A 115343-nucleotide genomic window follows, 5' to 3' on the forward strand; every position below is an offset into this window, starting at 1 on the left:
GGAGGGTGTTTCCAATGCTGTCATTGGTGGTGTGGATTCTCAAGCGTGAGGTAAGAGCATTTGGTGGATGCCTTGGCATGTACAGGCGATGAAGGACGTGGCACGCTGCGATAAGCGTGGGGGAGCCGTGAGCAGGCTTTGATCCCGCGATTTCCGAATGGGGAAACCCACCTTCACCATTTCATACAATTTACGGGCTTGCCCCGTATGTTGGATGAGGTGTGTAAGGTATCACCTTAGTGAATATATAGCTTTGGTGAAGCGAACCCGGAGAACTGAAACATCTCAGTACCCGGAGGAAAAGATATCAACCGATATTCCGTTAGTAGTGGCGAGCGAACGCGGATCAGGCGAACAATGTAAGTGAACGGGAAGTTTCTGGAAAGGAACGCCATAGTGGGTGACAGCCCCGTACCGGCAGCAAGCATTGACATATTAAGTAGGGCGGGACACGTGAAATCCTGTCTGAACACGGGGGGACCACCCTCCAAGCCTAAATACTCGTACATGACCGATAGCGAACAAGTACCGTGAGGGAAAGGTGAAAAGCACCCCGATTAGGGGAGTGAAACAGTACCTGAAACCGGATGCTTACAAGCAGTAGGAGCCCCATATGGGGTGACTGCGTACCTCTTGCATAATGGGTCAGTGACTTAATCTAACATGCAAGCTTAAGCCGTTAGGTGTAGGCGCAGCGAAAGCGAGTCTGAATAGGGCGAATGAGTATGTTGGATTAGACCCGAACCCCGGCGATCTAGGCATGGCCAGGTTGAAGGTGCGGTAACACGCACTGGAGGACCGAACCGTTTAATGTTGAAAAATTATCGGATGAGCTGTGTTTAGGGGTGAAAGGCCAATCAAGCCGGGAAATAGCTGGTTCTCCGCGAAAACTATTGAGGTAGTGCCTCGGATGTTTTCCTATGGGGGTAGAGCACTGGATGGGCTAGGGGGTCGCGAGATCTACCAAACCTAACCAAACTCCGAATACCATAGAGACAAGTCCGGGAGACAGACGGCGGGTGCTAAGGTCCGTCGTCAAAAGGGAAACAGCCCTAACCTACAGCTAAGGTCCCCAAGTCATATCTAAGTGGGAAAGCATGTGGGAATCCCAAAACAACCAGGAGGTTGGCTTAGAAGCAGCCATCCTTTAAAGAAAGCGTAACAGCTCACTGGTCTAAATAAGGGTTCCTGCGGCGAAGATGTAACGGGGCTAAAGATATGCACCGAAGCTTAGGGTTCATCGTAAGATGAGCGGTAGCGGAGCGTTCCGTAAGTTGATGAAGCCGTCTGGTAACGGGCGGTGGAGATATCGGAAGTGCGAATGCTGACATGAGTAGCGATAAACAGAGTGAGATGCTCTGTCGCCGAAAGACCAAGGGTTCCTGCTTAAAGCTAATCTGAGCAGGGTAAGCCGGCCCCTAAGACGAGCCCGAAGGGGGTAGTCGATGGGAACCACGTTAATATTCGTGGGCCTGGAGATGTGTGACGGATGGCGTGTATCGTCTGAGCTTATTGGATTGTTCAGGCGGTGAAGTTGTCCCAGGAAATAGCCTCTCCGTATAGACCGTACCCGAAACCGACACAGGTGGTCAGGTAGAGTATACCAAGGCGCTTGAGAGAAGTGTTCTGAAGGAACTCGGCAAATTACATCCGTAACTTCGGGATAAGGATGCCCTGTCAGAAGGCAACTTTTGGCAGGGGGCACAAGCCAGGGGGTAGCGACTGTTTAGCAAAAACACAGGGCTCTGCTAAGTCGGCTTCAAGACGACGTATAGGGTCTGACGCCTGCCCGGTGCTCGAAGGTTAAGAGGAGGAGTGCAAGCTCTGAATTGAAGCCCGAGTAAACGGCGGCCGTAACTATAACGGTCCTAAGGTAGCGAAATTCCTTGTCGGGTAAGTTCCGACCTGCACGAATGGCGTAACGACTTCCCCACTGTCTCCAGAACATGCTCAGCGAAATTGAATTCTCCGTGAAGATGCGGAGTACCCGCGGTTAGACGGAAAGACCCCGTGCACCTTTACTGCAGCTTCAGAGTGGCATTAGGAAAGAACTGTGTAGAATAGGTGGGAGGCTTTGAAACTTGGGCGCCAGTCCGAGTGGAGCCAAAAAGTGAAATACCACCCTGTTGTTTTCTGATGTCTAACCTGCACCCGTGAAACCGGGTGAGGGACCCTCTGTGGCGGGTAGTTTGACTGGGGCGGTCGCCTCCTAAAGAGTAACGGAGGCGCGCGATGGTTGGCTCAGGACGGTTGGAAACCGTCTGTTAGAGTGCAATGGCATAAGCCAGCCTGACTGCGAGACCGACAGGTCGAGCAGAGACGAAAGTCGGTCATAGTGATCCGGTGGTCCCTCGTGGAAGGGCCATCGCTCAACGGATAAAAGGTACGCCGGGGATAACAGGCTGATGATTCCCAAGAGCTCATATCGACGGAATCGTTTGGCACCTCGATGTCGGCTCATCACATCCTGGGGCTGGAGCAGGTCCCAAGGGTTTGGCTGTTCGCCAATTAAAGTGGTACGTGAGCTGGGTTCAGAACGTCGCGAGACAGTTTGGTCCCTATCTGCCGTGGGCGTCGATTGTTGAGAGGAGTTGCCCCTAGTACGAGAGGACCGGGGTGAACATGCCTCTGGTGTACCTGTCATCACGCCAGTGGTGCAGCAGGGTAGCTATGCATGGACGGGATAACCGCTGAAAGCATCTAAGCGGGAAGCCTCCCTCAAGATAAGCAATCATCGAGTCGTGGAAGACTACCACGTTGATAGGCCGGGTGTGGAAGCGCAGTAATGCGTGTAGCTAACCGGTCCTAATTACTCTTTTCGCGCTTGCAGAATCCCACCATCAATGACAGCCTTGGAAAGAAGGTTGGTGTTGATGCGATGATTATTGCAGCCGGATACGCCTGAACAACAAACACCATCGATTAAAAAACTTCATGCACCTGCTTCATTGCTTGGTGGCCATAGCGTCTGTGACCCACCCGATCCCATCCCGAACTCGGCCGTGAAACCGGACAGCGCCGATGGTACTATTGCTTAAGCACTGGAAGAGTAGGTCGCCGCCAGGCATTGCAGCCGGTGCATGAGGGTAAAACCCATTTACAATCTCTTTGCAAAGCGGCCTGTCCGGCACCGGGCCGGTCGCTTTTTGCATTTCTGGGCTAGCGCATGCCCAGTTTGGTGGCGCGGGATGGAGCAGTCCGGTAGCTCGTCAGGCTCATAACCTGAAGGTCGTAGGTTCAAATCCTACTCCCGCAACCAAATCTTCCCAAAAACACCATCGCTATAACGAACTGATTCCCTCTTTGGAGGCCCGGCGGCGCATTGTGCAATTGCGAAATAGGCTGACTGCCCCTATTTTGCTCCCATGATATCCACTCCCATCTTTGCCGCCATCTTATGGGCCGTCATTCTCGGCGGTTTGGGTGGCGCGCTGACCAAGATCGGGCCATGGTATCGCAACCTGAAAAAGCCGAGCTGGCAGCCGCCGGATTGGTTATTTGGTCCTGCCTGGACGGTGATATTGGGGCTGGCGGCATGGGCTGCGATATTGTCATGGAATGCGGCAGGATCTGATGTTGAGCGGCTTTCCATCATCATCGCCTATGCGGTGAATTTTCTCTGCCATTTTGCCTGGTCGCCGCTTTTCTTTACATGGCAGCGTCCCGATTGGGCCTTGATTGAGGTGGTCTTTCTCTGGTTCTCGGTGCTGGCGCTGCTGATTGTCACCAGCGGACTGTCCACCCTCGCGGGGGTAATGATAGTGCCCTATCTCCTCTGGGTATCCTTTGCCGCGATACTCAACGCCAAGATCGTGCAGCTCAACCGCCCGTTTTCAGGACTAACGGCATGACCCAAGCACCGCCATCTCCCTGTATCAGCATTTGCACCATCGATAAGGCGAGTGGCTGGTGCGAGGGCTGTGGTCGGAGCATAGCGGAAATCACCGAATGGGCGTCTGCCTCGCCTCAGCGCCAGCAACAGATTGTTGATGACCTGCCTGCGCGAATGACCGAACTGCGCCGCACTTCCGAAAAGAAGAGTGCAGGATAGCCACAGCTTTTCATGACATCCGCGCCGCCCCTTGTGCTTGAATCGCTTGGCAAGACTTTGCCCAATGGACGCCAGCTCTTTGCCAATCTTTCGCTGACGGTATCGGCCGGAGAATGTGTCTCGATTCAGGGAGAATCGGGGATTGGCAAGTCGACCTTGCTCAATCTTGCTGCTGGCCTTGATACGCCCAGCGCGGGAATGGTGGAGGTAGCGGGGCGGAAATTGGCCGATTTGTCCGAGGCTGATCTAACCGCGCTGCGCGGGCAACAAATCGGCTTTGTGTTTCAGTCCTTCCATGTCCTGCCCTATCTCACTCTGGCGCAAAATGTTGCGCTGCCCGCGATCCTTTCCGGCGATCCGCGTGATGCGGCGCTGACCAAGGCCCGCACCCGGCTGAGCGAGGTCGGGCTGGGCGACAGGCATGGTGACTATGTCGCTGCCTTGTCCGGCGGTGAGTTGCAGCGAGTCGCGATTGCCCGCGCGCTGGTACATGATCCGGTGCTGATCCTTGCCGATGAGCCGACCGGCAATCTTGATCCTGATACCTCGAACGAGATTATGGACCTGCTTGCCCGCACGGTCCGCTCTACCGGCGCGGCGATGGTGCTGGTGACGCATTCCCCTATCGATGCAGCGATGGCCGATCGGCAATTGCGGCTTACGGCCAGTGGCATGGAACCTATTGCATGACCGCCATGGCCACCAGCAAAGCTAGCGGCACCATTTGGCGCTGGCTGCTGGCTGGCCAGTTTCGCAGCTTTCCTTTGCGCTATTTGCTCGCCAGCCTGGCGATTGCGCTCGGCATTGCGCTGGGCTTTTCGGTGCATCTGATCAATGCCTCGGCCAGCGATGCCTTTGGCGATGCGGTGCGCAATATCTCTGGCAGTGCCGATGCGCAGATCGCAGGGACCACCGGTCTCGGCTTTGATGAAGCGCTTTATCCCGAGGTGTTTCGCCTGACCGAAACCGCCGATGTCAGCCCGGTTATCGCCATGTCTGCCGTTATCGAACCGTCGCGATTGCGGGTGCGGTTGCTTGGTACCGATATCTTCCGCGCTGCCGGGATTACGCCACTGCTCCTGGGGCGCCAGGAAATTGCAGAGGATCAGTCACGTGGGCGCGGCGATGCCGACAGCGGCTTCGATATGGACGCCCTCTATCTCAGTCGCACCGCTCTGAACGAGGCCCAACTGGCGATAGGCGATACCGTCACGCTGCGTGCCAATGGGCAAAGCCATGCATTCACCATCGCTGGCGATCTGCCCGGCATGGAGACAGGGCAGGCGGTGGCGGTGACCGATATTGCCACCGCGCAATGGCGTTTTGATCGGCTCGGTCAGATTGATCGGCTGGATATTCGCCGCGCCGATGGCGTGACTCAGGCTGAGCTCAATCAGGCGCTGCAAGCCATATTGCCCGATAATGCGCGCATTACGGGGGCAGAACAGGAAACCGCCAATCGCGCGCAATTGTCGCGCGCCTATCGCGTCAATCTTGAGATGCTGGCGCTGGTGGCGTTGGTGACCGGCGGCTTTCTCGTCTATGCCGCGCAATCGCTCTCTGCCGAGACGCGCCAGCAGCAATTTGCCTTGCTGCGGATATTGGGTTTGCAGCGGGCCAGCCTGCAACGCCAATTGCTGATCGAGGGACTGGCTCTTGGCCTCTTCGGCTCGCTTGTCGGGCTGGCGCTCGGCTATGGCTTTGCGCTGCTTGTGGTCAATCTTGTCGGTGCTGATCTTGGCGCGGGCTATTTTTCCGGGCGCAGCCAGCCGCTTGCGGTGTCGCCATGGGCGATAGCGGTGTTCCTTGCCTTCGGGATTGGTACTGCGATTATCGGCAGTCTCGCGCCGGGCAGACGGGCGGCAAAGCTGGTTCCAGCCCAGGCGATCAAATCCTCGGCGGATAATTATCACAGCGATGATGCACCGCGCTGGTGGCCCGGCCTGTTATTGCTGCTGCTTGGCGGCGCTTTGACATTTGCGCCGCCGGTCAATGGCCTGCCGCTCTTTGGCTATCTCGCTATTGCCGCCCTGCTGGCCGGGGCGATCTGGTTGACGCCTTGGCTGGCGCAGACATTGCTCAAACCGCTGACCCGCTTATCGGCGGGCTATCTGCCCTTTGATATGGCGCTTCGGCATCTGATGCGTTCTCCCTCGCGCGCTGCGGCAGCGCTGGCCGGGATTGTCGCCAGTGTCGGCTTGATGATGGCAATGGCGATCATGGTCTCCAGCTTCCGTACCTCGGTCGATGGCTGGCTCGGCTCGATTTTAAGCGCGGACGTTTATGTCACCGGCGGCTTTTCCGGCGCAACCTTTGACGCCGACCAGCAGCGGCGCATCGCCGCGCTGCCCGATATCGCCCATGCCGAGTTCAGCAAGACCGTCTCGCTCAGCCTTGATGCGGAGCGGCCTGCAGTCAATTTGATTGTCCGCCCGGTAAAGGGCACTCGCTTTCCTCTGGCACTTATCCGTGAGTCAGGGGCCTCTACCGAAACGCTCCCCATCTGGGTGTCGGAGCCTGCTGCCCGGCTTTATGATCTGGAGATTGGTGACACGCTGACCCTGCCGCTGGGCGATGATGGTGCGATCGCGACTGTGGTCGGCATCTGGAGCGACTATGCCCGCCAGCAGGGGGCGATTGTCATCGAGGCAGAGGATTATGTCCGTCTGACCGGCGATACAGTGCGCAGCGATATCGCCATCATGCTGGCGGGCAATGATGCGCCCGAAGCCGTGATTGCGCGTATGCGGCCCGAAATTGAAATCATCACCGGCAGCTCTGTCGATATCTCCGATGCCAGCGGCATCCGCGCGCTGGCGTTGCAGCTTTTTGATCGCAGCTTCGCCATTACCTATGGCTTGGAGGCGGTGGCGATATTGATCGGCATGGTCGGTGTCGGCGCAACCTTTGCAGCACAGGTTACTGTTCGGGTGAAGGAATTTGGCATGTTGCGTCATATCGGCTTTGGCCGCGGCCAGATTATTGCGATGCTGGCCAGCGAGGGTTTTCTGCTCGGGGTAATAGGGCTGATTGCCGGGCTGGCCGTGGGCCTCGCCATCAGTCAGGTGCTGATCCATGTGATCAATCCGCAATCGTTCAACCTCACCATGACGACGCATTTCCCTTATGCGCTGCTGATTGGGATATCGCTGGCGCTGTTGGCGACATCGGCGCTCACCGCGATATTTGCCGGACGCCGCGCCGCCTCTCAAGACGCCCTGCAGGCGGTAAGGCAGGATTGGTGATGCGCGCTTTTCTGGCCCTGTTATTGGCACTATTCGCCGGGGCGGTGGCATGGGCAGCGGCGAGCGTCACCTATCCGGAGGTGCGCCAGGGCCAGACCATCAGCTTCCCCAAAGACCATGGTTCGCATGATAACTACCGCACCGAATGGTGGTATTTTACCGGCTGGCTGGAGACCGAAAGTGGTGACCCGCTGGGTTTTCAGATCACCTTCTTCCGCAGCCGCCCGGATATCCCGCAAGATAATCCCAGCCGCTTTACGCCAAACCAGATTGTCTTTGCCCATGCTGCGATTTCGGACCCGAAAACGGGCAAGCTGATCCATGATCAGCGCATGGGCCGCAAGGGCTTTGGCATTATCGATGCGGCGAGCGGCGATACTGATGTGCAATTGCTCGGCTGGTCGCTGGAGCGTGATACTGCAGGCGCGTTTGTCAGCCGGGTCGAAAGCAAGGATTTTGTGCTGGACCTTAGCTTCAATCCATCGCAGCCGGTTATGCTTAATGGCGATCGGGGCTATAGCCGCAAGGGCCCGCAGCCGTCTCAGGCCAGCTATTATTATTCCATGCCGCATCTCGACGTCAGCGGATCGGTGACGCGCAAGGGGCGTCAAGAAACGGTGCGTGGCAGCGGCTGGCTGGATCGCGAATGGTCCTCCGATGTGCTGCCTGAAAATGCCGTCGGCTGGGACTGGACCGGGCTGAACTTTGATGACGGCAGCGCGCTGATGGCGTTTCAGGTGCGAGGGCGCGATGGCAAGCCGGTTTATGCGGGGGGCAGCTATCGCGATGCGGATGGCGAGCAGACGGTGCTGGGTTCCGACGATGTCCGCTTTGTACCACGGCGATATTGGACCTCGCCCGAAACCGGCGCTTCCTATCCGGTCGAAGCGGAATATGTCATCATGGTGCGGGGCGAGGAAAAGCGCTTTGTGTTGACCCCGATGTTTGATGCGCAAGAGCTGACCGGCGCTTTGACGCCTACCTATTGGGAAGGCGCGGTGACGACCAAGGGGGGACGCGGCTATCTTGAAATGACTGGCTATGCCGAGGATATTTCGCTCTAAAGTTGCCATAGCTGGCTACTCCGTCATTGCGAGGAGCGAAGCGACGCGGCAATCCAGAGCAGGTGCGTGTGGCTCTGGATTGCTTCGCTGCGCTCGCAATGACGAAATCAAACTATCTAGCTGACCCGGGATTGAGAAAGAATGACAGGCAAGGCCATTATTGCAGGCGGCGGCATAGGCGGATTGACCGCAGCATTGTGCCTGCATCATTTTGGTTGGGACGCGTGTGTCTGTGAACAGGCCGAGGCGATTGCTGAGGTCGGCGCGGGTATCCAGATCAGCCCCAATGGCATGAAGGTGCTGCGCGCGCTGGGGCTGGATGAGGCGGTGCTGGCGGCAGGGTTTCGACCCAAAGCGGCAGAGTTTCGCGGCGGCACATCGGGGCGGTTGATCTTTCGTGAGTCCATGGCCGGATATGAAGCCAAATATGGCGCGCCCTATGTCCATATCCATCGTGCCGATCTGATTGCGATATTGCAGCAGGCGGTGGAGGAGCGGATGCCTGGGGCCATTCACACCCATAGGCAGGTAACCGGCTATGGTCAGGGGGCGGATAGCGCCTGGCTCACGCTTGCGGATGGTCCGCAAATCTCTGGCGATGTGGTGATCGGCGCTGACGGCATCCACTCGGCAATCCGCACCCAGATGCTGGGAGCGGAAAAGCCGCGCTTTACCGGCAATATTGCCTGGCGCGCGGTGGTTCCGGTTGAGAAGCTGGGGCTGCATGTCCCCGATCCGGTTGCGGGGGTGTGGTTTGGTGAAGGCAAACATGCCGTTACCTATTTGCTTCGCGGTGGCAAGCTTGCCAATTTTGTAGGCGTGGTCGAGCGTGATGAGCGGCAATCGGAAAGCTGGACCGAGCAAGGCACGCGTGAGCAGGTTTTGGCGGATTTTGCCGACTGGCATCCGATTGTTACAACACTGATCGAACAGGCCGAGGCGCATTATCGCTGGGCTCTGTTTGATCGCAAACCGCTTAGCCAATGGGTTGATGGCCGCGTCGTACTGCTCGGCGATGCCTGCCATCCGATGCTGCCCTTTATGGCCCAAGGCGCGGTGCAGGCGATGGAGGACGGCTATGTTTTGGCGCGCCTGCTGGCTGAGAGCGATAGCGTCAGTGACGCACTGACCGGCTACTTTGCCAAGCGCCATGATCGCACCAGTCGTGTGCAAATGGCGGCGCGGCGCAATGGCGATTTGTTTCATCAGAGAACACCGCTTGGGAAGCTGACTACCCACGGCCCGATGATGGCGGCTAACAGACTGAAACTCGATGTCGCGGATCGGCGCTTGGCCTGGTTATATGGGCATGATGTGACAGCATAAATCCTACCCGTTTACGGGGAGGGGGACCAGCGAAGCTGGTGGAGGGGCACAGGCGTAGTATTCCATTGTTTGGAGTATTGTCTCGCCCCTAAAGCAGGCTCATTGTATTGTCACATGGTCTGCGTCATGCCGAAGGTGCCCCTCCACCGTCTTCGACGGTTCCCCTCCCCCAAGGGGGAGGTTCAGCTACAACGCCTTCTCATACAGCCGATATTCCTTGTTGATATGGCTATCAATCGCATCGGCAATCGCGACCATCCCCTGATTATCCTCCAATATCCAGCCAATCTCGCCACGGGTCGCGCCATAGCGGCTGGTGGCACTGCGCTTGATATATTCGATCATCATAAAGGCCAGCTGACTCGCCAGCCGCGAATTTTGCAGCTCCTTCTTCACCCCCATAAGCGGTACCCGCATGGTGTTGGACCGACAGCTGCGCAGCCACCACAGCAATTTGGCCCAGCCAAAGGGAAAGAGATTGCCGTTCAGCGGTTTGATCGCTTCATTCAGGTCCGGCAGCGTCATCATAAAGGCGACCGGTTCGCCTTCGACCTCGGCAATCATGATCAGATCTTCGCGCACAATGGGCTTCAGCTTCTTGCCGACGTGCGCGATCTCATCATCGGTAATCGGTACAAAACCCCAATTGTCTGACCAGGCGTCGTTCAATATGCCCAATATCGTTGCCGCCTCTTCGTCAAACCGGCTTTTATCAACGCCGCGGACATTGATCTTGCTGCTGCGCTCGCCTGATTTGACGATACGCTGGATCAGCGGGGGAAAGTCCGTGGTGATATCAAGCTCATAGGTGAACAGCGATTTGACCGGCTTATAGCCAGCGGCCTGAACCCATGTTTCCTGTGCCTGATTGTGATGCCCCATCATGAAAGTCGGGTCTTGCTCAAAGCCTTTGACCAGCAACCCCGGCTCATCCCAGACTGACAGGCTCAATGGGCCAAGCGCCCGGTTCATTCCCTGTTTGCGCAGCCAGTCTTCGGCGGCAGCAATCAGTGCGCTGGCAACGTCACCATCTTCTGCTTCCAGCATCCCCCAATTGCCGGTGCCCGGGCCCATGCCCTGCTCTACCGGCTGTTCTGCGGCCAGATGATCGATATGCGCCGAGATGCGCCCGACGACGCGCCCGTCGCGCGTTGCGATCATCGGTTGCACCGTTGCATGGCCATAAAAAGGGTTTTTGGCCGGGTTGAACATGTCGAACACGTCCTGTTTCAGCGGTGGCACCCAATGCGGATCGCTGCTGTTCAGCTGAAAGGCGATATTGACGAAAGCGGCCATGGCGGCCTTGCTGTTCGCCTCGCTTACCTGGATTTCGCCTTTGCCGGACATATATAACCCCCTGTACCATCATGGAATGAAGCCGTATCCGGGCCTCAGACCTTTGTCTGGCTGGCCTTGTGAAGAGCAAAGCGCCATCCTGTCAAGCATCGCGAAATAGCGCGATTTCGCCATGATCTTGCCATGTTGCTCTGCTTCAGGCACGGCGTTGAAATGGATAAAAGCGATATGACTGCACCCACATTGCCACTGGATCGCGCCGCGCATGATGCGGCGGCTAAAGACCAGAGCAGCGCCAAGCAAGCCGTGAAGCTGAGCGAGATTGCCGATGATCAGGATATGATCCGTCTGGCGGCCAAGCTGGCGCGTGATCTGAGCAAGGCAAGTCCGAAGGTTTATTGGACCGATTTTCTGGCCTCGACGGTTATCGGTTATGCTGGCCTTGCGGCAGCTATTTTCGCCGGATCGACGGCCATTGCGGTTATCGGCGGCGTGATTGCGGTTCTGGCGCTCTATCGTGCGGGTAGCTTTATCCATGAGCTGACCCATTTGAAGCGTGATGCCGTTCCGGGCTTCCGCACCGTGTGGAATGCGCTGATCGGTGTGCCGCTGCTGGTGCCAAGTTTCATGTATATTGAGGTGCATAATCTGCACCACAACAAGACCCGCTATGGCACGGTGCGTGATCCTGAATATCTGCCGCTGGCGCGGATGAAGCCGTGGTCGGTACCGCTATTTGTTGTCGTTGCCGCATTGGCACCGATTGCGCTGTTGTTCCGCTATGCGGTGCTGACGCCGCTCTCTTTCCTCATCCCGCCGCTGCGGACTCTGGTGGTGGAGCGCTATTCGGCGCTGGCGATCAACCCGGATTTCCGCCGTCGTATGCCCGAAGGCCGCTTTGCCCGCGAATGGACGACGGAAGAAGCCGCTGCCAGCATCTGGGCTATTGCTCTGATTGCGCTGACCGCGACCGGTATCATCCCTCTCAAGGCCTTTGCGATCTTTCTCGGCATCATGTCGGCCTCAATCGTGCTCAACCAGATCCGCACATTGGTGGCGCATCTGTGGGAGAATGAGGGCGAGGCGATGAGCGTCACCGCGCAATATCTCGACAGCGTCAATGTGCCGCCGCCGGGCCTGTTGCCGGAACTTTGGGCTCCGGTGGGCCTGCGCTATCACGCACTGCACCATCTGCTGCCCAGCGTGCCCTATCATGCTCTGGGTGAAGCGCATCGCCGCCTGATTGAGGCCCTGCCGCAGACATCGCAATATCATGGCGCCAATTACAAAGGTCTGCCCGGACTGGTTTCGCGGTTGGTGCGCAATACTTTTCGCGCCTAAATATCACCTTTCTCCGTTCGGGCTGAGCTTGTCGAAGGGTGGCTCTTTTCTAGGCCCAGAACCTATTGAGCCCGGTGAATCCCTTTTCCCATTACAGTCTTTGCCATCTCGTCGGCCCCGCGCAGGCGGGGCCAAGGCTTTTTTTGACTCACGCAAAGACGCGAAGGCGCAAAGAAGGTTCCTATTTGCACGATCTCTTCGTGTCTTTGCGTCTTTGCGTGAAACTATAGCCCTGGCCCCGCCTGCGCGGGGCCGACGAAAACGCATGTAGCGATTTAATGGGTTCTGAGCCTAGAAAGCTAATTATAGGGCTTCGATACTGCGACAAGCTCAGCACTCAGCCCGAACAGTTTTAGCTATAGATGCAAAATCTTGCTGGCTCGTCCCAGTGCCGCTTTGTCGTGGCTTTCCAGTCCCCATTTCAGGCCGACCCAGACAAGCAGCAACAAGCCACCAATAACAATGCCCAGTCGGATGGCGATGCTTTCCTGCTCCACTATGCGCGCTACAAAAGCCAGCATTGCGCATCCCGCGAGCTGCTGCGCCACGGCCCAGACCATATGCCGGTCCCAGACGGGCATTTTGTCAAACTGGCTAAGCTCCCATGCCGCGATCCAGCTTGCGGCCGTAACGCCCAACGCGACGGCAACCGCCATGCCGACAGCGCCGCTATTCTCGGGCAGCAACATATAGGTTATCGCCGCAACCAATAGACCCAACAGGCTGTTGACCAGCGGTAACAGACGATGGCCGGTCATCTCGACAATCGGCGTCGCGGCCCCCAATAAGGCCTCACCGGCCCGACCGATCAGCAGCACCACCAATATCGGTAGTGCTGCCAGCGCGTCCTTGGTAAAGATCAGCAGGATGATATCGCCGATGAGGATCATCGCTAAAGTCAACGGGATAACCAATATCGCCGCCAGCCGATTGGAGAATTGGTAGAGTGGCAGGATGGCGGCGCGATCAACCTTGGCCTGTGCGGCGCTAAGCGGGGCGAGCACATAGAGAAATGCCTGCCGTACGATCAGCGGCACTGACGCCACCTTGCGCGCTATACCATAGAGGCCAGCAGCAATTGCACCACCTGCACCCGGCAGCGTAAGGTTGAGCAGGACCGGCGGCAGATCGTTAAAGGCGCGCCGGGCGATATTGGGCGGCAGCATCGCCATGCCGGTGAGGAGCACATTGCCCGCCATGCCCTTGGGGCCGGGCGCTCGCATTAACAGACCCCAATCATAATATTTGCCGATCAGCCGCAACGCCAGCACCGCCGTGACTGCCAGCGAAGCGATATGCGCGATAAACAGGCCGAAAACGAGGAACCCCGCAAACCAAGCCGCCACCGCCAGCGCCAGACGAACGCATTGCTCCCAGAAAATGCGCAGGCGTATCTCTGGGCCAAAAGCGCGTCTGGCACGTGCGGCTGCGGTGGCGACTTCGAGCAGGATCAGCAACGGCAGCGACCAGCTGAACAGCGCGATGATTTGCGGCAATGCGCTTGAGGCTTCCTCGCTGCTGGAGATAGCGGGAGCGATTATTGGGGCTAATGCGGTAATGAGTATTGCGACGGCGCAGGCGGGCAGCACCGTCACCAATAGAGCAAAGCGCAATATGGCATGCGCCTCTTCCTCATCATCCGTGCCGGGAATCAGCCGCTGCAGGGCCTGGTGCATCGCCAGGTTGAAGATAAAACCCAGCACATTCACTGCAGACCACAGGCTGATATAGAGCCCATAACCCGCCAAGCCATAAAGCCAGACATAGGCAGGCTGGGCAACAACCTCGATCAGCGCACCGAGGCGGGCAAGCGCGGCCATAGCGGCGCCCTTGCCGACATCACCCCGGCTGATACCAGAGCCCGACACTGCCTCTGTACTATTCTTCGGTTCGGACAAGCACCGTCTCACCGATCAGCAGGAACAGAACGAAGGGTGCCCAGGCCGCGAGCAGCGGCGGGTACACTTCCAGATTGCCCATGGCGAGGGCAAAATTATCGACGACAAAATAGGCAAATCCCAGAGCCATGCCGATCACCGCACGGAAGAACAGCCGTCCAGAACGCGCCAGACCAAAAGCCGCCACCGCGCCCAGCAACGGCATCAGGATCGACGACAAGGGCTTGGAAATCTTGTGCCAATAGGTGGTCTCCAGATCGCTGGTACGCCGCCCGGCAAGCTGCATATCCTCAATCGTCTGGCCCAGTTCAAAAAAGGAAAGGCCCGACGCATTGATATTGCTGAGAGTAAATTGATCGGGCGTCACCTCCGCGCCGACAACCCGGTCGGGCATTTCGGTCACGGTGCCGGTCAGCAGATCAAAGCGCGACACGTCCTTGAGCAACCAGCCCTTGCCAGTGAAGCTGGCCGAGCCAGCCGAAACCGTCTCGCGCAGGCTGTCCTCATCATCGCGGAAAAAGGCGGTCACATTGCGTAGCTGCGTATTGGTACCCTTGCCGATAACCGTTTGCGCCTGAATGATAGTGTGGCCATCACGCACCCAGACATTGGTGCGGCTGTTCGGGTCCTCCGGTATTGGCCCATATTCCGCCGCTTCCCAGGCCTCAAGCGTCGCGGTGGTGCGCGAGACGACGATATCATTGAACAGGAAGGACAGCACAGCGATGATCAGGCTCATCAACAATAAAGGGGCCAGCACCTGATGCGCAGATAGCCCTGCCGCCTTCATCGATATGACTTCGCTATTTTGGTTCAGCGTGGCAAGCGTGATGATGGTTGCCAGCAACACGCCAAAAGGCAGGAAGAACTCTATCAGTTGGGGAATACGCAAGGACACATAGGTCAGTAATTCGCCTTCGCCATTGCCGGGATAGGCCAGGATTTTGCCGCTTTCGCCGAGCAGATCGAGCGTTTGCAGCACCAGCACCAGCAAAGTCACCACGGCTACGACACGGATGACGAACATCCGCGCCATATATTTGGCCATTGACCGGGACGGGAAGAATTCGAGCTGCAAGACCTAATTCTCCATATGTATCTGGCGCTTGCGGCCGATGGAGAGCATGCCTTTGAGGAAGCTGCCCGATTTGGCAAAGAAACGTTCCAGCGCGCCGATCGGTTGTCCGCCGGGGACATGGGACACCTGATAGTACATCCAGATAATCAAACCGGCAAAGAGGATAAACGGCCCCCATAAAGCGATAATCGGGTCAACCCGCCCCAGCGCGCCGATATCCTCGCCATATTGATTGATCTTGTGATAGGCGACGATCATGATGATCGACAGGAATACGCCAAGCGCCGAGGTTGATCTTTTGGGCGGAATGGCGAGCGACACCGCCAGCAGCGGCATTAGCAACATCATCACCACCTCAACGATACGAAAGTGAAAGCTTGACCGGCTTTCGGCTCGTTCAATCGCCGGTGTACTGGGGTTGGTGCCGATACGCACCAGTTCGGGCAGGGTATATTCGCGCTCCTTGCCCCCGCGCTCGCGAAACGCCTCTATCCGTGGCAGATCAATGGGCAAATCGTGGTTGGTAAAGTTAAGGATACGCGGTGTTTCATAATCGACATTTTCATGCACCAATGTGCCATCGCTTAAGCGCAATATGATAACATCCGGGTCGTCAGTAGCCATAAACTGACCCTGTTTGGCAGTAACGGTGAGGATATTGTCGCGGCCACTTTTGACACGGACGAAGATGCCGGAAAGCTGACGGCCTTGCTCTTGGCTGCCCTCGATCCTGATCGTCATATTTTTGCCTAAATTGGTGAACTCGCCGACTTTGATCGACGCGCCCAAAGCGCCAGACCGCAGCTCAAAGCCTAGCCGTTCATAGGCATAGCGCGATTCCGGCTGGATCCAGCCGACAATCGCGAGGTTCACTCCGGCCAATATGATGGCGAAGATAAACGGTACGCGCAAAAGCCGACCATAGCCCAGGCCAACGGCGCGAAACACGTCCAGCTCTGATGATAGTGAAAGCTGCCTGAAAGCCAGCAATATCCCCAGCAACAGGCCAATGGGGATACCCAGCGAAAGATATTCGGGCAGCAAATTGGCGAGCATCTGCCAGACGACACTGACCGGACCGCCTTCTGCCGCGACGAAATCAAACAGGCGCAGCATCTTGTCGAGCACCAGCAACATCGCCGCGATCACCAGTGTGGAGACCAATGGAACGATGACCAGCCGCGCAATATAACGGTCAGTGGCGGTGAGAAATTTCAACTTCTTGTCTCCCTCTCACCATGTTTTGGCCGCAAATGCTTCCCAAATAGATTGATACGATTGGCAAAAATCGGTTTTGCGCCGGTTTTTCATAGCCCTTTACCGGGCCTGATATAGTCTTTGGGAGCGGAAACGCCATGCACAAATTTCGCCTGTTTGCGCCATTTGCGGCTGTGTTGCTCAGCTTTACAATGGCATTGCCCTCTGCGGCGATGGCACAACGGCAGAAAATCTCCAATGATATGGGCAAATGCAGCAGTAGCGCGAGTGGCCCGGCTGTGTTGGTTGAAGTGGTTGGGTTCAAGAATGCCAATGGCCGCATCCGGGTGCAATCCTATAGCGCAACCAAGGCAAAATGGCTGAAGAAAGGCCAATGGATCAACCGCATTGACACGCGGGTGGCGCTACGCAGCGGCAAGATGCGCTTTTGTGTGCCGGTACCGGCCAATGGCAATTATGGCATTGCGGTGCGCCACGACACGGATGGCAATGGCAAGTCCGGCTGGAGCGATGGCGGCGGCTTTTCGCGCAATCCGGATATCTCGCTGACCAACCTCAAGCCTTCGGTGAAGAAGACGAGCATTTCCGTAAATGGCGGTGTGCGTCGCATCACCGTGGTGCTGAATTATCGGCAGGGCCTGTCGATTGAGCCCTGGAAAGCCTCATGACACTCGTCGCTTTACTCTCCAACCCGATGTCTACCGGCAATCGTTCCGGTCTTCCTGAGGTGCGTGCCTATTGTGCCCGTCACCCCGATATCTTCCACTATGAGGTGGAGGAAGTGGACCAGATTGCCCGCGCGCTGGAGAGTATTGCCCGGGTGAAACCCAAAGTTTTGGTCATTAATGGCGGTGACGGTACGGTACAGGCTACCCTGACCGAAATGCACCAGGGCGGCCATTTTGGCGACAACCCGCCGCCGGTCGCGGTGCTGCCTAATGGCAAGACCAATTTGATCGCGCTCGATCTTGGTGCTGATGGTAACTCGCTGGCGGCGCTGGAACGCATTGTCGATATCGCCGCCAATGATCTCGATAGCCATGTGATTGAGCGCCAGATGATTGCGCTGAGCGATGGCGCGGACAATAGCCGCCCGGTGCTCGGCATGTTCCTCGGCGGTGCTGGCCTTGCAGAGATTATTCTCTATTGCCGTAACAAGATTTATCCGCTTGGCCTGTCCAACAATCTCAGTCACTTCCTCGCCGCCTGCGCCACCATTGTCGCCATGTTGTTCAATGTCAGCGCGCGGTTTCTGCCCAAGACATCCTCAACCATGCGCATCTCGATGATCCGCCATGGTGAGATACAGGGCAGCTTCGCTTTGCTGATGGTGACGACGCTGGAAAAGCTGTTGCTGCGCAGTACCACTAAGGAAGATGCAACGCTTGACCCAGTCGGCAAGATGAAATTTGTCGCGGTGGAGAATAATCGGGCCGGTCTATGGACCATGGTGCGCGACACGATTTTCGGCCGTTTCGGCACGCGTCCGGGCGCGGGGCTGCATCTGGAACGCGATGATGTTATCCAGATTGAAGGCGAGCGCGGCTGTGTCGTGCTCGATGGCGAATTGTTCGAGGCAAAGCATGGCAAGCCGATCACCCTGCGCACAACCGAGCCAATGCCGTTTTTGCGCATTGCCGCCTGAGGCTCGCTTGATAGCATATAAGGTGCGCTGATGGCGTCGCTCACAAAATCGGTAGCCGAAGAACTGGCGATACCGGTTGATCCGCGCATTGCCGTATTCGCCGCCGATATCGCTGCGCGCTATCCAGACGGCGCGGCGCAGGCTGTTATCTTTTATGGCTCCTGCTTGCGCTCAGAAAAGCTCGAAGGCGAGATGCTCGATTTCTACTTGATCGTCTCCGACTATCGCGCTGCTTATGGCGACAGCTGGATGGTGCGCGCCAATGAGATGATCCCGCCCAATGTCTTCCCGGCACAGCATGACGGGCTTGCGGCGAAATATGCGGTGCTGAGCGAACATGATTTTCACCGGCTGAACCGGGTTGAGGCTGATACTGTCTCGGTGTGGGCGCGCTTTTCACAACCGACGCGGCTGATCTGGTCGCGCGATGAAGCGGCAGCAGATCGCGCCGCTGAAGCGATTGCCGGTGCGGCGCCGACACTGCTCACCGGCGCCTTGGCGCATATGGAAGGCGATGAATGCGATGCGCTGGAACTATGGGAGCGCGGCTATGCGCTAACCTATGGCGCGGAATTGCGGGCCGAACGTAGCAACCGCTCGCAATCGGTGGTGGATTTCGACCCGGACCGCTATCGGCGCTTTACCCGCGCGGCATTGGCGGATGCGCGAATACAGGCCGAGTTAGATGGCGATAGCGTCCGCCTGCTTCCGGGCCAAGAGGCGACCATCGCCGCGGAACAAAAGCGTTGGCCGGCCCTGCGGCGGCGCGGAAAATGGATGACCCTTGCCCGCCTCGCCAAGGCGAGCGCCACTTATGCCGGCGGCATTGATTATCTCGCCTGGAAGATCAACCGCCACGCCGGAACCGAAATCGCGATCAAACCCTGGCAACGCAAATGGCCGATATTGGGGGCGCTGGTGCTGCTGCCACGGTTAATCGCGGGCGGGGCGATCAAATAGGGGTAATCAGCGCGGTCAAACGCGCTTGGCTTACCGGTCCTGATAATCAGCTTTGCGCTTGGCGAAAAAGGCTTGGGCAGCCTCACGGCTGTCGTCGGTCATTGAAAGCATGACCTGCTGGCGGTCTTCAATGGCCAAAGCTGCTTCAAAGCTTTGCGCATCGATATTGCGGTTCAGCGCATCCTTGGAGAGGCGCAGGCCCATTGGCGCGGTATCGAGCATTTCATCAGCCAGAGCCAGCCCGGTGCCGAGCAGTTTAGCTTCCTCAACCACTTCGCTTATCAGGCCATGTTTTTCGGCACGATCCGCATGGATGAAGCGCCCAGTCAGGATCAGTTCCGCCGCGATCGACGCACCGACCATGCGTGGCAGGAAATAGCTCGACCCCATGTCACAGCCGCCCAGGCCGATCTTGATATAGGCGGCATTCATCTTGAGATCCGGCGCGCCATAGCGCACATCGCTGGCGAGCAGCAGTGAGAAACCGCCGCCACAGGCTGCGCCCTGAGCGAGTGCGATAATCGGCTGTGGACAGGCGCGCATCAGCTGCATGACGGTCGCGATGGCGCGCTGGGTGCGCCAGTCATGCTGGACTGCCCCGCGCGAGCCATCATTTTGCCAGCTGCCCATGTCCAGTCCGGCGCAAAAGGCGCGGCCCTCCGCGCGAAGCAGCACGACCCGGATGTCGGTGCGCTGCTGTATATCACGAAAATAATCCTGCAATGCGAAGATCATTTCCTCGTTCATTGCGTTGAGCTTGTCAGGCCGATTGAGCGAAAGAATTTCAACCGCACCGCGTTGTTCAATGGCGAGGGGCGGTGCGTCAACCATGCTCAAATAACTCCAACCTCTTTACCGGCTTTCTCGAACATTCCCAGAATCTGCGTCACCTGCTCGCTGGTATGTTCCGCACAGAGCGAGCAGCGTAGCAGTGTCATGCCCAGCGGCGTCGCTGGCGGGCGGGCGAGATTGACGTAGAGGCCGTTTTCCAGCAGCGCCTGCCATAGCCTTGCGCCTTCAAGCATATCCTCCACCATTACCGCGATAATGCCGCTTTGCGCTTCGGGGGTGCCGAGACGGTAGCCCATGTCACGCAGGCCCTGGTGCAGCCGCTTGGAGTTTTCCCAGAGATGCGCACGCTTGTTGCCGGCATGCATCAGCTTGCGGATGCTGGTTGCGGCAGTGGCGACGACGCTTGGGGGCAGGCTGGCGGTAAAGATATAAGGGCGGCAAACGAGGCGCATAATCTCAAACTTTGGATGGTTTGAGACACAGAAACCACCAACGGTGCCAACGCTTTTGGAGAAGGTGCCGAGAATGAAATCGACATCATCGATAACGCCCGCCGCTTCGGCGACGCCACGGCCATTTTCGCCGATAAAGCCCATGCTATGCGCTTCATCGATCAGCGTCATCGCGCCATATTGTTTGCACAGCGCGATCATTTCCTTGAGCGGCGCGACATCGCCCAACATCGAATACACGCCTTCCAGCACCACCAGCTTGCCCGCCTCTTCGGGCAGACGGCGCAGGCGTTTCTCCAATGCTTCGACATCATTATGGCGGAAGGCGACAATCTCGGCATTGCCCATAGAGCAGCCATCATAGATGCTGGCATGGCTGTCGATATCGATGATGACATAATCGCCCTTGCCCGCCAGCGCCGATATCATGCCGAGATTGGCCTGATAACCGGTGGAGAACACCATGGCATGGTCCATGGCGTAAAACTCCTTCAGCGCGTCCTCGCACTCCTTATGCGTCTGGTACGTGCCGTTGAGCACCCGGCTGCCGGTGGTGCCGGAACCGAAATCATCGAGCGCCTGTTTGCCCGCATGCAGCACATCATCGTCAAAGGTCATACCCATATAATTATAGGTGCCGAGCAAGATGGTCTCGCGCCCGTTGCAGATGGCAACGGTGGGTGATTTCACCTCTTCCATCACCACCGCATAGGGATCAGCCACACCGGTCGAGAGCAGCGCTTCCCGTTCCTGAATCAATGGATCAAATTTGGAGAGTAGGTCGGTCATATTGGTCTCAAAACTTCGTCATGCTGAATTCATTTCAGCATCTTGTTGCGGGAGATCCTGAAACAAGTTCAGGATGACGAGCTGTCTCAGCTATCCGCCAGCTTCATCACCGCATCGACCAGCTGGCCGACATTCTCAATCTCGGCTTGCATGTTCATGGTGATGATGATGTCAAACTCATCCTCAATCGCGGCGACAAAATCCATGACCGTCAGGCTGTCCCATTCCAGATCATGCTGGAAGGTTGTGGCTTCGGTCAGCTCTATGCCCTTTTTGTTGAAAGGGGTGATCTGTTCGGTCACTTTGTCCCATGTCGCGCTGCGATCGGTCATTGCGTGTATCTTTCTGTTTCTTGCACTTGGCTTCAGCCTGTAGCGCCATGCTATTGGCAAGACAAGGCAGCGGCAATGCGGCAGTGTGCGGCAGCATTGGGGCAATCGCCAAGCCTGTTTTGCCGAATGCCAGAGCATAGGAGGAGATTGACTTTTTGTCGCGCAATCGGCTCAATGACGGAGAGGGGAATTGTATGTCTGAAGACAAGCAGGAAGCGTCTGAGCAAAGCATCTATCTGCTGCGCACCACACAGCAGCATCATGTGCAGCTCAGCCTGATGGCGGACCACAAAGCCAATATGCTGATCGGAGCGGCTTTTGTTGTATTCTCCATATCAGTCAGCCAGGTTCGCAGCGGCACAGAGCTTAGCTGGCCGCTGCTGGTTCTGGGCGTCAGCGCGGCCATTAGTGCTTTACTGGCGGCCATGGCGGTTATTCCGACTTTCGAGGCCTCGCCAAAAGACGCGCATGAGCGGCCCAATCTTCTGTTTTTCGGGGCTTTTCATCGCATGGCCGAAGCGGACTATATTGATGCGCTCGAAAAGCAAATGGCCAGCGATGACGATGTCTATCGGGCGATGCTGCACGATATCTATCAAATGGGGCAGGTGCTGGCGAAAAAGAAATATCGCTATCTGCGCTGGTCCTACAGCATTTTCATGATCGGCATAGTGGCGACGCTCTTGCTCTTTGCAGTGGATTATCTGGCTCGCCTCTAACCACCTGCAGCCAGCTCTATTTGAGCCACCCGGCTTCGCGATACCAGCGCGCGGTCTGTTTCAGCCCTTCCGGCGTGGCGATTTGTGGTGTCCATAGCCCCTCTGGCGGTCGCCGTGCCGCGTCCACCGTCCAGTCCGGGTGGGAGAGATAGCGCGCACGATCGGGGGTCAGCTTGGCCTTGTCGCGGCGTAGCAGCCGGTCGCCACGCGCGGCGAGATTGAGCATAGCAGCGGGTGCCGCCACAGTGCGCGCTGATCGCCCGACGGCATCGGCGATGGCATGGGCGAAACCCTTATGGCTCCAGCCATTTTCCACGCCATCATCGGCTTCCCAGATGGCCTGTGTCGGTCCAGTCACGGGAACCGCCAAGAGCAGCCGCGCCATATCATCAGCATGGATGATCGACACCCGGCCCTTGGGCGGCAACAGCATAAGGCCGCGCTTTGCCATACGGAACATGTCGAGCATCTCGGTATCGCCCGGGCCATAAATGCCCGGCGGGCGGATCACTGACCATGGCAGATCGGATTCGATCACCTGTTGCTCGGCCTCCGCCTTGGACCAGCCATAGATGGACAGCTCCGGCTCGCGCGCGGCGAGTGATGAGACATGGATAAAATGCGTGGTTCCCGCTTTTTGTGCTGCGGCCAGCATATTGGCGGTGCCGGTGATATTCCCCGCGACAAATCCGGCGCGATCCGGGGCGTTCACCACCCCGGCAATATGAAGCACGCAATCGGCACCCTGAACCAGCGCGTCGAGTGCATCCGGGTGGTCGAGAGCACCAGCGACCCATGTGACACCCGGCTGGTCCTCCTGCGGCCGCCGCGTCAGTGCGCGCACCGCAAAGCCTTGCTCCAGCGCCGCCATCAGGGTGCGCTTGCCGAGAAAGCCGGTGGCGCCTGTCATGGCGAGTGTCATGCCCTGTTTGCTCTTGGCGCTCATAACAGCACCATATGGTCGCGATGGACGACGGCGCGGCGCGGTGTGGTGCCTAATATCGCCTGATGCTCCTCGCTGCGGCGACCCATTACCTTGCGCGCAACATCCGCATCATATTCGCTCAAGCCCTGGGCGATTGCGGTGCCGTTAGTGCCGCAAAGCCGTATCAGATCACCACGGAGAAACTCGCCTTCTATGGCCGTTATCCCGGCGGCAAGCAGGCTAGCCCCGTTTAGCAGGGCGCGCACCGCACCATCATCAACGGTGATTGTGCCACGGGCGCTTTGGCGCGAAGCGAGCCAGCTTTTGCGGGCCTTTGGGCTCATACTGGGCGCGAAGATGGTGCCGCTATCGCCCTTGGTGAAATGCTGCAGCGGATGGTCATGCCGACCCGAGATGATAGCGGTCGCAATTCCGGCTTCGGTGGCCAGCTTCGCCGCCGCCAGCTTGGAAGCCATGCCGCCGGTTCCCATCAGCGAGCCCTCGCCATCATCGGCCAGACCCGTGGTGCTTGAATCGATCGTCTCAACCGTGGCGATGCGCTTTGCCGCTGAATCCTTTGCCGGGTTGGCGGTGTAGAGGCCATCGACATCGCTCATCAGCAACAGCCCGCCCGCGCGCACGGCCTGCGCCACACTGGCCGCCAGCCGGTCATTATCGCCAAAGCGGATTTCCTCGGTGGCGACGCTGTCATTTTCGTTGATCACCGGTACCGCTTGGGTTTCCATCAGCCGCTCCAGCGTCGCGGTGGCATTGAGATAGCGGCGGCGGTCTTCCATATCATCGAGCGTCAGCAATATCTGCGCCGCGATAAAGCCGTGATCCGACAGCGCTTCCTGCCAGAAACGCGACAGCGCGATCTGCCCAACCGCTGCTGCGGCCTGCGCATCGGCGAGCGTCGCACGCCCGCCCTGCGCCAGCCCAAGACGGCGCGCGCCCAGCGCAATCGCGCCAGAACAGACAATGATGAGCTTTTGCCCGGCCTTAATGCGCTCGGCGATATCGGCGCACAGGCTCTGCATCCAACTTTCGCGCAACGCGCCGCTGTCATCGACCAGCAGCGATGAGCCGATTTTGATGACCAGACGCGGGCAATGTTCGGGCGCGAAACGCGCGGCGGTCAGATCGGCGACCATGGCTTTTCGTCGCTCTCGCCGCCCTCTGCATCGTCTGTCAAAGGCACACCTTCAGGCTGCTCGGTCGCGGTTATTTCAGGCAGATAATCGAGCAACGTATCGAGCAGCGTTTCCACGCCTTTGCCGGAAGCGGCGGAGACCGGAATGACCTTTTTGACGCCTTCCTCGGCAAGCAGACCGGCGATAAAATCGGTAAGATCAGCATCGAGCGCATCGGCCTTGTTGAGCGCGACGATCTGCGGCTTGTCGGCCAGTCCAGCGCCATATTGCTCCAGCTCCTGCTGCACCGTGCGATAGGCGAGCGCCGGATCATCGCCATCGCCGTCAATCAGATGCAGCAGCACGCGGCATCGCTCAATATGGCCAAGAAAGCGATCGCCAATCCCGGCACCTTCTGCCGCGCCTTCGATCAGCCCCGGAATATCGGCGAGCACAAATTCGCGATGGCGGTGCTGCACCACGCCCAACTGCGGCCGCAAGGTGGTGAAGGCATAGTTGCCGACCTTGGCCTTGGTATTGGTCACCTGATTGATAAAGGTCGACTTCCCGGCATTGGGCATACCCACCAGCCCGACATCGGCAAGCAGCTTCAGCCGCAGCCAGACCCACATTTCCTCGCCCGGCTCGCCCGGCTGGTGCTGGCGCGGGGCGCGGTTGGTGGCGCTTTTATAGCTCAGATTGCCGCGCCCGCCCTCGCCGCCATGCAGCATGGTAAGGCTTTGCCCGGCATGGGTAAGATCGGCGAGCACCGTCTCCTTATCCTCGGACAATATCTGTGTGCCGACGGGAACTGCGATCACCAGATCATCCGCGCCCGCGCCGGTGCGTTGTTTCCCCATACCGCCTGCGCCGCGTGCAGCCTTGAAATGCTGCTTATAGCGAAAGTCAATGAGCGTATTGAGGCCGGACACCGCCTCAAAGACAATATCCCCGCCCTTGCCACCATTGCCGCCATCGGGGCCGCCATATTCAATATATTTTTCGCGCCGAAAGCTGACCGCACCGGGGCCACCCGCGCCCGATTTCAGATAGATTTTGGCCTGATCAAGAAAATGCATGGAAAGCGCTTTATGCGAGAGATGGGCATAAAGCCAGACTTTGTCGCGCGATGCTATAGCAACCGCAGCGCCGCCTCTGCTGTACTCTTTGGTCCACCGTTAAACCCTATCTTTGCTTTTGGCGCATGGGCATGGACGACGTTGATCAGCGCCTCGAATAGCAGAAACTCATCCGGATCAAGGCGAACACCTGCACCGATGATAATGCAATCAAATGTCTTGCTGTCCAGCAATGCCGCCACTTCGGCAGCTGCCCTTGCGCGATCAGCGAGATAGCAAATCTCGGCATCAAAGCCATTGTCCAGCAGCGACTGTACCTCGGCATTCAGCATGGCCGTCAGCGACTCTTCGCTCATATCCGGCCAGCGGCTATAATCCACCACGGCAGGATCAAGACCGACAAGCAGAACGGAACCTTTGGACATTGGTTTTGGCCTTTCTCATTGCTTGGCGCGCTTCTGTATCGCTCCACATCGCCAGAATCTTTTCGCGTCAGTGTAACCGATGGAGACACTTGTGCGAAACCCATTGTGAACGCGGTTTGCCGCTTCTCGCTCTCAACTCCTCCCTCACCCTCAAGAGGAGCGGCAAAACAAAGAAACCCGGTGACATCCCCCTTGAGTCACCGGGTTTTTTGTCACCTGGTTTTTTGTCACCGGGTTTTTGTCGTCAGGCTCTGCTGCCGACTGGCTTTAGCCTTGCGGTCCTTGCTGCCCGCCGGTTGTGTCTGCGCCGGTCGTATTGGTTGGAGCAGCGGTTGTGGGAGCGGCCGTTGTCGGTGCGGTTGGTCCAAAGGGATTGGACTGCATGGGCTGGCCCAGCGTGCCATTCATGCCGTCCGCCGCCTGCATGCGCTGCGCGCCCTGGCCATAGGTAGCATTCCATGCGGCAAGATCGCGTTCATATTGCTCATAGGCAGTAAAGAAGCGGTTGAAGATGCTCTCCAGTTCGGGCAGCGCCGTTGCGGCGAAGCCGACCAACTCAGCCGAGGGAACGGTACTCGCCTGTTGACCCAGACGATAGGCATTGTTGCAAAACTCTTTTCGCACCGGCGGTAAGGCAAAGAAATTATAGACGCGGGTTGAATGCGTATCGCGCACGCGGCGGTAATTGCCGCCATGGTCACGACGATATTTGCTCTCAATTGCCCGGTTTGCCCGGGTAAGCTCGCGGCGATGGGTTTTGAGAAACTGGTTATACTCATCTGCCATGGACAGATATATACTGTCCTGGCAGTTGAGCGCAGCGACATTATAGGCGGCGCGGAAATGCCACAGCGTTTCCAATGGCCCGATGCCACGATTGGGTGTGAGCCTCAGGCCATCGGCACCAACAGGCGGAATAGCCATCGAAGCCGTGGCCCCCATGGGCGGCACCGGCTGCGGCGGCGGAACGAAGACCGGCGGCGGCTTGGGGGCAACGACGACAGGAGGGGGCGCTGTTGCGGTACATGCCGCCACTATTGCCGTAAGCACGGCAATCACGCCGAATTTCATCTGCCTCAGAGCCATTAGGGTCCTCACTATTTTGGTAGGTGTAGCGCCATTATGACGTAACATAGCTTAACCGCCTATTGCCGGGCGCAACCAAGCGCAAGCATTAGTGCGACGAGACGAGTCGGAAATGGCATGAAAAAGCCCGGCAGGCAAAATGCCGACCGGGCCTTTTACCGGGTTTGGAACCCTGGTGGGTTTCGCTCTTATTCCTGACTGCCCAAAAAGCTGAGCAGGAACTGGAACATATTGATAAAGTCGAGATACAGGCTCAATGCGCCGAGGATGACGGTTTTGCCCATCATGTCTGTGCCAGCAACATAAGCATACATGCTCTTAAGCTTCTGCGTGTCATAGGCGGTCAGGCCCGCAAAGATCAGCACACCCAAGCCGCTAATGACCAGGTTCATTGTATAATTCGCCTCTGGCGGGAGGAGAAATGTATTAAGCAGCATTGCAACCAGCAGGCCGATTACGCCCATGATCAAGAAGCTGCCCCAGCCGGACAGGTCTTTCTTGGTGGTGTAGCCCCATAGGCTGAGGCCAGCGAACGCCGCAGCCGTCGAGAAGAAGGTCAGAGCGATGGATTCCCCGGTATAGACAAGGAAAATCGTCGACATGCTGAGGCCCATGAGCGTTGCAAAGGCCCAGAACATGAACTGCAAGGCCGGCGTCGAGAAACGGTTCTGTCCGAAGCTCATCGCGAAAACGATGGCCAATGGTGACAGGATAATCACCCATTTCATGATGCCAGGGCCGCCAAAGACCTGCGCTGCCATGCTTTCTGCGCCGCCCCAGGAGAACAGCATCGCCACCAGACCGGTGAGCAAGATGCCGCTGGCCATATAATTGTAGATCGATAGCATATAGCTGCGCAGCCCGGCATCAAAGGCCTCGCTGCGGACATCACCAGCATAGGTTGGTCCCGGCTGCCGACTGCCGGTCATGCGCGGATCAAACTGATCGGCCATAAAATCTTACTCCTAAAAATCAGCATCATTGCCAAATTACCTGCAATATCGCTACTTTCTTACCAATTTTCAAGTAAAACCGCCCATCCATCATAGTTGATTTTCGATCCATTCCGTGCGCCTTTTCCTCGCCCTTCGTCCGCCTCAAAGCGTCATTGAACAGCTGCAAATGCTGCAATATGGCGTCGATCATGCGCATTGGCAGAGTGCGGAGCAGCTGCATCTCACCGCGCGTTATATCGGCAATACTGACCGGCATCAGGCTGAGGCTTTGGTGGACATGTTGGACCGCGAGTCTTTCCCGGCGATTGAGGCCCAATTGGCGGCGATGGGGTGCTTTACCCGCAAGAACCATATTGACCAGATCTGGGCCGGGGTGACGCCGAAAGAACCGTTTGTCGCACTGCATCAGCGCTGTGAGCGGATCGTCACAGGGCTTGGCTTTGCGCCCGAACACCGTAGCTATGTGCCACATATCACTTTGGCACGGCTGGGCAAAAAGGCACGCGGTGCAGCCGACTATGTCGCCCGTCATGCTGATCTTTCCAGCGCGCCCTTCATTTTCGATCAGCTGGTTCTGTATGAGAGCCATTTGGGCAAATCTGGCAGCCATTATGCGCCGCTTGCCAGCTGGCCGTTGTCGTGACGCAGGGATGCGACCAAACCGTTAGAATAGATTTCATTTACATTGAATCGTCATTGCGAGGAGCGAAGCGACGCGGCAATCCAGAGCAGGTGCGTGTTGCCCTGGATTGCTTCGCTGCGCTCGCAATGACGAATGACGTGTTTCAAGCTAAGTGAAGAGCAGCCTAGGGCTGAGCCTGTTGGGCCGAAGGCGACCGAAGGTCAGCCCAATCTCTCCGTTGGGCACGAATTGGAGAAACGCCGTTGGTGCTGCGCACCGTCTCCGACTCCGACGAGCTCAGGGCTGACGGTTAAAGCGTTATAGCAAAGTAATTCAACCGTGTTGAATATAGTCGCGCAGGGCTTCGGCCTCGCGTTCGATCTTGTCGATGCGATATTTGACCAGATCGCCGATTGAGACAAAACCGATCAGCGTATCGGCATCGACCACGGGCAGATGCCGAATGCGCCGCCGGGTCATCAGGGACAGGGCGGCCAAAACGCCGGTATCGGATGTGACGGTGACGGCGGGCGAGGTCATCGCCTCCTGCACCTCGCTGTCCAATATGCCGTCGCCCTGATCGGTGACGCGATAGACCAGATCGCGCTCGGAGAATATCCCGACAACCTTGCCATCGCGCAACACCGGAACCGCACCAATGCGGTTTTTCGACAGCATCGCCACCACTTCGCGCACAGTGTCGGTGCAGTTGCAGCCGACAACCTCATGTTCGGAATGCTGTTGCAATATGGTCGCGATGGTCATGGTCTATCCCCTACCTTGTTGTTCTGATCCTCTCACTGATCATAGAGGAGCATAGCATGCCGACTCGGCCGGTGTGTATGCCTATCTTACTGTATCCTATCGGTTATGACCTGAATTGCAGCGGGAGCGGACTCATCCAAGCGCGCTGGTAACCCTTGGCAGTCATGCCCATTGAGCCTATATGACGTGCACCGTGCCCCCACGTTCCGTCAGGAGCAAAAGCCTTGCCCAAACCATCCAACCTTGATGACCCCGAAATCGCGGCCCATGCTTGGGGCCGCTATTGGCGGCTGATGCGGCTTATGGGTCTGGTGACGGTAGCGTGTATCCTACTCGCTTTTGGCCTGCTATATTGGGAGCATGGCTTTGTTTCGATCCATCTCTATATCGCAAGCGCGCTGGGCATTGGTGCGACGCTGATGATCACCGGGGCGCTGATGGGGCTGGTGTTTCTCTCCAGCGGCACCGGGCATGACGAGGCGATTGATGATCGCGTCGATGCTGGCTGGGATGAGAGACCTTAGGGCTGTATTATTCCGGCAACACAGCACCTATTCCTGCAGCGTGCGAGCGTAACTTTTGTAACCTTCGTCAAGCTGGCCTGACACTATCCATCATCCGGCCCATAGACTCTGTACCGTAGCTCGACCTCATCATTGGCAGGCACCGTAGTACGCCAGACGGTTTTGCCGTCACGCTCAAAGGTGCGGCGTTTGAATTTGCGATAGGTGAAATCTGTCTCGTTCTGGAATTCGGCTTCAATGGTCACCGGCTCGGCATTGGCATTGCGGATGGTCAGTGTCTGCGCCTGCCAATTTTTGCCGGTCTTGGGACTAGTCTCGATCTCATGCGTGACATTATCCGCGCCACCCAGCGCCAGCTCAATCTCCTCGCCCACAGCCTTGTCGCTCATGCCGTCTTCGCCGACAAGCTGGCGTAAGCCAAGTGCCTGCTGGAAAAAGGCGAACTGGCCCGAAGGCATGGGTTCGCCCAAGCCTTCCTCGCGCTTGTTCTGCATGCGGAAGATGCGGTCCAGCCCACCGCCGCTGTAACGCGGGAAGATTTCCAGCATATAGACAATCTCCCCCGGCACCGCCTGTTTGCGCAGAAAGGCCACCTGTTTCTGGCTGTTTGCCGCGACCGTGGTGGGGAAGGGGATGCGGTAGAGTTTAAGGTCGCCAAGGTCTTCCTGTTCGGCACGACGCTGGGCGGTGACCATGACTGAATCTGCCGCCGCCATTTCCATCGCCATTGGCGCAGGCGGTGGTGGCGGTGGCGGTGGCGGCGAGACGGCACCGCCGCGATAGCGCAATGCATATGTGCGTTGCTGGTAGCGATAGCCCTGAAAAGCGCCGGTGGTTCCGGCGGGCCAGCATTGATAGCGCACCGGCGCCCGGCCTTCGGCAAATACTGTATTGGCATAATTCTGGTCGCGGAAAACCGTCCCGGCAATGGCATTGGTGTTGGCGTCGATAAAGCTGGTGGCGTCGCCCGAGGCCATGGTCATCCAGCCGAGCAGATCAATCGCCGACGCATCCTCGTTAAACTCGGCGACATAATTGGCCTGCCAATCGAAATTCTGCGCCAGATAGGTGAGGGTAAGGGTATATTCACCCCCCGGCTGATTACCAATGTTAACCGAAAGCGTTGGCTTGGCCGAAAGCTCTTCCGGGGCACGGTCAAACACCAGTGTCTGGTTAAGTCCGGTACAGGCCACCGCCTCAAATCCGGCAACGGTCTGGACAATCAGCCGGTCGCTGCCTGAGCGGATGGTGGCGCTTTCCTCACTGGTTTCCCCGGTAGCCGGATCGGTGCGGCGCAGGGTGACGCGCTGGCCGGTAAAATGGTCGAGCAGACCGCGCTGGGTCAGCAGCCGTGCATCCTGATTCTTTTCCTCAACCCCGATACCGGTGACGAGTGCGCTCGCCGGATCAATGCCGCTGGCGACGCCCTCAAAGCGGATGGTCGCCGCGCCAGCGGGCAGGGTGACGCGGCGCGTCTCGCTGATCAGCGCAAAGCCTTGGAGATATTTGAGATTGAGCTTGCCATAATCGCCGCGGCTATTGTCGCGATAGATCGAGACCTCAACCGCATCGGGGCCATCGGAAGTGACCACCGATTGCGCCGCTGCTAGAGCGGGAAACAGCAATATCATCGTCATTGCGAGCGTAGCGAAGCAATCCAGTGCGTATCGTGCGGCCCTGGATTGCCGCGTCGCCTGCAGCTCCTCGCAATGACGGCTGAAAGCCATCAGTCTCAATACCCGGTATCAAAAGTAACCGTCAGCACCGTCTCGCCATTGGCGGGCACCGGCACTTGCCAGACACGGGTATCGGCATTGCGCTGCGTGCCCGGGATGCTTTCGCTCGGAACCCGGGTATCGCTATAGTAAAAGCGGCGCAGGCCACGTTGCGCCAGATCGACGGTCACCGGGCGATTGCTGGCATTGGTGACGACATAGCGCATCTCGCTGCGGAAATATTGTTTCGGTCGCTCGACGGTCATCGTCTCGCTACTGCCATCTGAACGGCGGATGCGATAGCGGGCCGAGCTTTCCCATTCATCCGATGTGATGCGCGAGCGCTTGACCAGAATCGGCTGTACCTTGATGTCAAAGGCCTCGCCTGTGGTCAGCGCCAGCTCCGATCCGCCCGGTGTATGGCCGATACCACTTTCGCCGATAAACTGCGCATTGCCGCGGGCATCACGCTCATAAATGCGGATGGTTCCGGCGGGCAGGGCATCGCCCAAGCCGCCCTCATCGCTGGTGGAAAATTTGATGACGGAATTGACGCTGCGCGCCTCATCGCTGCTGTTCAGCCAGCCATTGGTAAACTGATAACCGCGCTGCGACGGTGCGCCCGACACATCGAGGAAGCTCACCTGTTTCTGCTGCGCATTGGCGATGGTGGTGCGCTTTTCCAGCGGATAGATATAGAAGTCGCCCAGCCGCTCGCGGTCGGCGCTTTCGGTGCCGGGGCGATTGCCGCGCGTCGATGATCGTCCGCGCCTGCGATTGACCTGGCCGACACTGCCCGCCACCAGCAATGTGCGCGCATTCTCGAAGGTCGTACCGGTATTGTTGGTCAGCGTGATCCAGCCCTGCACATCAATGCTATTGGTGCCCTCATCAAACAGCGCGACATAATCCGCGCCCCAGCCCAACCCTTGCGAGAGATAGCTCAGCGCCAGTGGGCGGGTGCCGCCGCGTGCGGAATCAAGGGTGATGGAAAGCGTCGGCTTGGCGCGTAAATTGGGCGGGATACGGTCAAAGATAACCCGCACCGGCAAGCCGTCATCGCGCAGCACCTCGATACGGCTGCCAATCTGCATCACCACGCCGCCATTGACTGCCAATATCTTTGCGCGCTCGCGGGTTTCCGCGCCGGTGGCCGGGTTGGTGCGCAGCAGTGTGACCGTCTGCCCCACTGCCTTGGCCATTAGGGCGCCGGGGGAGAGCAGATCATAGTCGAAATTCTGTTCGACGATATCAAAGCCATCGCCGTTCAGAGTCACTGTCTCGGGTCGGATCTGCGCCGAGACATCGGGGAAGGGGATTCGGGTGGTGCCGGCGGGCACATTGACCCGCCGCTCATCGCGAATCAGCGCTTGATTATTGTTGTAAATGGTAACCGCAACATCGCCCTGTGCGCTCTTGTCCGTTGGCGCGGTCTGGGCGGAAAGGGCGGTAAAGACGACGATCGCCGCCGCAGATTTTGCAAAGGAATTGAAGCGCATGAATATCTCCCCTTGTTCGGACCATGCCGTAATGCGGGAAAGATGAACAGCGGATTATGCGGGGTATTGCCGTTAAACTTCTATCGACATAGACCGTTAGCCCTGAGCTTGTCGAAGGGCGTTTCTCGTTACGAGAGGCGGGCTTCGGCAGGCTCAGCCCTAACGGTACTGTTCTGCTTACTCGGCCGCTACCGCTTCGGTTGCGGCGTCATCGGCGTCGGGTTTGCGGCGACGTGGCGCGCGCTTTTTGGGGGCGGGCTTGTCTTCCTCATCGCTGGCGATAGCGGGCGGCAGAGCATCCATGCTCAGACCATTATCCTCGCCCTCACTGGCAACGGCCTCGGCAGGCGCAGCCCTGGGCTTGCGACCACGCGGGGCGCGGCGGCGGGGCTTGTCTTCCTCGCCCTCGGCTTCGGGCTGTGCATCGTCGGCGTTTTGCGCCTCGACGGCCTCGTCATCACCCTGACCATTAGCTTCGCGACGTTCCTGCCGTTCTTCCTCGCGCTTGGCGCGGGCCTCTTCCTGGCGTGCCTTATTGTCGGCCAGCACCCGGAAATAATGGTCGGCAAATTGCAGATAATATTCGTAATTGACGCGATCACCGGCCATTTGCGCGTCATGCGCCTGCTTTTTGTATTTTTCCATCAGCTGGTTGGCGTTGCCGCGTGCCCGGCTGTCGATACGATTGCCGCTATCGACGCCACCGCGATTGCCGCTGTTATTGCGGTTGTTGTTGCGGCCGCGACGGCGGTTCTGTCCCCGGTTATTCTGATTCAATTGTTCGCCTATCCTAAAATATCTGTTGTCGGGCGATATCCCGCCGCGTCGAATGTTTATGGTCCATCGTCTCTAACGCATAGTAACCAACAAATTCTTGCCAGCGCATAGTCCGGACAAGCCGGGGCCAGCAGATATGCCAGGCTAACACTCATGCAGATGCGTCAATGGGTCCAGAAAACATCCTTCATGGTCGGGACCAGCTAAAACAGGGACCATCTGGTCTACGCTGTCTCGCTAATCAAATGCCTAACGGGCGAATCTGGCCTTGCCAAGCAAAAAGTGCATTATTGATCTTTGCTATTGGCCGCATGTGTAAATGACAAAGCGCGCGGTTTCCCGGCAAGATCGTGATAAAGCTGTGATCGCAAAGTGTTTTCTTGCGCAATATTCTGGACAGACTCAGCCTGCGTTGCGCCAATCTCAAAAATCGCTGCGCCATCGGGATCAAGCAATTGCGGCATATAGGGCAGTAAATGGCGATAGTCATCCAGCCCTTCCGGCCCGGCAAACAGCGCCTGATGCGGTTCATAATCGCGCACTTGCGGCGCAAGGGTAGCATTGCTTTCGACATAGGGTGGGTTGCACAGGATCAGGTCGAACTGGCCAAGGTCTGCCCAGTCCATGTCATGCCAGCTTTGGCAGACAAATTGACAGCGATCCGATAGCTGCAGATGATCGGCGTTATTGTGCGCAACGGCCAGCGCTTTGGCGGACTGATCCATAGCCAGGCCATGCGCCTCGCGCCATTCGCTGAGCGCCGCGAGTAACAGCGCGCCTGATCCCGTGCCAAGATCAAGGATGCGCCGCGGGGATATGTTCGCGAAATAGTCCCTAGCGGCTTCGATCAGCGTTTCGCTATCGCCGCGCGGGATAAGCACATCGGGCGTTACCATCAGCGGCAGGCTCCAGAATTCAGCCTTGCCGGCAATATAGGCCACAGGTTCATGCGCCAGGCGCCTTAGCAGCATCGGCCCGAAAACCGCCGGAGCCGGATCGCGCATTTTGTTGAGCAGCATCGCGCCGCGCTCCATATCCAGCGCATGTGCCATCAGCAGCTCGGAATCAAGTCGAGGGGTTTCGCTCACCGCCTCGAGCTGTTCGGCGGCGTGACGCAGGGTTTCGGCGATATTGGTCATTCGCCTACGAAGCCCATAATCTAAAACCAAGCCGTTAGGGCTGAGCTTGTCGAAGCCCGTTTCTCAATATGGCACGAACTCGATAAGCGCCCTTCGACAGGCTCAGGGCTACCGGTGGTGTTGGCAATGTTATGATGTTCAATCATTTGCCAGATTCGCCAGACGCTCGGCCTGATCCTCGGCGATCAGCGCATCGGTGAGCTCATTGAGCCCCGCGCCCTCCAATATCTCGGTCAGCCGGTGCAGTGTCAGGTTGATGCGATGGTCGGTAACGCGCCCTTGCGGGAAGTTATAGGTGCGGATGCGCTCGGAACGATCGCCGGACCCGACCATGGACTTGCGCGCACCTGCCTCGGCCTCGGCAATGCGCGCACGTTCCTGCTCATAGAGCCGAGCACGCAGGATTTTCATCGCTTTTGCCTTGTTCTTATGCTGCGATTTTTCATCCTGCTGTGTCACCACCAGCCCGCTGGGCAGATGGGTAATGCGCACCGCGCTGTCGGTGGTGTTGACATGCTGACCGCCTGCACCCGAGGCGCGATAGACATCGATTTTGAGGTCATTATCGTTAATCGCGACATCGACATCTTCCGGCTCGGGCAGCACCGCCACTGTTGCCGCCGATGTATGGATACGTCCGCCACTCTCGGTAACCGGCACGCGCTGGACGCGGTGCACGCCGCTTTCAAATTTCAGCTTGGCAAACACCCCGGTGCCGGTGACATTGGCGACGACTTCCTTGAACCCGCCCTGATCGGCAGCATTGGCGCTGATCATCTCGACGCGCCAGCCCTGTTCCGAGGCGAAGCGCTCATACATGCGATAGAGATCACCGGCGAATAAAGCCGCCTCATCGCCGCCGGTGCCAGCGCGGATTTCGAGCATGGCCGGGCGGTCATCGGCGCTGTCCTTGGGGAGCAATTTGATGGCCAATTGATGCTCGGCATCGGGCAATGTGCCTTTGAGCTCGCCCAGTTCCTCTTCGGCCATGGCCTTGATTTCCGCGTCCTGATCCGGCTCGGCGACAAGCCCATCCAGCACTTCCATCTCGGCACGCAACCGGCGTACCTCTGCCGCTGCCTTGGCCACCGGTTCGACCTCGGCATATTCCTTCGAGACCGCGACGAATGCATCGCCCTCGAGCGTCCCAGAGGCCATTTTCGCCTCCAGCTCAGCAAAGCGCGCCTCAATCTGGGCGATACGTTCAGCGGATATATGCGGGGTGGTCATACGTTTATCCCCTCTCCTTTAGGGGAGGGGCAGTGAGACTTACCGAGCGTAGCGAGGTCTAGTCGCAGCGGGGTGGGGGCTATCGGCTTGTGCTGTGGTTGCAACTCCACCACCCCAACCCCTCCTCTGAAGAGGAGGGGCTTTAATCCTGACTCACGCGGAGACGCGGAGACGCGGAGGGTCTTATCTCCGCGTCTCCGCGTCTCCGCGTGAACACAGAAAGCCCAGTCCCCGCCTTCGCGGGGACGACAAGTAGTGACTGTAGAGCGAGACGCCATCATTTTACGCGCCGACCACTTCGTCCAAAATGGCCTGAACCTGTGCATCTTCATCACTGCTGACCGCATTTACTCCAGCGAAATTCTCACCATCACGAATATCGAGCGACACGATAAAGCGCGGCGTTGCTTTTACAGCGCGGTCATAGCGCTTGCGCGGACTGCCGCTTGCGAACAGCTCTGTGGCATAGCCTGCCCGTCGATAGTGCGTGGTGAGCGCCATAGCTTCCACTTCACGATCACGATTTTCGGCAACGACAGCGATATCAAGGACTAGTGCTTTGGCGTTTTCCACTAGCATTGCCAGCCGCTCAATCCCTGCAGCCCAGCCAACCGCCGGGGTATGCGGTCCGCCGAGATTTTCGATCAGGCCATCATAGCGTCCACCGCCGAGCACTGTCCCCTGCGCACCGAGGCGATCGGTCACAAATTCAAACGCGGTGTGACGATAATAGTCTAGGCCGCGCACCAATCGGCTGTTGCGGGTCCAGGAAACGCCTGCGGCATCCAGTCCCGCCGTCACGGCTTCAAAAAACTGTCCGGCTTCATCGGTGAGAAACGCATCAATATCGGGCGCACTATCGGCAATCGGGCGATCGCACGGGTCTTTACTGTCGAGGATGCGCAACGGATTGCGTTCCAGGCGGTCTTGGGAATCCTCGGAAAGATCACTCCTATGCGCCGTGAAATGCGCCACCAGCGCATCGCGCCAGGCATCGCGGCTGGCGCTATCGCCCAGCGTATTGAGTTGTAGCGTCACGCCTTCGCTGATGCTCAACTCCTCTAGCAGTTGATCCGCCATGACGAGAAGCTCAACATCTGCCTGTGGCTCTGCAGCGCCGATAATTTCTGCGTCAATCTGGTGAAACTGTCGATAGCGCCCCTTTTGTGGCCGTTCGTACCTGAAGAGCGGGCCATGCGTAGCGAGTTTCAGCGGCGCAAATTGGCGCCAGCCATTGGTGAGATAGGCACGCGCAATCCCGGCGGTAAATTCCGGGCGCAAGGTGATGGAATCGCCGCCACGGTCTTCAAAACTGTACATTTCCTTGGAAACGACATCGGTGGATTCGCCGAGCGAGCGGGCAAAAACACTGGTCGCCTCAATCACCGGCAATTCGGCGCGGCGGAAATTATACAGGCGGCGCACCCGTTCAAACGTCTCGACAACATGGCCGAAACGCTCCTGATCCTCGCCAAAAATATCCTGTGTGCCCCGCACTGCGCCGGGGATATTATGCTTTGCCATTATCTTCCATGTCCAAATTTGTGCGCGCTCTAGCGTGTTTTTTGCAAAATCCAAAGCGGCGCTTTATGGCCTATGCCCGGCGCAGTCGTGCCGCTATGATCAAAAGTCCTGTTTTATGCGTTTTGCCCGCCTTATTGTTCCCGCCTTGATCGCCAGCTATTGCCTTATTGCGCAGCCTTTGACGGCACAGCAGGGCAATAGCAAGCCGTCAGAAGAGGTGTATCCGGATCGTATCCCGGAGGCGCAAGATAAGCCTTTTCCCGGCAGCATGACGCTCAAAGTCGACGCGCGTGATGTGGAGCGCGGCATATTCAACGTCGAGCAGACCATTTCGGTGCCCCAACCCGGCACGTTTACTTTGCTCTATCCCGAATGGTTGCCTGGCAAACATGCGCCGCGTGGTGAGATTGAAAAGCTGGCAGGCCTGATGTTTTTTGCCGGTGATCAGAAACTGCGCTGGGAGCGTGATCCGGCATATGTCTATGCCTTCCATGTAACAGTGCCCGAAGGCGTGGATAAGATAACCGCGCGATTTCAGTTCACATCCGCCACAAAGCCGTCCCAGGGCCGTGTTGTCGTCACACCCAAGATGATGAACCTGCAATGGAATTCCATGTCGCTCTATCCGGCGGGCTATTATGTCCGCAACATCCCGGTGACCGCGACCGTCGCATGGCCTGATGGTTGGCGGGCCGGGACCGCGTTGCGGCGTGAAAGCAAACGAGATGACACGATAACCTATGGCACGGTCGATTATGAAACACTGGTCGACAGTCCGGTCTTTGCCGGGGCGTATTTCAAACGCTGGAAATTGTCTGACCGGGTGTGGCTGAATGTGGTTGCCGACGCGCCCGAATATCTCAAGGCCAGTAAGGAGTATATTGACGCGCATCGTCGGCTTGTTGCCGAAGCGGTACATCTTTTCGGTTCGCAGCAATATGATGAGTATGATTTCCTGCTGGCGCTAACCGATGAGATGGGCAGTATCGGCCTTGAGCATCACCGCTCGAGCGAAAATGGCGTTGACCGCGAATACTTTACCGAATGGGACAAGGGCGTCGGGCGGCGCGGGCTGTTGCCGCATGAAATGACGCATAGCTGGAATGGCAAATATCGGCGGCCATCGGGGATTTGGACCCCCGATTATCGCACCCCCAAACGCGACAATCTGCTCTGGGTCTATGAGGGGCAGACCCAGTTTTGGGGCTATGTGCTGTCGGCTCGGTCAGGTCTCTATTCCAAGCAGGATGTATTGAGCGCGCTTGCCTCAATCGCCGCGACCTTTGATCTGCGTAAAGGACGCGAATGGCGTCCGCTGATTGATACAACGCACGACCCGGTTGTCGCGGCACGTAAGCCCAAGCCCTGGACCAGCTGGCAGCGGACTGAGGCCTATTATAATGAGGGGATGCTGATCTGGCTCGAAGCCGACGGCATTATCCGGCGCGAAAGCGGCGGTACGAAGTCGCTGCAGGATTTTGCCCGGGCATTTTTTGGCGGGCGTGATGGCGATTGGGGTGTGGTCACTTATGATTATGGCGATATCATCAACACGCTTAACCAAATCCAGCCTTATGATTGGGATGGCTTCTTCCAACCACGTCTTTATTCCACCACGAGCGAAGCCCCGAAAAACGGCCTGGCACTAGGCGGCTATAGACTGGCCTATACTCCAGAGCAGACACCCTATTTGCGCGATCGCGAGCGCCGTGGCAAAAATGCCGATCACAGCTATAGCCTGGGCATGACGGTGCGCAGCAATGGCAATATCAGTTCGGTGATATGGGATTCGCCTGCATTCTACGCCGGCTTGACCAATGCCCATAAGATAATCGCCGTGCATGAAGAGGATTTCTCGCTTGATACACTCAAGGCTGCGATCAATGCCGCAAGAGACGGCGATGCGCCGCCGATCACGCTCCTGGTGAAAAAGGGCGAGCGATACAAAACGGTAACCATGGACTATCGTGGAGGCCTGCGCTATCCGCGCCTCGAGAAGATCACGGAAGAGCCGGGTGGTCTTGATCTGTTGCTCGCACCGCAGGTGACTGCGCAGGAGCAGGGCGCAGATTAAGTCACGCTGTCTCGTTCACCAAATGAAAGGCCATCCATGCGGATAAGTGAAATTCCAGTGGGCAAAAATCCGCCCAATAATCTGAATGTTATCATTGAAGTGCCGTCAGGCGGCGAGCCTGTCAAATATGAGTTTGACAAGGCGTCTGGTGCGATCTTCGTTGACCGCATCCTGCATACGCCGATGCGCTATCCGGCCAATTACGGCTTTGTGCCGCATACATTGTCGCCCGATGGCGATCCGCTTGACGCGTTGGTGGTGGCGCGTTCACCCTTTATGCCGGGCTCGGTGGTCCGTGTGCGTCCGATTGCGGTGCTCAATCTGGAAGATGAACATGGCGGTGATGAAAAGCTGGTCTGCGTTCCCGACACCGCGACATTCCCCTATTATACTGATGTGCGCGAGCGCGAGGATTTGCCGGATATCGTGTTCCAGCAGATCGAGCATTTCTTCACCCACTATAAGGACTTGGAAGCCGAAAAGTGGGTCCGGATCGGCAAATGGGGCGATGCAGAAGAGGCGCGTCAGATCGTGGTTGAAGCGATGGACCGCGCCAAGGAGAAGGGCGCAGCATGATGCGTGTAGCGGTGTTCGCAGCCATGGTGGCGCTGCTTGCGGGCTGCGCAACACCCGAAAGCCGGGTACGCTCGGCATTGATGAATGTTGGCCTTTCCCGGCCCATGGCGACCTGTATGGCGGATCGGATGGCGGATCGTCTTTCGCTGGCTCAGCTTAATCGGCTTGGCGATCTGGGCGAGTTTGAGGGGCGCGATCCGGGTGATATCAGTATCAACCAGTTTGTTGACATGACCCGGGCTCTGCGCGACCCGGAGATCATTGGCGTCACTACTAGCTCCGGGGCGATCTGCGCCATACGGTCCTGAGGTTCAGGCCAAGGCGGCTTTGCTACTCAGGCGTTGGCCAAAGCTTTAGCATTTGGTTCGTACACATCGTTTCTATCAGAATGGCGAATGCAGTTTCTTCCGGCCATTTTGGCGCGATAGAGCGCGTTGTCGGCCGCGCGATAGTGCCGATCAAAGTCCAGAGAATCGACACGAATGTCAATTTCGGTGACGCCGATGCTGACCGATAAGGGGCCTATCTGCTGTGCGTTATCGCCGAATACCATGGCGGCGATGTCCTGCTTGATTCTTCGCGCGAACTGATCAATGCCCTGACTGTCGCCACAGCGCGCCAATATGGCAAATTCCTCACCGCCAAACCGGGCCAATACATCGCCTCTGCGACAGCATTGCTGCATCAGCGCTGCCATCTGTGTAAGCACTATATCACCAACCTTATGGCCATGGCGATCGTTGACGCGCTTAAAATGGTCGATATCGACCAGGATTAGTGCGGTCACCTGGGCCGGGGCGCGCGGGTCTTGTTCCAGCGCACGGAAATGCTCCATAAAGCCGCGGCGGTTCATGACTTTGGTCAGCGGATCGGTGCGGGCCAATCGGGCCTCGGCTGCGCGCTGGCGCAAGGCATCATCATGGCGTTGGCGCAATTGCCAGACTTTCAGCCCGACAATGAAGCTGCTGACCAACACCTCCAACAGCACCGCTATCGGGAATGTGTTGCTATCCTGTAGTGGCGCCCGCCCCATGCCATTCAGGCCGTTGATAAACCATTGAATAGCCAGCGATAAAAAGCCCGACAGTCCGATCATCTGAAGCGTGGCCAAGCGGTCGCCGCGCAGTGTCGCATGGACCAGGCTGAACAACACCGCCAGGACCATGACAGCATAGCCGCCCATAAACAGATTGCCACCAGCCTCTGCTCCGGGGGTAAGGAAGATGGTGGCGAGGATGGCTGAACCGAGACCAATGATCCCCGAGGCCAGCAGTGCGGATGATGCAATCTCGCCCAGCTTCTGTGGCGCACATAGTGCGCGCACCAGCATGCAGATGGAGAATCCCATAAGGGCAAGGAAAAGGTTCACCGCTTGGGAGCTATCAATCGCCATGGCTCCCGGAACCAGATCGTAGAGCAGGCCAGTCGAGAATAGGTGCGTGCCCAGTATCGCCGCCAGCATAAGGCTATGGAACAGGATGAAGCGCTGCCGCAGAGTTGCAAAAAAGACGACATTTAAAAGCAGCGGCGCCGTCAGCAGTCCGGCAAACAGCGCGTTGAGTATTTGATCGCGTTGCAATGTGGCATCGGCAAGCGACTCGGAAGCCATAGCCCAGGCGGGGCTGAACGCCATTGGGCAGAGGCAAAACAGCACGAGAATCTTTAACGTAAAAACAGGCCTTTGCGGTCTTTTCCCGGTGTTGATAGTTATCCGCTGTCCGGCCATAGTCCCCAATCCAAGCCTGTGCCTGAAACTATATTCATAATGGACATAAACTAACGCCACAATGGATATAGCGCGCTGCGCTGCCGGATATTGCAGGCTTTTACAGAAGAGACGTTCTGTTACGCTCAGAAACGGCATATTGTTTGGCGTAAGCATGGATTTACGCGCTGTGAGGTGTTCGGCTGCTTTAGTTTTGATGCGACCGAATCATCTTCGCAAGTCTGGTCCAGGTGATACCACTTGGGCATGCTCACGATACGCGTTTTGAGCGCTTTCTCGAAAATTGCCCGTCGCTACTGGCAATCCCCTGCGGTCTATGCTTTAGGAGGCAGCGCAATTTCTCTGAGTCCTTCTTTCGGGCCAGTATCGCGCCGGGCTATCCGGTCGATTTCTCCCGGACCTACAGCATATAGAAAGGCTGCTCTTCCCCATGAACATTCATGAATATCAGGCCAAGGAACTACTGGCGAAACACGGCATCGGCATTCCCACTGGCCATGCGGCGCTTACGGTTGATGAAGCCGTCGCTGCGGCGGAAAAACTGCCCGGGCCGCTTTATGTGGTGAAGGCGCAGATCCATGCCGGTGGCCGCGGCAAGGGCAAGTTCAAGGAACTGGGGCCTGATGCCAAGGGCGGTGTGCGTCTCGCCAAGTCGATTGACGAAGTGCGTGAAGCAGCGACCGAGATGCTGGGCAACACATTGGTGACGATCCAGACCGGTGAGGCAGGCAAGCAGGTCAACCGCCTTTATGTTACCGATGGTGTCGATATCGCTTCGGAATATTATCTCTCGATGCTGGTTGATCGCGCCACTGGCCGCGTTGCCATGGTGGTTTCGACCGAAGGCGGCATGGATATTGAGGCGGTCGCGCATGACACGCCGGAAAAGATCACCACCATCGTAATCGATCCGGCCCAAGGCTTTATGCCGCATCATGGCCGTTCGCTGGCCTTTGCGCTCAAGCTGAAAGGCGATCTCAACAAAGCAGCACAGAAGCTGGGCAAGCAGCTTTATCACGCGTTCATGGAAATGGATTGCGAGATGCTGGAGATCAATCCACTGGTGGAAACCACGGATGGTCAGTTGCTCGTGCTCGACACCAAGATGAGCTTTGATGGCAATGCGCTGTTCCGTCACAAGGATATTGCCGAGCTGCGTGACGAGACCGAAGAAGATCCGGCCGAGGTTGAAGCCAGCGAATATGATCTCGCCTATATCAAGCTCGACGGCAATATCGGCTGTATGGTCAATGGTGCCGGTCTCGCCATGGCGACGATGGACATCATCAAGCTGAATGGCGCATTCCCGGCCAACTTCCTCGACGTTGGCGGGGGTGCTACCACCGAGAAGGTAACCGCGGCGTTCAAGATCATTCTCGCCGATGATGCAGTGGAAGGTATTCTCGTGAACATCTTTGGTGGCATCATGCGCTGCGACACCATTGCCGAGGGCATTGTCGCGGCAGCGAAGGAAGTGGAACTTGACGTGCCGCTGGTCGTTCGTCTGGAAGGCACCAATGTCGACAAGGGCAAGGCCATTCTCGACAATAGTGGCCTGCCGATCGTCAGCGCCAATGATCTGGGCGATGCCGCGCAGAAGATTGTCGCACAGGTTAAAGAGGCGGCTTGAGCAAATAAGCCCCTCCTCTTCAGAGGAGGGGTTGGGGTGGTGGAGTCACAAGGTGGAGCATGTACCGTAGTACCACCCCGCTGCGACTAAGGGCCTTGCGGCCCTAAGTCTCGCTGCCCCTCCTCTGGAGAGGAGGGGAAAAGGTGATAGAACGAGAATTGACGTTTACGTGAACGTAAGTTAAGGCAGCCACAAATCTCGATGGCGCCAACTGGATAGGAAGGAAGTCACATGAAAATCCTCGTCCCCGTGAAGCGGGTGATTGATTACAACGTCAAACCACGGGTCAAGTCCGATGGGTCGGGTGTTGATCTGGCCAATGTCAAAATGTCGATGAACCCGTTTGACGAAATCGCGGTCGAAGAGGCCATTCGTCTCAAAGAAGCGGGTAAGGCGGAAGAAGTGGTCGCCGTATCCGTCGGCCCGGCCAAAGCGCAGGAAACGCTGCGTACCGCGCTCGCCATGGGCGCTGATCGCGGTATCCTTATCGAAACCGACGAAGACGTCGAGCCGCTGGGCGTTGCCAAGCTGCTTGCCAAGGTGATGGAAGAGGAATCACCGCAGATCGTGCTGCTCGGCAAGCAGGCGATTGATGATGACAGCAACCAGACCGGCCAGATGCTCGCGGCTCTGACCGTAACCGGCCAGGCAACCTTTGCCAATACGGTTGAGGTTGAGGGCGATGCCGCCACGGTAAAGCGTGAGATTGACGGCGGCCTGCAGACCGTGAAGGTCAACCTGCCCGCGATCATCACCACCGATTTGCGTCTCAACGAGCCGCGCTACCCCACCCTGCCCAACATCATGAAGGCGAAGAAAAAGCCGATCGATACCAAATCTCCTGCCGATTATGGCGTCGATATCGCGCCGCGCTTGAAAACGCTGAACGTCAGCGAACCGCCGGTGCGTCAGGCCGGTATCAAGGTGGAAGATGTCGACCAGCTGGTCGGTAAACTCAAAGAATTGGGAGTGGCCTGATGAAAACGCTCATACTCGTAGAACATGATAATGCGTCGATGAAGGACGCAACGCTGGCGGTTGTTACCGCTGCCTCCAAGCTCGGCGAAGTCCATGCACTGGTCGCCGGTACCGGCTGCGGCGCGGTTGCTGAGCAAGTCGCCAAGGTCGCTGGCGTCGAAAAGGTGCATGTGGCCGATGATGCCGCCTATGAGCATGCTCTGGCGGAAAATCTGGCGCCGCTGATTGCCGATCTGATGGGCCATCATGACGCATTCCTCGCGCCTGCCACGACCACCGGAAAGAACGTTGCACCGCGGGTTGCTGCTTTGCTTGATGTGATGCAGATTTCCGACATTCTCTCGGTCGAAGGCGACAAGACCTTCACCCGTCCAATCTATGCCGGCAACGCCATTGCCACGGTTGAGAGCGCAGACGAAAAGCTGGTTATCACTGTGCGCGGCACCGCGTTTGACAAGGCCGCAGCCGAAGGTGGTAGCGGCGTGGTCGAAGCCGTTTCGGCTACGGGCGATAAGGGCCTGTCGAGCTTTGTCAGCGAGGAAATCGCCGAGAGCGAGCGCCCTGAACTGACCAGTGCCAAGATCATCGTTTCCGGTGGCCGCGCTCTGGGTTCAGGCGAGAAGTTTGAAGAAGTCATCACCCCGCTGGCGGACAAGCTTGGTGCCGGCATCGGTGCCTCGCGTGCCGCCGTCGATGCAGGCTATGTCCCGAACGACTATCAGGTCGGCCAGACCGGCAAGATCGTCGCCCCGGAAGTCTATATCGCCATCGGCATTTCCGGCGCGATCCAGCATCTTGCGGGCATGAAGGACTCCAAAACGATCATCGCGATCAACAAGGACGAAGACGCCCCGATCTTCCAGATCGCCGATATCGGCCTGGTCGCCGACCTGTTCGATGCGGTTCCCGAGCTGACCGGGAAAGTCTGAGCAACCGACAAGCAGTAAATGAAAAGGGCGGCCCGATGGTCGCCCTTTTTTGTTGCCGGGTTCCTGTTATACATCATGCCGATTCTGGGCCGTTATGAGAGATGACGCATGGCAACCGCAGCAAAGGCTCCCAAAGGCAAGACCGATACGCGCAGCCTGTTGGCCGAGGCGCTGCTTGATGGCTGCGATGAAGCGGAAATGTTTCAGCGGCTGCTGGCTGCCGGTATGAGTGAATCCAAGGCCCGCTATGAGCTATCGCGCGCGCCCAAAGACCCGCTTTTCGTCGCGGCGAAAAGGCTTAACGCTCGCCTCGGCAAGCGCGACTGGACGCTGGGTATTTATGGCAAGCTGGCCGCGATGGATGATCGCCAGACGGCTATTCCGACCGTTGATGCGATTGATCCCGAGCAGTTCTTCCGTGAGTTTTACTATAGCAATCGCCCGGTCAAGCTCACCGGGCTGATCGATCACTGGCCCGCACTGGAGCGCTGGACGCTCGACTATCTGGAAGAGAAGGTAGGCGATGCTGTGGTTGAGCTACAGGGTGATCGGGATTCCGGTGAGGATTATGAAATCGCCAAAACCCGGCACACCCGCCATGTCCGCATGGCCGATGTAATCCGTGACCTGCGCGCCGACGAGGTCAGCAATGATTTCTATATCACCGCCTATAATGACACCACCAACAAACAGGCGCTTTCTGCTCTATGGAGTGATCTCGGCGATCTGCCGCTTCTGGCTGAAGACGGCGTTGCCAATGGCTTTTTCTGGATGGGCCCAAAGGGCACAATCACACCGTTCCACCATGACTTGACCAATAATCTGCTGGTTCAGATCGATGGCCGCAAACATATCCGCATGGTCGCCGCGCATCATGTCGCCCAGATGCGCAACCATGAGCATTGCTTCAGCCAATGGACTGCCGAGGATTTCGATCAGGCGGAGACTGAAAGCAACACCATGCCAGCTATGCTCGAATGTGAAATTGGACCCGGCGAGGCGATCTTTCTGCCCGTCGGCTGGTGGCACCATGTCACCGGCCTCGACCGCACCATCAGCATGTCCTTTACCGGCTTTGCCAGGGGCAATGATTTCTACAGCGACTATATCAAAGACACGGCATTTTAGGCTCGGATACAGACGCCAACCGGCCCGCTGTCATTTTTCTGACATATAAATACTTCTTTATATGCGATTTTTTTGTTGCGCTCTGAAATCAACGCGCATAGACGGCGCGTCCCCCGGTCATCGGATGGGGCGGACATCAACGGTAAGGGTCTCTGCAGGGCCCACCCGCACAGGGTTCTGATCGGGCCTTTGTGTACGGATGCTGCACCGTCAGATCGGTTGCATGAGTAGCTCAGTTGGACAGAGCACTAGCTTCAGGTGCTAGGAGCGCGGGTTCGATTCCCGTCTCAATGCCCTTTGGATAGCTCAACGGTAGAGCACGGAAATGATAATTCCGGTGTTGCAGGTTCGATTCCTGCTCCGCACTCGTCCTTAACATGGACAACAGCCTTTTAAGCTGTTTGCAATTTTGAGGGGTTGGGGATCGGCATGTGACGGAAAGCCGGTGGCGGGCGGCAAAGGTGCTTTCGGGTGCTGGCGCGGCCTCAAGCCCGCTTCCTGATCCATGCCAAATGGACCGGTGCGCAGCGAAGGCAAAGCCGCACCCGGATCGACAAGGCCAGTTTTCGAACCGGCTGGCTCTGTCCGGGATGCTGCCAAGCCCGCTCCTGCGTCACCCGCCATGCGGCATGCCACCGATCCCCGGTCCTTTTTATCGGGGGGAAGAGAAGAGGCGGAAAATGGTTTCCGTCACAAAGTGAAGAAGAAAGGAAATCCGAGTGACTTAGCCGGATAGAATTGGTGAATGATATGATAAAGCGATTGATTGACAAGCTGATGGGGCGCAAGCGCGTGCTCATCAATGAAAATGAACGGGCCGTCTGGCTCTATAAGGGTGTGGCTAAAGGCATTATCGGACCGGGTGAGCACATGCTGCCCAATTGGGACGGTAGCCTGATGGTCGAAAGGCAAATGCTGGATCGCCAGCTGTTTGTCTCCGCCTATACCCAGGCTGTGCTTGACCGGCTGGAAGACGATGTGGCGACACATCTGACCCAGGTCCGCACGAGCGAAAACGAGATAGCTGTCATCGAACGCGACGGAATGATCAACACCATTCTCAAGCCGGATGCCAAGCTGATCCTGTGGACCGATGCTGGTCCCTGGACATCGCAGCTTATCGATATTGCCGATGAGCCGCGAGTCTCGGCCAAGTTGCTCAAGCGGCTGATCAAGGCGGGCCAGATGCAGCAGGTGATGCTGGTCGAGGTTGACGAGGGCAAGACCGCGCTCGTCTCGATCGACGGTCAGCTGGCTGATACGCTGGCACCGGGTGTCTATGGTTACTGGACCCCGGGCCGCAAGGTCACTGCGCGCCAGATCGATCTGGCGCGGCAGTCGCTCGATGTGGCGGGGCAGGAAATCCTGACCCGTGACCGGGTAACGCTGCGGGTCAACATTGCGGCGGAATACCGCGTTGTTGATCCGGTCAAGGCGGTGACCGAGGTGCGTGACTTTGTCGATGCGCTCTATCGCGGATTGCAGTACGCGTTCCGCAAGACGCTCGGCGCCATGACGCTCGACCAGATCCTCGAAAAGAAGGTCTCGGTTGATGCCGAAGCGGCAGAGAAGGTCCGTGCCGATATGGCCAATATCGGTATTGAGGTTTCGGACATCGCGCTCAAGGATGTTATCCTGCCGGGCGAGATGCGCGAAATCCTGAACCAGGTCGTCGCCGCCCAGAAGGAGGCGGAAGCCAATGTCATCCGGCGTCGTGAAGAAACGAACGCAACCCGTTCGTTGCTGAACACGGCCAAGGTGATGGCGGACAACCCGGTCATGCTCCGCTTGAAGGAGCTGGAATCGCTGGAAAGCATCGCGACCAAGGTCGACAAGCTGACGGTTACCAATGGTACGGTTGGCCTGATGAATGACCTGGTCAAGCTTTCCGACGATTGATCGGGCAGCCGACTGACCGGCCCAAAAAGAAACCCCGGTGCGCTTTAAGGGCGTGCCGGGGTTTTTAATTCGTGAACAATCTACCAGATATTATTTGAGTTTATTCCTGAAGATATTGTACTCTGGCCTCATGATTAGACACTGCTCAAATACTATATTGCTGGGTGCCGCCCTGCTTCTTGGTATCACGCCGCTTTCAAGCGCCGTTGCAAAAAAAGAACCATTGGTTCTTAAACCAAGTGGGAAATGGATTCTGAGTTATGATGAAGATGGGTGTCGCATGCTGCGGCAATTTGGTGAAGGCGACGAAAAGACTATTTTTAGTATGAGCCGTTATGCGCCCAGCTTAAGCTTTTCTATGCTAGTTGCAGGAAAACCCGTCAGAACACGCCGTGATCAAAAATCCAGCAATATACGCTTTGAGCCGACCGGTAGTCTATTACAAGTTCCCTTTTTTTCAGGCGATTTGGGTGAGTTGCCAGCGATGGTATTCTCTGGCAGTGGCAATGGTTTATACACGACTGAAGACTCAGAGAGTATTCCTGATGTCGCTATCAGAGCAAGTCAGAATGGGATATCAGCATTGTCCATTGGCAGCCCACTGAGGCGAGATGTAAGGCTTGATCTTGGTCTCATGGAAAAGCCGTTTGCGGCTATGGAACAATGCACAGATGATCTTGTCACATCTTGGGGCCTTAATCCTGAAACGCAAAAATCCTTAAGGGAGAAAGTTACGCCTCTCGTCGAGCGCTCCAAATGGATCAGACCTTCTGATTATCCGTCTGATATGCTGCAGGCCGGGCAGCCTGCTCTTGTTACTGCGCGGATAATGATTGATCGGGAGGGGCAGATTACTGGTTGCCATATCCAGCGCACGACCAGACCTAAAGAATTTGATAAAGCGGTGTGCGGCTCAATTATAAGGCGCGCGAAATTTTCTCCCGCAATCAATGCAGACGGTGAAACCACTGCCTCTTACTACATTATCAATATTCGCTTTCAGATACCATAATAATGCACTTCCCCTTGAGGCTGTACCCTCAAACCTTCCCATATTTCGCCTCAAACCCGGCGATATCATCCTTGGCCAAAAATCCCGCCTGATCGACCCAATTGTCGCGGGTGATGCGTCCGGCGAATTTGCCGAGATAGCCGTCAACTTCAACAATATCGGCCTCGCTCCAGGCGGCGATCTGGTCGTAGCGGGTGATGCCCAGCGTCCCCAATAAGGTGCTGAGCTTGGGGCCGAGGCCTTTGATCTTGGTGAGATCATCGGGTTCGCCAACTGCAGCGGCGATATTGAGCTTGCCTTCGGCTGCGGGTTCTGCGGCAGCCGCTGTGGGGGCGGGCATGGCGGCTATCGGATTGGCTTTGGCCTCGGGCTGTTTCTCGATGATCAGTTCATCGCGGCCCTGATCGAGCGTCTTCTCCTGTTCCAGCGCGGGCGTTTCGCTCTCGTCCAGCGTGACCGCGCTATCGCCTTTGCGGCGCAGCATCAGCCATAGCAGCAGCGCCACGAAAATCGCGACGGCGACCGCTATGACAATCCAGTTTTCGTTGATCCAGTTTTGCGTTGTCATTTCCTGCCCTTCTCAAAGCGTCAGCGCATATGCGCGGGGCAGGTGGGGCAAGTCAATGGCGGTCCCGCGCAATCTCGCGCCAACCGATGTCGCTGCGCCAGAAACCGCCCGGGAAATCGATCATGTCGAGAGCGGCATAAGCGTCCTCGCGCGCCTGATTCAGGGTTTCGCCTGTGGCAGTTACGTTAAGCACTCGGCCACCATTGGCGACAAGCTGACCATCCTGAACCTTGGTACCTGCATGAAACACTTTTGCGCCACGCGCTTCGGCATGGTCGAGATCGTCCAGCGGTGCACCTTTTTCGGGGGTGCCGGGATAGCCTTTGGCGGCCATCACAACGGTGATCGCGTTGGTATCGGCAAAGGTGGGTGCATCCGCATTGGCCAACCGACCCTCCGCAACGGTCAGCATCAACGCTGCGAGATCGCTCTCCAGCCGCATCATCAGCACCTGACATTCCGGGTCACCAAAGCGGCAATTATATTCGATCAGCTCGGGCCCGTCGGCGGTCAGCATCAGTCCGGCATAGAGTACCCCGGAATAGGGCGTGCCGCGCGCCGCCATTGCCTTGACTGTCGGCGTGATAATCTTCTCCATCACCTCAGCCTGCAGCGCATCGGTAAGCACCGGCGCAGGGCTATAGGCCCCCATGCCGCCGGTATTGGGGCCGGTATCGCCCTCGCCGACGCGTTTATGGTCCTGGGCTGTGCCAAAGGGGACTACCGTCCCGCCATCGGTAAGCGCAAAGAAGCTGGCCTCTTCGCCCTTTAGAAATTCCTCGACTACCACCTCGGCACCAGCGTCTCCAAAACCACCGGCAAACATATGGCCGATCGCGTTTTCGGCTTCCTCGGCAGTCTCGGCGATAATCACGCCTTTGCCAGCGGCCAGTCCATCGGCCTTGATCACCACCGGCAGGCTGAAACCGCTCAGTGCCGCGCGGGCTTCGGTTATATTTGAGGCGCGGACATAGGCGGCGGTGGGAATATTCGCTTCATCACACAGCGCCTTGGTGAACGCCTTTGAGCCTTCCAGTTGTGCCGCCGCTGCTGAGGGCCCGAATACCGCAATATCCGCCGCGCGCAGGCTGTCAGCGAGGCCATCCACCAGCGGTGCCTCCGGTCCAATCACCACCTGATCAATCGCATTTTCCTCGCAGAAACTGACAACCGCCTGATGATCGCCAACAGCCAGCGCTACACAGTCCGCATCCTCAGCCATCCCCGGATTGCCGGGTGCGGCAAAAATTTTTGTGACACTGGGCGATTGCGCCAGCTTCCAGCAAAGGGCATGTTCGCGCCCGCCACCACCGATTAAAAGGATATTCATGCCCGCTCCCAGTGATAATTCCGGTCCTGTGTTAGCCAAGAGCCCGGCGGGCGACAATGCGCCGCCGCTCTCTGTCACCGAATTATCTGCCGCGCTCAAGCACACGGTGGAGGACCGTTTTGGCCATGTACGCTTGCGCGGTGAGATTTCGGGGTTCAAGCGCGCCGCTTCTGGCCATGTCTATCTGGCGTTGAAGGATGACAAGGCGGTAATTGATGGCGTGATCTGGCGCGGCAATGCCGGGCGCCTGGGCTTTGCGCCAGAGGACGGGCTGGATGTTGTCGCCACCGGCAAGATCACCACCTATGCCGGGCGTTCCAAATATCAGATTGTTATCGACCGGCTCGAAATGGCGGGCGAGGGCGCGCTGATGCAGCTGTTTGAAAAGCTGAAAGCGCGGCTCGGCGAGGAAGGGCTGTTCGCGCCCGAGCGCAAGCAGCCGCTGCCGTTTTTACCGCGCACCATTGGCGTGGTCACATCGCCGACCGGTTCGGTGATCCGCGATATCTTGCACCGTCTCGCTGACCGCTTCCCCAGCCATGTGCTGGTCTGGCCGGTGCTGGTACAGGGCGAGGGTGCGGCAGAACAGATTGCGGGCGCGATACGCGGCTTCTCCGATATGGCCGAGGGTGGCGAGATTCCGCGGCCTGATCTGGTTATCGTCGCGCGCGGTGGCGGATCGATTGAGGATTTATGGAGCTTCAATGAAGAAGTCGTGGTCCGCGCCATCGCCGATTGCACCATTCCGCTGATCAGCGCAGTCGGGCATGAGACCGATACCACATTGGCCGATTATGTGGCCGACCGCCGCGCACCAACACCCACGGCTGCAGCGGAAATGGCGGTGCCAGTGCGTGCCGAGATTGCGGCCCAGCTTAATGAGCTCGGCCTGCGCGCCAGCCGTGCGGTGCGGCGGCAACAGGCGCTGGCTACCGAGCGTTTGGAACAGCGGGCAAGATTGCTGCCCAGACCAGAAGCGCTGTTCGCTCCGGCGGCACAACGGCTTGATGATCAGGGTGAAAGACTGGGCAGGGCGCTGGGCTTCAGCCATCAGCGTGCCAATGATCGTCTGCGCGGGATATCGGGTCGCTTCAGTCCGGATATGCTGATGCGCCGCACCGAGAATGCCGCGCGTGATCTGGCGCGTGTGCCTTTGCGTCCGGCTTTGGTCACCGCACCATTGCAACGCGGCGCAGAGCGATTGGGAGCACTCGAGCGGCTTTTGGCGCAATGCCATCCTGATGCGCCGCTGCAGCGCGGCTATGCTAAAGTGACTGACACAAAAGGTGCGATTGTGGCTTCCAGCAGCTCAGCAAAGACTGCCGGCGAGGTCCATCTCCACTTTGCCGATGGCGCGGTTGCCGCGCGGATTGAAGGTGCGGCAGAGCCTGCGAGAACGCCGCCTGCTGCACCTGCCAAGAAGCCGACTAGACGCAAGCCATCAGCTCCAAATGCGGATCAGCCGAAACTGCTTTAAAGGCAGTTTGCGCAACAGACGGTTCCCAATCGGGCTTGTAAAGGCTATAGTCAGAACAAATATCGTAGGGATACAATATGTTGCTATCGAACAAAAACCGTATGGCGAAATTGCAATATCTGCCCGGCACCTTCCGTATCGTGTCCTCGGGCGACCATGTGGTGTGCGCGGTTTCGGGCGAGCGCATCCCGCTGGAGGATTTGCGCTATTGGAGTGTTGATAAACAGCAGCCCTATGCGACGGCCGAGATTTCGGTACAGGCGGCTCTGGCGGGAGCAGGCCAATAATGCCGGTTCGTAAATCGGTCCTGGCACTGGGGTTTGGCGCTCTCGCCATAGGCACCGCTTTTGCCGCGCCCGAGATTGACCCTCAGGGCGTAGATACGTCTTCATCCACGACACCCGCGGTAGCGGATCGTGCGTTGGCCATTGGCAAGGCGCTGCTTCCCGCGGAGAAGCTGGTAATCGATAGCAGCTCGATTCAGGGCGGTGTATTGCTGGGGCAGGTTCAAGGTGATCTCTCGTCGCTGATGCTCAACGGAGAGCCGGTGAAGGTGGCGGATGATGGCCGCTTCATGGTCGCATTCAACCGCGATGCTGAATCCTCGGCGCTGGTCACCGCTGAATTCGCTTCAGGCACACGCCAGAATCAGCTTATCTCTATCGCCAAGCGCAAATGGGTGATTCAACGCGTCAATCTGCCTCGGCGCAAGCGCACTGCCAGTGCGTCCTGGCTAAGCCGTCGCACACCGGAGCTGGAAGCAATCGCTGCAGCGCGGGCGATGGACACGGGTTCTGAAGGTTGGCGACAGGAGTTCACCTGGCCAGCAAGAGGGCGTATTTCCGGTATGTTCGGCAATCAGCGCATCTATGCGGGCACGCCCGGCGGCTATCATACCGGAATCGACATCGCTGCGCCCACCGGAACGCCGATTGTCGCTCCCGCCGATGGCGTGGTCACACTGGCCGCAGCCAAACCCTTCTCGCTGGAAGGCAATTTGCTGATGCTCGACCATGGCATGGGCCTCAATAGCGCTTTTCTGCACCTTTCCAAAATCGCGGTGAAGGAAGGTGATACTGTGCGCAAAGGCCAATATATCGGCAATATCGGCACCACTGGCAGCTCCACCGGCCCGCATCTCCACTGGAGCATGAAATGGGGCGCGGCAAGGCTCGACCCGATCTTGCTGACGGGGCCCATGGGTTGAGCTAAATCAGCTTGGATGCGGCCTAGTTAAGCCGTTTGACCTTAAACGCGCGACCACCTTCAGGCTTAGCGACAAAAGCACCGAATGCGCCGCGCGAGATCTCGATGACATCACCCTTTCGCGGCCCCCGGCGTGTGCGTCTGGCCTCGGTCTGCATCCACCTTGCCCCGGTATCCAAAGCCATGATCCACTTGCCATCCCGCGTTTGCCGAACCGCGGTGACGGTCGCGGTAATGCTGTTGACGCCTTCATCATCCTTGTCGGCAAATAACGGATTCTCGCTAAGGCTTAATCCGAAAAGTTCGCGTCTTGCTTGCTCGACATCCTTGCGCTCGGCAACAATGACCTGACCGGAAGTCTGCGCCTGACTAAAGGACCGAACTTCCCGGTCGTAGCAAGTCAGCCTTTGAGCATCGTCTTCAATCTCGAGGCAGGCATAGAGTTTCTTTGCTGCGTCAGTTGAACCAGATCGCACGCCCTCCTGCGCCTCTAAGGGAGCGGTAATCGCCAGAGCCCCGGACAGCGAGCCTCCAAGCAGTATGAGAAACATGAGACTCTTCTTAGTCATAGATCCCTCCAATCAGACAATTGCTCCAAAACCAGTTTCGCCCGTTTCAGGAGTTGTGCCTCGCCATAATCGAGTCTGAGTGAAAGGCAATTATTACTCTTGAAGTAATGGGGAATCCAAATGAACCATGGGTGAAATGTAAAAAAGAGGTGCATTTTGCTGCAGCCAGAAATCTCTGCGGGCGCCATTTTGATGACCTGAAACGTGGCTGCTCCATCGCAATAAAACCGCAACAATGGCGGCTTTTTTCGCCAAATGTGGCCAGTGAATCATTATCTTCCACAACCGACGCAATTGTTGCAATTTTGCCTCACCGGGCCCTGAAAGTGCCATTTTCCGGCGTCCCGTGCTTTACAGCCAATGAATGCGACGGCAAATGTAAAGCATGGGTAGCGGAACAAGGTGTTCGCTTCACTATTGAGGGAAAGCACCAGCATTTTGTTCAAGCATAGCCGCGCGGCCACAAAAGCGCTTTCGCATGTCGCGCGGCGCATCAGATAACCAATAAGGGGAAGTTTACGTGAAAAAAGAAGATTTTGCTCAGCAGCTTAAAATGGGTGCGGCGCCACTCGTATTAGGCTTGGCGCTGATAGCGGCGCCTGCTTCTGCGCAGGACCAAACGCCTGACGATGTTCAGGGTGCTGAAGACGAGTTTGCTGATGATGATCCGATTGTCGTCACAGGCACACTGATTCAGAACCCATCCATTGAGTCTTCCAGTCCAGTTGGTGTTATTACTTCTGAAGAACTTGACTTGCGTCAGACCAACCTTGCTGAAGACTTTTTGCGTGAGTTGCCGGCCTCAGTCCCAGGCATTGGCTCTGCAGTGAACAACGGCAATGGCGGTGCGTCTTTTGTGAACCTCCGTGGCCTTGGCGCTCAGAGGAACTTGGTTCTTCTCGACGGCAAGCGGTTCGTTCCTGCTGACTTTTCTGGACAAGTCGACTTGAACTCCATTCCGCTGGCTGTTTTGGAGCGTACAGATATCCTTACCGGTGGTGCTACGACAACCTATGGTGCCGATGCAGTATCCGGCGTAGTCAACTTTGTTACTCGTCGTGATTATGCTGGATTGGACATCAATGTTTCCAATCGGATTACTGAACAAGGTGACGGCAACATATTCCGTGCCGACGTGACGATGGGCGCCAATTTTGACGATGGGCGTGGTAATGCGGTTTTGAGCGTTGGTTATCAAAGTGCTGACGAAGTGCTTCAAGGCGATCGCGACTTCTCGGTTTTCAATATCAGTTCGTTCTCCGGCAACCCTGGCGGTTCTTCTAACGCTGTTCCGGCAACCGTCACCGGTCCGGGGACTGGCGGATTGCGTCAGCTTACGCCCGATGGACAAGCATTGGGGCCGTTTGATCGCCCATTTAACTTTAATCCATTCAACATTTTCCAAACACCGTTCGAGCGTTTCAATATTTTTGGTTCTGCTCGCTATGAAATTAGCGATAATGCTGAAGTTTACACGCAGGGCACTTTCTCTCGCCAAACCGTGTCGACGATCATTGCGCCGGGTGGTTCGTTCTTCAATACCTATCGTTTGAACCTCAACAACCCGTTTATTCCTACTGCAGTGGCCAACACTTTCTGTCAGGGTCTTGGCCCTGCTGGCGCTGACGGGAATCCGACAGCGCTGACCGACGCTCAATGCCAGGCGGGTATCAACACCCAATTTGGCGCTACTTTGCCTGATGGTTCTGCCAACCCCGACTATCGTGAGTTCGATGTCGGTATACGCCGTCGTACTGTGGAAGCTGGTACGCGTAACTCAGACTTCACAACGACCTTGTTTAATATTGTAGCGGGTGTTCGCGGTAACATTACTGACTCTATCCGTTATGACGTTTCAGGTACCTATGGTGAGAGTGAGCGTATTCAGCGCCAGAGCGGTTTTGCCCGGTTTGAGCGTTTGCAGCAAAGCCTGCTCGCTATTCCTGGTGCTGGCGGCCCAGCTTGTATTGATCCGTCAGGCGGTTGCGCACCGATTAATCTTTTTGGTTTGCAGGGGGATCTCGGTTCGCAAGAGGCCGTTGATTACGTCTTTAACTTGACACAGCAGGTTGCCAACACATCCACCGTAGCTACCATAAACGGAACCATCTCAGGGGACTTTGGCGGTTTTGCTATCGCAGATACCCCAGTCGCTTTTGCTGCGGGCGTTGAGTATCGCGAATTCACCGCGACTCGTCGTTCGGACGAAGCCTCTCAAACCCCCGGAGCGGTCGTTGGCGGTGGTGGTGCCGATCCAGACCTCGATGGTGGCTATGACGTGCTTGATGTTTTCGGTGAGTTGATCGTGCCGTTGATCGAGGGTCAGGCTTTCGCTGAGGAATTGATCCTTGAGGCGGGTGTTCGCTTCTCTGACTATTCAACTGCGGGTACCGAATGGACGTGGAAGCTAGGCGCTAGCTGGACTCCGGTCATCGGATTGACCTTCCGTGGTAACTATCAGCGTGCGGCACGTGCTCCGAATATCGGTGAACTGTTCACGCCGGTAACCACTGGTCTTGACAATTTGCAGATTGATCCTTGTCAGGGCGCCGTAACCGGCGTGCTTTTGGATACTTGCCTGGGTCAGGTTGAGGCTGGGAGTCCTGGCGCATTGGCGATCCAGAATGGTCTGGTTGAGCCACCTGCGGCGGGCCAGATTAATGTTACCCAGGGTGGCAATGCCAACCTAGGAACAGAAGAGGCTGAAACATGGACAGTAGGTGCCATTTTCCAACCGGATTTTGCTCCTGGTCTGACGGTCACGCTGGATTACTGGAATATCACTGTCAATGATGCGATCACAATTCCAACTGTAGGCGATATTATCGGCGCTTGCTTTGATGATCCATCGCCAACCAATCCTTCATGCTCAATTGCCAATATCTCGCGTAACCCGCTGACCGGCGGCCTTGACGGAGCTCCAGATGATACGCTGGGTCTTATCCGTCCGTTGACCAACAATGGTACGATTCAGACAGATGGCTTCGATCTTGGCATCAATTATGGCACAGATCTGACCGATAATATCGCGCTTAACCTGTCATTCAACGGCACATGGACGTTGAATAGCGAATTGCAAGCGCGTGATGATCTTGTCAATCGTGAGTGTATTGGTTTGTTCAGCGTTAACTGCGGCTCCGTTGCAAGTGCAGATGGCACAAGCGGTTCTCCACAGTCCGAGTTTGCCTTTAACCAGCGCACATCATTCATCTTTGATGACTCGGTTACTATTTCGCTGTTCTGGCGTTTCCTGAGCGGTCTCGATTATGAGCCGCTACAGTTCGAGCGTGAGTTGGCTACTGCTCAGGCCCTTGGCCCTGATGAGTGCCCTGATCCATTGGGTGCTGATGGCGGTAGCTGTATCGTTGATGAGGACTTCCGCTTCATCCCGGATGAGCATTATTTTGACCTGACTCTGCAATGGGATGCGACTGAGAATCTGCAGTTTACTTTCCTGGTGCAGAATCTGTTTGACAACCAGCCTCATGTCGTTGGATCAAACATCGGTACGACCGCGTTTAACAGCGGTAATGTCTATCCTTCGTCCTATGATCCGCTTGGCCGTCGCTACACTGCAAGTGCACGCCTGCGTTTCTGACCACTGATTGGTTTGACGAAAATTAGGAGGGCGGGCCTGAGGGTCCGCCTTTCTTTTTATGGTCAGATCATGTTAGGATGGAGCCATAAAAAGAGTTAGGGGAATCAGAGTGACGATTTCATTCATAGTGCCTGCTACTGTCCTTGGACTAGCATTGGCTGCTCCTACGGGCACTTCGGAACAATCCACGGATTCCGCTGCCGAGGAAGCCAAGGCTGAGGAAAAGAAAAAGAAGATTACAGATCGCAACCACCCTGATTATGTCCGTTGTCGGAGTGAGCCTGTGATAGGTTCTTTGGCCAAGCGGCGTAGAATATGCATGACAAATGCGGAATGGGCGGAAGCCCTTAGAACTGGCAATGATAGTTCGCGTGACTTCATTGATATGCACCAGCAGGGCAGCACCAGCGGGGTACCGTAATTCACAATTGCTTGGCTGTTAAGCGTTCCAGTTTAACTCAACAGTTGCCATGCATTCTAGGCTAACGCCGCTAATCGCCTTAGCCTTCTCTTACATCCTTAGCCTTTTCTATATACAGCGCAATTGCCTTTAAAAGAAAGCTGCGCGCTTCGAGGCATTGCCCGAGGTTGTGGCCACCGAATCCTCTGAAAGGTGCATTGCATTCACTGGTGGATGGCACATGTGCCGCATCCAGCAATCAGCACTGTGACAAAAAAACGACAATTGCAGGAAAACCTGACTTCGATTGTCACAGCTACTTTACACCTACTCGTTCATGTCGCATCAATGTGGCTATATCGGAGGATTGGGACGGCATGAGCTGGCCTCCGTGTAGTCTGCCTTCCGCCTCGGCGTAAGGTTTCAAAGGGGTTAACAAATGAAAAAGATGACAAGCTTTATGGCTGGTGCTGCGCCAGTCGCGTTTGCGCTGGCAATGGTTGCATCACCTGCATCCGCTCAGGAACAGGAAGTGTTGCCAGATCAAGATGCCGAAGAGATTGAAGACGACGACGATGTAGGCATCGTTGTCACTGGTACGCGTATCCGTCGGCCAGACTTGGCCTCAACAACTCCGACTATCAGCGTTGCCGGTGACAACTTGTTCCGACAAGGTGAGGCAAATGTCGGTGATTTTCTTAACGATCTGCCGGCGCTTCGACAGACGGTTTCACAATCGAACCCGGGTCTCGGTATCGGTATTTCCGGTCTAAACCTTCTTGACCTTCGTGGTCTTGGTGTTCGACGGACATTGGTCGTGGTCAACGGTCGCCGCCATGTTCCTGCTGATATCCAATCAACAGCGTCGGCGGTTGACATCAACTCGATCCCCGCTGCCTTAATCGAGGGCATTGATATCGTAACTGGCGGTAGCTCGGCTGTTTACGGCTCTGACGCTATTGCAGGCGTTGTTAACTTCCGTCTGAGAGACGAATTTGACGGAATAGATATCCGCGCGCGCGCCGGTATTCCTGAATTTGGCGATGGTGCTGACTTCCTGGTGTCAGGTGTTGCCGGCATGGACTTTGCCGACGGTCGAGGTCACATTGTAGTCGCTGGTGAGTATTCGCGTCAGAATCGTATCTTTGCCTCCGATATTCCGCAGGCAGCCAATGCTGGCCAGTTCGTTCGTACCAATGTTGATGAAAACGGGCGTTTCGACGGCATTCCCGATTCGGTTTTCACAAATGTCCCGACCCGTTCGGGTACAATCCATCGCTTCGGTCTGGTTGGTTTTCCGCAAGCCGACCCTCAAGCTCGCTGCGGTGGCACCATCCTCGGGGGCACTACACCCTATAACTGTAACTATATTTTCCAGCCTGATGGCTCGCTCGTGTTTCAAACCTTCGATGGTCGCTCAAGTACGTCACAGTTTGGCGGCTTTATTGGTGGCAATGGCCAAATCGGTACGGAAGATGAGCTAACCTCGATCTTGCCGTTTCTTGAGCGCTACTCTGCAAACCTGTTGGCCAAATATGAGTTCTCGGACGCATTGGAAGTATTCCTGGAAGCGAAGTACATTCGAGCAGACTCGCTTGGGTCAAACTCTGGTCCAGCCTTCCTGCAGAGTATTTTTACTGGTGGTTTCAGCGATGGGCGTGTCCGCCCCCGACTGGACAATCCATTCCTGCAACCTCAGGCGCGGGCTGTTATTGAACAGCAGCTCCTTGCTGGCGGTCAATCACGCAATGACCTGATCAGCTTTTTTGGCCCTCTCACGGCTGCAGATGAGGCAGCCATTGCAGATGGTTCATATCGTTTTGCGCTGAATAAGAGCTTCCTTGATCTAGGTATCCGCGATCAGGATACGTCGCGTGAGACATATCGCATTGTTCTTGGTGCGCGCGGCGATATCAGTTCCAATTGGGGTTATGAAGTTGCATTCAACTATGGCCGCACAGACGAGAATATCGAGAATCTGGGTAACATTCTTACCCAGCGTTTGATTCTTGCCCTGGATGCCGGGGTTGATCCAGCAGATGGTCAGATCAAGTGTCGTTCGCAATTTGATCCTGCTTCTGCGGTTCCGCTTGGAGCTTTCGGGGACAATGATCAGCTTGCAGGCGATATCGCTGCCTGTGTGCCTTATAATCCCTTTGGCGCTCCGGATAATAGCGCTGCCGCGGCATACATCACTGCAGATGGCGGTACACAAGGTACACTTGAACAATATAATGCCTTGGCATTTGTGTCGGGTAATACGGCCGACTTCTTAGAGCTTCCAGGTGGCCCAATAGGGGTCGTGCTGGGTCTGGAATATCGCCGTGAAGAAGCTTTCTTCGAGGCGGATCAGATTATCGCAGACAATCTGACATTCACAAACCCGCTACCGGTATTTGATCCGGATCCTTTTGAAGTTCGTGAAGTGTTTGGCGAGATCAACATTCCGATTTTGGCTGATAGGCCGTTCTTTGAAGAGCTTTCGATTTTGGCCGCTGGGCGTCTGTCCGACTATAACGGTCCGGTTGGAACAGTGTTTGCGTGGAATGTTGGTGGCCGTTGGGCTCCGACCAAAGACCTTGCTTTCCGGGCACAGTTTGCACGCGCTGTTCGTGCTCCAAACTATACGGAAACATCGGGTGATTTGACTCAGACATTTATTAACGGATTTAGCGATCCGTGCGGCTCTAACCAGATTGATGAAGGTTCGGCCAATCGTCGGGCGAACTGTGAGGCTGATCTGGGAGCAATTCTCAACGACCCTGCTTTCCAGCAGGTGGCAAATGCTGCAATTTCGGTTGAAGGACGCAACGGTCCTAACGCAAATCTATTCGAAGAAACCTCGGACTCATTGACGCTTGGTTTGATTTACCAGCCTAGCTGGTTGCCCGGCTTCGCTGTCTCTGTTGATTACTATGATATCGAAGTTGACAACGTGATTGCGTCTGTCGCTGGACAACAGATTGTGAATGTGTGTTACGATCTTCCGGATCTGAACAACCCATTCTGCGGCAACTTTGAGCGTAATGGCGCAACACAAGGGCCGCAGAATGAAGCGCCTGGACAGCTTCTTCAGGGTACATTGCTTCAATCGCCGGTGAACTTTGCAAGCCGTCGCCGCGAAGGTATCGACGTTGATGTGTCATATCGTAGTGCGATTGGCGAAGATGCCTTCATCAATGCACGACTGATTTACACCCATGTTTTGACGTCAAGTAACTTCCAGGATCCGACCAACCCTGATTTCGAAAATCGCCTTTTGGGTGAACTGGGTGATCCACAGGATCAGTTCGTGTTTAACCTTGATTTTACTCTTGGTCAGGTGACCTTCAGCTATGATGCGCGCTACATTGGCCCGCAGCTGACGACACTTTACGAAGAGCAGTTCCCGTTGAATGGCGAGCCTCCGCAGAATCCCGACCGTTTCGATATTCTCGAATATCCTGAGATTCTGTATCACGATTTCCGGATCGGTTGGCAGATCGAGAATGCGGCCGGCGACAACACCTATGAGTTCTTTGTTGGTGTTGACAATGCATTTAATGAGCGTCCGCCGCTTGGCCTTCTGGGTACGGGTGACGGCAGCGCGATTTATGATCCGATTGGTCGTCGCTTCTTCACCGGTCTTCGCGCCTTGTTCTAAAGCAGAGCCGAAGATGCATGAAAAAAGGGTCGGCAGTTTTGCCGACCCTTTTTTTACGTGTGTCCATTTTGAGAATCTAATGCGGTCTCAGCTTCTTCGCATGTTAACATCAAATGCCAGCGTCATTCGCTCTCCCAAGCCAAAGGGCTGGGTGCCGTGATAAAATGTGCTGGGAAACAACACCAGATGGCCAGCTTGCGGCCTCACGCTCGTGCTTGGCTCGATATCCAGGGCGAGGTCATGGGGCGGCCTGCCTAACTCGAACCAGCCGGCAAATCTGTCCGTATCGCTTTCGTCTGGCAACACCCAATAACTCGCTGATGAAATATGTCCTTCCGGATGGATATGCGGCTTGTGGTGCCCGCCATCGGTCAGGCGCACGGACCAACTACCGCGGAAGCGCCAAGCTTGTTTCTTCCAGCGGAATAGCGGGTGACTGCTGTCCTGCTCTGGCCATCCCGATATAAAGCGGTTGACTGCGGCAGCTATTCGGTCGCGCAGCAGCCGTGCCATATCAGCATCAAAGGTCAGTATCGCACCACCTGTCTGTGTACCATGTCGCAGCGATTGGCCGGTGGGGGCGGCTTTGGCCTTGTGTTGTGCACGCAGCCAATTGGCGGCTACTTCTATGTCATCGGCTGACATTCCGAGATCGAGATTGGCAGTCACCTTGTCAGGGTCATGCAACCATAAGTGCTTCTCGTTTTGGCCGGTTACGCGCCAGATACAGTCTATCAGCGCCCAAGCACTTATATCCCCGCCATGTCGCTCCAATTGCTTTTGCAACAGGTTTTCTGCGTCGCCAAAACGCCGCCGCCGAATCAGATGGCGCGCCAGCGTGAGCGGTGGGATGGGGTAACGGCTTTCGTCCAACCCCGCCAAAAGCCGCTCCGCATGGTCCAGCTCTCCCGCCATGCCTGCGGCGCGGGCCTCGGTGAGCCGAACCTCTGGATGAACATTGGCCTGTCGCTGACCGGCCAGCATGGCCAATGCCTCTGCTGGGCGATCCTGTTGCATGATAAGGTCCGCAAGCGCGATGCGCAGCTCGCTATTTCCACGGGCCTGTTCTGTTGCGGCGGCCAGCGCATCTTCCGCCTCCTTCTCGCGTCCCGCCTCGCTTAGTAAGGCAATATGATCGGTGATCAGCTCCGCGACCAACGGATTGTCGGCCTTCGTATCACCGAGCGCTTCAAGCGCTGCCGCATAATCACCCTGGCTAGCCAGTGCCCGAGCATGATCGCGAAGCAGCGCAACATCGCTCAAATTCTTTTCCCGGGCCCGTTCGAACAGCGCTGGCGCTTCTGCCCGGCCTCGACGCATGGCGAGCCGCGCCTGCATTGCGAGTGCGTCTTGATGCTGCGGCTCTTGGGCAAGCAGATCGGCCAGATGTTGCTCGGCGTGTTCCTCCTGACCATTGGCCAGGGCCAATTGGCTGCGTAGCCACAGATGCTGTACATCTATGCCAGCCGTCGCGTGATCGCGCGCCATAAGCTGCTCAGCGCCAGCCAAATTCCCGTCCGCTAGGCATAGCCGGAACAAAGTCGCAATGGTCGCGCGATTATGGGGCTCCAATTGCATCGCTGTCCGCAAAAGCTGCACCGCCATCTTCGACTGGCCGCCCATTTCTGCGGTTTGTGCCGCCAATTGGATCAGACGGACATTGCAATCATCCTGCGCCAGCGCCTTTTGCAGCAGCGTTCGCGCTGTGGCGATATCACCCTTGGCTATAGCCGCCTCGGCTTGATCTCCAAGGCGGCTGCTATCGGTCACGCTGCCTCAGTCACCGCCATGGAGAGCGCGCCATCGCCATCGGCTATGGTCACGGTCTGTCCATCGCCAAGGTCGCCGCGCAGGATCATGTCTGCTAGCGGGTCCTGCACATAGCGTTGCACCGCGCGTTTCAGCGGGCGGGCACCATAGACCGGGTCATAGCCGACCCGTGCCAGCCATTTGCGGGCGCTTTCCTCCAACGCGATGGTGATCTTGCGGTCTTTGAGCAGCTTTTGCACCCGCGCGACCTGCAGATCGACAATCGGGGCCATATGCTCTTCGCTCAAGCGATGGAACAGGATGATCTCGTCCAGTCGGTTTAGGAATTCGGGACGGAAATGGCCGCGCACGACTTCCATTACCTGCGGTTCGACATCATCGACCGTCTGATCGTCGGTCATAGCGGCGAGATGCTGCGCACCAAGGTTCGAGGTAAGGATGATCAGCGTGTTCGAGAAATCAACCTTGCGTCCCTGTCCATCGGTAAGATGGCCGTCATCGAGCACCTGCAGCAGCACGTTGAACACATCATTATGCGCCTTCTCGACCTCGTCGAACAGCACCACTTGATAGGGGCGGCGGCGCACCGCTTCGGTGAGCACCCCACCTTCATCATAGCCGACATAGCCCGGAGGCGCACCAATCAGGCGGCTGACCGAATGCTTCTCCATAAATTCGGACATGTCGATACGCACCATCGCCTGATCATCATCGAACAGGAACCCGGCGAGCGCCTTGGTGAGCTCGGTCTTGCCGACACCGGTGGGGCCTAGGAACAGGAAGGAACCGAGAGGACGGCCCGGATCCTGCAAGCCGGCGCGCGAGCGGCGTACCGCCTTGGCGACGGCGCTTACCGCATCGCTCTGGCCGATAACACGCTTGCCGAGATGTTCTTCCATTTTAAGCAGCTTGTCGCGCTCACCTTCCATCATCTTGTCTACCGGAATGCCGGTCCAGCGCGAGACCACCGAGGCGATATCCTCATTGGTGACTTCCTCGCGCAGCATCGCGCCTTCGGTGGCTTCGGCAGCTTCGTCGAGTTGGCGCTCGAGATCCGGGATGGTGCCATAGGAGAGCTCACCCGCCTTGGCGAGGTCGCCCGCACGCTGTGCTTGGTCCAGCTCTATCCGAGCAGCATCAAGCTGTTCTTTCAGAATCGCTTCGGCCTGAATCTTGTCGCGCTCATTCTGCCAGCGGGTGGTGAGTTCGCTTGATTGCTGCTCAATCTCGGCCAGCTCTTTTTCCAGATTGCTCAGACGGTCGCGGGCGGCATCATCGCTTTCCTTGGCCAGCGCTTCGCGCTCAATCTTGAGCTGGATGATACGGCGATCCAGCGCCTCAATCTCTTCGGGCTTGGATTCCACCTCCATGCGGATACGGCTTGCGGCCTCGTCCATCAGATCGATGGCTTTGTCGGGCAGGAAACGGTCGGAAATATAACGGTGCGACAGAGTGGCGGCGGCGACAATCGCACCGTCGGTGATCCGCACACCATGATGCAGTTCATATTTCTCTTTCAATCCGCGCAGGATTGAGATGGTGTCGGGTACATCGGGTTCATCGACGAACACCGGTTGGAACCGGCGTTGCAGCGCCGCGTCCTTCTCGACATGCTTCTGATATTCATCAAGCGTCGTCGCACCGATGCAATGCAGTTCACCGCGCGCGAGTGCTGGCTTAAGCAGATTGGAGGCATCCATCGCCCCTTCAGACGCGCCGGCACCGATCAGCGTATGCATCTCGTCAATGAAGAGGATCATCTCGCCCTCGGCACCGCGCACCTCGTCGAGCACGGATTTTAGCCGTTCCTCAAACTCGCCGCGATATTTCGCACCCGCGATCAACGAGCCCATATCGAGCGACATCAGGCTGCGGTCCTTCAGGCTTTCCGGCACATCGCCATTGGCGATACGCAGCGCCAGCCCTTCGGCGATCGCGGTCTTGCCGACGCCCGGCTCGCCGATAAGCACCGGGTTATTCTTGGTGCGGCGGGCGAGGATCTGCACCGTGCGGCGGATTTCCTCATCGCGGCCGATTACCGGGTCGAGCTTGCCTTCGCGTGCGGCTTCGGTGAGGTCGCGGGCATATTTCTGCATCGCTTCATAGCTGTCCTCTGCACCCGCCGTCTGCGCCGTGCGCCCGCCGCGCAGATCGTTAATCGCCTTGTTGAGATTGTCTGGCGTCACTCCGGCTTTGTGCAACACCGTGGCGACATCCTGCCCCTTGACCAAAGCCGCAGCCAGCAGCAGCCGCTCGACGGTGACAAAGCTGTCTCCGGCCTTCTCGGAAATCTGTTCGGCCTGATCGAGCAGGCGCACCGCATCATTGTCCAGCCCCGGCGTCTGTTGTGCGCCGCCGCCGGAAACCTGCGGCACCTTGGCCAGCAGCGCGTCAATCTCTTCCTGTGCGACCCCGGCATTGCCGCCAGCACGTGCGATCAGGCCAGCAGCCATACCCTCTGAATCCTCGAGCATCGCCTTGACGATGTGCGCTGAGGAAATGCGCTGATGGTTCATGCGGATGGCGACCGTCTGGGCGGACTGCAAAAAGCCTTTGGCGCGGTCGGTAAATTTGTCGATATTCATTTGGGGCGGACTCCTTCTCTACCTCTCCAGATAGTGTTGTATTTTTACAACACAAGATGCTGGTGGCATTTCCCTTCTCAAAAATTGAGCGGCGCCATATTGGCTATGGACCGCATTCCTGCCCGCCGATAATGTGTCTCCTATGACACTGATATTCAAGCGCCTTGGGGCCACTCTTTTCATCCTTTTGCTTCTTGCCGCTATCGCGCTGGCTTTTTGGGAGCCATGGTTTGCCGATGAAGCCAGCGCTCCGGCAGAACGCAGCTATGATGTCGAGATATTTCGCGATGATTACGGCGTGCCGCATATCTATGGCAAAACCGATGCAGACACCGCCTATGGCATAGCCTGGGCCCATGCCGAGGATGATTTTGCGACGCTGCAGGAAGTCGCGGCGATGACGCGGATGCGACTGGGCGCGATCACTGGTCAGGATGGCGCGCAGGTGGATTATGTTGCACATCTGCTCGATGTGCGCGGCACGGTGGATCGCAAATATGATGCGCTGCCCGAGGATGTGCGTGTTTTGCTGGATGCCTATGCGGCAGGTATGAACCGCTATGCCGAGACGCATCCGGAAGAGGTGCGGCTGTCTGGCCTTTTCCCGATCAATGGCCGGGATATCGCTGCCGGTTTTGCGCTGCGCTCGCCATTTTTCTTTGGCCTGAACAATATTGTTGGCCCCCTTGTCGCTGGCAAGGAGTTGAGAGTTGATGGTGGCCCGCCGCTTGGGAAAGGGCAGAAGGCTCTAAAACAAGAGACGGCTGAGAGGCGTATTGAGACCGAGACCGCACGGATGACTCCGATAGGGCGCCATCCTGAGCTGAATGGCTCCAATGCCTTTGCGATTTCGCCCGACCGTTCTTCTGATAATATCACCCGTCTCGTCTCCAATTCTCATCAGCCATGGGAAGGGCCGGTCGCATGGTATGAGCTGGTGGTGCATAGCGAGCAGGGCTGGGACTTTGCCGGGGCGACCTTCCCCGGCTCACCTTATCCATTTTTGGGCCACAACAAGAATCTCGGCTGGACCAACACCGTAAACCGTCCCGACTTGATCGACGTCTACGAACTTGAAGTCGATGAAGCAGGCGAGAAGTACAAGCTCGATGGTGAGTGGAAGCCGCTAGAGAGCAAGCGGGTCTGGTTGCGCGTCAAATATGGTCCGTTCACCATTCCCTATCCGCAAATAGTCTATCGCTCGGTGCATGGTCCGGTGATCAAGAATGACAATGGCTATTTCGCCTTCCGCTATGCCAGCCTCGATGACCTGACTCAGCTGACGCAATATTTCCGGCTGCAAAAGGCGAGCAATTTCGACGAATGGCAGGCGGCCATGGCGATGCAGGGCGTGCCAGCGACCAACTTCATTTACGCTGACAAGGATGGCAATATCGGCCTGTTCTACAATGCCCGTTTCCCCGAGCGTAAAGCCGGTGTCGATTGGCGCTCCATTGTTCCGGGCGATCGCTCTGATCTGATCTGGCAAGGGCCAGTGGACTGGGCGGTGGTACCCAAGCTGATCAACCCGGAGTCCGGCTATGTGATGAACGCCAATAATACGCCCTATATGGCCGCGGGCCCGGGCGATGAGCTGGAGCGCAGTGACTTCTCGCCGCTGCTAGGCATTGAGGAGAATTGGACCAACCGCGCCGAGCGCGCGATTGCGCTGCTGGAAGCGGTCGGACCGATTGGCCGCACGGAGCTGGAGCGGGTCAAATATGACAAGGGCTATGCCCAGAGCCATTATCCCAAACTTTGGATGGACAAGCTGTTGGCGGTCGATCCTGCCAGCGATGATGATCTTGCCGAGGCACAGCGCCTGCTCAAGGCCTGGGACTGGACCATGGACGGGGAAGGCGAGGGTGATGCGTTGGCGGCATGGCTGATGAATGTCGCTCTGTTCAATGCGCCGGAAGGCCGGCGTCTGGCCGATGATCTGGATGCGAAAGAAGAGCTGCAAAAGGCGGTCGACCATCTCAACACCCATTTCGACTCGATCGATCCTCCGCTGGGCGATTTGATGCGCCTGCGTCAGGGCGATGTCGATTTGCCCTATCTTGGTGGCAGCGACGCGCTGCGTGCCGCGACTCGCTGGGAGGTGGATGATGATGGCAGGATTTACATCATTCATGGCGACAGCTTCCTGATGTTCGTTGAATGGGATGAAGAAGGCAATGTCCGCTCAGAGTCGATCCAACCCTTTGGTGCCGCTACGACACGGCCAGATAGCCCTCACCATACCGATCAGGCGCCGCTGTTTGTGAAGCAGCAATTGAAGCCGGTACTGTTCACCCGCGAGGCTTTGCTCGCAAGTGGCGCCAAGCCCTATCGCCCGGAATAGAGCGATAAACGGCTTGAGCCGGGCGCATCCGATGCTAAGACAGCACGGTGCTTAGACAATTTGAGTAAGGAGAAGATTATGTCCGTAGCAGGTTCTTATGATTGCGTAACCAAATCCCCCATGGGCGACCAGACCTCTGTACTGACCGTCAATGTTGATGGCGACAGCTGGACCGGCGAAAATGCAGGCCAGATGGGCACGCTGGAAATTACCGACGGCAAGGTTGATGGCAACACCCTGACCTGGACCATGGACATGAAAGTGCCGATGCCGATGAAATTGGAATGTGAAGCCACCGTCGATGGTGATTCGCTGACCGGTACCGTCAATGCTGGCGCGTTCGGTAAAATGGCGATGACAGGTACCAAAAAAGCCTGATTTCGCTGAGAAGCAACAAGTAAAAAGCCGCGCGAACCAGAGAGGTTCGCGCGGCTTTTTCTATGCGTCTATTGCGGCTGGTTACTGCACGGTCACCGTCACTGCACGACGGTTCTGCGCCCAGGCGGCTTCTGTAGAGCCGAGAGCTTCGGGGCGTTCCTTGCCATAGCTGATCACTCGGATGCGCGAGGGCGCAACGCCGAGTGTTACCAGATAGTTCTTTGCCGCATTGGCGCGCCGCTCGCCAAGAGCAAGGTTGTAGTCGCGGGTGCCGCGCTCATCGGCATGGCCTTCAATTACAATCTGCTTGCCGGGATAGCGTGACAGCCATTGTGCCTGACTCTGCAAGGTAACCTGATCATCGCTGTCAATATTGAAGCGGTCGGTGTCAAACAGCACCCGGTCTGAACGCACTGACGCAATAAAGTCAGCCTGACTGCCGGGGACCGGGCCGGTCTGGACCGGCAGTTGCCCCACCGGGCCCTGCGAAGTAGGAGTTTGCGCCACGGGTTCGGGTGGCAGCTCGGGCGGGGCCTTCTTGCCACAGGCCGCCAGCGACAGAACTGATACAGAAATCAGGGCAGCTCGACCGAGATGCCGACTGGTGAGTGTGTTTGAGACGGTCCGTATCATTACTCTTCTCCTTGACTGTGATCAGCTAGCCTATGCTCGTATCATAGTATTGCTGATAGATATTCCCCTGAAAACTGTGGCCTCTTATTGCCTGAACCTTGGCCTAATGGACACAGACTGCACTATTATGACTTTGCTTATGGCAGCACCGGACCCCAGCTCGGGTCTGAGCCACTGACTGGTGTGCGCAAGCGTCGCTCGCTGGCGCCGGTCAAGTCCACCTGCCACAATGATGTCCTTCCTGACCCGCGCTCAGTGCGAAAAAACTGGATGATACGTCCATTTGGTGCCCAGGTCGGTGCTTCATCCTGCCAGCTATTGGTGAGCAGCCGGACATTGCCGCCACTGGGTGTCATAACGCCGATGCGGAAATTACCAGAGGTCCGAGTAAAGGCGATAAGGTCTCCGCGGGGACTCCATTCGGGTGTCGCATAGCGGCCACCACCAAAGCTGATCCGGCGTTGATTGCCGCCACTGGCATTCATCACATAGATTTGCTGCGAGCCGGAGCGATCGCTTTCAAAAACGATCCGACTGCCATCGGGCGAATAGCTGCCGCCGACATCAATGCCCGGCGAATTGGTCAGCCGTTTCGGGCGGCCACCTTGGGCCGAGATGCTGTAAATATCGGTGTTGCCTGCGACCGCCATGGAAAACAATATGGTCTCGCCATCGGGTGACCAGCGCGGCGCAAAGGTGGCGTTGGTTGTGGTGAACACCCGCCGCTGTTTGCCGCTGCCGACATCATAAATATAGATGCTGGGGCTGCCGTTGAGATAGCTGAGATAGACAATCGACTGGTAATCGGGCGAGAAACGCGGGGTTAGCGCTGTTGCCTGCCCATTGGTGATAAAGCGGTGATTGGCCCCATCGCTGTCCATAATCGCCAGCCTTTTGGTGCGATTATCCTTGGGCCCGGTTTCGGCGATATAGGCGATACGGCTATCAAAAAACGGGCTTTCTCCGGTTAGCCGCGAATAGACGGTATCGGCGCATTTATGCGCGGCGCGGCGCCAATCGGCTGGCTCGACGACAAAGCCCTGGCGCGTCAATTCACTGCCGAGTGCGACATCATAGAGATAGCAGCCGACGGTGATCCGGCCATCGGGCATGGCGCGGACAAAACCCTGAATCAGCGCCTCGGCATTGCGTCCCTGCCAATAGGGGAATTGCGGGCTGGTAACCTCACCAAAGCTGATATTGCGTACTGCATTGCGGCCTTGCGGTTTGAACAGGCCACTGGAGCGCAGATCGGATACCACGACATCGCTGATCCGCTCGCCCAGATCATCGGTATCACCTGCCGGAGTTGGCGCATTTTGCGGCGTTGGCAGTGCAGGCACGGCGATGGAGATTTCCGCATTGGCGCTATCATCGGTGACGCGACCCTCCAGCGGGGTACCGGTCTGTGCTTCCTCGGTGGGTTGCGCTTCGTTTCCGTCCTGAGCGGATACCGGGGTGGATAGCATCATCAAACCAGCTATGAAGCCGAATGTACGCGAGAAGAGGGACATCACAATTTCCTGTCAAACTGGTAGCGGACGGATTTCCAGCTATCATAAAATTTTTCGGGCAATGTATCGAAAGGCTGGGCATCAAGCACGGCCTTTATCGCGCGCTCGCAATGGAGTGCCTTTTGCGGTCGGTTGCTGGCATTGACGCCGGACTGGTTGACACAGCGCGGCTTACCGGAAACGCGACCATCGCGGCCGAGCGACCATGATACGGTGGTCACCAGCTTTTCAACATCAGCGCCCGAGGGGGCGCGCCAGCGGGGTTTGAGCTTGCGGGTGATTTCGCGCTGTAGAGAGGCCGTCACCGCCGGGCCCGCCTGTGCTCCCGGGGCATTGCGGCTGCGGCTGAGCGATTCTTGGTCGGTCACGCCATCGAGAAAATCATTGCCCAATCGCGAGCCACGTTGCCTCCGGTCGGGGCGGCGGCGCTGGCTGCGGTCAACCGGCCTTGGTGGCGGTTTGGGGGCAGCGGCGAATTGGGTCTGCGTCGTTGGCTTGGTCACTTCGGGCGGCGGCACCTCATCCGGGGTTTCTTCCGCAAATTCATCGGGGGCAAAAGGTTCTATCTCGCCGACCTCCGGCGCCATGCTGGTGGCGGCTTCGACATTGGGTGTGGGCGAGGTATCCACCAGCCCGACTTCATCGGCGAGCACCACGGCTACCGATTGCTGCGGGACGCTCAACCCAGCGCGCGAGGCAATGCCCAGCGACAGCACCGCCAGCAATATGGCGTGACCGGTAACGGCAACGCCCAGTCCGATGGCTTCGGATTGCCTCATGACAGCGCCATTATCTAGCGTCACCAGATGAACCACCTGTGACCAGATCAGGATCAATCGTGTCGATGTCTGCGGCTGGGCGTGACGGGCCGGAAGTTTCGCCACCGGCTTGTGTTACCAGCGAAATTGTGTTCAGACCTGCGCGATTCAGCTCGCCCAGTACCAGGGCAACGCTGCCATAATCGAGGGCCCTGTCGGCGCGTAATGTGATCTGGGGTGCCTCTTCGCCCCCATCGGCTCGGATCGCCTGCAAGGCGGCGGGGAGGTCGCCGGGGCTGACTTCATCGTCATTGATATAGATGGCATTATCGCTGGTGAGCGAGATCTGCACCGGCTCGCGTTCCTGCTCAATCGGGTTGGCGCGGCTTTCGGGCAGTTCAATCGGTACGCCCGCCACCAGAAGCGGCGCGGTGATCATGAAGATGATCAACAGCACCAGCATGACATCGACAAAAGGCGTGACGTTGATCTCGGACATCGGCGCACGACCGCCGCGACCGCGCCGCCGTCCATTGCTTTGTCCGCCGCCCAGTTGCGCGCCCATAACTCTATGCGCCCTTTTCCAGCTCGCGGCTCAGCGTCGCATGAAAGCCATCGGCAAAGCGGAACAGCCGTGCTTCGAGCATATTCAGCTTATGCGAGAAGCGGTTATAGGCGATCACCGCCGGGATCGCGGCAAACAGGCCGATGGCCGTGGCAAACAAAGCCTCGGCAATGCCCGGCGCGACCACGGCAAGCGAGCTGTTCTGCTCGGCGGCAATGGCCGAGAAGCTGCGCATAATCCCCCAGACGGTGCCGAACAGCCCTACAAAGGGCGCGACACTGCCGACTGTGGCGAGAAAGTTCAGCCGTTCCGACATGCGGTCAATCTCTTCGGTAACGCTGGCATTCATCACCGTGGAAAGCCGCTGACGCGTCCCTTCGCGGTCGAGCTTGCCATTTGAGGTAGAACGCCGCCATTCGTCCACCCCGGCAGACAGCACCTTGGCGGCCGGGATATCATCGTCGCCGCGGGTCTTGTAAAAGGCATCAATATCGTCGGTCTTCCAGAAATCCGCCTCATATTTCTCGCTGTCACGCCGCGCACCGCGCAGCCGTCCGGCAACGCTGAAAATGATCGTCCAGGTCCAGATACTGGCCAGCGCCAGGCCGATCATCACCAGCTTAACGATGATATCCGCCTCCATGAACAGGGCGATGGGGGAGAGGGTGACGGTCTCGGTCGATAACCCCATTTGGTCGAGCATAGGCTGGTTGGTTCCTTTGGTTTATCGCGTTTTATTCGCTGACAAGAACGGAGTTGAACGCCTCAACCCATTGTTTTGGCTGCCGTGTCGGGCGGCCCTTGGGGTTGAGGAAAGCGGCTTTGACGTCGGCGGTGAAGATCAAATCATCATCGCGCATGACTCGTTGCTGAATATGGCACCCGGCGGCGCGGATTTGCGTCGCGCGGCTGGCAATGATCAGCGCATCATCAAATTTTGCCGGCAGATGATAACGGATATCCATGCCCATAATCGCATAGGTGCCGATACCGGCCTCATGCGTCGCGCGCTGATCAATGCCGATAGCGCGCAGCATATCGGTGCGCGCGCGTTCGCAGAAGCGCAGATAATTGGCGTGATAGACGATCCCGGAGAAATCAGTGTCCTCATAATATATGCGCACCGCAAACCAGTGCGTCCGGTCAACAAAGCGCCCGGCAAAGGGGGCGAGGTCCGCAGGTGGTTTCGCTTCGGTCATGAACAGGCAGATAGGCGGAAACACAGCCCATGAAAAGCGGCATCTGGCGCGCCAGAGTCACTGATCGCAATCGTGACTCAACTGGTCGCAATGGGCTGTGCTTAGCCGCTCAAGGCAATTTCGTTCATATTGAATCGTCATTGCGAGGAGCGAAGCGACGCGGCAATCCAGAGCAGAGCGAGATGCCCTGGATTGCTTCGCTTCGCTCGCAATGACGCTTTTGAGCATGATTGCAGTTCGGGAAAACGCGCCGCACAATGGTCAGCCCCGACGTTGGTAGCCAGACTAACCTTAAGATACCTCAATCGCTCAAAGGCATTTGCTGGGTTGCGCAATGGATGCCGCCGCCGACCTCACCTATGGGGTCGACATTGAGCAGGACAATCTCGCGGTCAGGGTAAAGGTCGGCCAGGATTGATCGGGCCTCTGTATCGGCCTCGGCATCGCCAAATTGCGCTCCGATCAGCGCGCCGTTGCAGACATAATAATTGACATAAGAGGCGACAAAATCCTCTGCCTTGACCCGGATATCATAGGGTTGCGGGATGGCTACCATCTCCAGTTTACGGCCCTTGGCGTCTTTGGCGGCGGCGAGAATATCATAGGTCTCATAGGCAGAAGCTGCGAACGGATCATCCGTAATATCGGACTCATCGGGCAGTTGGATCAATATGGTGCCGGGCTCTGGGAAACGGGCCAGCGCGTCGATATGATAGTCGGTGATATCCTGATCATAGACACCTTCAGCCCAGATCAGCTTCTCCGCACCCACTGCTTCGAGGATCAGCGCGGCAATCTCATCTCGTGAGCCGCTATTGCGATTGGGGTTCACCCAGCTTGATTCATGCGCGATCACGGTGCCCTCGCCATCATGCTCCAGCCCGCCCGGCTCGCCGACAAGGCCATTATTCAGCACCGGCAGGCCAAGCCGCTCGGCGACGCGCGCCGCCACGTTGCCGTCATGGCCATGCACCTGTTTGCCACCCCAGCCATTAAAGTTGAATTGGCGCACCGCCAGATCACCCGCATCATTGCGCACAAAACATGGGCCAGAGTCGCGACACCACAGATCATCGGTGGGGATGTCCCATATCTGCACCGCATCGCTCAACATCCGCCGCGCCGATGCTTTATGCTCGGCTGCCATCAGCATGGTCACCGGCTCAAAAGCGGCAATGCTGTTGGCGACATTGGCAATGCTCGCCTGCAGCATCTCGAGAAATACCGGATCGGGATGGACGCTGCGATTCACCGGCCATTGCATAAAGGTGCATTGATGCGGCTCGGATTCTTCTGGGAGGTAATAGCCTTTAGGATCAGCCATAGCGGCTTCTCCGGTGCAGGCAGTGAGAGCGGACACGGCGGCAAGCAGTGTCGCGCCGCCCAGCATCTGGCCCGCCTGCCTTCTGTTTAGCATGGGCGGGCGCATCGCGGATCACTCGGAGAAAAGATCGCCATCGACCGTTCCGGCTGGTGGCGTCAGGCCGAGATGCTTCCAGCCGCGATCATTGAGCTGGCGGCCGCGTGCTGTGCGGGCGATCAGGCCGAGCTGGATCAGATAGGGCTCAATCACATCCTCAATGGTATCGCGCGGTTCGCTGAGGCCCGCTGCTAGCGTCTCGACGCCCACCGGGCCGCCCTTATAAATATCGGCGATCATGGTGAGATAGCGCCGGTCCATCGCATCAAGGCCGAGCGCATCGACCTCCAACCGGGTCAACGCCGCATCGGCGGTTTTGGCATCCACAGTTTCGGCGCCCGCGACATTGGCAAAATCGCGCACTCGGCGCAGCAATCGACCGGCAACGCGCGGGGTACCGCGTGCGCGACGGGCCACTTCACGCGCGCCGTCCTCGGCGATAGCAAGGCCGAGCAGGCGGGCCGCCCGGGTAACGACGAGGAGCAGTTCCTCAACGGTATAGAAATTGAGCCGCACCGGGATCCCGAAACGATCACGCAGCGGCGTGGTCAACAGTCCCTGCCGCGTGGTCGCGCCGACAAGGGTAAAGGCGGGCAGATCAATCCGCACCGAGCGCGCCGATGGCCCCTCGCCGATAATGATATCGAGCGCGCGGTCCTCCATGGCGGGGTAGAGCACTTCTTCGACTACCGGATTAAGGCGATGGATCTCGTCGATAAACAGCACGTCGCCTTCTTCGAGATTGGTCAGGAGCGCCGCCAGATCGCCCGCCTTGGCAATCACCGGGCCGGAAGTCGCACGAAAGCCGACGCCCATTTCCTTGGCGACAATCTGGGCGAGGGTGGTTTTGCCCAGCCCCGGTGGACCGAAAAACAGCACATGATCCAGCGCCTCACCGCGCGCTTTGGCGGCCTCGATAAACACCTGCAAATTCGCCCGCGCCGCCTCCTGCCCGATAAACTCGGACAGGCTTTTGGGGCGTAGGGCGGCGTCGGCATCTTCTGTGGCACGCTCGGCGGAGATCAGGCGGTCTTCAGCTTCCATGGCCTTCACCTAGACAATATGGCCATGTGGTGAAAGCGGGAATTGGGTCGGGAATGTCCGCAAGGCTAATTAGCAAACTGCCGCTTAGCATCCATGGCGTCATGGAGTATGCGCAGTATCAACACCTGCTCAGCCTCAATGCGATAAAAGATGCGGTGGCGGCGATGGGTTAGACAGCGCATGTTTTTGCCCAGTTCTGTCGCGGGTTGACCGGATCGGGGATAGTCCTGCAATTGAGCAAATGCTTCCTTAAATCCGTGCATATAGCTTTGCGCAGCATCTTCGCCGAATTGCTCTATGCTGTAATCGTCGATTTCGTCCAAATCCGCTATGGCGGCGTTCGCGAATTCAACCAAGGCCATGGCGCTGTTTCCGCCGCGCTATCACATTCTCGATGACCGTTTCGGGCGTTTCATCGCTTACCCCCGAATCCAGCCCAATCTGAATCTGCTCGCGCAGCCATTCAGTTTCGGCATTGATGCTGTCCTGATCGCGGCGGATGATATCGCGGATATAGTCGCTGGCCGAGGCATAACGGCCTTCGGCAACACGGCTGTCAATCCACTCTTTCAGGGCGGGCGGGATGGAGACGTTTAGCTGAGTCATAGGTTTACTATAGAGAATTATAGGAAATTGTCGAATAAATATAGAACTTACGGTTAGCGTCCGACCTTTTTCAGCGCCAGCTTTACCAGGCCATCCAGATCGCTCGCATCGCCCAATTCCGCCTCTGCTGCGGCAACGGCGCGGGTGGCTTCGACCGGCTTGAAGCCGAGATTGGTAAGAGCCGAGACCGCATCGGCGCTGGCACTGCCTGCGGGAGCGGTGCCGACTGCACCCGTGCTGCCCAGATCAACGCCACCCATCTTGTCTTTCAGTTCATTGACGATGCGCTTGGCGAGTTTCGGGCCAACGCCCTGCGCGCGCGTCACCTGGGTCACATCGCCCTGGGCAATGGCGGTGCCCAGCTCTTCCGGAGTTAGCGCTGTCTGGATCGCCAGCGCGACCTTGCCGCCGACGCCCTGAACGCTGATCAACAGCCGAAAACCATCGCGCTCGGCGGCGCTGGCAAAGCCGATCAGCCGCATATCATTTTCGCTGACCTGCATTTCGGTGTGTACGGTAATGCTGTCACCACGCGCGCCCAGATTGGAGAGGGTGCGGGCTGAAGCATGGACCAGATAGCCGACGCCCTGTACGTCGATTATCGCGGTGTCGCTGTCGACATCGTCAAGTTTTCCGGTGAGTTTGGCGATCATCTTGCCGCTATAGCCGTTCGTGTCGAGCGAAGTAAATCCTCCCCGGGACGGGGAGGGGGACCATCTAAAGGATGGTGGAGGGGCACACTCGTCATGTTCAAGGTTGTGATAATATGCACGATTTCCATTCAGCACGTCTAGAAAACTGAAGACTATCAAGACAGAGTATTATGTTGCCTGTGCCCCTCCACCAGCTTTCGCCAAGGCTACAGCTGGTTCCCCTCCCCCAAAGGGGAGGATTTATCGATGATGCGCATGGGTAATCGCCACTGCCAATGCATCGGCGGCATCGGGGCCGCTGAGGGTCGCGCCGGGAAGCAACACTTTCAGCATCGCCTGTATCTGCGCCTTGTCCGCGCCGCCGGTGCCAACCACCGATTTCTTCACCAGCCGCGCTGCATATTCCGCCACCGGCACCCCGGCCCGCGCCGCGCCGAGTAAGACCACGCCACGGGCTTGGCCCAGTTTCAATGTCGATTGCGGGTTTTTGTTAACGAACACTTCTTCCACCGCCGCTGCATCGGGGCGGTGTTCGAGGATGAGGTCCTGTAAAGCACTGTCCAGATCGAGCAGTCGCGATGCCAAGGGCGCTTTGGCATTGGTCTTTATCTGGCCATTGGCGATATGCGCCAGCCGATTGCCATCTGCCTGAATCAGGCCCCAGCCGGTGGTGCCGAGACCGGGATCAAGGCCGAGGATGATCATGATGTCTTCCGTTCGTGTCGAGCGAAGTCGAGACACAGCTCTCTGTTCGCAATGGCCTCTCGACTACGCTGGAGGCGAACGGCTGTTGGCACCGTTAGGCCCCCAATTTCTCCATCACCTCGTCGGAAACATCATAATTGCCCCAGACGGTCTGCACATCGTCATCATCATCGAGAATGTCGATCAATTTCAGCAGTGTCTGCGCTTCGCTTTCGCCCACTTCTACCCTCGTGTGCGGACGCCAGGCCAGTTTCACGCTTTCCGCCTCGCCCAGTGCCTTTTCCAGCGCGCCGGCGACTTCGTGCAGATCATCCATGCTGGTCCAGATGTCATGGCCATCTTCGGACGATTCAATATCTTCCGCGCCCGCTTCCATCGCAGCTTCGAGAACCTTTTCCTCATCGCCGGCACTGCCGGGATAGGAGATCAGGCCGAGCCGATCAAAGCCATGCGCGACCGAGCCGGCCGAGCCCATATTGCCGCCATTTTTCGAGAAGGCGGTGCGCACGCTGGTGACGGTGCGGTTGCGATTGTCAGTGAGTGCCTCAACGATCAGCGACACGCCGCCCGGGCCAAAGCCCTCATAGCGGATTTCCTCATAATCATCGCCTTCGCCAGCGGTGGCCTTGTCGATGGCGCGCTGGATATTGTCCTTGGGCATGGACTGCGATTTGGCATTGTTCACTGCCAGCCGCAGACGCGGGTTCATATCCGGATCGGGCATGCCCATCTTCGCCGCCACGGTAATCTCGCGGCTGAGCTTGGAAAACATAGCCGAGCGCTTCTTGTCCTGCGCGCCCTTGCGATGCATGATATTTTTGAATTTGGAATGGCCTGCCATTTTAGTCTTTTCGCTTCAATATTTCAGATATCAGAATGGAACCGCGCAATAGCGGCAAAATTGCGGTGCTGCAATCACTCGACGGGTTATAGCCGCTCCGCCGTCACCGCCGTACCGGTCGCCGAGACCATCAGCATAGAGCCGTTCTGGCCGACCACCTCATAATCGAGATCAATGCCGACAACCGCATTGGCGCCCATATCGGCAGCGCGCTCCTGAATTTCGGCCATGGCTTCAGCGCGTGCGCGTTCAAGGACATTTTCATAAGAGCCCGAGCGCCCGCCCACCATATCGCGGATATTGGCAAACAGATCGCGGAACAGATTGGCCCCGACAATCACCTCGCCGGTGACGACGTTGAGGTATTCGGTGATGCGATAACCTTCCAGCGAAGGCGTAGTGCTGATCAGCAGCTTTTTATACATGGCCTTTCCTCCCTCTTCGATTGCCCCGCAACCATAGCAAAGCGGCTCGCTTGCGGCCATCATTGTAAGGGTTCAAACTACTCCAGACCCAGCGCAGATTTATAGGTGTCGAGCACGGCTTCCATTTCCTGCCGGTCATGCGTTTCCATTTTGCGCAGACGCACGATCTGGCGCATGATTTTGGGGTCATAGCCCTGCGATTTAGCTTCGGCATAAACATCGCGAATATCATCGGCGATGCCCTTTTTCTCTTCCTCAAGCCGCTCAACCCGCTCAATAAACAGGCGCAACTGGTCCGCGGCGACATTGCCTTCGCTCATTTCTTATCTCCTGCAAGAACAAGTCCGTGTTGCTATGCCAGCGGCCATGATTCGACCATTGGCTTGAGCGCGCTTTGCACAGATTTATCTTTCATTGCGTCGCTATTGGTGTTGATCGACAAACATACGAATGTGTCACGCTATTGACATGACGGGCTGACAGATATTCGCTAGCGCAGCGCACAAACCGGATTTTGAGGGGGCTGGATGACACAGGCTAAGACGGACAGCGCATCGGTCAGCGGCAAGCGGGCCGGGCGGCGCCATCGCAAGGTTAAGATCCTCGCCACATTGGGTCCGGCCAGCAACAGCCGCGATATGATCGAAGCGCTGTTTCGCGCCGGCGCCGATGCCTTTCGGATCAATATGAGCCATGGTGAGCATGAAGGCCATGCCGCAGCGATCGCGCATATCCGCAAGCTGGAGCAGAAGCTGCGCCGCCCGATCACCATATTATGCGATCTGCAGGGGCCAAAGCTGCGGGTTGGTAAATTTGCCGGGGGCGAGGCGATTATCCGCCATGGCAGCCACTTCACCCTGGACCGCGATGAGACACCCGGCGATGAAAACCGTGTCTGCCTGCCGCATCCCGAGCTGTTCGGGATATTGGAGAAGGGTGACCGGCTGCTGCTCGATGACGGTAAGCTGCGGCTGCGGGTCATCCGCGCCGACAAGGATGCTATTCTGACGAGTGCAGAGGTCGGTGGCAAGATATCCGACCGCAAGGGGCTGAACATTCCCGATGCGGTGATCCCGCTCGCGGCGCTGACCGAAAAAGACCGCAAGGATATGGCTTTTGCGCTCGATCAGGGCGCAGACTGGATCGCGCTCAGCTTTGTCCAGCGCCCTGAAGATGTTGCCGAAGCGCGGCGGCTGATTGATGGCCGCGCCGCGCTGATTGCGAAAATTGAAAAGCCGAGCGCGGTTAACCGGCTTGATGAAATACTGGAACTGTCCGATGCGGTGATGGTCGCGCGCGGCGATCTGGGCGTCGAAATGGCGCCCGAAGAAGTGCCGCCCTTGCAAAAGAATATCGTCGCGGCCGCACGGCGCTCTGGCAAGCCGGTGGTGGTGGCGACGCAGATGCTGGAGTCGATGATCACCGCGCCAACGCCGACCCGCGCCGAGGTTTCCGATGTGGCTACGGCGGTCTATGACGGTGCTGATGCGGTGATGCTGTCGGCGGAAACGGCAGCGGGCGAATGGCCGGTCGAATCGGTATCGATCATGGACCGTATTGCCGCGCATGTAGAGGGCGATCCGGGCTATCATGAGCGGGTCCACCTCACCGAAACCCTGCCCGATGCCACCACCGCCGACGCACTGGCGGCGTCCTGTGCACAGATTGCCGAGACTGTCAGTACATCGGCGATCGTCTGCTTTACCGGCTCGGGCTCCACCGCCCGCCGGGTTACGCGCGAGCGGCCCCTTGCACCGGTCCTGGTGCTGACCCCCACACGTGCCACGGCGCGACGGCTAGGCCTGTTATGGGGCGCACATGCCGTTGTGACCAAAGATATCGGCAGCTTTGAGGAAATGATAGGCAAGGGCAAGCGCATGGCGCTGCGCCATGGCTTCGGCCAGGCAGGAGATCGCTGCATAGCGCTGGCCGGGGTACCCTTTGGCACACCGGGTTCAACCAATGTGCTGCATATCGTCACCCTTACAGGCGATGAGCTTAAAGGCTATGAGCGCTAGGGTCAGGCCCCTAGAAACAGCGCGATGTTGTGAAACCGGTTCAAATTTTGTGCGTCGACAGCTAACAGGCGGGAGATATGTTCGCCATTGCCCGTCACTATCTATGCACTCTCTTTTGCCTCGCCATTCTGGCCTTTTTGTCGCCTTCGATAGCAGAAGCACAGATCATCTATCAGGATGACTTTGAGGATGGTGCCAGTGGTTGGAGCAACAACAGTACCGAAACCCACCCCAATTTCTCGCGCTATCTTGGCCGGTTTGACAATAGCCCGAACCAGACATCGCGTACGTTCACCGTGCCGGATGGATCGCAATCGCTGGTCATCGCCTTCGATTTCTACCGTTTCGATAGCTGGGATAATACCTCGCGCTGGGGTTTTGACCGCTTCCAGATCGACATTGATGGCAACCAAATTTTCTCGCTGCCGTTAACGCCTAATCCCCCCAGCCTGACCGGCAGCAACGGCAATGTCTCCTGGGTTTTCCAGCCCGTAGGCCCCTATAGCAATCAGGCCTATGGCCGCTGGCAGGATCAGCGGTTTCGCGTGACGATCACCATTGCCAATCCGCCCACAACGGTCGCCTTTACCCTGCGTACTGCGATCAATCAGGGGGGTAATGATGAATCGGGCGGGTTTGACAATATGCTGGTCGAGGCGATTCCGTTTCCTGCCGATGTAAATGTTACCAAGACCTCGGCGCTTGATCCGACCGCATCCTATCGCCTGCCCGGCGAGGCGGTGATCTATACTATAGAAGTAACCAGCGAGGGCGGGCCGCTGGATAGCGATACATTGCGGATTACCGACTTTCTGCCACCGGAAATAACCATGTTCACTGGCAACTTTGACGGCGCTGGTAACCCGGTATCATTCACCGACTTGTCCTCACCACCTTCCGGGATTACTTGCTGCACCAGCGCCAATCTGTCTTACTCTGACGACAGCACACCGCCGCTGACTTTCAACTATGCTCCCAATGGTGGCGAAGACCCCAATGTGACAGGGTTGGAGATTGCACCCAGCGGCCAGCTTAGACAGGGAACCACCAGCCCGGTTCGCCTGCGTTTTCAGTTGCGCGGCGTTATCAAGTGAGTACTGATCTGCGCAATGAAGAGATTGAGGCTAACGCCTGCCTAGCAAATCATGGCTTTCCAGTTCAGCCCGCAGGGCATCGGCATTTTGGAATTGATGCCCGACAAAGCCGCAGGCGCGGGCACTGTCGACATTGTCCTGACGGTCATCAATGAACAGCGTTGCCGACGGATCGACCTTAAAGCGGCGTTGAGCCAATTGGTAGATACGCGGATCGGGCTTCATCATTTTCTCTGCGCCGGAAACGATAATGTCGCCGAACAGATCAAATATTGGTGCTGTTGGACGGAACATGGCCCAGAATTCAACGCCGAAATTGGTGATACCGAAAATTGGCACCTCACGTGCATGAAGTTCTTCCACCAATGCCAGCGACCCTGGCACCGGTCCCGGAATAGTCTCCAGCCAGCGTGGGACATAGGCTTCGATCAGTTCTCGTTCCTCCGGCCATTCAGCGACCAGCTCGGCCACCATCGGCGCCAGTTCGCGACCTGCATCATGCTGAAAATGCCATTCCAGCGTCACGACATTGTCGAGAAACCAGTCAAGCCGCTCGGGGTCGTCGATCAGCTTGCCATAGAGTGCGCGAATATCCCATTGATAGAGGACATTGCCGACATCGAAAATGACATTGGATATCTCAGTCATAACACGCCTTGATGACTATTTCGGACAATAAAAAACCGCCCGGTCAAGGGGCGGTTTCTTATGGATTAACCGGTCGTCGCGGGCTTAGCCCTGACGCGCCTTGAAACGGCGGTTGGTCTTGTTGATCACATAGGTGCGGCCACGACGACGGATAACGCGGTTGTCGCGATGACGGCCCTTGAGCGATTTAAGCGAATTGCGAATCTTCATCTGTCATCTGCCTTGTTGTTCGCAAGCCATGAGCGCCGAAAACTCTTGATGGTCCGGCGGATCAGGTGACTCGCGTGTAATGCGAAGCCGGGCGGATAATGCAAAAGCGGGGGGCAAGTCAAGCGCGCATTGCGCTTAGCGACCGTGTTTTTCCGCCAGTTTCCGTTCCCATGCCAGCGCATCGCTGACAATCTGATCGAGATCATCATGACGCGGTTGCCAGCCAAAGCGTGCCTTTATCGCGCTATTGTCGGAAATCAGCGCATCAGGATCGCCAGCGCGGCGGCCCGCCATTTCGCGGGTTATCGGCCTGTTGGTGACGCGATCCACGGCATCCAGCACCTCCAGCACCGAATAGCCATGGCCATAGCCGCAGTTGAGGAAATGGCTTTCTTGCGGCGATTCGACTAGCTTTTCCAGCGCCAGCACATGCGCATTAGCCAGATCGGTAACATGGATATAGTCGCGCACACCGGTGCCATCGTCTGTATCAAAATCGGTGCCAAACACCGCGACTTTGTCGCGCTTGCCCAGAGCTGCCTCGACCGCGACCTTGATCAGATGCGTCGCCCCGGCAGTGGACTGGCCGGAGCGGCCCTCAGGATCGGCGCCAGCGACATTGAAATAGCGCAGCGCACAGAAATTGAGCGGATGTGCTGCAGCCACATCGCGCAGCATGATCTCGGTCATCAGCTTGGACATGCCATAGGGGTTGATTGGGCGCTGCGGGCAATCCTCGCGCACCGGTATCGCTTCGGGAATGCCATAGGTCGCGGCGGTTGAGGAGAAGATGAAATGCTTGACGTCGTCCTTCACCGCCGCCTCGATAAGCGCCCGGCTTTTGGCGGTGTTGTTGTGGTAGTATTTCAGAGGATCGCTGACCGATTCCGGCACCACTACCGACCCGGCAAAATGCATGATCGCGCCAATCTGATGTTCAGCGATGATTTTGCTCACTAAGCCAGCATCAGCAATATCGCCTTCATAAAACGACACATCATCGGCCACCGCCCAGCGAAATCCGGTGACCAGATTGTCGATCACCGCCAACGGCCATCCGGCATCGCGCAGTGCCAGCACCGCGTGGCTGCCAATATAGCCAGCACCACCAGTGACCAGAACGGTTGGACGTGATGGCTTGCTGGAATGTCCTAATGCCATAATAGACCCTTGGTAAAGAACGCTTTTGACTCGATAAAAGTCAGTAATCCGCGCTTAATGCGCAACCCTCTATAGCGCTAATGCCAAATGGTGAAGAACCAGTTGTTACAAGTCTGTACCCCATTTGGATCGCGCATTTGGGCCTTTTGGTCTATGCTGTCGCGATCAGGACAAGGATGAAGTCATTATGTTGAAGAGCCTTTCTGCCCGTAGCATCGCCCTTTTGCTCGCGCTTTGCGGCGCGCTTGTGGTCAGCGGATGCACCACACCTGTTGGCCCGGTCGAGGTGCGGCGATTCCATGTGATGGACCAGACGCCTGCTGCAACATCGGGCAGCATTGCTGTGGTCCCGGCAGATGGATTTGATGGCAACAGCCTTGAATTTCGCGCCTATGCCGCGGCGATTGCGCGTGAGCTTTCCGGCCTTGGCTATACAGTGGTCGATGCGGGTAGTTCGCCGGATCAGCTAGCGACATTGGCCTATGAGAGCCAGACGCGCAGAACCGGCAATGCCCGCAGCCCGGTCAATGTCGGCGTTGGCGGCGGCGGGGGCAGCTTTGGCGGCCGTGGCGGCGGCTTTGGAGGCCTGGGCGTCGGCTTTAATCTTGGCGGTGGCAGCAGCGAGCGTATCTTCACCCGCATGGAAGTGATCATTCAGCGCGCCGCTGATGATGTCCGCCTCTGGGAAGGCCAGGCGATCAGCGAAGCCAAGCCTGGTTCGCCCGAAGCGGAGCCGCAGCTCGGTGCGGCCAAGATTGCCGCGGCGCTGTTTACCGGGTTTCCCGGTGAGTCCGGCGCGACAATCGAGGTGGACTAACGGGGCCGCATCCGGCAACACAGCGCTATGCGCTTTTCCTGTCTGATATTGCTGGCATCTGCCGCATTGGTCACAGCCTGTACCACGCCCATAGCGCCGGGCGAGATAACCCGTTTTCATCTGCCCGAGCGTGCAGCGGAACTGGGGCGGGGCAGCATTGCCATAGTCCCGCTTGATGAAACCCAGCTATCGACCAGCGGCTATGCGGCCTTTGAGCAACGGCTGGCCCGGATATTGATCGGACAGGGCTATGATGTGGTCAATTCCGCCCAGAATAGCGACCAGATTGCCACTATAGACTATCGCCTGCTGGACACGCGCAATGCCGATGACCGGGCGATATTGACCGGCGGCGGCCCTGCGGCCATCGGCACGGGCGGCTCCGTTGGCGGCACGCTGACCATCCCTTTTGGCGGCAGCCCGCAACGTGTCTATTGCCGCTTGCGCGTTTCCATCAATGATCGTCAGCAAGGTGATGCGCTATGGGAAGCACGCGGCCAAAGCGAGGCCAAGCCCGGGACACCCGAGGCCACCCCTGCGGCCTGTGCCGATAAAATGCTCTCAGCGGTATTTAGCGACTTCCCAGGCCGCTCGGGTGAGACTATCTCGGTGCCATGATTCATGACATTTGCAGCGCATTCGATTCCGGCAATATTGTTGTCGTCGAGCAATCCGATACTCACGCCCGACTGACCATCAACAAGGACCGCGAGTCCGATTTCTTTCAATGGTTCCATTTCCGCCTCGCCGCCGATCCGGGCGAGGAGGTGGTGCTGGAGATTACCGGCCTCACAGACTCCGCCTATCCGCAGGGCTGGCCTGACTATGCCGCCTGTGTCAGCGAAGACCGAGACTATTGGGAGCGTGCCGAGAGCAGCTATGACAAGCAGAGCGGCACGCTGACCATTCGTCATATACCGGCTTCGGGCATCTGCTGGTTCGCCTATTTCGCGCCCTATTCTATGGAGCGGCATCATGATCTGGTCGCGGAAGCGGCGTCAGCGGAAGGTGTCGATTATCGCTGTCTCGGCCATAGTCTCGAAGGCCAGCCGATGGATTGCCTCGAAATGGGCGAGGGCGATATTCCGGTCTGGCTTTATGCCCGCCAGCATCCGGGTGAAACCATGGCCGAATGGTGGATGGAAGGGGTTTTGGAAAAGCTCACCGATCCCGCCGATCCCCATGCCCGGTTGCTGCGCCAAAAATGCCGGATTTATGTTGTTCCCAATATGAACCCCGATGGCAGCCGCCGCGGCCATTTGCGCACCAACTATGCCGGCGTGAACCTCAATCGCGAATGGCACGATCCGACGCCCGGGCGCAGCCCCGAAGTGCTTTGTGTTCGCAACGCTATGGATAAAACCGGCTGTGCTTTCGCCATAGATGTCCATGGTGACGAGGCGATCCCGGCGGTGTTTATCGCCGGTTTTGAGGGCATCCCGTCATGGACTGAGAAACAGGGCGAACTCTATCATCGCTATCGCAATCTGCTCGCCGCGCGCACGCCCGATTTCCAGACCGAACTCGGCTATCCAGTCGCGCCCAAGGGCAAGGCCAATCTTTCCATGTCGACCAATCAGGTCGCCGAGCGCTTTGCCAAAAGCCATGGCTGTGTCGCGATGACGCTGGAAATGCCGTTCAAGGACAATCGCGACCTGCCCGATGCAGAACAGGGCTGGAGCCCGGAACGCTGCAAGCGGCTGGGGGATGACTGTCTCGCGGTGCTGGCGGAGATGGTGGACGATTTCGCCTGAAGCGGTTTTGTCGCTTTCTTACAAGACCGGGAATAGGCTGCGTCATATCCTCCCATATGGGAGGATATGCCATGGTCCGAAGCGATACTTTCAGAGTTTGTGCCGCATTTCTCAGCATATGCCTGCTGGCGGTCACCGGATCGGCAATGGCAGCGGACAATCCCAAATTCAAAAAAGTCCCCGCCGCAAAATATGAAACCAAGGCACCCGCCAAGGATTTCAGCTTTGCCAGGCTGCGCAATTATGAACCCAAAGAGCATAGCGGCACCGAGCATCTCAAAAGGGTCGTCTATACCGCCAAGGGCAAATACTACACGATTAACGGCGTCATTGATCTCTCGGGCGCGCAACCGCGCTGGGTCGTCGAACCACGATATCGCGACATTGAAGCGGGCGGTCCCGATTTCTCCTTCGCGCGGAAAATGGACGGGACCTGGTGCATAAAGCGCCATATGGAGAAGGGCTGTCAGGATATCGGCCGGGTAAAGCTCAGCGCCTTTCTCTATTCGGAAAATGGCAGCGGCACCGGGCGACGCGGCGCGCCGTTCTGGGCCGCACCGGTTTATGCTCTTGCCATAGGTGAAGACAAGCGGACGGCGACAGCCACGCTGTTCACGCCAGAAGGCGCGATATTGGGCCAGATCAATAATCTGGTGCTCGCCTCCTATAATGCGGGCGGCGGGCATGGTGTGAAATTCAGTCAGATATTCTCTGTTGGCAGCGCGGCGATTGCGCGGGTTCGCAACGCCGATGGTGTCGTCCATGACGTTGCCGTTCTGCCCGATCCGGAGACGGGCGCGCTGACTTTCAACCAGACGTCCGATCTGACGATATTGCCTGGTTACAAGGTGCTGACCCTAAGCGGGGTTCCAAGTAAGAAGCATGTGTTGTTTTTTACCGCCGATAGCGACGATCATCTCTACTTCCCAATCTATACCGATCAGCTCGGCTATAAGGCAGCGCCGGGCAATTTGATCGGGATCAGGCCGATGGGGATGTTCCCGTTTGAGCGGGAATATACGAACGACTATTATGTGCCATTTGAGCTTAAGCTGATCGAGGCGACCCATGGCGATATCCTCTGCTGTAGAAAGAATGAAAGAGTGCCTGCAGGCTGGGTCGCCAAATGGCAGACCGAGGTTGGCGATCGTTGGGCGATCGTCAGCCTGAAAGGCACGCTGCCGAGTTATGACGAGATTATGCGCTCGGTTACTGGTGCGCATTATCGCGACGTCGGGACGATTGTCAGCGATCGTAATCCTGGCAAAAGCTATGGCAAGATGCGGGATCGCAGATGGATAAATGGCCTGTATCTCGTGCATGAAAATGGCACTGCGGAGATTTACAAGCGCGGTTGTGAAGACCGTTCCTGTAAGGTGTTCACCATGTCTCGGTCCAAGACCATGCCGGCGCGCAATCTCGAGAGCTATATGATTGCCACCATAAGGGAATCGGAGCAATGGGCGGCGCAGCGGGAAAAAGACCGTATAGCCCAGTTCAAGGCGCAGATGGAGGCACGCAAACGGGCAGAACGGCAACGTGCCATCCAGCGCTCTGCAGCGATGGCAGAGCAACGTCGCCAGAATGCGGCCTATGCCGCCTATCAGCGGCAACAGCGGATTGAAAAATGGAACGCCTATGTCGCTGAACGCAACCGCTATATTGAAGCGACACGCCCTGCGCCGCCGCCGAGCAGCTCAAGCCGCACGTGGTACACGCCGCCCGACATTGATTATTGGAGCGGCGTCAGCAAGTTCAACACCAGCGGCTATTATCTGTCCCGTTCCGGCGCACGCACCAATTGCCGCATCGGTTCGGGGCAATGCTGATTCCGCGCGACCAAATCCAGTATCTTGGGACGTTGAATACAGAAGAGTTCCTCTCCCCGGCGGGGAGAGGTTAGGTGAGGGGGAGCGAGGCCGCAGGCCGAGCGCCCAAGCCATCAGCATCGCACACCCCCATCCAACCTTCCCCCTTCAGGGGGAAGGCTATGAAACCTAATCTAACCTTGTGCCGGATTTCTTAGTGCCGTTACCATTTTGAGAATGGCCGATTGCGCTTCCACCAAAGCGCTCTCTTTGTCCTCCGAAGAGGCCACCATATGTGCCGCCTCGATAATCGCGCCGAGCAGGATTTTGGATGTCAACTCCGCATTGGGGGCATCAATCACCCCGGCCTGAGCGAGCGCGCCGATTTCCATACAGACTTTGCCAAAGGCATATTGCATCTCGATCTCGCGCCAGGTCACCGGGTCGATAACACTCGGCGCTTCTTTGAACACGATGCGGGCAATATCCGGGCGAGCACAGATCTCGAGCGCCCCGCCTATGCGCTGGGCGAACGCCTCCCAGGGATCATCCAATGGCGGCAGGGCAGCGACATGATCGAGTATCTCCTGCTCCAGATGTTCCGCCACCGCCTGAAACAGGCCCTTTTTGTCTGCAAAATGATGATAGATCGCGCCGGTGGTGACATCCGCCTTACGCACAATGGCGGCGAGCGAGGCACCGCCAAAGCCATGTTCGGCAAATTCATCGCGAGCAACGGCAATGATGCGCGCCTGCGTCTCGGCGCTGCGGTTCGCCCGGCCATCTGAAGTCGCGTTGTTATCTGTCATCCATACCCACTTGCCAACTTTGCCAAGCTATGCCAACTAACATAACATAATTTTGTTATGTAAATAAAAGCCATGATTCCAGCCCTGAGTAGGAGAGTCCTCATGTCCGAAATGCCAAAAAATCTCGCCGACACCATGCCCTTCTCGCGCCTGATGGGCGTCTCTATTACCGATGCCAGCGCCGAGCGTGTGACCGGAGAGCTTGTCGTGCGTGATGATCTGTGCACGACCAACAATATCATGCATGGCGGCGCAATCATGGCCTTTGCCGATGCATTAGGCGCGGTGGGTGCGTTTCTCTCGCTTCCAAAAGGTGCCAATGGCACCACAACGATTGAGAGCAAGACCAATTTTCTGGGTGCGGCGAAGCAGGGTAGCACGGTGACGGGTGTGACCAAGCCGGTGAAGATTGGCGGGCGCATGTCGGTCTGGCAGACCGAGATCAGAACGCAGGCTGACAAGCAGGTAGCGCTGATTACCCAGACGCAGCTGGTGCTGTGAGAGGCTGCAGGTTATAGCATCCGCGAACAGGCGGAGGTTGTCACCAGTTACAGGCTAACCAGCTTGGCACTCAACTCCCAAAGCTGTTCTGATCGCTTCGCATCGGTCGCCTTGTCTGACAGACCCTGGGCAAAGGCATCGCGGCCTTGTTTCTGGCGATTGCCCCAACTCCAATGCACGCCTGATTGCGCAAAGTCCGGGTCATCGACCACCTGCGCAACCCGCTCGCCAGACAGTGGCTGGGAGACATAGCCCTTGGTGATATTTTTCTGGAACCAGGGGAATATCTTCTGAAACAAAGGCGGCGCATTGCGGAACAGCGGGGTGTCAGCGACGCAGCCGGGATAAAGCGTGTTGAAGATAATGCCGGTCTCCTGATGGTAGCGCGCATGCAGCTCGCGGCTCATCATCATGGTGCACAGTTTGCTGTCCTTATACGCCTTGCCCGCCTTGAAATCCTTGCCGTCAATCATCGCAACCGGGGCTTTGAAGCCTGTCTTCAGCCCATCAAAATCGCCCAGATCAGCCGGAGCCGGGATCGGTATCTTGCCGCCAAACTCTTCGGAATTGGCGGTGACCGTACCCAGCGTCACCAGCCGCGGCGTGGGCGCGGCCTGCAAGTCTTCAAGCATCAGATTGGCTAACAGGAAATGGCCAAAATAATTGGTCGCCACGCTGAGTTCATAGCCCTCTGGCGATCGCAGCGGTTCCTTCAGCAGCGGCATATAGGTGGCGGCATTGCATACCAGCGCGTCAAGCGCGCGAGGGGCATCCGGATTGTCACCGCGAAACGCCGCATGAAAGGCGCGCACGCTGTCGAGCGAACCGAGATCAATATGCGCAATCTCATAGGCTTGTTTGGGCAGGCCCAGCTCTTGGGCCGCAGCTTCAGCCTTGGCCAAATCGCGACAGGCCATGATCACATGCCAACCCCGGTCGATTAGTGCCTTTGTTGCATGCAATCCAACACCAGACGACGCACCGGTTATGATCGCCAGCTTATGGGGGGAAGAAGCCATGGCAGTCCTACACTGTTGCAATTAATGATCAAACTTGCGCCAGAGTAACGTAAAATCTGCGATATGATAGAGTAAACTGCCAACGCCATTCATGTTAGAGTTGGCGCACCCGAGAGGATTCGAACCTCTGGCCTCTGCCTTCGGAGGGCAGCGCTCTATCCAGCTGAGCTACGGGTGCGTGATGCTATGTGATCAGCGAAGGAGCGCCTAGCAAAAGCTTTGGCGGCGCGCCAGTGGGAATCTTTCTTGGATCGGCAAGGGTGCAATCGGGCGAAAGCGCCGACATGTGTTGACCCACCTATTGCCGCCTCGCTATATTGGACGCCTGTGTTGCAAGGCGGATCGGCATTGTTCCGGGCCGCCTTTGCTGTTTTCGGGTGGTTGCATGCCAGCGCCCGGCCAAGAGAAGTAGAACACCAGGAGTTTGCCGCCCATGACCATCACCCCGCTTATGCCCGTTTATCCGCGTTGCGATGTGCGGCCCGTCAAGGGCGAGGGCTGTTATCTGATTGGCGAGAATGGCGAGCGCTATCTTGATTTTGCCAGCGGCATTGCGGTAAACTTGCTGGGGCATAACCATCCGCATCTGACCAAGGCGATTCAGGAGCAGGCGGCGACGCTGATGCATGTGTCGAACATGTATGGCAGCCCGCAAGGAGAGCGGCTGGCGCAGCGGCTGGTTGACAGTACCTTTGCCGATACCGTGTTTTTCACCAATTCGGGTGCCGAGGCAGTGGAATGTGCGATCAAGACGGCGCGGGCCTATCATCAGCATGACGATGGCGATGCCAAGAAGCGGGTATTGATCACCTTCAAAAACGCCTTTCACGGCCGTACCATGGCGACGATCAGCGCCTCCAATCAGGAAAAGATGCATCATGGCTTCCAGCCGTTGCTGGAGGGCTTTCGCTATGTCGAATTTGATGATCTTGAAGCCGCTGCTGCTGCGGTTGGGCCCGATACGGCTGGTTTCCTGGTCGAGCCGATTCAGGGCGAGGGCGGCATTCGCCCGGCAAGCAGCGAATTTCTGCAGGGCCTGCGCAAGCTGTGTGACGATAACGACATGATGCTGGTGTTTGACGAGGTGCAATGCGGCGTGGCGCGCAGCGGGCATCTTTACGCCTATGAGCATTATGGCGTGGAGCCGGACATTATGGCCAGCGCCAAGGGTCTGGGCGGCGGCTTCCCGGTTGGTGCCTGCCTTGCCACAGAAAAAGCGGCGCGCGGCATGGGCTTTGGCAGTCATGGCAGCACCTATGGCGGTGGCCCGCTGGCTATGGCCGCGGGCGAAGCGGTGCTCGACGTGGTGAACAATGAAGAGTTTCTCGAAGGTGTGCGCAACACCGGCGAGCGTCTTACTGCGGCGCTTAACCAGCTGATCCCCAATCATGACACGCTGTTCGATCATGTGCGCGGCGTCGGCCTGATGCTGGGCCTCAAAATGAAGGTTGAGAGTCGTCCTTTTGTGGCGCATTTGCGTGACCATCATGGCCTTTTGGCGGTTGCGGCTGGCGACAATGTTGTGCGTCTGTTGCCGCCGTTGATTATCGAGCAGAGCCATATTGATGAGTGCATTGAAAAGCTCTCCGCCGGTGCGCGCAGCTATCAGGCACAGTTGGAAGCAGCCGAATGACCGCCGATATGCGCCATTTCCTGAACCTCAGCGATGCCGGGCCGGATGCCGTGGCAGCTATGCTGAACGATGCGATTGACCGCAAGGCGGCGCGGGCGCACTGGCCGCGTGGACGCCAGGATAGTGATGCACCGCTGGATGGCCATGTGCTGGCCATGGTGTTTGAGAAAAGTTCGACCCGCACGCGTGTGTCCTTCGATATGGCGATACGCCAGCTTGGCGGATCGGCGGTGGTGCTCGACGCGGGCACGACACAGCTTGGCCGGGGCGAAACGGTAGCCGATACCGCGCGGGTGCTGTCCCGCATGGCCGATGTCGTCATGCTGCGGACCGATGATCATCAAAAAGTCGAGGATATGGCGCGCCACGCCACTGTGCCGATCATCAACGGTCTGACCGATCTGTCGCATCCCTGCCAGATCATGGCTGATCTGCTGACGATTATCGAGGCGGGCAAGGCACTGCCGGGGCTGGAGCTGGCATGGCTCGGCGATGGCAATAATGTCACCAACTCGATCATCGAGGCAGCGGGCATGATGTTCTTCAATGTCCGCATCGGCGTGCCGCCAGGCTATGAGCCTGATGCCGGGTTTATTGCCCGTGCGCGCGCAGCGGGTTCGGCGATTACCATCACCCATGACCCGGTTCAGGCGGTGAAAGGCGCCGATGTCGTCGTCACCGATACCTGGGTTTCCATGGGGCAAGAGGATTCCGAAGCCAAGCTGGCGGCTATGATGCCGTTTCAAGTCAATGAGGCGCTGATGGCGCATGCGCGTGACAATGCTCTGTTCCTCCATTGCCTGCCCGCACATCGGGGTGAAGAGGCGACCGATGGCGTGCTGGACGGGGCGCAATCGGCGATCTGGGATGAGGCGGAAAACCGCATTCATGCACAGAAGTCGATATTGCGCTGGGTGTTTGGCCAAATCTAGCAACGATAAAGCTCTGTCTAACCCGCCAGCCCTGCATAGGCGGAGCCGAGGCTCAATTATATACTCGCACAAAGGCGCAAAGGCACGAAGAGTGTGCAGCAGGAAACAGATTCTTTGTTCCTTTGCGCCTTTGTGCGAGACTAAGTTTTCGATCCGCTTGCGCGGGGCTTGAGAAATGGATTGACGCTTCAAGTCTAAAAACATCCAGCATCACATCTTATATGATCGTCCATGACTGACCTTCTTCCCTCTGCAACGGAAAACGAGATTTTCCGCGATCAACCATTGCGTTTCTTTTTGCCGCAACGCTCGGTGCGGGGCCGTGCCGTGCGTCTTGAGGCAGTGATGGCCGAGATCTTGGCGGCGCATGACTATCCGGTGGCGATTAAGCTGGTGCTCGCCGAGGCGCTGGTGTTGGCGACATTGCTCGGCTCGCTGTTGAAATCCGCCGGTGGCCAGCTCACCATGCAGGCGCAATCAGAAGATGGCGTTATCTCGCTGTTGGTCGTCGATTATCGCGCCGGAGAGCTGCGCGGCTATGCCCAGTTTGATGAGGCGCGGGCGGGCGACCTTGGCGCCAATGCGTCGCTCGAAACACTGTTCGGCACCGGCTATTTGGCGATCACCTTTGACCGCGATGGCGGCGAGGGGCGGTATCAGGGGATTGTCCCGATAGAAGGGGATTCGCTCGCTGCTGCGTGCCAGCATTATTTCTTTCAGTCAGAGCAGATCCCGACCCTGATCAAAGTGGCAATCAATGCCGATGAGACAGATTGCCGCGGTGCAGGCCTGTTGCTGCAGCATCTGCCTGATGGTGAGGAAGGCCGTGAGCGGCTGCATGTGCGGCATGACCATCCCGAATGGGAGCATGTCGCGATATTGGCCGAAACGCTGAGCCATGAGGAGTTGCTCGACAACACGCTCAGCATGGAGCAACTGGTATGGCGTCTGTTCCACGAGGAAGACGAAATCCGTGTCGAACCGGGCAGCCATCTCAGCCGTGGTTGCCGTTGTTCGATTGAGCGTTACCGCGAAATACTGGGCCGCTTCCCCGAGGAAGACCGACAGGACATGCGTGATGCCAATGGCGTTATCCAGGTCGATTGTGCCTTTTGCTCGCGGATATTCGCTATTGAGGGACTTTAACGGTTACATACGATTTTGCCGCTTTGGCCGGTTTTTCTGCCCTTTTTGTGCGCTGTGTTTACAGTTTATGTCCGAAATCACCATGAAATCGCCCTATTTCCTTACTATATAGAGGGTAAGGGTTTGGAATTATTGAGAAGGTGATACGAACCACAATGCGTTTTTTGGGCAAAGTTCTGATTGCGGCCTCAGTGCTGCTTAGTCCGTTAGCGGCACCGCTATCGGCGCAGGAGGCTATGCCCTGGCTGAGTGCCTTGAAGCTCGGCATGTGGGAAATTCGTGACCGCTCCAATGGCGGCTCTGTTGATCGTGTCTGTGTGCGTGATCGCAAGCAATTGCTGCAATTGCGTCACCGTGGGCCGCTATGCCAGCGTGAGGTGCTGCGCGAAAAGGGCGATGAAGGTTATGTCTATTATCAGTGCGGCGGCACTAAAGGTCATGGCTATACCTCGCTGAAAATGGAGAATGCTGGCCTCGCGCAGATTAGTTCACAAGGCCTGTTCAACAATGCACCGTTTCAGTTCAACGTCGAAGCGCGGCATGTGGGCAGCTGCAACTAGGACTTGGCGGCTAACAATCTGTCGTAAATGCTGAATCTTCTGCCGCATTCGGCTCCACAGCCGAAGCGGTGCGCGCCATGATGAAAGCACTTTTCATCATTGGTAAATCTGGTGCGCGTCAATATGCTGTCCATGATCACAACTCTTCCCCCGTTTCGCTCTTCCATAGCGCTACCGCTGCTGCTGGCGTCTATGGCCTGTGTGTCACCCGGCAACAGTCAGGTCCAGTCTTCGCCGGCACAGACGCCCGCCAAAGCCGCTGCTACCGCGGCGGCTGTGCCTTTGCCCGGGCGCTCGACCCGGTCTCAGGTCCCGGCAGCTTTGGAAACGCGTCTTTTTGACTTGTGGCGTACTTTCCCCGGCAAGACCGGTATTGCGGTGCGGCGTATTGATGGTGACTGGTCTTTGTCGCACCGCGGCGATCAATATTTTCCGCAGCAAAGCGTATCCAAGCTCTGGGTGGCGCTGACGTTGCTCGACAAGGTCGATCAGGGCAAGGTCAGCCTGGATGACGAAATCCGCATCGGCCCGGAAGACCTGACCCTGTTTCACCAGCCCATGGCGGCGCGGGTGAAGCGGGATGGGGAAATTGTCGAGACAGTGCGCTCGCTGCTCGATCAGGCGATTACCCGCAGCGATAACAGCGCCAATGATGCCTTGTTGCGCCATGCCGGCGGCCCGGATGCTGTGCGCGATTTTATTGCCCGCAACAATCTCGGGCAAATCCGTTTTGGCCCGGGCGAGCGGCTGCTCCAGAGCCAGATAGCCGGGATTGAATGGCGGCAATATATGTCCGAAGGGCGCGCGTTTCAGGCGGAGCGTTCCAAACAGTCCTATGAAGCGCGGCGCAAGGCGCTCTATGCCTATCTGAAAGACCCGATTGATGGTGCCAGCCCGGATTCGATCACCAATGCCTTGGCCAAATTGGCGCGCGGTGAATTATTGTCTGAAGAATCCACGCGATTGATCCTGAATGTCATGAGCCGCACCCGCAGCGGGCCGAAACGGCTTAAGGGTGGCGTGCCGACGGGCTGGCAGTTCGCACACAAGACTGGCACGGGCCAGGTGCTGCCGCCCATCTCCACCGGCTATAATGATATCGGGATTATGACCGCGCCGGATGGTACGCGCTATGCCGTGGTGGTGATGCTGGCAGATACAACCGCGCCGATCCCGGAGAGGATGACGCTGATGCAGAATGTGTCGCGCGCAGTGGCGAATACACATAGGCCATAGCAGTTCCGCAGCGTGACGGCTGCTTTGATTTCTTTGTTATGGGAAAGCCCTATTGGGCCTTGTCAGGGGCTGCTTCGTCGGTCGCGGCGGCTTGTTCCTGTTCTACGGCTGATCCGTAATCGGCTTGGCGCGCGTCCAGCATTTCTGCCGCATCATCAAGCATTTTTGCCTCTCCGGCGGTAACGCCGCCCGGGCCGGGGTCATTTTCAGCTGGTCCGCATGCTGTCAAAAGCAGCATCGCCATGACAGCATGCGGGAATAGCTTTGGGCCGAGGCCCCTATTACGCATAAGCGTAAACGGTCTCTTCAATTAGAGGCCGATTTTGTCAGCAGCTTTGTCAACTGCCTTTGCAGCAGCTTCGTCAGCCTTGTCTTCAGCTTTGTCTACTGCGCTGTCGACAGCCTGCTCAACAGCGGACTTGCCTTCTTCAGCAGCTTCTTCAGCGCCTTCAGCAGCAGCTTCACCTTCAGCAGCAGCACCTTCAGCAGCTTCACCAGCTTCGGCGCCTTCGCCTTCTGCGGTCATGGCTTCGCCGTCAGCAGCTTCCATGGTTTCTTCAGCAGCGGTTTCCGACTCGGTGCCTTCGTCAGTTGCGGTTTCGCCACAAGCAACAAGGGCCAGAGCCAGCGGTGCAGCCATAATCAGGGAACGGTTAAACTTGGTCATGATCTCATACTCCATTGAAAATCCGCGACGTCATTAATAGACGTTAGGGAACATGGCAATGGTGAAGCGACTATCTGGTGCGCTAAATCGTGTAACATCGTTTAAAATGCCCTGCATTTTGGGCAATTGACCTCATATAAAGAAATCTTTATATGATGCTCGAAATGGATATGCTTACCATCTTTAGGGCTTTGGCTGACGAGACTCGGCTGCGAATTTTGCTGCTTTTGCAGCAAATGGAGCTTGCTGTGGGTGAATTGGCGTTAGTGCTTGACCAGAGTCAACCGCGCGTCTCGCGCCATGTGCGCATTTTGGTAGAGGCAGGCCTTGCCGAGCGGCGCAAGGAAGGCAGCTGGGTATTTTTGCGGCTTAATGTGACCTCCAGCGGCATCGCCAGCGCAAGGATGCTGCGTGATTTGCTTAGCCAGCATGATTTTTTGAGCAGCGATATGGCGCGACAGCGTGATAGCGATATTGCGCAACTGGAAGCGATCCGCGCTCAGCGTGCGCAACAGGCGGCGCAGTATTTTGCTGCCCATGCCGATGAATGGGACGCTATTCGCAGCCTGCACCAGCCAGATGACAAGGTGGAAGCGGCCTTGCTGGCGCTGCTTGGTGATGATCTTGGCGATCTGCTTGATGTCGGCACCGGCACCGGGCGGATGGTTGAATTGCTGGCCTCGCGGGTTGATCATGCGACTGCGGTGGACAACAGCCCGGATATGCTGCGTCTGGCGCGTGCCAAGCTGGAGCCGCTCGGCCCGGATCGTGTCGATCTGTTGCTCGGCGATTTTTACAGCCTGCCGGTGGATGAAGCGCGTTTTGACAGCGTCATCATGCATCAGGCGCTGCATTATGCCGATAATCCCGGCGAAGTGATCGCCCAGATTGGCCGCGCTCTTGCCCCTGGTGGCACGGTTGCGATCATCGACTTCGCTCCGCATGCGCTGGAAGAATTGCGCAGCCGCGATGCGCATGCGCGTCTCGGCTTTGCCGATACGCAGATTCGCGACTTTATGGCCGCCGCTGGTATAACCCTGTCGGAGAGCAGCACGCTTAAAGGCGATCCGCTGACGATCAAAATCTGGGTCGGCAAGGCGCCTGTTTCTCCCGTTGAGTTACAGAACAAGCACGCCGATCAATCCCCCCAATCTCTTAATCCCCAAAAGGCACAATCTGTATGACACTTTCGCTTGATCAGTTGAAAGAAGCGCGCACTGCGCTGGATACCCCGCTCTTTGCTGGGCTATCCGGCGATGATGTCGCCGTCTCGTTTGAATTCTTCCCGCCCAAAAGCGCTAAGATGGAAGAGACGCTGTGGAACACGATGACGACGCTGGCGCCTTTGGCGCCGCGCTTTGTCTCAGTAACCTATGGCGCGGGTGGTTCGACACGCGAGCGCACGCACAGCACGGTGGCGCGGATCATCCGCGAGACCGATGTGCCTGCTGCGGCGCATCTGACCTGTGTCAATGCCAGCAAGCAGGAAATTCGCGAGGTTGCCGAGCAATACTGGGAAGCGGGTGTGCGCCATATTGTGGCGCTGCGCGGTGATCCGCCCGATGACGCGACCGGTTTTGTGCCGCATCCTGAAGGCTATGCCAGTGCGGCAGAGCTGGTAAAGGGGCTGAAGGACATTGCGCCGTTCGAGATTTCGGTGGCCGCCTATCCCGAGACCCATCCCGAGGCGGATTGCCCGCAGGCAGACCTCGATAATCTGAAGCGCAAGCTGGATGCCGGGGCAGATCGTGCCATCACCCAGTTTTTCTTTTCGCCCGATGCCTATTTCCGCTTCAGCGATGCGGCCGCGGCGGCGGGCATTGATGCAGAGATTGTGCCAGGCATATTGCCGGTTTCCAATGTTGCGCAGACCCGTAAATTCTCGGGCATGTGCGGCGCGCAGATACCGCAATGGATGGACGATCTGTTTGAAGGGCTGGATGACCATCCGGCGACCCGCCAGCTGGTTGCGGCTACGGTCGCGGCGGAGATGTGTCGTCGGCTCTATGCCGGTGGCGTCCGCAATTTCCATTTCTATACATTGAACCGTGCTGATCTCAGCTTCGCCATCTGCCATTTGTTGGGCATGCGGGCAAAGTCATCGGCGCTGAAGGAGGCGGCGGAATGAACGCCCAGGCACAATCAGCACGCGAGCAATTCAAGCAAATAGCCAAGGAGCGCATCCTGCTGTTCGACGGTGGCTATGGCACCGCCATCCAGAACCGCAATCTGGAAGAGGCCGATTATCGCGGCGATATGGAGGTCACTGCGGACCAGAAGGGCAATAATGACATCTTGTCGATCACCCGGCCCGATGTGATTGCCGATATCCATGATGAATATATTGCCGCTGGCTCGGACATCATCGAAACCAATACCTTCAGCGCCAACACCATTAGCCAGGCCGATTATGCCGCCGAGCATCTGGTGCGCGATATCAATATCGCCTCGGCGCGGGTGGCGCGCGAGGCCTGTGATCGTGCCACCGCCAAGGATGGACGCCCGCGCTTTGTCGCAGGGGCTATCGGGCCGACCAACAAGACGCTGTCGCTCTCGCCTGATGTCAATGATCCCGGTTTTCGTGAAGTGGACTATGACGAGATGCTCGCCGTCTATCGCGAACAGTGCGATGCGTTGATTGAGGGCGGGGTCGACTTCATCCTGATCGAGACCATTTTTGATACGCTGAACGCCAAGGTGGCGGCGATGGCGGCGCGCGAGGCGGCACTGGCCGCCGGGCGCGATGTGCCGCTGATGATCTCGATGACGATTACCGATATGGCCGGTCGCAATTTGTCAGGCCATACGGTTGAAGGCTTTTGGCACGCCATTCGCCATGTCAAGCCGCTCACCGTGGGCCTGAACTGTTCCTTCGGCGCCGACCAGCTTCGGCCGCATCTCGCGGCGCTGTCGGCGGCTGCCGATACCATCATCATGGCCTATCCCAATGCCGGGCTGCCCAATGATCTGGGTGAATATGACGAGACGCCCGAGCAGACGGCGGCGCAGGTCGGCCATTGGGTGGAAGACGGTCTGGTGAATGTGGTTGGCGGATGCTGCGGCACAACACCCGGCCATATCGCGGCAATGGCGAAGATGGTCGATGGCGAAGCGCCGCGCACCATTCCCGAGGTTGCGGTGCAGACGCGATTGTCGGGCCTCGAACCCTTCACCATGGCGGCGTAAAATCCTCCCCTGAAAGGGGAGGGGGACCGCGCCCGCAGGGCGAGGTGGAGGGGCACAGGCCGCAAGCACAGTGTTATTGGCCTGTGCCCCTCCACCATGCTGCGCATGGTTCCCCTCCCCCAAGGGAGAGGAATTAGGAAACAAAAGAGATATGACCCAATCCTCAACCCAATTCGTCAATATTGGCGAGCGTACCAATGTCACCGGATCAGCACGGTTCAAGAAGCTGATCATGAATGACGACTATGATACCGCTGTCGAAGTCGCGCGCCAGCAGGTGGAGAATGGTGCGCAGATTATCGACATCAATATGGATGAGGGGCTGCTCGACGCCGAAAAGGCGATGACGCGTTTCCTCAAGCTGATCGCCGCCGAGCCGGATATCGCCCGGGTGCCATTCATGATTGACTCATCCAAATGGTCGGTGATCGAGGCCGGGCTGAAATGCGTGTCCGGCAAGCCGATTGTCAATTCGATCAGCATGAAGGAAGGCGAGGGGGAATTTCTCGACCATGCGCGCAAATGCATGGCCTATGGCGCCGCCGTGGTGGTGATGGCGTTTGATGAGACCGGCCAGGCCGACACCAAGGACCGCAAGGTCGAAATCTGCATCCGCGCTTATAAGCTGCTCACCGGCATCGGTTTTCCGCCGGAAGATATCATCTTCGATCCCAATGTCTTTGCCGTCGCCACCGGGATTGACGAACATCGCCGCTATGGGCTGGACTTTATCGAGGCGGTGGCAGAGATCAAAGAAGCTTGCCCGCATGTGCATTTCTCCGGCGGTCTCTCCAACCTGTCGTTCAGTTTCCGCGGCAATGAGCCGGTGCGCAGGGCGATGCACAGCGTGTTCCTCTATCACGCCATCCCCGCCGGGCTGGATATGTCGATCGTCAATGCCGGCCAGCTCGATATCTATGACGATATCGACCCGGCGCTGCGCGAGGCGTGTGAGGATGTGATCCTCGACCGTGAGCCGAAGAATGGCGGCGACGCCACCGAGATATTGATTGAAATGGCTGAGAGCTTCCGCGGTAAATCCAAGGAAGAGGACAAGGCAGCCGCGGAATGGCGCAGCTATGATGTGCCCAAGCGGCTGGAGCACGCGCTGGTCAAGGGCATAGACGCGCATATCGTCGATGACACCGAGGAAATGCGGCTGGCGGTCAAGGAGCGCGGCGGCAGGCCGATTGAGGTCATCGAAGGGCCGCTGATGGACGGCATGAACGTCGTCGGCGATCTGTTCGGCTCGGGCAAGATGTTCCTGCCCCAGGTGGTCAAATCCGCGCGTGTTATGAAGAAGGCCGTGGCGCATCTCTTCCCGTTTATCGAGGCGGAGAAAGAAGAGGGTGCCAAAGGCAAGGGCAAGGTCATCATGGCCACGGTCAAGGGCGATGTGCACGATATCGGCAAGAACATCGTCGGCGTGGTGCTGCAATGTAATGGCTTTGAGGTCGTTGATCTCGGCGTGATGGTGCCGTGGCAGGATATCCTCAAAGCCGCGAACGAGAATGACGCCGATATGATCGGCCTGTCGGGCCTGATTACCCCGTCGCTAGATGAGATGGTGACGGTCGCAGAGGAAATGGAAAAGGCGGACATGACGCGCCCGTTGCTGATCGGCGGCGCGACCACGTCCAAAGTGCACACTGCGCTCCGTATAGCGCCGGCGTATTCCGGCCCGACCGTGCACGTGCTCGATGCCAGCCGCGCCGTGGGTGTGGCATCAACTTTGGTCAGCGAGACGCAAGCCGATGGCTTTATCGAGCGCACCGCCAATGACTATGCCGAAGTCCGTGCCAAGCGCGAGGGGCGCGGCAAGTCGCAACTGGTGCCTCTGGAAACCGCGCGCGCCAATGGCTTTGTCGCCGATATGAGCATGAAGGCAACGCCGGTGAAGCAACCGGGTCTGCATGTTTATGAGGACTGGGATTTGCAGGACCTGGTTGAGACGATCGACTGGACGCCCTTCTTCCGCAGCTGGGAACTGGCGGGGAGCTACCCTAAGATACTTGATGACTCTGTTGTCGGCCCAAGTGCGCGCAGCCTGTTTGATGATGCACAGAAGATGCTCGATAAAATCATCTCCGAGAAATGGCTTACCGCCAAAGGCGTAGTCGGCTTATGGCCCTGCAAGCGCGACGGCGATGATGTGCTGATCGAGGCTGATGGCGAGACGATCCGCATGCCGTTTCTGCGGCAGCAGGTAGAGAAGCGCGAAGGCCGTGCCAATATGTGCCTTGCTGACTTTATCGATCCCGAAGGCGACTGGATGGGAGGCTTTGCGGTTACCGCAGGCCATGGCATTGATCAGCATCTTGAACGGTTCAAGGCCGATCATGACGACTATTCGGACATCCTGCTCAAGGCACTGGCCGACCGTCTGGCCGAATCCTTTGCCGAGCGGATGCACCAGCATGTGCGCACCACGTTATGGGGCTATGCGCCCGATGAGCAGCTCACCAATGAAGCGCTGATCCGCGAGCAATATCGCGGCATCCGCCCGGCACCGGGCTATCCGGCCTGCCCCGACCATAGCCAGAAACCGATCTTGTTCGATATGCTCAACGCGACCGAAAATACCGGCATTACGCTGACCGAGAGCTTTGCCATGCTGCCCACCGCGGCTGTCTCCGGCTTTTATTTCGGCCATGCGGAATCGGACTATTTCGGCGTCGCGCGTGTCGGCGAGGACCAGCTTACCGATTATGCTGCTCGGCGCGGCGTGGATATCGATATCGCCCGCCGCTGGCTGCGTCCTAATATGGATTGATACAAGAAGACTACGTCATTGCGAGGAGCGAAGCGACGCGGCAATCCAGAGCGGCACTAGATGCTCTGGATTGCTCCGCTACGCTCGCAATGACGAGTATAAGCTTCGCACATCTTCTGTTTGTCGCTCCTGTTGCCGCATGATAGCGTCCCGGGAAACACAACAGGAGAGCATGATCATGGCAGCATTTGACGACGCGCTGAGGCGCATCATTACCGGCGACACCCCTGAAGGCGATTCCTTCATCATGATCGATGATGGCCCTTCCTCAACCATGGGCGATGTCGATGCTGGTGGCCTGTTCGAGATCTGGGAGGATATCGCCAGCGGGTCGCTCGATCCCAAAGCGACCGATGATCTGGGCACAGACAAGCCGGTGCTCGGCCCGCGCAAAGGCAATTTTCAGGTACGCTGGTTTGTGGTCAATCCGTTGCCCGAAGGCGTGCCCAAGCCGCAGCTTGATGTGCTGGTGAAACAGGCCTTTGCTCAGGCCGATGGCGACCGGCATATGATTGACCAGTCGCGCCATCCCGCAATGCATGAGACGCACAGTATTGATGTTATCTGCCTGCTCAAGGGTGAGGTATCGCTGATCCTGGAAAGCGGCGAGCCGACCCGGCTCAAGCCCGGCAATGTCGTCATCCAGCGCGGCACCAACCATGCCTGGGAAGCACATGGCGGCCCGGCTTTGTTGCTGGCGGTGCTGATTGACCGTGATCTGGTGAATTGAGGCTATGCCAAAAGTCTTGTCCTAGAGACTGAATAGAAGCTTGCGCCCCCGCACAGACACCATAAAGTCGCTGTCAGTTACGTGATCTTACATATCGCATAATGAGTCGGCGCAGGTGATGAGGAGCAAGCATGATGATGCAGTTTCGCAGTGTTCTGGTGGCAACAACGATACTGGCATTGCCGGTTGGCGCAGGAGCCTTGCAAAGCGATGATGCTGCGCTGGAAAAGCTCTGCCGTTCGACGGAAGTGACCGCCCCCGATAGCTGCCCCTGCACCATCACCAATGCCCGCGCCGTCAATGTCTCGGACCGTGATATGCAATCGCTGTTCACCGATGATGGCCATAGCAATCCAGTCGATCAGGGCGTTTATGGCCGCTTCTGGCAGGTGAAAGCGCAGTGCATTGCTGAGGCCACCATGGCGAGCATGGGGATCAGCGCCGACAATCCGCTTCCCGGCGTCCCGGCCAATATGCGGCCGCAAATGCCCCAGGTGGTGCCTCCCACGCCCGCACCCGTCGCTCCGGCAGCACAAACCGGTTCAGCCAGTTCCAAAGGTGTGCTTTCGGTGCCCTCTGGCGTACTGGTAGAAACGCGCGCCATTCAGAGCAATATCGGCGGCCCCGATATCACCGAAGAGACCTATAAGTTCGCCAATTTCGATTTCATCTTTGGCTATGACCAAGCCATCGCCGACAATCCGGGTCTATTCTACAAAGCGAAGCAGCGCGGGCAGAAAGAGCTGGCGGAATGGCAGAAAACCTATGATAGGCCAGAACGCATCCGTCCCTATACCCAGCATGGCTGGTCAACCTATGGCAGCCTTGACCGGCTGCTTACCGTGTCGGTCACCGGTTCCACCAATAACCGGCCTCAGGGTCAGTTTCTCGATGCTCATCTATGGGATAGCCAACTGGACCGCGAGATAGGCTGGACCGATGTGTTTGATACCCGGATATGGAATGGCAAGGTGCGGCGGCAATATTGTGCCAGCCTGCAGGCCGAACGCATAGAGCGCGGGACCGAGCGGAACACATCCTGCCCCGATTTTGACCAGCTGCTGATAGGCTTTGAGCAAGGTGATGCGGGCCAACGCAATCTGGTGTTCTCGGCGCTGGCCTATATTGCCGGCAGCTATGCCGAGGGGCCCTATGATGTCAAAATGCTGTTGGATGACAGTCTGTTGGCAGCGGTGAAGCCTGAATATCGCAGCATTTTCGGGCTGAGCGAGAACAGTAGCAGCGCGATATCGCTGGTCGATCGCCTCGGTCGTGTCATTCTCGGCCCGCCACATTTCAAGCAACCGCCCGATTGCGTAGAGGAGATTTATCTGGCGCCGGACAATGCCGGTTCGCCGCGCAGCATTGAGGACATTCAGGCCCTTATCGTGCGTTCTGGCGGCCTGATTTTCGCTACGGGCGGCATGCTGGGGGTGGATGGCAGGACAACTGGTCTCGTTCTTGATGGTCGTTTCCGGAGCCTGCCCAATTCTGAGTATCATCCTGAAACCAAATCCAACCGCTACAGTACCTCGAGCATCAGCTTCGAATATTTTCCGAAAACCGAATATACCCAGGTATCCTATGGCGGCTGGAGTGTCGGCGAGGCGGTGCTTAGCGTGAACGGCGAGGCCGCGCGCATCCCGGCTTTGTCACAATTCTATCAGTGCACCTGATCGCGAAAATATTTAACCTATAGGGCCGAGGCGCGCCCAAAATGGCACAATCTGCGCAAGGGGACTGGCGGAGCCGACTTTGGCGCGATAAACCTGCGACATATTTATATCCATTTTGGAGATATGTCATGGCCTCCGCATCGCTGCGCGCACCCTCGTTTCTTTCTCTGGCTGCTGCCTCGGCGCTGGCGCTTGGCTTGCCATCGGGCGGATCGGCCCAGGCGCAACAGGGGGCTGGCTATACCATAGTCGAGACCGGCCAACGCTTCTCCAGCCTGCAACAGGCGGTGGACACCATAGGCAATGCACGCGGCACTATAGAGGTTGCACCCGGCACCTATCGCGATTGCGCGGTGCAGAATGGTGGCTATGTGGTGTTTAAGGCACAGCAACCCGGCAGCGCTGTTTTTGACGGCGGCATCTGTGAGAACAAAGCGACTTTGGTGGTGCGCGGTCAGGGTACAGAGGTACGCGGCCTGGTTTTCCAGAACCTTAATGTACCCGACCTCAATGGCTCTGGTATCCGACATGAGCGGGGCAATGTCACCGTGGTCAATAGCTGGTTCCGCAATTCGCAACAGGGCATTTTGACCGCTAATGACCCTTCCGGTTCTTTGACCATCGACAAGAGTACATTTAGCGGCCTGGGTCGTTGCGGCGGCGGCAAGGGCTGCGCGCATTCGGTCTATACCGGTCTGTTGGGATCGCTCACTGTTACCCGCAGCCGCTTTGAGCAGGGGCGCGGTGGCCATTATGTCAAAACGCGTGTGCTCCAAGTGCAGATTAGTGGCAACAGCTTTGATGATACAAAAGGCATCACCACCAATTATATGGTCGACCTGTCCGCAGGCTCTGTTGGCCAGATCAGCAACAATATTTTCGTCCAGGGCCGCAATAAAGAAAATTACAGCGCCTTTATCGCTGTCGCGCCGGAGGGACAGGACAACCCGACCCGCGGGCTGACAATTACCGGCAATGATGCGCGGATAGCGCCGGGGGTCAACCGCAACACATGGTTCGTCGCCGATTGGCGTGGTGAACCGCTGAATATCGCTGGCAACACGCTCGGTAAGGGCATTAGCAAATATCAGAAGCGGTGAATTGCGCGCGCGGAGAATTATCTTTGCGCGGCTGTAACATATTCCTGCACCACGCCTAATAGAATGACAGGCACCGTTTTGTGCGGTGCCGCGCTATGGCTTATGCGCGCAGAGGCGCTATATAGCCGCTAGATGCAGGAAATGATGTTTTAATGCTGGTGACCCTTTCTCACACTGCCCGATATTGCATGGTCATGCTGCTGGCATTGCTGGCCGCTCTGATGCTGGCTAGCCCCGTAAAGGCGCAAAACGCCTTTGGCAGTGGCGATACACCCAATATCACTGCCGCCTTTGAGGTTGAGAGCGAAGCGCCGAAGCCGGGCGAGACGGTGACGGTGGCGCTGACCATGTCGCCTGCGCCGACTTGGCACGGCTATTGGATTAATCCGGGTGATGCGGGGATCCCGGCAACGCTCGACTGGACCTTGCCCGAAGGGGTTACCGTTGGCGAGTTGCAATATCCGGTGCCCGATACGCTGATCATCGGCGGCATTATGAATTATATATATGAAGAAGACTATGCGCTGTTGTTGCCGCTTACACTCGATGAGTCCATCGCGCCCGGCACCGTGCTGCCGCTATCGGTCAAGGCCGAATGGCTCGCCTGCACCGATGAAATCTGTGTGCCCGAACAGGATGAACTGAGCTTCACCATCACAGCAGGCGATGGCGCGGTATCGGATGAAGCGCAGGCGCGTTTTGATGGCTGGCGCGCTAAATTGCCTGCACCTCTGGGCAGCGAAGCCAGCTATGCCGTATCGGGTGAGACCATCCGCATCTCCATCCCTTTCCCCGCCGACAGCGCAGCCGAAGAACCCTATTTCTTCCCGCTCACCGATGGCGTGATTGATTATAGCGCGCCGCAAAAGGCGATGCGCAATGGCGATACGCTGGTTATCGAAACAGCAGCGCGCTCGACCGGTGGGGTGCCGCTGGAGGGCGTATTGCGTATCGGTGCGCATCAGGGACTTAGCCTGACGGCGAAGGATGCCGGTGAAGCAGCTTTCGGCGCATTGGGCGAAGGCGCAACCGCGATGGGCGATGGCTCCGGGTCGACCTTGGCGGCGGGCGGAGCCACCACCTTTTTCCTCGCCTTTGGCGGCGCGATCATTGGCGGGCTGTTGCTCAATATTTTCCCTTGTGTTTTCCCAATCCTCAGCCTCAAGGCGATCAGCCTGGCCAAAGCGGGCGGCGATGAGGGCGAGGCGCGCAGCCATGCGCTGGCCTATACTGCCGGGATCGTCCTTTTCTGTCTGGCGCTGGGCGGCGCGATGCTGGCGTTGCGGGCTTTCGGAGCGGAAATCGGCTGGGGCTTTCAGCTTCAGGATCCGCGTATCATCTTCGTGTTGCTGATCCTGTTTACCGCTATTGCTTTCAATCTCGCGGGTCTGTTCGAGGTCGGCAATATCGCCATTGGCAATGATCTCGCGGCCAAGGGTGGCAGCAAGGGTGCTTTCTGGACCGGAGCATTGGCGGCATTGGTGGCAACTCCGTGCAGCGCGCCGTTTATGGCCACCGCCATGGGCGCGGCGATTGCGCTGCCGCCATTGGCTGGCTTGCTGATCTTTGTCGGGCTGGGCCTGGGACTGGCGCTGCCCTTCCTGCTGCTCGGCTTTGTGCCGCCGCTGCGCAAGATGCTTCCGCGTCCGGGGCCGTGGATGGACACTTTCCGCCGTATCATGTCGGTGCCGATGTTCTTTTCGGTGCTGGCTCTGGCCTGGCTGCTCGGCCAACAGACGGGCAATAGCGGCCTGATTATCGGGCTGGCTGCGGCGCTCACCTTCGCGCTGTTCCTGTGGTGGGTTGGCCGTCGGCAACAAAATGGTGCGGAGCGCAGCTGGCTGCCTGCCGCACCGGCTTTGGCCACAGCCGCTGCGGCGATGTTGGCGCTGCCGGTTGCAGCCGGAGGCGTGACTAAGGCCGCCGCAGAATCGGGCAGCGAGACACTCGCCAGCGAAGCGTTTAGCGAGACCAAACTCGCCAGCCTACGCGCCGAAGGGCGTCCGGTGTTTGCCTATTTCACCGCAGACTGGTGCATCACCTGCAAGGCCAATGAAGCCGCCGCCGTGCAACGCGAAGCGACGGCAGACGCCTTTGCCAGTGCCAATGTCGCGGTTCTGAAAGGCGACTGGACCCGGCGCGACGCAGAGATTACCCGCTATCTCGAAGAGCATGGCCGTTCGGGCGTCCCGCTCTATGTCTATTATGCGCCAGGCGGTGAGGCCAAGATATTGCCACAGGTGTTGACCGTGGATACGCTGACATCGCTTGTGTCGTAAAAGGTGTGTCCTGACCGCCGAAACTCTGGGAGAGACTATGCTGAAACAGGCAATGATTATCACCGCCATTGCAGGCGCAACATTGGGCAGCTACGCGCTGGTCGCGCCATCACAGGCAGCGGTGCAGACCGGTGCCGAAGCTCGCGGTTTTATGCTCACCAACGCCGATGGTGAGCGCGTTTCGTTGCGTGATTATCGCGGTAAGACGGTGGTGCTGGAATGGCATAATCCCGGCTGCCCCTTCGTGCAGAAGCACTATAAGAGCGGCAATATGCAAAAGACTCAGGCCGCCGCGAAGGCCGAGGGGGTAGTCTGGCTGACGATCAATTCAGGCGCGGCGGGCAAACAGGGCGACCTCACCGCCGCCGAGGCCAAGGCCATGCTGAAGGCGCAGGGTTTCAATTCCTCGCACTATCTCTTCGACCGCGAGGGCCGTGTCGGCAAAGCCTATGGCGCCAAAACCACGCCGCATATGTATATCATCGATGCTGCCGGCAAGCTGGTCTATCAGGGCGGCATTGACGACAAACCCACCGCCAATCAGGCCGATATCCCCGGAGCACGCAACCATGTCACCGAGGCGCTGAAAGAGATCAAAGCGGGCAAGGCGGTGTCGGTGGCGAGCAGTCGGCCCTATGGCTGTTCAGTAAAATATGCGAGCTAGGCGGTTTAAGCTGCGGAATAGATTGCTGGGCGGTAACGCGGCTCGGGAATCGGAAAGCCCCGCTCCTTTGCTGTTTCCAGCCATAGAGAAATAGCAATTTCAGCCTCGGCAATAGCCTCTGTGGGTGTATCTCCATGCGCAGAACAAGGTTTAAGGTCGGGAACGTCTGCTATCCAGCACTCATCGTCTGGATACCAGAAAACATTAATGTGGTAACGGGGCTGCGTCATGCAGCTATTTCTAATCCATACTCCTCAACCAAAGCAAGAAATTCCCGCACTTGATATCGCTTTGCATCTTTGCCTTTAGGCTGAATCACAAGCAGCTTTGAGCAGCTTTCATGAGCAAAAGACTGATGGCTGCCCTTGGTTCTAATCAGCACAAATCCGAAGGCCTCTACCATTGCGACAAAGTCGCGAAAGCTGACTGACCTGTTAGTTGATTGCAGTAATAGCCCATAAAGCTTTGTAGGTTTTACCATAGCTGAATTCCTTTTGATCCAGCTATTTAGCAGTCCAAACGGCGAGTCGAGCAAGGGGCCATTGGTAAAAAAACTGAAATAATGATTCTTGACAGAAGCTAATACATAGAAAAATCATGATTATTAGCCTAAGTGTTAGAAATATAATCAGAATTATTTTTACCGCTAAGAGTATCTGAAGCGAATCGGTGAAAAAGCTAGCTTTCTTGTCAAGCCGGATCATCCAATCTGAAATCTATTTCAAAGCGGTGTAATATTTTTCAAACAGTGAAATGACGGCCATTCACCCCATCTTCCGCTGCGTCCGCCCATAGCGCATCTTGCGTGTGCCCGGCTTGCCCTCGGTCGCGCGGCCTTTCATAGGCGCTTTATGCTCACCTTCAGGTAAGCCAAGCTCATCCGCTTCAAGCCGCCGGATCTCATCGCGTAACCGGCCCGCTTCCTCGAACTCCAGGTCTGCCGCCGCATCGCGCATGCGTTTTTCCAGTTCCTCGATATAGGCGCGCAGATTGTGGCCGACTAGGTGCGGCGTTTCTTCATCGCCGGTGTCGACGGTCACGCTGTCCTGATTGGTCACATGGCCGACAATATCGCCGATATTCTTCTTGATCGTTTGCGGCGTGATGCCGTGTTCTTCGTTAAAGGCGAGCTGCTTTTCGCGACGGCGGCTGGTTTCGTTGAGCGCGCGTTCCATGCTGCCGGTGACGCGGTCGGCATAGAGGATCACCCGGCCATCAACATTGCGCGCGGCGCGGCCAATGGTCTGGATCAATGAGGTTTCGGAGCGTAGAAAGCCTTCCTTGTCGGCATCGAGAATGGCGACCAGCCCGCATTCGGGAATATCCAGCCCCTCGCGCAGCAGGTTGATGCCGACCAGCACATCATAAACACCAAGGCGCAAATCACGGATCAGCTCGATACGTTCCAGCGTCTCGACGTCCGAGTGCATATAGCGCACCTTGATGCCCGCCTCGTGCATAAATTCGGTCAAGTCTTCGGCCATCCGCTTGGTCAGCGTCGTCACCAGCGTGCGATAGCCTTTCTCGGCGGTTAGCCGTGCTTCGTTGATCAGGTCATCAACCTGCTCCTCGACCGGCTTGATCTCGACCGGCGGGTCGATCAGGCCAGTAGGGCGGATCACCTGTTCGGAGAATACGCCGCCGGTTTGCTCCATCTCCCAGCTTCCGGGAGTAGCCGAGACACATACCGTTTGTGGCCGCATCGCGTCCCATTCATTGAAACGCAGCGGTCGATTGTCGATGCAACTGGGCAGGCGGAAGCCATATTCGGCGAGCGTGATCTTGCGCCGATGGTCGCCCCGCGCCATTGCGCCGACCTGCGGAATCGTCTGGTGGCTTTCGTCCACGAACAGCAGGGCGTTGTCGGGCAGATATTCGAACAAAGTCGGCGGCGGCTCGCCGGGCAGACGGCCAGTGAGGAAGCGGGAATAGTTTTCAATACCGGCGCAGGAACCGGTGGCCCCAATCATCTCCAGATCGAAATGGGTGCGCTGTTCCAGACGCTGCGCCTCAAGCAGTCTGCCCTCGGTTTCGAGTTCCTTCAACCGCTCCGCTAACTCGAATTTGATCGCTTCGGTTGCCTGTTTCATCGTCGGCCCCGGTGTCACATAGTGCGAATTGGCGAACACCTTGACCTTGTCGAGCTTGGTGCCCTTTTTGCCGGTCAGCGGATCAAACTCGGCAATCTCCTCAATTTCATCGCCGAAAAAGGAAATGCGCCATGCCATGTCCTCATAGTGCGACGGGAAAATCTCCAGATTGTCGCCGCGCACTCGGAAGGTGCCGCGCGCAAAGGCAGCGTCATTGCGCTTATACTGCAAGGCCACCAGCTTGCGGATCAGCTCGCGCTGGTCGACCGTCTCGCCTTTTTTGATCTCGAAGATCATCGCCGAATAGGTCTCAACCGAGCCGATACCATAAAGGCAGGAGACCGAGGCGACGATCAGCACATCATCGCGCTCGAGCAGCGAGCGAGTGGCGGAGTGGCGCATCCGGTCAATCGCCTCGTTTACCGAGCTTTCCTTCTCGATATAGGTGTCAGAGCGCGGCACATAGGCTTCGGGCTGATAATAGTCATAATAGCTGACGAAATATTCGACCGCATTGTCGGGGAAGAACTGTTTGAACTCGCCATAAAGCTGCGCAGCGAGAATCTTGTTCGGCGCCAGCACCAGCGCCGGACGCTGCAATTCCTCGACCACCTTGGCCATGGTGAAGGTCTTGCCCGATCCAGTGACACCGAGCAGCACCTGGTCCTTCTCGCCTTCGCGCGCCGTCTCCACCAGCTCGGCAATCGCGGCCGGCTGGTCACCCGCCGGGGCATAATCGCTGACCAGCTTGAACGGCTGCCCGCCCTCGGCCTTTTCCGGCCGGGCAGGTTTGTGCGGCACAAATTCGCCACTGGTATTGGGCTCATCCAGCCCGCGTCGGATAATCAACTCGCTCATATGGCCAATATGTAAATACTCCGCTACGGACGCAATGCTTTTGCAAAAAACGCGGAGATTGCTTGCTTGGCGCGCGACAAATGATAATGCGGGCGCCGATTCAACCGTGAATCTCTCTCAAGGGGAAATGAATATGCGTAAATCCATCTTTACTCTGGCGGCTGTTTCTGCTGCTGCTCTGACGCTTTCTGCTTGCGGCAATGAAGCTGCTGATGCGGATGGTGACGGCGAAATCAGCGCTGAAGAAGCCAGCGATGCCATGAGCGACATCAAAATGACGCCGGGCGAATATGAAGTGAAAGCATCTTTCACTGAAATCGAAGTCGAAGGCATGCCTGAAGCTGCGAAGAAAGCCATGCTCGACCAGATGGGCAATGTGCCTGCACAGAAAATGTGCGTCACCGAAGAAATGGCTGCAAACCCTGGTGCTGGCATGTTCGGCGGTGCGGAAGAAAGCGGCTGCACCATGGACAAGCTGGAGCGTTCGGGCAGCGACATGGAAGTCGCCATGACCTGTAAGGTTGGCGAAATGTCTGTCGTTTCCAACATGGAAGGCACCATGGAAGCCGAGAGCTACACCATGAACATCGAACAGACGATGACAGGTGGCCCAACCGGCGACATGAAGATGAAGGGTACCGTTGAAGGCAAGCGCGTAGGCGACTGCCCGGCCTGATCATCCTGATATGCGGCGTCGGACCTAATCCGCCCTGCATATGTAAGATACACAAGAAAGACCCGGTGGGGATCGGCCCGCCGGGTCTTTTTTGTGCGCACCTGCTGTATATTGTCTCGGCCATTGACGCTGGTGCCGATGCGGCATAGCCCTTTGCAGAACAGGAATCAGGAGAGAGATATGATCGGTTATGTAACGCTCGGCACAGATAATCCCGAGCGCGCTCAGGGCTATTATGATGCACTGCTCGCCACCATCGGGGCCAAGCGGATGATGACGATGGATGAAGAGGACGGCTCTTTCACTATCTGGGGCACCGGTTTTGACAAGCCGGGCATTGCGATCACCAGACCCTTTAATCGTGAGCCTGCCGATAAGGGCAATGGCAATATGGTGGCGCTGATGCTGGAAAATCGTCCGGCGGTCGATGCTTTTCATGCCAAAGCGCTGGAACTGGGTGGCAGCGATGAAGGCGCACCGGGTGTGCGCGGTGATGATGGGCCAATGGCGTTTTACGCCGCCTATTTCCGCGACCCCGATGGCAACAAGCTGTGTGCATACAAGATCGGGCCGGATGCCTGATACTCGGCTAGCCGGGCTTATCGGGTTTTGTCTCTCGCCAATGCTGGCCTTGCCAGCTCTGGCGGAAGAGCAACCCGCGCCCGTCAGCATAGAATTGCAGCATCGCCCCGGCGAAGAGGTATCTGTAAACCTGTCTGGCGATGCAGGAGCCAAGGATCGCGCAGTTCGGGCGGATATGCCGGTGCGGATCGCCTCGATATCCAAGCTGGTGACCGCGCTCGGCGTCATGCGGCTGGTCGATCAGGGGCGGCTCGATCTGGATCGCGATGTTGGTGATTATCTCGGCTGGCCGGTGCGCAATCCCCATTTCCCGGATAGAGCGGTGACGCTGCGCATGTTGCTGTCACATACAGCCAGCCTCAGCGATGCGGCGGGCTATTATCTGCCATTGGACGGACGTTTGCAGGACCTGGTGGCAGACTCCGAAGCATGGCACCAAGACCATGCGCCGGGGAGCGGCTTTTTTGACTATGCCAATCTGGGATCGCCGATCATCGCGGCGGTGATGGAAAAGGCGACGGGGCAGCGCTATGACGCAATCATGCAGCAACAGGTGTTCACGCCCTTGGCGCTAACGGCCTGCTTTAACTGGAGCAATTGTCCCACGGGTCAACGCGACCAGGCGATCACCCTGTTGCGGCCTGATGGCAGTCTGGCCAAAGACCCGCTTCTGGCCCCAGGCGAAGAAGAATGCGCCCTTGTTGCAACCAAAGATGGTAGCTGCGATTTGCGCCATTATGTGCTGGGGGAGAATGGCTCGTCCTTCTCGCCCCAGGGCGGCCTGAGAATCTCAGCCAAGGAACTGTTGGTGGTCGGCAAATTGCTGGTGCGCGACGATATGGCGTTTCTGTCTCCCGCTGCGTGGCAGGCGATGCGCCAGACACAATGGCGTGCTGATGGGCTGGTGAGCGCCGGTGCAGCGCAGCAA

General features: G+C 57.5%; 106 protein-coding genes, 3 tRNA genes and 2 rRNA genes (1 of these 111 only partly in view). 59 read left to right on the forward strand and 52 right to left on the reverse strand.

The features are described 5' to 3' along the window. Positions 1-40 precede the first annotated feature (40 nt). The 9 genes from RB602_RS02990 to RB602_RS03030 all read left to right on the forward strand — a co-directional run bounded on the left by RB602_RS02990 (position 41) and on the right by RB602_RS03030 (position 9686). Positions 41-2829 (forward strand): 23S ribosomal RNA (locus RB602_RS02990). Between the two features lie 122 nt (positions 2830-2951). After that, positions 2952-3066: ribosomal RNA gene (rrf, locus tag RB602_RS02995) — 5S ribosomal RNA — on the forward strand. A gap of 116 nt (positions 3067-3182) precedes the next feature. Continuing rightward, a tRNA-Met gene (locus tag RB602_RS03000) sits at positions 3183-3259 on the forward strand. Positions 3260-3365: 106 nt separating this feature from the next. Continuing rightward, positions 3366-3851, forward strand: coding sequence for a TspO/MBR family protein (locus RB602_RS03005; RefSeq protein ID WP_317082816.1), 486 nt, complete (start codon positions 3366-3368; stop codon positions 3849-3851). Next, a complete protein-coding gene (locus RB602_RS03010; protein WP_317082818.1) occupies positions 3848-4051 on the forward strand; it encodes a DUF1289 domain-containing protein in 204 nt (67 codons plus the stop codon). Before RB602_RS03005 ends, RB602_RS03010 begins: the two co-directional genes overlap by 4 nt. 12 nt (positions 4052-4063) lie before the next feature. Continuing rightward, a complete protein-coding gene (locus RB602_RS03015) occupies positions 4064-4741 on the forward strand; it encodes an ABC transporter ATP-binding protein (RefSeq protein WP_317082820.1) in 678 nt (225 codons plus the stop codon). Beyond that, the gene (locus RB602_RS03020; protein ID WP_317082822.1) at positions 4738-7296 is read left to right on the forward strand and encodes an FtsX-like permease family protein; all 2559 of its coding nucleotides are present in this window, start codon (positions 4738-4740) and stop codon (positions 7294-7296) included. The genes RB602_RS03015 and RB602_RS03020 overlap by 4 nt, the downstream gene beginning before the upstream one ends. Continuing rightward, positions 7296-8360, forward strand: a complete 1065-nt coding sequence (locus RB602_RS03025) for a lipocalin-like domain-containing protein (protein ID WP_317082824.1) — start codon at positions 7296-7298, stop codon at positions 8358-8360. Before RB602_RS03020 ends, RB602_RS03025 begins: the two co-directional genes overlap by 1 nt. A 141-nt stretch (positions 8361-8501) precedes the next feature. After that, a complete protein-coding gene (locus RB602_RS03030) occupies positions 8502-9686 on the forward strand; it encodes an FAD-dependent monooxygenase (protein WP_317082826.1) in 1185 nt (394 codons plus the stop codon). A 186-nt stretch (positions 9687-9872) separates the two neighbouring features. On the opposite strand, the gene RB602_RS03035 is transcribed toward RB602_RS03030, so the two are convergent. Further along, positions 9873-11033: an N-acetyltransferase gene (locus RB602_RS03035; protein ID WP_317082827.1), complete on the reverse strand. Its 1161-nt coding sequence runs from the start codon at positions 11031-11033 to the stop codon at positions 9873-9875. A gap of 177 nt (positions 11034-11210) precedes the next feature. On the opposite strand from RB602_RS03035, the gene RB602_RS03040 reads away from it, so the two are divergent. Beyond that, a complete protein-coding gene (locus RB602_RS03040) occupies positions 11211-12323 on the forward strand; it encodes a fatty acid desaturase family protein (RefSeq protein WP_317082829.1) in 1113 nt (370 codons plus the stop codon). Between the two features lie 356 nt (positions 12324-12679). On the opposite strand, the gene RB602_RS03045 is transcribed toward RB602_RS03040, so the two are convergent. The 3 genes from RB602_RS03045 to lptF are packed head-to-tail and all read right to left on the reverse strand — an operon-like array spanning position 12680 to position 16517. Next, positions 12680-14221, reverse strand: coding sequence for a lipopolysaccharide biosynthesis protein (locus RB602_RS03045; RefSeq protein WP_317082831.1), 1542 nt, complete (start codon positions 14219-14221; stop codon positions 12680-12682). Further along, a complete protein-coding gene (gene lptG / locus RB602_RS03050) occupies positions 14202-15299 on the reverse strand; it encodes an LPS export ABC transporter permease LptG (protein ID WP_317082833.1) in 1098 nt (365 codons plus the stop codon). The genes RB602_RS03045 and lptG overlap by 20 nt, the downstream gene beginning before the upstream one ends. Positions 15300-15302: 3 nt before the next feature. Continuing rightward, positions 15303-16517 (reverse strand): LPS export ABC transporter permease LptF, encoded by a 1215-nt coding sequence (gene lptF / locus RB602_RS03055; protein WP_317082835.1) that lies wholly within the window; start codon positions 16515-16517, stop codon positions 15303-15305. Positions 16518-16654: 137 nt separating this feature from the next. Here lptF and RB602_RS03060 point away from each other — a divergent pair, with 137 nt between their 5' ends. Genes RB602_RS03060 through RB602_RS03070 form a run of 3 tightly spaced genes read left to right on the forward strand, consistent with a single transcriptional unit; the run spans position 16655 to position 19122 of the window. Beyond that, positions 16655-17185: a DUF2141 domain-containing protein gene (locus RB602_RS03060; RefSeq protein WP_317082836.1), complete on the forward strand. Its 531-nt coding sequence runs from the start codon at positions 16655-16657 to the stop codon at positions 17183-17185. Further along, entirely contained in the window at positions 17182-18162 is a 981-nt protein-coding gene (locus RB602_RS03065; protein WP_317082837.1) for a diacylglycerol/lipid kinase family protein, read from the forward strand. The genes RB602_RS03060 and RB602_RS03065 overlap by 4 nt, the downstream gene beginning before the upstream one ends. A gap of 27 nt (positions 18163-18189) precedes the next feature. Further along, positions 18190-19122: a hypothetical protein gene (locus tag RB602_RS03070; RefSeq protein WP_406568403.1), complete on the forward strand. Its 933-nt coding sequence runs from the start codon at positions 18190-18192 to the stop codon at positions 19120-19122. Positions 19123-19152: 30 nt separating this feature from the next. On the opposite strand, the gene RB602_RS03075 is transcribed toward RB602_RS03070, so the two are convergent. The 3 genes from RB602_RS03075 to RB602_RS03085 form a co-directional block, all read right to left on the reverse strand. Beyond that, positions 19153-19953: an enoyl-CoA hydratase/isomerase family protein gene (locus tag RB602_RS03075; RefSeq protein ID WP_317082841.1), complete on the reverse strand. Its 801-nt coding sequence runs from the start codon at positions 19951-19953 to the stop codon at positions 19153-19155. A gap of 2 nt (positions 19954-19955) precedes the next feature. Further along, on the reverse strand, positions 19956-21155 hold the full coding sequence (gene spt, locus RB602_RS03080) for a serine palmitoyltransferase (RefSeq protein ID WP_317082842.1): 1200 nt from the start codon (positions 21153-21155) through the stop codon (positions 19956-19958). A gap of 86 nt (positions 21156-21241) precedes the next feature. Further along, on the reverse strand, positions 21242-21487 hold the full coding sequence (locus RB602_RS03085; RefSeq protein WP_317082844.1) for an acyl carrier protein: 246 nt from the start codon (positions 21485-21487) through the stop codon (positions 21242-21244). 194 nt (positions 21488-21681) lie between these two features. Here RB602_RS03085 and RB602_RS03090 point away from each other — a divergent pair, with 194 nt between their 5' ends. Continuing rightward, positions 21682-22206 carry a Pycsar system effector family protein gene (locus tag RB602_RS03090; RefSeq protein WP_317082846.1) on the forward strand — a complete coding sequence of 175 codons (525 nt, stop codon included), beginning with the start codon at positions 21682-21684 and terminating at the stop codon, positions 22204-22206. Between the two features lie 16 nt (positions 22207-22222). Here the strand turns inward: RB602_RS03090 and RB602_RS03095 are convergent, their stop codons facing one another. The 6 genes from RB602_RS03095 to RB602_RS03120 form a co-directional block, all read right to left on the reverse strand. Next, positions 22223-23152: an NAD-dependent epimerase/dehydratase family protein gene (locus RB602_RS03095; protein WP_317082848.1), complete on the reverse strand. Its 930-nt coding sequence runs from the start codon at positions 23150-23152 to the stop codon at positions 22223-22225. Next, a complete protein-coding gene (gene proB / locus RB602_RS03100) occupies positions 23149-24285 on the reverse strand; it encodes a glutamate 5-kinase (protein ID WP_317082850.1) in 1137 nt (378 codons plus the stop codon). The genes RB602_RS03095 and proB overlap by 4 nt, the downstream gene beginning before the upstream one ends. Beyond that, entirely contained in the window at positions 24270-25343 is a 1074-nt protein-coding gene (gene obgE / locus RB602_RS03105; protein ID WP_317082852.1) for a GTPase ObgE, read from the reverse strand. The genes proB and obgE overlap by 16 nt, the downstream gene beginning before the upstream one ends. A 53-nt stretch (positions 25344-25396) precedes the next feature. After that, positions 25397-25768 carry a hypothetical protein gene (locus tag RB602_RS03110; protein WP_317082853.1) on the reverse strand — a complete coding sequence of 124 codons (372 nt, stop codon included), beginning with the start codon at positions 25766-25768 and terminating at the stop codon, positions 25397-25399. 267 nt (positions 25769-26035) lie between these two features. Continuing rightward, entirely contained in the window at positions 26036-26854 is an 819-nt protein-coding gene (locus RB602_RS03115; RefSeq protein ID WP_317082856.1) for a hypothetical protein, read from the reverse strand. Between the two features lie 188 nt (positions 26855-27042). After that, positions 27043-27807 (reverse strand): Bax inhibitor-1/YccA family protein, encoded by a 765-nt coding sequence (locus tag RB602_RS03120; RefSeq protein ID WP_317082858.1) that lies wholly within the window; start codon positions 27805-27807, stop codon positions 27043-27045. 169 nt (positions 27808-27976) lie between these two features. Here RB602_RS03120 and thpR point away from each other — a divergent pair, with 169 nt between their 5' ends. Further along, positions 27977-28453, forward strand: coding sequence for an RNA 2',3'-cyclic phosphodiesterase (gene thpR / locus RB602_RS03125; protein ID WP_317082860.1), 477 nt, complete (start codon positions 27977-27979; stop codon positions 28451-28453). A gap of 312 nt (positions 28454-28765) precedes the next feature. Here the strand turns inward: thpR and RB602_RS03130 are convergent, their stop codons facing one another. Next, on the reverse strand, positions 28766-29197 hold the full coding sequence (locus RB602_RS03130; RefSeq protein ID WP_317082862.1) for a CBS domain-containing protein: 432 nt from the start codon (positions 29195-29197) through the stop codon (positions 28766-28768). Between the two features lie 224 nt (positions 29198-29421). On the opposite strand from RB602_RS03130, the gene RB602_RS03135 reads away from it, so the two are divergent. Next, positions 29422-29721: a hypothetical protein gene (locus RB602_RS03135; protein WP_317082864.1), complete on the forward strand. Its 300-nt coding sequence runs from the start codon at positions 29422-29424 to the stop codon at positions 29719-29721. Positions 29722-29804: 83 nt separating this feature from the next. Here RB602_RS03135 and RB602_RS03140 read toward each other — a convergent pair whose 3' ends face one another. From RB602_RS03140 to hisS, 6 genes are all read right to left on the reverse strand, one after another. Then, a complete protein-coding gene (locus tag RB602_RS03140; protein WP_317082866.1) occupies positions 29805-31448 on the reverse strand; it encodes a DUF4139 domain-containing protein in 1644 nt (547 codons plus the stop codon). A 5-nt stretch (positions 31449-31453) separates the two neighbouring features. Next, positions 31454-32935, reverse strand: coding sequence for a DUF4139 domain-containing protein (locus tag RB602_RS03145; RefSeq protein ID WP_317082868.1), 1482 nt, complete (start codon positions 32933-32935; stop codon positions 31454-31456). A gap of 177 nt (positions 32936-33112) precedes the next feature. Then, positions 33113-33712: a DUF4167 domain-containing protein gene (locus RB602_RS03150; protein WP_317082870.1), complete on the reverse strand. Its 600-nt coding sequence runs from the start codon at positions 33710-33712 to the stop codon at positions 33113-33115. A 287-nt stretch (positions 33713-33999) separates the two neighbouring features. After that, positions 34000-34851 carry a peptide chain release factor N(5)-glutamine methyltransferase gene (prmC, locus tag RB602_RS03155; RefSeq protein WP_317082872.1) on the reverse strand — a complete coding sequence of 284 codons (852 nt, stop codon included), beginning with the start codon at positions 34849-34851 and terminating at the stop codon, positions 34000-34002. Between the two features lie 138 nt (positions 34852-34989). After that, positions 34990-36081: a peptide chain release factor 1 gene (gene prfA / locus RB602_RS03160; protein ID WP_317082874.1), complete on the reverse strand. Its 1092-nt coding sequence runs from the start codon at positions 36079-36081 to the stop codon at positions 34990-34992. Positions 36082-36363: 282 nt separating this feature from the next. Further along, a complete protein-coding gene (hisS, locus tag RB602_RS03165; RefSeq protein ID WP_317082876.1) occupies positions 36364-37605 on the reverse strand; it encodes a histidine--tRNA ligase in 1242 nt (413 codons plus the stop codon). 115 nt (positions 37606-37720) lie between these two features. On the opposite strand from hisS, the gene RB602_RS03170 reads away from it, so the two are divergent. Genes RB602_RS03170 through RB602_RS03180 form a run of 3 tightly spaced genes read left to right on the forward strand, consistent with a single transcriptional unit; the run spans position 37721 to position 40563 of the window. Beyond that, the gene (locus RB602_RS03170; protein WP_317082878.1) at positions 37721-39679 is read left to right on the forward strand and encodes a M61 family metallopeptidase; all 1959 of its coding nucleotides are present in this window, start codon (positions 37721-37723) and stop codon (positions 39677-39679) included. A 36-nt stretch (positions 39680-39715) separates the two neighbouring features. After that, the gene (ppa, locus tag RB602_RS03175) at positions 39716-40255 is read left to right on the forward strand and encodes an inorganic diphosphatase (protein WP_317082880.1); all 540 of its coding nucleotides are present in this window, start codon (positions 39716-39718) and stop codon (positions 40253-40255) included. After that, on the forward strand, positions 40252-40563 hold the full coding sequence (locus tag RB602_RS03180; protein ID WP_317082882.1) for a hypothetical protein: 312 nt from the start codon (positions 40252-40254) through the stop codon (positions 40561-40563). The genes ppa and RB602_RS03180 overlap by 4 nt, the downstream gene beginning before the upstream one ends. Before the next feature lie 26 nt (positions 40564-40589). Here the strand turns inward: RB602_RS03180 and RB602_RS03185 are convergent, their stop codons facing one another. Further along, on the reverse strand, positions 40590-41888 hold the full coding sequence (locus tag RB602_RS03185) for a GGDEF domain-containing protein (RefSeq protein WP_317082884.1): 1299 nt from the start codon (positions 41886-41888) through the stop codon (positions 40590-40592). A gap of 523 nt (positions 41889-42411) precedes the next feature. On the opposite strand from RB602_RS03185, the gene sucC reads away from it, so the two are divergent. The 7 genes from sucC (at position 42412) to RB602_RS03220 (ending at position 49557) form a co-directional block, all read left to right on the forward strand. Then, positions 42412-43611 (forward strand): ADP-forming succinate--CoA ligase subunit beta, encoded by a 1200-nt coding sequence (sucC, locus tag RB602_RS03190; protein WP_317082886.1) that lies wholly within the window; start codon positions 42412-42414, stop codon positions 43609-43611. A gap of 231 nt (positions 43612-43842) precedes the next feature. Then, positions 43843-44589 (forward strand): electron transfer flavoprotein subunit beta/FixA family protein, encoded by a 747-nt coding sequence (locus tag RB602_RS03195; RefSeq protein WP_317082888.1) that lies wholly within the window; start codon positions 43843-43845, stop codon positions 44587-44589. Next, entirely contained in the window at positions 44589-45518 is a 930-nt protein-coding gene (locus tag RB602_RS03200) for an electron transfer flavoprotein subunit alpha/FixB family protein (protein WP_317082890.1), read from the forward strand. Before RB602_RS03195 ends, RB602_RS03200 begins: the two co-directional genes overlap by 1 nt. Before the next feature lie 108 nt (positions 45519-45626). Next, on the forward strand, positions 45627-46646 hold the full coding sequence (locus RB602_RS03205; protein WP_317082891.1) for a cupin-like domain-containing protein: 1020 nt from the start codon (positions 45627-45629) through the stop codon (positions 46644-46646). Positions 46647-46867: 221 nt separating this feature from the next. After that, positions 46868-46941: transfer RNA gene (locus RB602_RS03210), tRNA-Leu, on the forward strand. Between the two features lie 455 nt (positions 46942-47396). Beyond that, positions 47397-48545, forward strand: coding sequence for a slipin family protein (locus RB602_RS03215; RefSeq protein WP_317082893.1), 1149 nt, complete (start codon positions 47397-47399; stop codon positions 48543-48545). 37 nt (positions 48546-48582) lie between these two features. Next, the gene (locus tag RB602_RS03220) at positions 48583-49557 is read left to right on the forward strand and encodes a TonB family protein (RefSeq protein WP_317082895.1); all 975 of its coding nucleotides are present in this window, start codon (positions 48583-48585) and stop codon (positions 49555-49557) included. Between the two features lie 28 nt (positions 49558-49585). Here RB602_RS03220 and RB602_RS03225 read toward each other — a convergent pair whose 3' ends face one another. Then, positions 49586-50125, reverse strand: a complete 540-nt coding sequence (locus tag RB602_RS03225) for a hypothetical protein (RefSeq protein ID WP_317082897.1) — start codon at positions 50123-50125, stop codon at positions 49586-49588. A 52-nt stretch (positions 50126-50177) separates the two neighbouring features. After that, the gene (gene purD, locus RB602_RS03230) at positions 50178-51455 is read right to left on the reverse strand and encodes a phosphoribosylamine--glycine ligase (RefSeq protein WP_317082898.1); all 1278 of its coding nucleotides are present in this window, start codon (positions 51453-51455) and stop codon (positions 50178-50180) included. Here purD and xseA point away from each other — a divergent pair. From xseA to RB602_RS03245, 3 genes are all read left to right on the forward strand, one after another. Next, entirely contained in the window at positions 51454-52932 is a 1479-nt protein-coding gene (xseA, locus tag RB602_RS03235) for an exodeoxyribonuclease VII large subunit (RefSeq protein WP_317082899.1), read from the forward strand. The genes purD and xseA overlap by 2 nt on opposite strands. A gap of 77 nt (positions 52933-53009) precedes the next feature. Further along, positions 53010-53219 (forward strand): DUF2093 domain-containing protein, encoded by a 210-nt coding sequence (locus RB602_RS03240; protein ID WP_317082901.1) that lies wholly within the window; start codon positions 53010-53012, stop codon positions 53217-53219. Further along, positions 53219-54139 (forward strand): M23 family metallopeptidase, encoded by a 921-nt coding sequence (locus tag RB602_RS03245; RefSeq protein ID WP_317082902.1) that lies wholly within the window; start codon positions 53219-53221, stop codon positions 54137-54139. The genes RB602_RS03240 and RB602_RS03245 overlap by 1 nt, the downstream gene beginning before the upstream one ends. 22 nt (positions 54140-54161) lie before the next feature. Here RB602_RS03245 and RB602_RS03250 read toward each other — a convergent pair whose 3' ends face one another. Next, on the reverse strand, positions 54162-54689 hold the full coding sequence (locus RB602_RS03250; protein WP_317082904.1) for a hypothetical protein: 528 nt from the start codon (positions 54687-54689) through the stop codon (positions 54162-54164). A gap of 149 nt (positions 54690-54838) precedes the next feature. Here RB602_RS03250 and RB602_RS03255 point away from each other — a divergent pair, with 149 nt between their 5' ends. From RB602_RS03255 to RB602_RS03270, 4 genes are all read left to right on the forward strand, one after another. Further along, positions 54839-55159: a hypothetical protein gene (locus tag RB602_RS03255; protein ID WP_317082906.1), complete on the forward strand. Its 321-nt coding sequence runs from the start codon at positions 54839-54841 to the stop codon at positions 55157-55159. A 68-nt stretch (positions 55160-55227) separates the two neighbouring features. After that, the gene (locus tag RB602_RS03260) at positions 55228-58305 is read left to right on the forward strand and encodes a TonB-dependent receptor plug domain-containing protein (RefSeq protein ID WP_317082908.1); all 3078 of its coding nucleotides are present in this window, start codon (positions 55228-55230) and stop codon (positions 58303-58305) included. Positions 58306-58414: 109 nt separating this feature from the next. Then, positions 58415-58726, forward strand: a complete 312-nt coding sequence (locus tag RB602_RS03265; protein WP_317082910.1) for a hypothetical protein — start codon at positions 58415-58417, stop codon at positions 58724-58726. 418 nt (positions 58727-59144) lie between these two features. Beyond that, positions 59145-62348 carry a TonB-dependent receptor domain-containing protein gene (locus RB602_RS03270; RefSeq protein WP_317082912.1) on the forward strand — a complete coding sequence of 1068 codons (3204 nt, stop codon included), beginning with the start codon at positions 59145-59147 and terminating at the stop codon, positions 62346-62348. An 87-nt stretch (positions 62349-62435) separates the two neighbouring features. On the opposite strand, the gene RB602_RS03275 is transcribed toward RB602_RS03270, so the two are convergent. Both RB602_RS03275 and clpB read right to left on the reverse strand, forming a co-directional pair. Next, on the reverse strand, positions 62436-64118 hold the full coding sequence (locus RB602_RS03275; protein WP_317082914.1) for a tetratricopeptide repeat protein: 1683 nt from the start codon (positions 64116-64118) through the stop codon (positions 62436-62438). After that, positions 64115-66703, reverse strand: coding sequence for an ATP-dependent chaperone ClpB (gene clpB / locus RB602_RS03280; protein WP_317082915.1), 2589 nt, complete (start codon positions 66701-66703; stop codon positions 64115-64117). Before clpB ends, RB602_RS03275 begins: the two co-directional genes overlap by 4 nt. 142 nt (positions 66704-66845) lie before the next feature. Here clpB and RB602_RS03285 point away from each other — a divergent pair, with 142 nt between their 5' ends. Both RB602_RS03285 and RB602_RS03290 read left to right on the forward strand, forming a co-directional pair. After that, the gene (locus RB602_RS03285) at positions 66846-69047 is read left to right on the forward strand and encodes an acylase (protein WP_317082917.1); all 2202 of its coding nucleotides are present in this window, start codon (positions 66846-66848) and stop codon (positions 69045-69047) included. A 78-nt stretch (positions 69048-69125) separates the two neighbouring features. After that, complete coding sequence (locus tag RB602_RS03290; protein ID WP_317082919.1) at positions 69126-69425, forward strand: hypothetical protein; 300 nt, start codon at positions 69126-69128, stop codon at positions 69423-69425. An 81-nt stretch (positions 69426-69506) separates the two neighbouring features. Here RB602_RS03290 and pal read toward each other — a convergent pair whose 3' ends face one another. The 15 genes from pal to RB602_RS03365 all read right to left on the reverse strand — a co-directional run bounded on the left by pal (position 69507) and on the right by RB602_RS03365 (position 80108). Next, positions 69507-70058, reverse strand: a complete 552-nt coding sequence (pal, locus tag RB602_RS03295) for a peptidoglycan-associated lipoprotein Pal (RefSeq protein WP_317082921.1) — start codon at positions 70056-70058, stop codon at positions 69507-69509. A gap of 137 nt (positions 70059-70195) precedes the next feature. Further along, positions 70196-71572: a Tol-Pal system beta propeller repeat protein TolB gene (gene tolB / locus RB602_RS03300; protein ID WP_317082923.1), complete on the reverse strand. Its 1377-nt coding sequence runs from the start codon at positions 71570-71572 to the stop codon at positions 70196-70198. Then, positions 71572-72456, reverse strand: a complete 885-nt coding sequence (locus RB602_RS03305; protein ID WP_317082925.1) for an energy transducer TonB — start codon at positions 72454-72456, stop codon at positions 71572-71574. Before RB602_RS03305 ends, tolB begins: the two co-directional genes overlap by 1 nt. Then, the gene (locus RB602_RS03310; RefSeq protein ID WP_317082927.1) at positions 72362-72895 is read right to left on the reverse strand and encodes an ExbD/TolR family protein; all 534 of its coding nucleotides are present in this window, start codon (positions 72893-72895) and stop codon (positions 72362-72364) included. Before RB602_RS03310 ends, RB602_RS03305 begins: the two co-directional genes overlap by 95 nt. 4 nt (positions 72896-72899) lie before the next feature. Beyond that, complete coding sequence (tolQ, locus tag RB602_RS03315; RefSeq protein ID WP_317082929.1) at positions 72900-73598, reverse strand: protein TolQ; 699 nt, start codon at positions 73596-73598, stop codon at positions 72900-72902. A 31-nt stretch (positions 73599-73629) separates the two neighbouring features. Next, positions 73630-74094: a YbgC/FadM family acyl-CoA thioesterase gene (locus RB602_RS03320; RefSeq protein ID WP_317082931.1), complete on the reverse strand. Its 465-nt coding sequence runs from the start codon at positions 74092-74094 to the stop codon at positions 73630-73632. 301 nt (positions 74095-74395) lie between these two features. After that, complete coding sequence (locus tag RB602_RS03325; protein WP_317082932.1) at positions 74396-75511, reverse strand: agmatine deiminase family protein; 1116 nt, start codon at positions 75509-75511, stop codon at positions 74396-74398. A gap of 18 nt (positions 75512-75529) precedes the next feature. After that, on the reverse strand, positions 75530-76558 hold the full coding sequence (gene ruvB / locus RB602_RS03330) for a Holliday junction branch migration DNA helicase RuvB (RefSeq protein ID WP_317082934.1): 1029 nt from the start codon (positions 76556-76558) through the stop codon (positions 75530-75532). A gap of 65 nt (positions 76559-76623) precedes the next feature. Further along, positions 76624-76920 (reverse strand): type II toxin-antitoxin system RelE/ParE family toxin, encoded by a 297-nt coding sequence (locus RB602_RS03335; protein WP_317082936.1) that lies wholly within the window; start codon positions 76918-76920, stop codon positions 76624-76626. Further along, the gene (locus tag RB602_RS03340) at positions 76907-77164 is read right to left on the reverse strand and encodes a type II toxin-antitoxin system ParD family antitoxin (protein ID WP_317082938.1); all 258 of its coding nucleotides are present in this window, start codon (positions 77162-77164) and stop codon (positions 76907-76909) included. The genes RB602_RS03335 and RB602_RS03340 overlap by 14 nt, the downstream gene beginning before the upstream one ends. A gap of 53 nt (positions 77165-77217) precedes the next feature. Beyond that, positions 77218-77817: a Holliday junction branch migration protein RuvA gene (gene ruvA, locus RB602_RS03345; RefSeq protein ID WP_317082940.1), complete on the reverse strand. Its 600-nt coding sequence runs from the start codon at positions 77815-77817 to the stop codon at positions 77218-77220. A 240-nt stretch (positions 77818-78057) separates the two neighbouring features. After that, a complete protein-coding gene (gene ruvC, locus RB602_RS03350) occupies positions 78058-78522 on the reverse strand; it encodes a crossover junction endodeoxyribonuclease RuvC (RefSeq protein ID WP_317082942.1) in 465 nt (154 codons plus the stop codon). 94 nt (positions 78523-78616) lie between these two features. After that, entirely contained in the window at positions 78617-79363 is a 747-nt protein-coding gene (locus RB602_RS03355) for a YebC/PmpR family DNA-binding transcriptional regulator (protein ID WP_317082943.1), read from the reverse strand. A gap of 86 nt (positions 79364-79449) precedes the next feature. Then, complete coding sequence (locus RB602_RS03360) at positions 79450-79788, reverse strand: heavy metal-binding domain-containing protein (RefSeq protein ID WP_317082944.1); 339 nt, start codon at positions 79786-79788, stop codon at positions 79450-79452. A gap of 77 nt (positions 79789-79865) precedes the next feature. After that, positions 79866-80108, reverse strand: a complete 243-nt coding sequence (locus tag RB602_RS03365; RefSeq protein WP_317082946.1) for a DUF2312 domain-containing protein — start codon at positions 80106-80108, stop codon at positions 79866-79868. A 207-nt stretch (positions 80109-80315) separates the two neighbouring features. On the opposite strand from RB602_RS03365, the gene pyk reads away from it, so the two are divergent. Together pyk and RB602_RS03375 are read left to right on the forward strand one after the other, a co-directional pair. Continuing rightward, entirely contained in the window at positions 80316-81806 is a 1491-nt protein-coding gene (gene pyk / locus RB602_RS03370; RefSeq protein WP_317082948.1) for a pyruvate kinase, read from the forward strand. A gap of 77 nt (positions 81807-81883) precedes the next feature. After that, the gene (locus RB602_RS03375; protein ID WP_317082949.1) at positions 81884-82900 is read left to right on the forward strand and encodes a hypothetical protein; all 1017 of its coding nucleotides are present in this window, start codon (positions 81884-81886) and stop codon (positions 82898-82900) included. Positions 82901-82930: 30 nt separating this feature from the next. Here RB602_RS03375 and RB602_RS03380 read toward each other — a convergent pair whose 3' ends face one another. The 3 genes from RB602_RS03380 to galE form a co-directional block, all read right to left on the reverse strand. Next, positions 82931-83548 (reverse strand): HAD family hydrolase, encoded by a 618-nt coding sequence (locus tag RB602_RS03380; RefSeq protein WP_317082951.1) that lies wholly within the window; start codon positions 83546-83548, stop codon positions 82931-82933. Positions 83549-83632: 84 nt separating this feature from the next. Then, positions 83633-83758, reverse strand: a complete 126-nt coding sequence (ykgO, locus tag RB602_RS03385) for a type B 50S ribosomal protein L36 (protein WP_004210176.1) — start codon at positions 83756-83758, stop codon at positions 83633-83635. Between the two features lie 135 nt (positions 83759-83893). Continuing rightward, positions 83894-84919, reverse strand: a complete 1026-nt coding sequence (gene galE / locus RB602_RS03390; protein ID WP_317082953.1) for a UDP-glucose 4-epimerase GalE — start codon at positions 84917-84919, stop codon at positions 83894-83896. Positions 84920-85106: 187 nt separating this feature from the next. Between galE and RB602_RS03395 the strand changes: the two genes are divergently transcribed. The 4 genes from RB602_RS03395 to RB602_RS03410 all read left to right on the forward strand — a co-directional run bounded on the left by RB602_RS03395 (position 85107) and on the right by RB602_RS03410 (position 89319). After that, positions 85107-85736: a DUF4136 domain-containing protein gene (locus tag RB602_RS03395; protein ID WP_317082955.1), complete on the forward strand. Its 630-nt coding sequence runs from the start codon at positions 85107-85109 to the stop codon at positions 85734-85736. Between the two features lie 27 nt (positions 85737-85763). Further along, positions 85764-86354 (forward strand): DUF4136 domain-containing protein, encoded by a 591-nt coding sequence (locus RB602_RS03400; RefSeq protein WP_317082957.1) that lies wholly within the window; start codon positions 85764-85766, stop codon positions 86352-86354. Next, on the forward strand, positions 86351-87490 hold the full coding sequence (locus RB602_RS03405; RefSeq protein ID WP_317082959.1) for a M14 family metallopeptidase: 1140 nt from the start codon (positions 86351-86353) through the stop codon (positions 87488-87490). Before RB602_RS03400 ends, RB602_RS03405 begins: the two co-directional genes overlap by 4 nt. 71 nt (positions 87491-87561) lie before the next feature. Further along, a complete protein-coding gene (locus RB602_RS03410; protein WP_317082961.1) occupies positions 87562-89319 on the forward strand; it encodes an SPFH domain-containing protein in 1758 nt (585 codons plus the stop codon). Positions 89320-89492: 173 nt separating this feature from the next. Here the strand turns inward: RB602_RS03410 and RB602_RS03415 are convergent, their stop codons facing one another. After that, the gene (locus tag RB602_RS03415; protein ID WP_317082962.1) at positions 89493-90107 is read right to left on the reverse strand and encodes a TetR/AcrR family transcriptional regulator; all 615 of its coding nucleotides are present in this window, start codon (positions 90105-90107) and stop codon (positions 89493-89495) included. 102 nt (positions 90108-90209) lie between these two features. Here RB602_RS03415 and RB602_RS03420 point away from each other — a divergent pair, with 102 nt between their 5' ends. After that, positions 90210-90608, forward strand: coding sequence for a PaaI family thioesterase (locus RB602_RS03420; protein ID WP_317082965.1), 399 nt, complete (start codon positions 90210-90212; stop codon positions 90606-90608). Between the two features lie 47 nt (positions 90609-90655). On the opposite strand, the gene RB602_RS03425 is transcribed toward RB602_RS03420, so the two are convergent. Next, positions 90656-91627 (reverse strand): protochlorophyllide reductase, encoded by a 972-nt coding sequence (locus RB602_RS03425; protein WP_317082967.1) that lies wholly within the window; start codon positions 91625-91627, stop codon positions 90656-90658. A gap of 101 nt (positions 91628-91728) precedes the next feature. Beyond that, positions 91729-91805 (reverse strand) — tRNA-Arg (locus RB602_RS03430). Between the two features lie 255 nt (positions 91806-92060). On the opposite strand from RB602_RS03430, the gene RB602_RS03435 reads away from it, so the two are divergent. The 5 genes from RB602_RS03435 (at position 92061) to RB602_RS03455 (ending at position 97134) form a co-directional block, all read left to right on the forward strand. Next, a complete protein-coding gene (locus RB602_RS03435; RefSeq protein ID WP_317082969.1) occupies positions 92061-93260 on the forward strand; it encodes an aspartate aminotransferase family protein in 1200 nt (399 codons plus the stop codon). Continuing rightward, on the forward strand, positions 93257-94192 hold the full coding sequence (gene argF / locus RB602_RS03440; protein ID WP_317082971.1) for an ornithine carbamoyltransferase: 936 nt from the start codon (positions 93257-93259) through the stop codon (positions 94190-94192). Before RB602_RS03435 ends, argF begins: the two co-directional genes overlap by 4 nt. Positions 94193-94423: 231 nt before the next feature. Further along, entirely contained in the window at positions 94424-95338 is a 915-nt protein-coding gene (hslO, locus tag RB602_RS03445) for an Hsp33 family molecular chaperone HslO (protein WP_317082972.1), read from the forward strand. Between the two features lie 236 nt (positions 95339-95574). Further along, positions 95575-95898, forward strand: a complete 324-nt coding sequence (locus RB602_RS03450; RefSeq protein ID WP_317082974.1) for a hypothetical protein — start codon at positions 95575-95577, stop codon at positions 95896-95898. A 132-nt stretch (positions 95899-96030) separates the two neighbouring features. Beyond that, a complete protein-coding gene (locus RB602_RS03455; RefSeq protein WP_317082975.1) occupies positions 96031-97134 on the forward strand; it encodes a serine hydrolase in 1104 nt (367 codons plus the stop codon). A 49-nt stretch (positions 97135-97183) separates the two neighbouring features. On the opposite strand, the gene RB602_RS03460 is transcribed toward RB602_RS03455, so the two are convergent. Together RB602_RS03460 and RB602_RS03465 are read right to left on the reverse strand one after the other, a co-directional pair. Beyond that, a complete protein-coding gene (locus RB602_RS03460; RefSeq protein WP_317082977.1) occupies positions 97184-97423 on the reverse strand; it encodes a hypothetical protein in 240 nt (79 codons plus the stop codon). Positions 97424-97444: 21 nt separating this feature from the next. Further along, positions 97445-97801, reverse strand: coding sequence for a hypothetical protein (locus tag RB602_RS03465; protein WP_317082979.1), 357 nt, complete (start codon positions 97799-97801; stop codon positions 97445-97447). A 152-nt stretch (positions 97802-97953) separates the two neighbouring features. On the opposite strand from RB602_RS03465, the gene RB602_RS03470 reads away from it, so the two are divergent. From RB602_RS03470 to RB602_RS03510, 9 genes are all read left to right on the forward strand, one after another. Continuing rightward, positions 97954-98985 (forward strand): ArsR/SmtB family transcription factor, encoded by a 1032-nt coding sequence (locus tag RB602_RS03470; protein ID WP_317082980.1) that lies wholly within the window; start codon positions 97954-97956, stop codon positions 98983-98985. Then, positions 98982-99929 carry a methylenetetrahydrofolate reductase gene (metF, locus tag RB602_RS03475; protein ID WP_317082982.1) on the forward strand — a complete coding sequence of 316 codons (948 nt, stop codon included), beginning with the start codon at positions 98982-98984 and terminating at the stop codon, positions 99927-99929. Before RB602_RS03470 ends, metF begins: the two co-directional genes overlap by 4 nt. Further along, on the forward strand, positions 99926-100987 hold the full coding sequence (locus RB602_RS03480) for a homocysteine S-methyltransferase family protein (protein ID WP_317082984.1): 1062 nt from the start codon (positions 99926-99928) through the stop codon (positions 100985-100987). Before metF ends, RB602_RS03480 begins: the two co-directional genes overlap by 4 nt. Before the next feature lie 151 nt (positions 100988-101138). Further along, a complete protein-coding gene (metH, locus tag RB602_RS03485; protein ID WP_317082986.1) occupies positions 101139-103760 on the forward strand; it encodes a methionine synthase in 2622 nt (873 codons plus the stop codon). 178 nt (positions 103761-103938) lie between these two features. Beyond that, positions 103939-104490: a cupin domain-containing protein gene (locus RB602_RS03490; protein ID WP_317082988.1), complete on the forward strand. Its 552-nt coding sequence runs from the start codon at positions 103939-103941 to the stop codon at positions 104488-104490. A 131-nt stretch (positions 104491-104621) separates the two neighbouring features. Beyond that, positions 104622-106166: a hypothetical protein gene (locus RB602_RS03495; RefSeq protein ID WP_317082990.1), complete on the forward strand. Its 1545-nt coding sequence runs from the start codon at positions 104622-104624 to the stop codon at positions 106164-106166. 128 nt (positions 106167-106294) lie between these two features. Further along, the gene (locus tag RB602_RS03500; protein ID WP_317082992.1) at positions 106295-107266 is read left to right on the forward strand and encodes a polysaccharide lyase domain-containing protein; all 972 of its coding nucleotides are present in this window, start codon (positions 106295-106297) and stop codon (positions 107264-107266) included. A 152-nt stretch (positions 107267-107418) separates the two neighbouring features. Continuing rightward, positions 107419-109545 carry a protein-disulfide reductase DsbD family protein gene (locus RB602_RS03505; RefSeq protein WP_317082994.1) on the forward strand — a complete coding sequence of 709 codons (2127 nt, stop codon included), beginning with the start codon at positions 107419-107421 and terminating at the stop codon, positions 109543-109545. A gap of 37 nt (positions 109546-109582) precedes the next feature. Then, complete coding sequence (locus RB602_RS03510) at positions 109583-110209, forward strand: thioredoxin family protein (RefSeq protein ID WP_317082996.1); 627 nt, start codon at positions 109583-109585, stop codon at positions 110207-110209. Positions 110210-110214: 5 nt separating this feature from the next. On the opposite strand, the gene RB602_RS03515 is transcribed toward RB602_RS03510, so the two are convergent. The 3 genes from RB602_RS03515 to uvrB all read right to left on the reverse strand — a co-directional run bounded on the left by RB602_RS03515 (position 110215) and on the right by uvrB (position 113157). Beyond that, positions 110215-110439 (reverse strand): type II toxin-antitoxin system HicB family antitoxin, encoded by a 225-nt coding sequence (locus RB602_RS03515; protein ID WP_317082998.1) that lies wholly within the window; start codon positions 110437-110439, stop codon positions 110215-110217. Further along, positions 110436-110690, reverse strand: coding sequence for a type II toxin-antitoxin system HicA family toxin (locus tag RB602_RS03520; protein WP_317083000.1), 255 nt, complete (start codon positions 110688-110690; stop codon positions 110436-110438). The genes RB602_RS03515 and RB602_RS03520 overlap by 4 nt, the downstream gene beginning before the upstream one ends. A gap of 283 nt (positions 110691-110973) precedes the next feature. Then, positions 110974-113157: an excinuclease ABC subunit UvrB gene (gene uvrB / locus RB602_RS03525; protein WP_317083002.1), complete on the reverse strand. Its 2184-nt coding sequence runs from the start codon at positions 113155-113157 to the stop codon at positions 110974-110976. A 133-nt stretch (positions 113158-113290) separates the two neighbouring features. Here uvrB and RB602_RS03530 point away from each other — a divergent pair, with 133 nt between their 5' ends. The 3 genes from RB602_RS03530 to RB602_RS03540 form a co-directional block, all read left to right on the forward strand. Then, entirely contained in the window at positions 113291-113833 is a 543-nt protein-coding gene (locus RB602_RS03530; RefSeq protein WP_317083004.1) for a DUF3617 domain-containing protein, read from the forward strand. 180 nt (positions 113834-114013) lie between these two features. Beyond that, positions 114014-114415: a VOC family protein gene (locus RB602_RS03535; protein ID WP_317083006.1), complete on the forward strand. Its 402-nt coding sequence runs from the start codon at positions 114014-114016 to the stop codon at positions 114413-114415. Beyond that, positions 114408-115343 carry the 5' portion of a serine hydrolase domain-containing protein gene (locus RB602_RS03540; RefSeq protein ID WP_317083008.1) on the forward strand. 174 nt of this gene lie beyond the right edge of the window, so the window shows 936 of its 1110 coding nt (coding positions 1-936); its start codon is at positions 114408-114410; the stop codon falls past the right edge of the window. The genes RB602_RS03535 and RB602_RS03540 overlap by 8 nt, the downstream gene beginning before the upstream one ends.

The sequence above is a fragment of the Parasphingorhabdus sp. SCSIO 66989 genome (assembly GCF_032852305.1).
In the GTDB taxonomy this organism is placed as follows: Bacteria; Pseudomonadota; Alphaproteobacteria; order Sphingomonadales; family Sphingomonadaceae; genus Alterisphingorhabdus; species Alterisphingorhabdus coralli.

What these genes read in the sequence shown, in the direction of transcription:
- RB602_RS03005 (WP_317082816.1), top strand. Translation starts at nt 3,366, where the DNA reads ATGATATCCACTCCCATCTTTGCCGCCATCTTATGGGCCGTCATTCTC.
- RB602_RS03010 (WP_317082818.1), top strand. Translation starts at nt 3,848, where the DNA reads ATGACCCAAGCACCGCCATCTCCCTGTATCAGCATTTGCACCATCGAT.
- RB602_RS03015 (WP_317082820.1), top strand. Translation starts at nt 4,064, where the DNA reads ATGACATCCGCGCCGCCCCTTGTGCTTGAATCGCTTGGCAAGACTTTG.
- RB602_RS03020 (WP_317082822.1), top strand. Translation starts at nt 4,738, where the DNA reads ATGACCGCCATGGCCACCAGCAAAGCTAGCGGCACCATTTGGCGCTGG.
- RB602_RS03025 (WP_317082824.1), top strand. Translation starts at nt 7,296, where the DNA reads ATGCGCGCTTTTCTGGCCCTGTTATTGGCACTATTCGCCGGGGCGGTG.
- RB602_RS03030 (WP_317082826.1), top strand. Translation starts at nt 8,502, where the DNA reads ATGACAGGCAAGGCCATTATTGCAGGCGGCGGCATAGGCGGATTGACC.
- RB602_RS03035 (WP_317082827.1), bottom strand. Translation starts at nt 11,033, where the DNA reads ATGTCCGGCAAAGGCGAAATCCAGGTAAGCGAGGCGAACAGCAAGGCC.
- RB602_RS03040 (WP_317082829.1), top strand. Translation starts at nt 11,211, where the DNA reads ATGACTGCACCCACATTGCCACTGGATCGCGCCGCGCATGATGCGGCG.
- RB602_RS03060 (WP_317082836.1), top strand. Translation starts at nt 16,655, where the DNA reads ATGCACAAATTTCGCCTGTTTGCGCCATTTGCGGCTGTGTTGCTCAGC.
- RB602_RS03065 (WP_317082837.1), top strand. Translation starts at nt 17,182, where the DNA reads ATGACACTCGTCGCTTTACTCTCCAACCCGATGTCTACCGGCAATCGT.
- RB602_RS03075 (WP_317082841.1), bottom strand. Translation starts at nt 19,953, where the DNA reads ATGGTTGACGCACCGCCCCTCGCCATTGAACAACGCGGTGCGGTTGAA.
- spt (WP_317082842.1), bottom strand. Translation starts at nt 21,155, where the DNA reads ATGACCGACCTACTCTCCAAATTTGATCCATTGATTCAGGAACGGGAA.
- RB602_RS03085 (WP_317082844.1), bottom strand. Translation starts at nt 21,487, where the DNA reads ATGACCGATCGCAGCGCGACATGGGACAAAGTGACCGAACAGATCACC.
- RB602_RS03090 (WP_317082846.1), top strand. Translation starts at nt 21,682, where the DNA reads ATGTCTGAAGACAAGCAGGAAGCGTCTGAGCAAAGCATCTATCTGCTG.
- RB602_RS03095 (WP_317082848.1), bottom strand. Translation starts at nt 23,152, where the DNA reads ATGAGCGCCAAGAGCAAACAGGGCATGACACTCGCCATGACAGGCGCC.
- proB (WP_317082850.1), bottom strand. Translation starts at nt 24,285, where the DNA reads ATGGTCGCCGATCTGACCGCCGCGCGTTTCGCGCCCGAACATTGCCCG.
- obgE (WP_317082852.1), bottom strand. Translation starts at nt 25,343, where the DNA reads ATGCATTTTCTTGATCAGGCCAAAATCTATCTGAAATCGGGCGCGGGT.
- RB602_RS03110 (WP_317082853.1), bottom strand. Translation starts at nt 25,768, where the DNA reads ATGTCCAAAGGTTCCGTTCTGCTTGTCGGTCTTGATCCTGCCGTGGTG.
- RB602_RS03115 (WP_317082856.1), bottom strand. Translation starts at nt 26,854, where the DNA reads ATGGCTCTGAGGCAGATGAAATTCGGCGTGATTGCCGTGCTTACGGCA.
- RB602_RS03120 (WP_317082858.1), bottom strand. Translation starts at nt 27,807, where the DNA reads ATGGCCGATCAGTTTGATCCGCGCATGACCGGCAGTCGGCAGCCGGGA.
- thpR (WP_317082860.1), top strand. Translation starts at nt 27,977, where the DNA reads ATGCTGCAATATGGCGTCGATCATGCGCATTGGCAGAGTGCGGAGCAG.
- RB602_RS03130 (WP_317082862.1), bottom strand. Translation starts at nt 29,197, where the DNA reads ATGACCATCGCGACCATATTGCAACAGCATTCCGAACATGAGGTTGTC.
- RB602_RS03140 (WP_317082866.1), bottom strand. Translation starts at nt 31,448, where the DNA reads ATGGCTTTCAGCCGTCATTGCGAGGAGCTGCAGGCGACGCGGCAATCC.
- RB602_RS03145 (WP_317082868.1), bottom strand. Translation starts at nt 32,935, where the DNA reads ATGCGCTTCAATTCCTTTGCAAAATCTGCGGCGGCGATCGTCGTCTTT.
- prmC (WP_317082872.1), bottom strand. Translation starts at nt 34,851, where the DNA reads ATGACCAATATCGCCGAAACCCTGCGTCACGCCGCCGAACAGCTCGAG.
- prfA (WP_317082874.1), bottom strand. Translation starts at nt 36,081, where the DNA reads ATGACCACCCCGCATATATCCGCTGAACGTATCGCCCAGATTGAGGCG.
- hisS (WP_317082876.1), bottom strand. Translation starts at nt 37,605, where the DNA reads ATGGCAAAGCATAATATCCCCGGCGCAGTGCGGGGCACACAGGATATT.
- RB602_RS03170 (WP_317082878.1), top strand. Translation starts at nt 37,721, where the DNA reads ATGCGTTTTGCCCGCCTTATTGTTCCCGCCTTGATCGCCAGCTATTGC.
- ppa (WP_317082880.1), top strand. Translation starts at nt 39,716, where the DNA reads ATGCGGATAAGTGAAATTCCAGTGGGCAAAAATCCGCCCAATAATCTG.
- RB602_RS03180 (WP_317082882.1), top strand. Translation starts at nt 40,252, where the DNA reads ATGATGCGTGTAGCGGTGTTCGCAGCCATGGTGGCGCTGCTTGCGGGC.
- RB602_RS03185 (WP_317082884.1), bottom strand. Translation starts at nt 41,888, where the DNA reads ATGGCGTTCAGCCCCGCCTGGGCTATGGCTTCCGAGTCGCTTGCCGAT.
- sucC (WP_317082886.1), top strand. Translation starts at nt 42,412, where the DNA reads ATGAACATTCATGAATATCAGGCCAAGGAACTACTGGCGAAACACGGC.
- RB602_RS03195 (WP_317082888.1), top strand. Translation starts at nt 43,843, where the DNA reads ATGAAAATCCTCGTCCCCGTGAAGCGGGTGATTGATTACAACGTCAAA.
- RB602_RS03200 (WP_317082890.1), top strand. Translation starts at nt 44,589, where the DNA reads ATGAAAACGCTCATACTCGTAGAACATGATAATGCGTCGATGAAGGAC.
- RB602_RS03205 (WP_317082891.1), top strand. Translation starts at nt 45,627, where the DNA reads ATGGCAACCGCAGCAAAGGCTCCCAAAGGCAAGACCGATACGCGCAGC.
- RB602_RS03215 (WP_317082893.1), top strand. Translation starts at nt 47,397, where the DNA reads ATGATAAAGCGATTGATTGACAAGCTGATGGGGCGCAAGCGCGTGCTC.
- RB602_RS03225 (WP_317082897.1), bottom strand. Translation starts at nt 50,125, where the DNA reads ATGACAACGCAAAACTGGATCAACGAAAACTGGATTGTCATAGCGGTC.
- xseA (WP_317082899.1), top strand. Translation starts at nt 51,454, where the DNA reads ATGCCCGCTCCCAGTGATAATTCCGGTCCTGTGTTAGCCAAGAGCCCG.
- purD (WP_317082898.1), bottom strand. Translation starts at nt 51,455, where the DNA reads ATGAATATCCTTTTAATCGGTGGTGGCGGGCGCGAACATGCCCTTTGC.
- RB602_RS03240 (WP_317082901.1), top strand. Translation starts at nt 53,010, where the DNA reads ATGTTGCTATCGAACAAAAACCGTATGGCGAAATTGCAATATCTGCCC.
- RB602_RS03245 (WP_317082902.1), top strand. Translation starts at nt 53,219, where the DNA reads ATGCCGGTTCGTAAATCGGTCCTGGCACTGGGGTTTGGCGCTCTCGCC.
- RB602_RS03250 (WP_317082904.1), bottom strand. Translation starts at nt 54,689, where the DNA reads ATGTTTCTCATACTGCTTGGAGGCTCGCTGTCCGGGGCTCTGGCGATT.
- RB602_RS03270 (WP_317082912.1), top strand. Translation starts at nt 59,145, where the DNA reads ATGAAAAAGATGACAAGCTTTATGGCTGGTGCTGCGCCAGTCGCGTTT.
- clpB (WP_317082915.1), bottom strand. Translation starts at nt 66,703, where the DNA reads ATGAATATCGACAAATTTACCGACCGCGCCAAAGGCTTTTTGCAGTCC.
- RB602_RS03285 (WP_317082917.1), top strand. Translation starts at nt 66,846, where the DNA reads ATGACACTGATATTCAAGCGCCTTGGGGCCACTCTTTTCATCCTTTTG.
- RB602_RS03290 (WP_317082919.1), top strand. Translation starts at nt 69,126, where the DNA reads ATGTCCGTAGCAGGTTCTTATGATTGCGTAACCAAATCCCCCATGGGC.
- pal (WP_317082921.1), bottom strand. Translation starts at nt 70,058, where the DNA reads ATGATACGGACCGTCTCAAACACACTCACCAGTCGGCATCTCGGTCGA.
- tolB (WP_317082923.1), bottom strand. Translation starts at nt 71,572, where the DNA reads ATGTCCCTCTTCTCGCGTACATTCGGCTTCATAGCTGGTTTGATGATG.
- RB602_RS03310 (WP_317082927.1), bottom strand. Translation starts at nt 72,895, where the DNA reads ATGGGCGCGCAACTGGGCGGCGGACAAAGCAATGGACGGCGGCGCGGT.
- tolQ (WP_317082929.1), bottom strand. Translation starts at nt 73,598, where the DNA reads ATGCTCGACCAAATGGGGTTATCGACCGAGACCGTCACCCTCTCCCCC.
- RB602_RS03320 (WP_317082931.1), bottom strand. Translation starts at nt 74,094, where the DNA reads ATGACCGAAGCGAAACCACCTGCGGACCTCGCCCCCTTTGCCGGGCGC.
- RB602_RS03325 (WP_317082932.1), bottom strand. Translation starts at nt 75,511, where the DNA reads ATGCTAAACAGAAGGCAGGCGGGCCAGATGCTGGGCGGCGCGACACTG.
- ruvB (WP_317082934.1), bottom strand. Translation starts at nt 76,558, where the DNA reads ATGGAAGCTGAAGACCGCCTGATCTCCGCCGAGCGTGCCACAGAAGAT.
- RB602_RS03335 (WP_317082936.1), bottom strand. Translation starts at nt 76,920, where the DNA reads ATGGCCTTGGTTGAATTCGCGAACGCCGCCATAGCGGATTTGGACGAA.
- RB602_RS03340 (WP_317082938.1), bottom strand. Translation starts at nt 77,164, where the DNA reads ATGACTCAGCTAAACGTCTCCATCCCGCCCGCCCTGAAAGAGTGGATT.
- ruvA (WP_317082940.1), bottom strand. Translation starts at nt 77,817, where the DNA reads ATGATCGCCAAACTCACCGGAAAACTTGACGATGTCGACAGCGACACC.
- ruvC (WP_317082942.1), bottom strand. Translation starts at nt 78,522, where the DNA reads ATGATCATCCTCGGCCTTGATCCCGGTCTCGGCACCACCGGCTGGGGC.
- RB602_RS03355 (WP_317082943.1), bottom strand. Translation starts at nt 79,363, where the DNA reads ATGGCAGGCCATTCCAAATTCAAAAATATCATGCATCGCAAGGGCGCG.
- RB602_RS03360 (WP_317082944.1), bottom strand. Translation starts at nt 79,788, where the DNA reads ATGTATAAAAAGCTGCTGATCAGCACTACGCCTTCGCTGGAAGGTTAT.
- RB602_RS03365 (WP_317082946.1), bottom strand. Translation starts at nt 80,108, where the DNA reads ATGAGCGAAGGCAATGTCGCCGCGGACCAGTTGCGCCTGTTTATTGAG.
- pyk (WP_317082948.1), top strand. Translation starts at nt 80,316, where the DNA reads ATGACACAGGCTAAGACGGACAGCGCATCGGTCAGCGGCAAGCGGGCC.
- RB602_RS03375 (WP_317082949.1), top strand. Translation starts at nt 81,884, where the DNA reads ATGTTCGCCATTGCCCGTCACTATCTATGCACTCTCTTTTGCCTCGCC.
- RB602_RS03380 (WP_317082951.1), bottom strand. Translation starts at nt 83,548, where the DNA reads ATGACTGAGATATCCAATGTCATTTTCGATGTCGGCAATGTCCTCTAT.
- ykgO (WP_004210176.1), bottom strand. Translation starts at nt 83,758, where the DNA reads ATGAAGATTCGCAATTCGCTTAAATCGCTCAAGGGCCGTCATCGCGAC.
- galE (WP_317082953.1), bottom strand. Translation starts at nt 84,919, where the DNA reads ATGGCATTAGGACATTCCAGCAAGCCATCACGTCCAACCGTTCTGGTC.
- RB602_RS03395 (WP_317082955.1), top strand. Translation starts at nt 85,107, where the DNA reads ATGTTGAAGAGCCTTTCTGCCCGTAGCATCGCCCTTTTGCTCGCGCTT.
- RB602_RS03400 (WP_317082957.1), top strand. Translation starts at nt 85,764, where the DNA reads ATGCGCTTTTCCTGTCTGATATTGCTGGCATCTGCCGCATTGGTCACA.
- RB602_RS03405 (WP_317082959.1), top strand. Translation starts at nt 86,351, where the DNA reads ATGATTCATGACATTTGCAGCGCATTCGATTCCGGCAATATTGTTGTC.
- RB602_RS03410 (WP_317082961.1), top strand. Translation starts at nt 87,562, where the DNA reads ATGGTCCGAAGCGATACTTTCAGAGTTTGTGCCGCATTTCTCAGCATA.
- RB602_RS03415 (WP_317082962.1), bottom strand. Translation starts at nt 90,107, where the DNA reads ATGACAGATAACAACGCGACTTCAGATGGCCGGGCGAACCGCAGCGCC.
- RB602_RS03420 (WP_317082965.1), top strand. Translation starts at nt 90,210, where the DNA reads ATGTCCGAAATGCCAAAAAATCTCGCCGACACCATGCCCTTCTCGCGC.
- RB602_RS03425 (WP_317082967.1), bottom strand. Translation starts at nt 91,627, where the DNA reads ATGGCTTCTTCCCCCCATAAGCTGGCGATCATAACCGGTGCGTCGTCT.
- RB602_RS03435 (WP_317082969.1), top strand. Translation starts at nt 92,061, where the DNA reads ATGACCATCACCCCGCTTATGCCCGTTTATCCGCGTTGCGATGTGCGG.
- argF (WP_317082971.1), top strand. Translation starts at nt 93,257, where the DNA reads ATGACCGCCGATATGCGCCATTTCCTGAACCTCAGCGATGCCGGGCCG.
- hslO (WP_317082972.1), top strand. Translation starts at nt 94,424, where the DNA reads ATGACTGACCTTCTTCCCTCTGCAACGGAAAACGAGATTTTCCGCGAT.
- RB602_RS03450 (WP_317082974.1), top strand. Translation starts at nt 95,575, where the DNA reads ATGCCCTGGCTGAGTGCCTTGAAGCTCGGCATGTGGGAAATTCGTGAC.
- RB602_RS03455 (WP_317082975.1), top strand. Translation starts at nt 96,031, where the DNA reads ATGATCACAACTCTTCCCCCGTTTCGCTCTTCCATAGCGCTACCGCTG.
- RB602_RS03460 (WP_317082977.1), bottom strand. Translation starts at nt 97,423, where the DNA reads ATGCGTAATAGGGGCCTCGGCCCAAAGCTATTCCCGCATGCTGTCATG.
- RB602_RS03465 (WP_317082979.1), bottom strand. Translation starts at nt 97,801, where the DNA reads ATGACCAAGTTTAACCGTTCCCTGATTATGGCTGCACCGCTGGCTCTG.
- RB602_RS03470 (WP_317082980.1), top strand. Translation starts at nt 97,954, where the DNA reads ATGATGCTCGAAATGGATATGCTTACCATCTTTAGGGCTTTGGCTGAC.
- metF (WP_317082982.1), top strand. Translation starts at nt 98,982, where the DNA reads ATGACACTTTCGCTTGATCAGTTGAAAGAAGCGCGCACTGCGCTGGAT.
- RB602_RS03480 (WP_317082984.1), top strand. Translation starts at nt 99,926, where the DNA reads ATGAACGCCCAGGCACAATCAGCACGCGAGCAATTCAAGCAAATAGCC.
- metH (WP_317082986.1), top strand. Translation starts at nt 101,139, where the DNA reads ATGACCCAATCCTCAACCCAATTCGTCAATATTGGCGAGCGTACCAAT.
- RB602_RS03490 (WP_317082988.1), top strand. Translation starts at nt 103,939, where the DNA reads ATGGCAGCATTTGACGACGCGCTGAGGCGCATCATTACCGGCGACACC.
- RB602_RS03495 (WP_317082990.1), top strand. Translation starts at nt 104,622, where the DNA reads ATGATGATGCAGTTTCGCAGTGTTCTGGTGGCAACAACGATACTGGCA.
- RB602_RS03500 (WP_317082992.1), top strand. Translation starts at nt 106,295, where the DNA reads ATGGCCTCCGCATCGCTGCGCGCACCCTCGTTTCTTTCTCTGGCTGCT.
- RB602_RS03505 (WP_317082994.1), top strand. Translation starts at nt 107,419, where the DNA reads ATGCTGGTGACCCTTTCTCACACTGCCCGATATTGCATGGTCATGCTG.
- RB602_RS03510 (WP_317082996.1), top strand. Translation starts at nt 109,583, where the DNA reads ATGCTGAAACAGGCAATGATTATCACCGCCATTGCAGGCGCAACATTG.
- RB602_RS03515 (WP_317082998.1), bottom strand. Translation starts at nt 110,439, where the DNA reads ATGACGCAGCCCCGTTACCACATTAATGTTTTCTGGTATCCAGACGAT.
- RB602_RS03520 (WP_317083000.1), bottom strand. Translation starts at nt 110,690, where the DNA reads ATGGTAAAACCTACAAAGCTTTATGGGCTATTACTGCAATCAACTAAC.
- uvrB (WP_317083002.1), bottom strand. Translation starts at nt 113,157, where the DNA reads ATGAGCGAGTTGATTATCCGACGCGGGCTGGATGAGCCCAATACCAGT.
- RB602_RS03530 (WP_317083004.1), top strand. Translation starts at nt 113,291, where the DNA reads ATGCGTAAATCCATCTTTACTCTGGCGGCTGTTTCTGCTGCTGCTCTG.
- RB602_RS03535 (WP_317083006.1), top strand. Translation starts at nt 114,014, where the DNA reads ATGATCGGTTATGTAACGCTCGGCACAGATAATCCCGAGCGCGCTCAG.